We start from the raw sequence: 92078 nt of genomic DNA, 5'->3' as shown, positions 1-92078 counted from the left end.
TAATTAAACTAGAAAATTTCAAAATTTTTTTTGTAAAAATTTTATTTGGCTCAAAATTTCTTGTAAATAAATGCTAAATTGTCAACATTATTAACGGATATACGCTAAGCCTAGAGGAAGGGTTGGCCCATTGCAGACAAAGAGGCAGGCCGTCTGAAAATTCGGTACAATACGCATCAAATTCCCACAACACATACATTAAGGAAACTCATGAAAGCCTATCACGACCTTATGCGCCATGTCCTCGACAATGGTATCGACAAATCCGACCGTACCGGCACCGGCACGCGTTCCGTGTTCGGTTACCAAATGCGTTTTGATTTGAGTGAAGGCTTTCCGCTGTTGACCACCAAAAAACTGCATCTTCGCTCAATTATTCATGAGCTGCTTTGGTTTCTCAAAGGCGATACCAACATCAAATACCTGAAAGACAACAACGTTTCCATTTGGGACGAATGGGCGGATGAAAACGGCGATTTAGGCCCGGTTTACGGCTACCAATGGCGCAGCTGGCCCGCACCCGACGGCCGCCATATCGACCAAATTGCCAATGTGGTGGAACAAATCAAGAAAAATCCCGACTCGCGCCGCCTGATTGTGTCCGCATGGAATCCCGCTTTGGTCGATGAAATGGCCTTGCCGCCTTGCCACGCGCTGTTTCAGTTTTACGTTGCCAACGGCAAACTGTCCTGCCAGCTTTACCAACGCAGCGCCGATATCTTCCTTGGCGTACCGTTCAACATCGCCAGCTACGCATTGTTGACCATGATGATGGCGCAAGTGTGCGGCCTGGAAGCCGGTGAGTTTATCCATACGTTTGGCGATGCCCATTTGTACAGCAACCATATCGAGCAGGCCCGACTGCAATTAAGCCGCGATTTCCGAAGCCTGCCGACCATGAAAATCAACCCTGAAGTCAAAGACTTGTTTGCCTTCAAATTTGAAGACTTCGAGCTGGAAGGCTATGATCCGCATCCGCACATCAAAGCAGCCGTATCGGTGTAATCCAAGTTAAAAAACAAAAGGCCGTCTGAAACTTCAGACGGCCTTTTTATTTGATTTGAGTTGTCAGATTTTCTCTCAACGGATAAGCGTATTTCCGTTAAAATACGCCTTCTTTTCCGATTCGAAACATTGCCATGCGCCTGACCCACATCAAACTCTCCGGCTTCAAATCTTTTACCGACCCGACCACGATTCATGTTCCGGGGCAGCTTGTTGCGGTTATCGGGCCGAACGGCTGCGGCAAGTCGAATGTGATTGACGCGGTGCGCTGGGTGTTGGGCGAGGCTTCGGCGAAGCAGCTTCGCGGCGAGAGTATGCAGGACGTGATTTTTAACGGTGCGGCGACGCGCCGTCCTGCGCCGAGGGCTTCGGTGGAGCTGGTGTTTGACAACAGCGACCACAGTTTGCAGGGTGCGTGGGGGCAGTATGCCGAGGTGAGCATCAAGCGGCAGCTGACGCGTCAGGGCGAATCGACTTATTTCATCAACAATCAGACCGTGCGCCGCCGCGACATTACCGATTTGTTCTTGGGTACGGGAGTAGGTGCGCGCGGTTATGCCGTTATCGAGCAGGGGATGATTTCGCGCATCATCGAAGCGCGGCCGGAGGAGTTGCGCGCCTATATCGAGGAAGCGGCGGGCGTGTCCAAATATAAGGAACGCCGCAAGGAGACGGAAGGCCGTCTGAAAGACACGCGCGAGCATTTGCAGCGTTTGGGCGATTTGCAGAACGAGTTGGCGCGTCAGGTGGAGAAGCTGGAAAAACAAGCCGAAACTGCCGAACGCTACAAATCCCTGACCGCGCAGTTGAACCAACAACAGGATTTGCTCGATTACGCCCAATGGCAGCAATCGCTTGCCGCCGCCGATAAGGCGACCGCGCAACATCAGTCTTTGCAGGCGCAGCAGGACGAAACCGCCGCGCAGGTTCAGGCGTTAAATGACGAAGTACACGCCTTGCAGACTGCAGAGCAGTCGCAGCAGCAGGCAGTACACGAATTGAGCAACAAACGCGGCGTGTTGCGCGAGCAGATTGCCCGTTTGGAAGAACAAATCCGCCATCAACAAAACCTGCACCAACGCATCGAACGCGACAAGCAGGCGGCTCAGGCGCAGTTGCAACGCATCCATCAGGAGCAGCAGCAAATCCGCGTGAAGCTGGAAGAAAACGAGTTGCTGGTAGAAGAAAAGCAAACCGAATTGGCAGAGTGGGCGATGCAGGTTGCCGAACACGAAGAGCGTCTGCCCGAATTGGAAGAAGCCCAAGCCACGCTTAACGCCGCCTTCCAAACCCAGCAGGACGAGGCAAACCGCATCCGTCGCGAACTGGCGTTGAAGCAGCAGCAGCTTGCCCATGCCGAACAAACCGTTGCCAAGCACGAAGAGCGCAAAGGCCGTCTGAAACAGGAAAACCAAGCCCTGAACCTGCCCGACGAAGCCGAAACCGCCGCCGCACAAGAAGCCGCCGCCTTGTTACAAAGCCAGCAAGAGCATTACGAAGAACAAATCATTGCCGCCGAAGAAGCCTTACACGCCGTCCGCGAGGCGTTTCAGACGGCCTCAAACCGTTTCCAAAGCCTGAAGCAGCAACACATCACCTTGCAGGCACAGCAGCAGGCGTTGTCGCAAATCCTGTCGCAACAGCAGGAAGCCGCCGACTTCTGGCAGGCAACCGACCACGCCGCCGCGCCGCAACTGTGGCAACACATCACCGCGCCCGCTGAGTGGCAGCACGCCTTGTCCGTCATCCTTGCCGAACGCCTGCACGCCCGCGCCGTGCCGCACGGTTTCGTGCCTCCCGCGCCTTTGCCGCAAGGGCAGGCGGCATGGCTTTCAGACGACCTCTCCGGCGGCATCAAAAAATCCCTGCCCGTACAGGCATTGCTGAACCAAATCCAAGCGCAGCCGCCGTTTCAGACGGTATTGCACCACTGGCTCGACGGCGTATTGTGCGCGCCCGATTTGAGCTACGCCCTCGCGCATCAAAACGATTTGGGCGCACACCAAATCTGGCTCACGCCCGAAGGCCATCAGGTCGACAAAGTTAGCGTCCTGCTCTATGCCAAACCCGCGCAGGAAAGCCTGATTGCCCAAAAAGCGCGTCTCGACGGCATCGCGTCCGAACTGGAAAACCTCGCCCCCGAACTTTCCGCCGCCGAAGCCGCGTTCAAACAGGCGGAGGCCACCGTGCGCTCATCCGAAGTGCAACATAAAAATCTGATGCAGCAGCAACAGCAGCACACGCGCCAGTACAGCCAGGCGCAGCAACGCGCCGCCGAACTTCTGGCGCGCACCAACCAAGGGCAAATCCGCCGCGAACACATCGAGCGCGAACTGGCGCAGTTGGCGGAAGAGCAGACCGTGTTGCAACACACGTCCGACGGGCTTTCAGACGACATCGCTACTTTGCAGGAAGCCGCCGCCGAACTCGAACACCAACAGCAAACCACCGCGCACAGCCGCCAAGAGCAGCAAGGCCGTCTGAAACAGGCGCAGCTTGCCCTATTGGAAGCCAACCGCCAATACGGGCTGGCTGAAGTTGCCGTCCACAAGCTCAACCAGCAAAAACAAAACTACCAGCAGCAAATCGCCCGGCTCGAACAGCAAACCCTAGACTGGCAGGAACGCCAGCAAGAGCTTGCCCTTGCCTATGAAACTGAGTTCCAAAACGACGAGCAGCACATCAAGCTCGACGAGCTGACCGAAGCCGTACACACGCTGGACGAAGAATACATCGCCGTGCAGGAAAAACTCGCGCAGATTCAGGAGCAGGGCAGGGAACAATACGCCCGCGTACAAGCCCTGCAAACCAAGCTGCCGCAGCTTCAGGCAGCCACCCAAACCGCCCTGTTGCAGCAGCAGGAAGCCCTGATTAACGCCAAACGCTACCATCAAAACCTGACCGAACGCGCCGCCGATTTGGACGCGCTCGAAGCGTTGGCGAAAGAATCGCCGAAAGTATTGAACAGCAGCATCGGCAGCCTCACCCAGCAAATCGAAGCCCTCGGCGCCGTCAACCTTGCCGCCCTGCAAGAACTCGAAGAAGCGCGCGAACGCGACGGCTACTACCGCAGCCAGAGCGAAGACGTGCAGGCCGCCATCACCCTTTTGGAAGAAGCCATCGCCCAAATCGACGACAAAACCAAAGCGCGTTTCAAAGAAACCTTCGATGCCGTCAACGGCAAAGTCCAAACCTTCTTCCCGACCCTGTTCGGCGGCGGCGAAGCCACCCTCAAAATGATAGGCGACGACCTCCTGACCGCCGGCGTGTCCATCATGGCGCGCCCGCCCGGCAAGAAAAACAGCACCATCCACCTTCTCTCCGGCGGCGAAAAAGCCCTCACCGCCATGAGCCTCGTGTTCGCCCTGTTCAGCCTCAACCCCGCCCCCTTCTGCCTCTTGGACGAAGTCGACGCCCCGCTGGACGACGCCAACACCTCGCGTTTCTGCAACCTGGTCAAAGAAATGTCGGCGCAAACCCAGTTCCTCTACATCTCCCACAACCGCCTGACCATGGAAATGGCGGAGCAGCTGGTCGGCGTAACCATGCAGGAAAAAGGCGTATCACGCGTCGTTGCCGTGGACATCAAACAGGCGTTGGAAATGGCCGAACCGAATTGAGGTAAGAATAAAGGCCGTCTGAAAGAATGAGGAAGAAATCTATCATTTCATCTTCCCATTTTTTCAGACGGCCTTTTTGTATTGGATAAAGCGTTATTGTTTCGATGTATTATCTTTTGCGCGTTGAGGTTGCTTTGCGCGTTGGTTGCTGCGGTTGACCGCATCGCGCCATGCTTTGCGTTCGGCTTCGATTTTGGCGGCTACTTCGTGAACCATGGTTTCTTGTTTTTTGACGGCCGGCTCTTTTGGTGTGTTGTCGGAAAAGTGGAGGCCGTACCACAAGGCGGCGAAAATGCTGCAGACGAAGATCACGGCAATCAAGCCGACGATGGCTTGTTTGCCGGCGAGGGGTTTTTCGGGGGGAGGGACGAGGACGTCAAAGCAGTCGGCGCAATCGAGGGCGAAGCAGACGTTTTCGGCTTCTTTGCGGCCGCGTCGGCCTTCTGTGATGTTGAAGGAGATGTGTTGCCCTTCGGCCGGAAGGCGGGTAAGGGTGGTGAAGGCGGCAAGGGCAAGAAAGATTTCTTGGCCTGTGTCTTCTATGGTAGCGGCGCCGAAGCCGCGCTTGCTGTTCCAGCGAGTAATCGTTCCGTAATAGCGCATAATGTATGTGGGGATATTATTATAGGTAACAGTTTTTCTTTTGACTGATTTTAAATCAAAAAGTTTAGTTATTGTCTTAATTTTACACTAGATTTATTTTGTTGGAAGAAGGCGGGCCGTCTGAAGGATTTCAGACGGCCTGCATGGTTTATGCCTATTTGTTAAGCACTTTTTGGAAGGTGTCGATCAGGTGTTGCGCTATGGCTCGGCTGCCGAATTGTTGCAGGCAATCTTGGCGCAAGCGGACGGGATCGTAGTGTGCATGGTTTTCGTAGAGGGTGAGCAATGCTTTGGTCAGTTCCGGTATGTTTTCGATTGGCACCAGCAGGCCGTTGTCGGAAGTAACGATGGATTCGGGGCCGCCGCAGCGTGTGGCGATAACGGGCAAACCTTGCGACAGTGCTTCGATATAGACGACGCCGAAGGTTTCGGTACGGCTGGCGAGGATGAATGCGTTGCTGTGGCGCATGAGGTCTAGGGTTTGGTCGGTGGTCAATGCGCCGGTAAAGGTAACGGCGTGGTTGATGCCCAAGTCGCTTGCCAGTTGTTTCAGACGGCCTTCTTCTGCGCCGCCGCCGCCGATTTTGAGTTTGAGTTGCGGATAGGTTTTGAGTGCTTCGGCAAAGGCAGGCAGGAGCAGGTCGTGGCCTTTGAGGTGGCGCAGGTGGGAGACGCTGCAGAAGGTGAAGTCTTGATGGTTTTTTTCGGGGAACTCGAAATCCTGTTCAAAATTGCCGCCCAGCATATTGGGCAGGTATTGCCAGTCTGTACCGGCGTAGGTTTTTTCGAGAATGCGGCAGAAATCACGACTGACGGCGAACCGTGCCGCGCTGTGGCGCACGGCTTCGTGCATGGACGGCCATTGGTTTTTGCGGACAAGGCCGCGTGAAATGGCGCTGCTGTGTTCGGTAATCACATAGGGAATGCCGTATTTTTTGAAGATGGCGCAGGCCAAAATGGCGGCGTAGTTGACGCAATGGGCGTGAATCACGTCGGGTTTGCCGTTGTCGGCGATATAGGCTTCAAAAGCTTTCATGCCTGCGTTGACCCAGCGGATGCGGTCGATATCGACAACCGGGCAGCGCGGGAAGAAATACATGCTGTCGTAGGCGTAAGTGTTGAGTCCGCCTTGCTGATGGCGGCGCAGGCCGTAGAAGCGCGAGAAGATGGTTTTCGGCTGACTTCTCAAGTAGCGGAACATGGGCACGACCATGCCGATTTTCATGCCTTCGCGTTGCAGGGCTTGGGCTTGGAGGCGGAAAAAGATTCCGTCCACGTCGGTTTCGGAAGAGGGGTACCAAGAGGGGATGACGACAATATGCATGATGTGTTTTTTATGGAAGTAGATAACGGCGAGGCCGTCTGAAAAGAAAAGATATCTTTCAGACGGCCTTTTGTATATTTAGTTCAATCAGTTGCCGGCAACCGTCATTTTGGAAACCAAGACGGAGCCGATTTGGTTGGACGAACGGCGTAATGCGTCGTTTGCCACGCCGGTGATGTCGCGGTACATATCCTGCAAACGTCCGGCAATGGTGATTTCCTGAACCGGATAGGCAATGACGCCGTTTTCCACCCAAAATCCGGCCGCGCCGCGCGAGTAGTCGCCGGTAATGGTGTTGACGCCTTGTCCCATCAATTCGGTAACCAGCAAACCTGTCCCCATTTCTTTCAACAGGTCGGCCTGCGTGGCGTGGGTGTGGTTCAGATACAGATTGTGCGCGCCGCCGGCGTTGCCCGTTGTCTGCATGCCGAGTTTTTTCGCGCTGTAACTGCTGAGGAAATAGCCTTCGACGACGCCGTCTTTCACCACAAAACGCGGCTGCGTGGCCACGCCCTCGGCATCGAAATAAGTGCTGCGGAACGAGCGCAGGATATGCGGTTCTTCACGAAGGCTGAGAAACTCGGGAAGCACCTGTTTGCCGATGCTGTCAATCAGGAAGCTGCTTTGGCGGTAGAGCGCGCCGCCGCTGAGTGCGCCGATAAGGTGGCCGATTAAGCCGACGGCGACAGTGGTGTCGAACAGTACGGGATAGCTGCCGGTCGGAACGCTGCGGCTGTTCAGACGGCGTAAAGTCCGTTCGGCTGCGGTTTGGCCGATGAGTTCGGGCGCGTCCATGTCTTCGTGACGGCAGGAAGAATCGTACCAATAGTCGCGCTGCATGCCGTGTTCGTCGCTGGCGACTACGCTGCAAGAAATGCTGTGGTGCGTGCTTTGCTGATGTGCGGCAAAGCCGTGGGTGTTGCCGTAAACGTATTGGTAATGGCCGGTATGAACCGATGCGCCTTCGGAATTTTCAATGCGTTTGTCCGTTGACAGCGCGGCCTGTTCGCATTGCTTGGCCAAATCAATGGCGGATTCGGTACTCAAATCCCATTCGTGGTAGCGGTCGAGGTCACCGATATGGGTTGCCATCAAGGCAGCATCGGCAAGGCCGGCGCAATCGTCTTCGGCGGTATAGCGCGCAATATCGATGGCGGCCTTGACCGTATCTTGCAGGGCGCGTTCGGAGAAGTCGGCAGTGCTGGCGCGGCCTTTGCGTTGGCCGACATAGACCGTAATGTCTAAAGATTTGTCTTGTTGGAACTCGATTTGTTCGATTTCGCCCAGGCGCACGCTGACACTTTGGCCGAGCGACTCGCTGAAATCGGCTTCGGCCGAGGTGGCGCCGGATTGTTTGGCCAAATCCAGCGTGTGTCCGCACAAGCGCAACAGCTCGTCCGGTGTGTGGTTAAACAGCATAAAAAGGTTTCCTGACAGGGTTTTGCGGCATTTTAACCGTTTCAGACGGCCACTGCAAAAATCGCACGGAAAGGCCGTCTGAAAACTGATAAAATAGGCAGATTCAGAAAATCAGGTAAACACAATGTTTGAACAAGAAGATGAATGGGTCAGCAAAACCCAAATGAAAAAGCAAATGAACGATTTGCAGGCTTTGGGTATGGAACTGACCAAGCTCTCCAGCGATACGCTGAAAAAAATCGGCTTGGACGAAGAGCTGTTCGAGGCCATTGCCACCTATAAAAAAATCACGTCCAACAGCGCGCTCAAACGCCAAGCCCAATTTATCGGCCGCCTGATGCGCGATACCGACCCCGCACCCATCGAAGCCTATTTGGCCAAACTGCGCGGTGACAATGCAGCACACAATGCCTTTTTGCAACGCGTCGAGCAGGCGCGTACCCGACTGTTGGCAGACGATGGTGCGATTACCCAATTTATGGCCGATTTTCCGCAGGCCGACGCCGGTAAATTGCGCACCTTAATCCGCAACACCAAAAAAGAGCAGGAACAAAACAAACCGCCGAAAAACTTCCGCGCGCTGTTCCAAGAAATTAAAGCAGTGATGGAGGCCGGTCAATCCGATGCTTCAGAAGAAGGGCAGGATTGGGAGGAATAAACCTTAAGGCCGTCTGAAAACGGATTGCGGTTTTCAGACGGCCTGTATCGTAATACCGAAGGAGGATGACCATGAAATTTCGCTACTTTGTACCTGCTTTGTTAATCAGTGCACTAACCCTGAATGGTTGTACTGCCTTTCTTTGGGGAGGCAACAACCCGTTCCATAAAACCACAACCGAAAAAACCGTTGCCAAAGACAAGATTCACGCATTTGGCGTGGTTGCCAAAGACAATACGCAATTGGAAACAGGCAGCTTGGTCATGATGGGCAAAAAATATTGGTTTGTCGTTAATCCTAAAGATTCGGCCAAGTTGAAGGCGGTCTTGGATGTTAAATTGGACAAACAGTTTCAAATGGTTCAGCAAAACCCAAGATATGCGTATGAGGCTTTGCCGGTCGAATTGAAATCCCCTGAAGCGCAAACGTTCCGTTCAAAATTCTGCCTGCGTTACGATACTCAAAAAGCTGCCGAGATTGCCAAGTTGAAACAGTTGGCGTTCAAGCCGGTCGAACTCGATGACGAAACTGTCTACACACGGTGTATTTCTACCGAAGGTCATTATTATGCGACGCCGAAAAATGTTGCCGAAGACCGCCGTTTTGACACTGCCGTCCCGGTCAGAATTTATTATACGGAAACCAAAAAAAGCACAGACGTTCAGAAGTTGACGGAGAATATCCTGCAAACACCATTTACATTGGCTTTGGACGCAGTCGGCGCAGTGATAGCAGTCCCCTATGTCGTAGTCAGTGAAATTATCGATGCTTCACGCAAATAATATCCAAGGCCGTCTGAAAACGGATTGCAGGTTTCAGACGGCCTCCTCCTTAAAATAAACGCTTAAAAATATTAATTTTTTCTCTTTAAACCCACACACCATGTCTGTCAAAATCCAAACACGTTCCATTAATCCGACTGTTTTCAACGACTTGCTCACTGCCGGTACCGATCCTTTGATTGCGCGGCTGTGTGCTGCGCGTGATGTGCAAAGTCCGGCCGAGTTGGATGACAAGCTTGCTGCGCTTTTGCCGTATCAAACGCTGACAAACTGCGAAGCCGCCGCCCGCCGTCTGGCGGATGCCATCGAGCGCAAGGAAAAAATCCTGATTGTCGCCGACTACGATGCCGACGGCGCGACCGCGTGTTCCGTCGGTATGAGCGGCTTGGCGGCGATGGGCGCGGCGGTGGATTTCCTCGTACCCAACCGCTTCGAACATGGCTACGGTTTAACGCCCGAGCTTGCCGAAATCGCGGCAGAGCAAGGCGTGGATTTATTGGTAACGGTGGATAACGGTATCGCCAGCATTGCAGGCGTGGCGCGTGCGCAGGAGTTGGGTTTGGATGTGATTGTAACCGACCACCACCTGCCTGCCGAGACCGTACCCGACTGCATCATTGTCAATCCGAACCAAAAAGGCTGCGGTTTCCAAAGCAAAAGCTTGGCGGGCGTGGGCGTGATTTTCTATGTATTAATGGCTTTGCGTGCCGAACTGCGCCGCCGCAATTATTTTTCAGACGGCATGAAAGAGCCGAATCTGGGTGAACTTTTGGATTTGGTCGCACTCGGCACCGTCGCCGACGTTGTCCCCCTCGACCACAACAACCGCATCCTCGTATCGCAAGGTTTGAAACGGATGCGTTCGGGCAAGATGCGCCCCGGTATCCGCGCTTTGTTTGAAGTGGCGCGGCGCGATTGGCGCAAGGCGCAGCCGTTTGATATGGGCTTTGCGTTGGGGCCGCGCATTAACGCCGCCGGACGGCTGGACGATATGTCGGTCGGCATTGCCTGCCTGTTGGCGCGAGATGATGCCGAAGCACAGGAACTGGCGGCCCAGTTAAATAACCTCAATATCGAACGCCGCGAAATCGAGCAGTCTATGCTGCAAGACGCGCTGAATGATTTTCCTGAAACCTTGCCTCCAGGGCAGACGACTTTGGTGGCGTATCGCGACGACTTCCATCAAGGCGTGGTTGGCATTGTTGCCAGCCGTCTCAAAGACCGTTTTTATCGTCCGACCATCGTGTTTGCGCCTGCGGACAACGGCGAAGTGCGCGGTTCGGGGCGTTCCATTCCCAACCTGCACCTGCGCGACGCTTTGGATTTGGTGTCCAAACGCCATCCCGATTTGATTTTGAAATTCGGCGGACACGCGATGGCGGCGGGTTTGAGCATACTTGAACACAATATTCCCGCATTTCAGACGGCCTTTGAAGAAGCCGTGCGCGAGATGGTGTGCGAAGACGATTTGTCGCAAACCTATATTACCGACGGCAGCCTGCCCGCCCGCGATATTACGCTGGAACAGGCGCAGAACCTTGCCCGGCATGTTTGGGGGCAGGGCTTCGCGCCGCCGAGTTTTACCGACGAATTTCACGTCATCCGCCAGCAGCCTTTGGGCGCGGAGGGCAAACACAAAAAAGTCTGGCTGCAAAAAGACGGCTACGAATTTGAAGCCATGTTCTGGCGTTGCAGCGAAGACATTCCTGAATACATCCGCACGGTGTACCGCCCCGTTGCCAACGAATGGCGGAACAATCTCGAATTGCAGCTTTATATCGACTACTGGGAAGCCGCGTAAATAAAGGCCGTCTGAGGATGAAGAAACAAAAACCTTGGCTCGGCTTTTCATTGGCGCTGCTTGCCACCATGACTTGGGGCTCGTTGCCGGTCATCGCTCAACAAGCCTTAAAAGCCGTCGATGCGCCCACGCTGGTGTGGATACGCTTTTTAGTGGCTTCGCTGGTGTTGTTTGCGTTGTTGGGGCTGACCGGCAAGCTGCCGAGGCCGTCTGAATTTTCCAAGCAAACCTTGTTTTTATTGGTGTTGGGCATTATCGGCATTTCCGCCAACTTCGTGCTTGTTGCCATGGGTTTGCACTATATTTCGCCGACAACTACGCAGGTGTTGTGGCAGCTTTCGCCCTTTACCATGATTTTGGTCGGCGTTGGCGTGTTTAAAGAAGCCTTTACTCATTGGCAAAAAATCGGCTTGATGCTTTTGCTGACGGGTTTGGTCATGTTTTTCAACGATAAATTCGGCGAACTTTTTAGCTTGGGCAGCTACGCGGTCGGGGTAATCATGGCGGCTTCGGGCAGCATGATTTGGGTGTGCTACGGCGTGGCGCAAAAACTTCTGTCCAAACATTTCAATTCGCAACAAATCCTGCTCATGATTTATTTTTGCAGCAGCTTTGTTTTCCTGCCGTTTGCCGAACCGTCGCAAATCGCCCATATCGGCAATCCGTTCTTATGGGGCTGCTTTATCTATTGCTGCTTAAACACGCTGATCGGCTACGGTTCATTCGGCGAAGCGCTCAATCATTGGGACGCTTCAAAAGTCAGTATTGTTACCACGCTGATACCCGTATTTACCATGATATTTTCCACCATCGGTCATTACCTTGCCCCTGATTATTTTGCCGCTTCGGATATGAATATCGTCAGCTATGTGGGTGCCATGGTGGTTGTGGCCGGGGCATTGCTGGCTGTGGCCGGAGAGAAAGTGATGGGGCTTTTTTTGAGAAAGATATAAAGCATTTATTGCGAAACAGAATAAACAAGGCCGTCTGAACCAGGTTTCAGACGGCCTCATGTGAAACGATCAGCCGAAAGACCGCCCACCAAATTCCCTTTCCGCAGGATTCTGCTGCACAGAAATTTCCCTCGCTGCCGTTTGTTGCTGTTCCTGTTCCATTCTTTCCTGCACTTTGGCATTGAAAGCATCAACAACTTCGCGGTTTTCCGCCAAAACTTGTTCGGCGAAAGAGCTGTCCTTATCGTTGAGCAAGCCTTGAACCAAGGCATGGAATTTATCTGCTTGGGATAGCGATTTTTCGCGGGTCGGAGCGGTAACATCCTCGATGTGTTTGTCTCTGCGACGGGCATCGGCGGGATGTTTGACACCGTAAGCCGTATTCATACGGAAGTTTTTTAAATCTTCCATATCCAGTTTGCCTTCGACTTTGACCTGTCGTCCTCCCGGCAGCCTTACTCCGTTATCTTCTTTACTCTGGCTGAGGAACTCCACCAAAGCTTCGTTTACTTTTTTGCCATATTGGTTGCCTATATCGGCAATAAAGACTTGTGCCTGCATATTGGATTGCAGGAATTGCTTGTTTTCAAGATTTGTGATTTTAGAAATAACTTTATGGACTTCACCAACTTTTTTATTAAGAACTTTAACATAATCCCGATTGATTAATGAGATACCGGTTTCGGAAGCCAAAGCCTGATTCAATTTCGGTTTCAGATTTTGATACACCTGTTTGTCTTCGGCAGACATTTTATTGAATGGCTTGTATAGATGGATTTGCATCTGCTTTATTTCATTATCGGAAATAAAACGGTTGCCTTTTGAGTCTGTTGCCTCTCGCGCAATCCGTTCCAACAAATTCCTCCCTTCATTATTGCCGCCTATGTCGTACTGGATGGGGCCGAAACTCGGACCGCTGGAAGCCTTCTCCGCATTCGATATTTTGTACGCGCCGCGCCCGCCCGACAATTCGTTTACCATCATGGCTTGATGGATATAGTATTTCAAACCGTCTTCCGGTTTCAGATGGTCTCCGCCTGTAAAACGACTCATATCAGTCTCCTAAAAAAATTAAAAACGTTCCAATGCTTTTAAGTGATATTGTGTTTGTTGAACGTCACACAGATAGAGGATTTTATCTGAAGGAGTTTTCAAATCGGTTGTGATTGTCGGGTCGGAACAAAGTTCCTCCTTATAAGCCTTCCATTTTGAGCGGATGCTTGCAAAATACTGTTTTGTCAAGCCATGAAGTTTTTGGTCTTTGGCAGTGGCACGTCGAAATAAATCTTCGTACTTCTTATCTAATGCAATTTCAAAATCTAATAGGGTAAGCCTCAAACAATCTTCATCCATTTGGTCAACAGGTTCGGGACAAAGATTCTTTTCCTGTTTTGGTTTAACGGCATTTGCAGCTTTTCCAGACGACCCTGTCGCACCGACACAGGCGGCGGATGTCATTATTACCAGCAACGGCAGAATGTAACGGATTTTGTGTTTCGACATATCAGTCTCTTAAAAAAAATCAAAAACGCTCCAATGCCTTCAAATGATGTTGTGTTTGTTCGATATAACACATATAAAAAACTCTATCCGCCGGTGATTTTAAATCAGTCGTTACCGTCGGATCATCACAGAGTTCGTCCCGATAAGCCTCCCATTTTGAGCGGACGCTTGTGAAATACTGTTTGGATAAACCGTGCAGTTTTTTGTCTTTGGTGGCAGCCCGCCTAAATAAATCTTTATATTTTGTGTTCAATTTGCCTTCGAACTCCCTTGATGTAAGCCTCAAACAATCATCGTCCATTTCTTTTACAGGTTCGGGACAAAGATTATTTTCCTTCTGCGGTTTAAGCGCATTTGTAGCTTTTTCAGACGACCCTGTCGCACCGACACAGGCGGCGGATGCCATCACGGCCAGCAGCGGCAGAATGTAACGGATTTTGTGTTTCGACATATCAGTCTCCTAACTATCTATCAGTTTTATAAAGAATTTTCAAAGCGTTCCAACGCTTTCAAATGGTTTAAATTCTGTTCGAACCTGCAAATACGTATGTAGCGTCCTGCAAGAGGACGAACTTTCGTCGCAACGGATGGGTCTGAACACAGCATTTCCGTATAACTTTCCCAATTCTTACGGATAGTCAAAAAATATTCTTTGGATACTCCATTCAATTTGGGGTCTTTTGAATCGATACGGTGCAGCAGATTTTCGTATTTCTTATTCAATTGCTTTTCCAACCTCATACTGAAAATATCCACACATTCATAGCCTTGTCCGTCTATGTCTTTCATCATGCTCTGAGGGCAAATGTCCTTATTGTCCTGTTTTTGCATTGTTATCTTTGGAACAGCCTTTTCAGACGGCCCCGCCGCACCGACACAGGCGGCGGATGTCATTATTGCCAGCAACGGCAGAATGTAACGGATTTTGTGTTTTGACATATCAGTTTCCTAAAAAATTAAAAACGTTCCAATGCCTTCAAATGAAGCTGCGTCTGTTCGATAGCGCAAAGAGTGTGAATCCGATCCGCCGGTGTTTTCAAATCGGTCGTTACCGTCGGGTCGTAACATAGTTCGTCCTGATAAGCCTCCCATTTTGAGCGGATGCTTGTAAAATACTGTTTTGTCATGCCATGAAGTTTTTGGTCTTTGGTAGCGGCACGTCGAAATAAATCTTTGTACTTCATGTCCAGTTTGTTTTCAAGTTTCAGCAGAGTAATTTCTAAACAATCTTCATCCATTTGGTCAACAGGTTCGGGACAAAGATTCTTTTCCTGTTTCGGTTTAACGGCATTTGCAGCTTTATCAGACGACCCTGCCGCACTGACACAGGTAGCGGATGTCATTATTGCCAGCAACGGCAGAATGTAACGGATTTTGTGTTTCGACATATCAGTTTCCTAAAAAATTAAAAACGTTCCAATGCCTTCAAATGAAGCTGCGTCTGTTCGATGGCGCAAAGAGTGTGAATCCGATCCGCCGGTGTTTTCAAATCGGTCGTTACCGTCGGGTCGTAACATAGTTCGTCCTGATAAGCCTCCTATTTTGAGCGGATGCTTGCAAAATACTGTTTTGTCATGCCATGGAGTTTTCGGTCTTTGGCAGTGGCACGTCGAAATAAATCTTCGTACTTCTTATCTAATGCAATTTCAAAATCTAACAGGGTAAGCCTCAAACAATCTTCATCCATTTGGTCAACAGGTTCGGGACAAAGATTCTTTTCCTGTTTCGGTTTAACGGCATTTGCAGCTTTTTCAGACGACCCTGCCGCACCGACACAGGCGGCGGATGTCATCACGGCTAGCAGTGGCAGAATGTAACGGATTTTGTGTTTCGACATATCAGTTTCCTAAAAAATTAAAAACGTTCCAATGCTTTTAAATGGTGTTGTGTTTGTTGAACGTCACACAGATAGAGGATTTTGTCTGAAGGAGTTTTCAAGTCGGTTGTGATTGTCGGGTCGGAACAAAGTTCCTCCTTATAAGCCTTCCATTTTGAACGGACGTTTATAAAATATTGTTTGGACAGCCCATGTAGCTTTGAATCTTTGGTAGCGGCACGTCGAAATAAATCTTTGTACTTCATGTCCAGTTTGTTTTCAAGTTTCAGCAGAGTAATTTCTAAACAATCTTCATCCATTTGGTCAACAGGTTCGGGACAAAGATTCTTTTCCTGTTTCGGTTTAACGGCATTTGCAGCTTTTCCAGACGGCCCTGCCGCACCGACACAGACGGCGGATGTCATTATTGCCAGCAACGGCAGAATATAACGGATTTTGTGTTTCGGCATATCAGTTTCCTAAAAAATTAAAAACGTTCCAATGCTTTTAAATGAAGTTTCGTCTGTTCAATGGCGCAAAGAGAATAAATCCTGTCAGCAGGTGTTTTCAAATCGGTCGTTACCGTCGGGTCGTCACAAAGTTCTTCTTTGTAAGCCTCCCATTTCGAGCGGACGCTTGCAAAATACTGTTTGGACAATCCGTGCAGTTTTTGGTCTTTGGCTGCTGTCCGTCGGAACAGTTCTTCATACTTCTTATTCAACTTATCCTCGAATTTCCCTAAAGTAATACTCAAGCAATCATCGCTCATCAGATTGACAGGCTCTGGACAAATAGCTCTGTTCTGTTGCTTTGCATCTTTTTCGTTAGTTTTTTCAGACGGCCTCAACGCACCGACACAGGCAGCGGATACCATCACGGCTAGCAGTGGCAGAATGTAACGGATTTTGTGTTTCGACATAATTTATCTCCTAAAAAAGTTATTGTGTAATTGATAGGGCCGTCTGAAACAGGTTTCAGACGGCCTTTTATGTTCTAAATCAGATTAATGTGAATTGCCGAATCAATAGAAGCCTTCGCGTTCTTCACGGGTGCTGATGTAGATGTTTTTCACTTGGGTGTAGGCGGCGAGCATCATTTTGTGGGTTTCGCGGCCGATACCTGAAGTTTTGTAGCCGCCAAACGGCGCGCCGGCAGGCAGGCGGTTGTAGCAGTTCACCCAAACGCGACCGGTTTCCAATGCGTTGGAAACGCGCAGGCAGCGGTTGATGTCGGTACTCCACACTGCGCCGCCTAAGCCGTATTCGCTGTCGTTGGCCATTTTGATGACTTCTTCTTCAGTTTTGAATTTAATCACGGTGGCAACCGGGCCGAAGATTTCTTCTTGGGCAACGCGGGCTTCGTTGCTGCTGGCCTCAATCAAAGTAGGCTCGACAAATTCGCCTTTGCCCAAGTCGCCTTCGATTTTTTTACCGCCGGTAATGATGCGGCAGCCTTCTTGTTCGCCGATTTTGACGTATTTCAAAATGGTCTCGAGTTGACCGGCATTGACTTGCGAACCCATTTGGGTGTCGTCTTCCCAAGGCAGGCCGACTTTGATTTTTTTGAATTCTTCAGCCAAAGCATTGACGAATTTGTCGTAAATGCCTTCTTGTACAAAAATGCGCGAACCGGCGCAGCACACTTGGCCTTGGTTGAACAAAATACCTTTTTGCGCGCCTTCGAGGGCTTTGTCGAAAGGCATATCGTCGAAGAAGATGTTGGCGGATTTGCCACCCAATTCCAAAGTGGACGGAATCAGTAATTCGGCGGCGGCGATGCCGACGCGGCGGCCGACTTCGGTTGAGCCGGTAAAGGCCAGTTTGTTGAAGCCTTTGTGGTGCAGCATGTATTCGCCGGATTTGGAACCGCGGCCGGTAATCACGTTCAACACGCCTTTAGGCAGCAAGTGGTTGATTTTTTGAGCGAAGGACAACAAGCTCAATGAGGTGCTGGAAGAAGGGTGGATGACGATGGTACAACCTGCGGCCAATGCCGGCGCGATTTTCCATGCGGCCATCAAGAATGGGAAGTTCCAAGGAATGATTTGGCCGACAACGCCGATCGGTTCGCGCAAAACGATGGACAGGTCTTCGGCATCAAGCTGGGTTGCCGTGCCTTCTTCGCCGCGGATAACGCTGGCGAAATAGCGGAAATGGTCGGAAGCCAAAGGTACGTCGGCGGCGCGGGTTTCGCGGATGGGTTTGCCGTTGTCCAAGGTTTCTTGCAGGGCAAACAATTCGGCGTTTTCGTCAATTACATCGGCGATTTTGTTCAAAATGGCCGCGCGTTCGGCAGTCGTGGTTTTACGCCATGTTTTGAACGCTTCTTGCGCAGCGGCCACGGCAGCATCGACATCGGCGTCGGTTGCGTCTGTGAACTTGGCCAACTCATCGCCATTGGCAGGGTTGTAAGAGGATAAAAGTTTGCCTTCGCTACCTTTCGTCCATTCGCCGTTGATTAAAAGGCCGTATTCTTTATCAAACACATTTAAATCTTTTGCCATAATGCTGTCTCCTTAATGAATGGGAAGGCGTGTTTCTGCGCCATAAAAACAGCTTATGCTTTTTTCTTTTTAGGTTCAAGTACTAAAAATGAGAATGTTCTCAAAATTTACGTTTGCAATGTTGTTTCATGTAGCAGGCCGTCTGAAAAATAAAGGATTTGATTGAAATGAAAGTGCATTTGTTAATATATTTAAAGATTCAGAAGGCCTGAATAGGATTTGTTATGGTATAACATCATAACTCATTGTTTTGAAAAAGATTATGGGTTGACGGCTTCGAACATGGGGAGTATTCTCATTTATAGCTAAACAGTTTTTTCGACACTCTAGGAGACACTCCATGAAAATGCATGCTGTGGTAGTAAACAAAGATGTAGCAGGTGATGTAGAAGTTGTTGAACGCGAACTGCGTCCGCTGGAATACGGCGAGGCGTTGGTGGAAGTTGAGTATTGCGGTGTGTGCCACACCGACTTGCACGTTGCGGCAGGCGATTACGGCGACAAACCGGGTCGCGTGTTGGGACACGAAGGCATCGGTTTAGTTAAAGAAGTTGCCGACGGTGTGAAAAATCTGAAAGTCGGCGACCGTGTCAGCATTGCATGGCTGTTCCAAAGCTGCGGTTCTTGCGAATACTGCAATACCGGCCGCGAAACCTTGTGCCGCTCTGTATTGAACGCAGGCTATACTGCCGACGGCGGCATGGCGACCCACTGTATCGTGAGTGCCGATTACGCGGTCAAAGTTCCTGAAGGTTTGGATCCTGCGCAAGCTTCCAGCATTACTTGTGCCGGTGTGACCACTTATAAAGCCATTAAAGTTTCCGGCGTCCGTCCGGGCCAATGGATTGCGATTTACGGCGCAGGCGGTTTGGGTAACTTGGCGGTTCAATACGCGAAAAAAGTATTTGGCGCGCACGTTGTTGCCGTTGACGTCAACGATGACAAACTGGCTTTTGCCAAAGAAACCGGTGCGGATTTGGTAATCAATGCCGCCAAAGAAGATGCGGCTCAAGTCATCCAAGAGAAAACCGGCGGCGCACACGCAGCTGTTGTCACAGCCGTATCCGCTGCTGCCTTCAATTCAGGCGTTAACTGCGTCCGCGCAGGCGGTCGTGTTGTTGCAGTCGGCTTGCCACCTGAGTCTATGGACTTGTCTATCCCACGTTTGGTATTGGACGGCATCGAAGTGGTCGGCTCCCTGGTCGGTACCCGCAAAGATTTGGAAGAAGCATTCCAATTCGGCGCAGAAGGTTTGGTTGTACCTAAAGTCGAATTGCGTGCTTTGGATGAAGCGCCTGCCATCTTCCAAGAAATGCGCGAAGGTAAAATTACCGGCCGTATGGTGATTGATATGAACAAAGAGTGCAGCTGCATTCATCACTAATCAAATGATTCCGTGACAAAAAGGCCGTCTGAAACTTTTCAGACGGCCTTTTTTTTATTGGATTGGATAACTTAAAGCGCAAAACCGCTTTCAAATACGCGGATTTCTCCGCTGACAGGATCGGTGAACTCAATTCTTTTGGCCAGAAGTTTTAAAGGTTTGTCGTAGTCTTCCTCGCCGGCCGCCAATGGGGTAGGGTAAAGCGCATCGTTCATCAGCGGCATGTTCAAACTCATCATATGCACGCGCAGCTGGTGTTTCTTCCCGGTATGCGGCGTGAGGCGGTAGAGGCTGAATGCGCCGCGGTTTTCGATAAGCTCGATGGTCGTGTGGGCGTTGGGTTCGCCTTCCGTTTCGCGCGTGAGGAAGAATTTTTCACCGCGTTCCATTCGTGACGAAATATCCAGCGGATAGTCCAAATCCGTCCGCGTCGGCGCCACCGCTTCATAAGTTTTTCGGACGGTTTTTTCTTGGAACATGGTCTGATAATCGCGACGCGTGGCAGGGTTGAGCGAAAGCAGCATAACGCCTGCCGTATCTTTGTCCAAACGATGAATCGGCGTAATGTCTTCAACATTCAAATGCTGCAATTCCGACCGCAAACGCAGGCGCGTGAGCAGCGTTTCCCGCAAAAACCTGCCGCTGGGGATGACGGGCAGAAAATGCGGTTTGTCCACTACAAGCAAATGCTCATCAATATGCAAAATCTTTTCTTCAAACGGAATACGCGGCTCACTCTCACGGCTGGTTTCACGGTAATAAAACATCGTCTTACCGGGTTCGAACAAGGTATTCTCATCAAACGGTACGCCATCTGCGCCCACCACAAAACCGCTATTCAGCCGCCGCCGCCAGTTTTCTTCACCGACAAAGGGAAAATGAGCGCATAGAAAATGCAGCAGCGGCAAGCCGTAAAATTGCTTTTCATGCGGTAAAACCAAATAACTGGGTTTGACACCGTCTAAAAGGGGTAGGGGATTGGTACGTTTTTTCATGCGGCGGATTGTACTCGGTTTTTAGGATTTTTTCAGATGGCCTTGTTTTTATGGAAAATAAGTTCCTAATAATAGATATGTATTGATGCAGGTTTTGTGTTTAAATAGATTCTTCAAACGAGCAGAGAAACTGGTTTTGTTTGAGCTTGCTTTTATGGCATGAATTGAAGAAATGATAAAGAAGCAATATCTAAGAAAAGGAGAATATTATGCAGAGAAAAATCTGCATAATCATCATGTTATCCGCGTTTTCCGTGTCCGCTATGGCGGGCGGGGAAGTTCGGCTTGGTAAGAATAAGGCATACGATAATGAGTATGAACTTGTGGTAGAGCATGAAGTAAATGAAGAAGTTTCACAATTAAATCAAGACGAGTATGCCGCACATCCAATACGTAACGATAGCGGCGTTATGCAGTCAGGGAAAGCTGCTTCAGGCAGACAAGCTGTTTCCCAATACGGAAAACCTAATTTACCGCCTGTACGCTTAAATCCGCATCCTTCACGACCTTGATTACAAAATCAAAGGGCTGCTCCATTTGTTTAGACAGCCCTTTTGTTTTGTTGGCTCACTCACATTTTTGTTTGCGTAAAACAAGTTTATAATCAGTTTTGATGCTGGTTTGATCGCCAATCATCTTAAAATCATCTATCAAACAACGGTCTTCTATACATTTTAACGTGAAATCTGCACCGACTCTATGGCCGTCAAATTGTTTAAATGTTGCCCGGACGGTATGGGGAGAAGTGACCTTGACTTGCAAGGTTTTATGGAAGTTGTCAGGATGATCCTGACCAAATCCCAAGTAGTAATGTATCGGCATGTCACATCCCATCTCCATATCGGGTTGCTTACGGATATTAGTGTCAAATTTATTGAATTGTCGGATGATTTTTTGTAGTTCAGGCGTGGTAATACGTTTGTGTTCAGAGCCTAAATCCACTTTAGACAGATAAACCTTTTTGACTAAATCTATTTTGGCTTGATTATTTGTGGCGTTATTTGCAGCCATCGCTTGAGAAGATAGGCTGGTAGTCAACAAGCCGATAACAAAAAGAGAGCGCAGTGTTTTCATGATGTGCATAGGGATGAGATGAAAAGAATCTAAGTATAACGACATTGAATCTATATTGAATATATTTTTAAGAAATTTAAGTTGAAAGGCAGGGGAAGGATGGGAATCATTGAATATGATTCTGTAATCTGCTTACAGGCCGTCTGAATGCGAAAACCGATTTTCAGACGGCCTTTTGATTTGTTCCCAACCTCACAAACCCTTAAAAATCAGCTATAATGCCCAACTATTTGATTTTCGCTTATCCCATATTGAAATGGCACAAAAAATTCAATCTGTAAAAGGTATGAACGACCTTTTACCTGTCGAACAAAAAGATTTCAAACTGACGGCTGCGTTTTGGCAGGCGTTTGAAGATACGGTTAGTTGTTGGACACGCGCTTACGGCTATCAGCAAATCCGTACGCCGATTGTCGAGCAAACCGGTTTGTTTGTCCGCTCCATCGGCGAGGAAACCGATGTGGTCGGCAAGGAAATGTACACCTTCTCTGATTCAAACGATTCTTTGAGTTTGAGCCTGCGTCCTGAAGGTACGGCTTCTTGTCTGCGTGCGGTGGTCGAACACAACCTTCTGTACAACAGCCCGCAAAAGCTGTGGTATATGGGGCCGATGTTCCGCCGCGAGCGTCCGCAAAAAGGCCGTTATCGTCAGTTCCATCAGGTCGGTATCGAGGCTTTGGGTTTTGAAGGGCCGGATATCGATGCGGAAATCATCGCGATGTCAGCCGATTTGTGGGAAAAATTGGGCATTCGCGAATACCTGACTTTGGAAATCAATAGCTTGGGTAACCGTGAGGAACGCGCGGCACACCGTGCGGCATTGGTTGAATATTTGACCCGCTATGAGGCGCAACTGGACGAAGACAGCAAACGCCGTCTGAAAACCAATCCTTTGCGCGTTTTGGATACGAAAAACCCTGATTTGCAGGAAATCTGCAACGCGGCGCCGCGTTTGGTGGATTACTTGGGCGAGGCTTCGCAAAACCACTATGCACGCTTCAAGGCGATGTTGGACGGTTTGGGTATCCAATATGTTGAAAATCCGCGCTTGGTACGCGGTTTGGATTACTACAATCAGACGGTTTTTGAGTGGACGACCGACAAACTCGGCGCGCAGGCGACTGTGTGCGGTGGCGGCCGTTACGATGGTTTGATTGAAGAACTTGGCGGCAAACCTGCGCCGTCTATTGGCTTTGCGATGGGTATTGAGCGCTTGCTGCTTTTGGTGAGTGAATACGGCTCGCTGGAAGTGAACGCTGCGCCTGATGTCTATGCAATGCACCAAGGCGAAGGTGCGGACTTGCAGGTGATGAAATACGCGCAAGCCTTACGCGCACAAGGTTTCAATGTGATGCAGCATTCCGGCTATCAAAGCCTGAAAGCGCAAATGAAAAAAGCAGACAACAGTGGCGCACGCTTTGCCCTGATTGTGGCTCAGGATGAGCTGGCAAACGGTACGGTTACCCTGAAAGATATGCAGGGCAAACACGAACAGAAAACCGTTGCCGCCGCTGATTTGACAGACACTTTACAACAATGGAAGAACGCATAAATGGCAGCCCATTTGGAAGAACAACAAGAGTTAGACAACTTTAAATATTTTTGGAAACGCACCGGCCGTTGGATCTTTGCCTTGCTGATCGTGGCGGCTTTGGGATATTTGGGTTACACCATTTACCAAGGCCAAAAAGCTTTAAAAGATCAGGAAGCCGCCGCTGTATTGGCGCAAATGGTGGAAAAGGCGCAGCAAAAAACCGACCCCAAAGCCATCAACGCCGATTTGGCTGAATTGCAAAAAAACTATCCTGATTCCATTTCGACAGCCCAAGCTACCTTGATGGTAGCGGCGACAGAGTTTGATGCCGGCCGTTATGATGTGGCGGAAGGTCATTTGAATTGGGTACTGAAAAACCAAAACGCACCGCTAGTTCAAGCTTTGGCAGCCCAGCGTTTGGGCGTTGTCCTGTTGCAGCAAAAAAAATACGATGCCGCCATCAATGCCCTGAATACTCAGGTTGAGGCTGATTTCGAGCCTTTGATGCTGGAAACCAAAGGCGATGTTTACGTTGCCCAAAATAAAACCAAAGAAGCCGTACAAAGCTACGAAGCTGCTTTGAGTAAATTGCCGCAAACTGCCGTGGGCCGCGAATTGCTGCAAATGAAAATCGACAGCTTGAAATAAGTTTTTTTAAAATCAAGGCCGTCTGAAGTTGCCATGACTTTTCAGACGGCCTACACTTATCCTTATCAACCGTGTTTTTAAAACACCTGCTTGTGTTCCGCTCCCGTTTTTAGGCGGCACTTGACACAGAAAGACTCCATCATGAAACCAACCATCGCGCTTGTCGGCCGCCCCAATGTCGGCAAATCTACTTTATTCAACCGTTTGACGCGTACCAAAGACGCGCTCGTGCATGACTTGCCCGGCCTGACGCGTGACCGACATTACGGTCATGGCAAAGTCGGCAGCAAACCTTATTTGGTCATCGATACCGGCGGTTTTGAGCCGGTTGTGGACAGCGGCATTTTGCACGAAATGGCGAAACAGACCTTGCAGGCTGTCGATGAAGCTGATGCGGTTGTGTTTTTGGTGGATGGCCGCACCGGTTTGACGCCGCAAGACAAAATTATTGCCGACCGTTTGCGTCAAAGCCCGCGTCCCGTTTATTTGGCGGTGAATAAGGGCGAGGGCGGCAATAGGGCCGTGCTTGCCGCCGAGTTCTACGAACTTGCCCTGGGCGACCCTTATGTTATTTCAGGTGCGCACGGCGATGGCGTGTATTATCTGATTGAAGATATTTTGGAAACCTTCCCTGAGCCTGAAAAGGAAGAGGAAGAAGCGAAACATCCTGTTTTTGCTGTAATCGGCCGTCCAAATGTCGGTAAATCAACCTTGGTAAACGCCATCCTTGGCGAAGAACGTGTGATTGCCTTCGATATGGCAGGCACGACGCGCGACAGTATCCATATCGATTTTGAACGCGAAGGTAAACCGTTTACCATCATCGATACCGCAGGTGTGCGCCGTCGCGGCAAAGTGGATGAAGCGGTGGAAAAGTTCTCCGTTATCAAAGCCATGCAGGCGGTTGAGGCGGCAAACGTTGCTGTTTTGGTGTTGGATGCGCAACAAGATATCGCCGATCAAGATGCGACGATTGCAGGTTTTGCTTTGGAAGCAGGCCGTGCTTTGGTGGTGGCGGTCAATAAATGGGACGGCATCAGCGAAGAGCGGCGCGAGCAAGTGAAACGCGATATCAACCGCAAACTGTATTTCCTTGATTTTGCTAAGTTTCACTTTATTTCCGCGTTGAAAGAGCGCGGTATAGACGGTTTGTTTGAAAGCATTCAGGCTGCCTATAATGCGGCAATGATTAAGATGCCGACGCCGAAAATCACGCGTGTCCTGCAAAGCGCGATTGAACGTCAACAGCCGCCGCGTGCAGGTTTGGTGCGTCCGAAAATGCGCTATGCCCACCAAGGCGGCATGAATCCGCCGGTGATTGTGGTACACGGTAATTCGCTGCACGCCATTTCTGACAGCTACACGCGCTATCTAACCCAAACATTCCGCAAAGCCTTCAATCTGCAAGGTACACCGCTCAGAATTCAATACAATGTTTCGGAAAACCCGTATGAAAATGCGGAAGACAAACCGAAGAAAAAACCGCTGCGCCGTGTCAGCCTGAGCAACCGTATTGAGAAACGCGAGGGCCGCAAGGAAGAGAAAAACCGCTTCAAGAAGAAAACCAAAGTCAGCGTGAAAAAACAATTCAGCAAATAAGCATAAAGGCCGTCTGGACAATTTCAGACGGCCTTTTATGATGGAATGTAAGTTATTCATGTTTCATGATATTTATCGATTGAATTTATCGGAATCAAAATACATAAAATCAAGGTTGGGAAAGGTTGTGAAGATGAAAACGAAACAGTCGGTTTGTTGTGAACTTCCTTTATTGCCGGAATTCAAAACGGTGTGATAGAAAAAAATAGTTGGTAATTTATTCTATTCAGGGCTACAATCCCATCAAACGCCGATTTTGGTGTCTTTACAATCATAATAATGGAGCTCAAGAATATGACAGCTAAAGGACAAATGTTACAAGATCCTTTTTTGAATGCGTTGCGTAAAGAGCACGTTCCGGTTTCAATCTACTTGGTAAACGGCATCAAGCTGCAAGGCCAAGTGGAATCATTTGACCAGTACGTTGTTCTGTTGCGTAATACTTCCGTCACTCAAATGGTTTACAAACACGCTATCTCAACAATCGTTCCTGCACGCGCAGTCAGCCTGCAACACGAAAACAAACAACCTCAAGCCGCTGCCGCAGCTGCTCCGGTTCAAGTTGAGACTGTGCAGCAACCTGCCGAATAAATGATGTAACGCATTCCTGTTTTTCAATACCTTACCGCTTTTGCGGTAGGGTATTTTTATTTTCAGACGATCTTTATCATGCTGCTTGAAAACATTCTTCCCTTTGCCCACTCCCTGTTACGACAAGCCTTAAAAGCAGGCGGCCGCGCTTTGGATGCGACGGCTGGAAACGGACATGATACTTTGCTGTTGGCGCAATTGGTTGGCGAGACGGGTAGGGTGTGGGCGTTTGATGTGCAACCCAAAGCACTGGCGCAGACTCAAGGCCGTCTGAAAGAAAACGGCGTAGATGGTCGGGTAGCCCTGATACATGACGGCCATGAAAACCTTTTATCTTATATCGACGAGCCTTTAGATGCCGCGGTATTTAATTTTGGTTGGCTGCCGGGCGGCGATAAAAGCTGTACGACTGAAGCGGCAAGCAGCATCCGTGCACTGACGGATACTTTGGATTTGCTGAAAGAGGGCGGGCTTGCCGTGGCGGTATTGTATCCGGGGCATGAAGCCGGCCGAATAGAAGCTGAGGCGATTGTACAATGGGCGGAAACTTTGCCACAGGAAGCTTTTGCCGTGTTGCGCTATGGCTTTGTCAACCGCCGCAATGCGCCGCCCTATCTGCTGGCGGTTGAAAAGTTGCGTCAGAAATAGATGTTTGCGGTAAAATAGCTGCTTTCATTCCTTCTACCGACAAGAAACTGTTATGCAATACCTGTTTGTCAAATACAGCCACCAGATTTTTGTAACCATTACCATTTTGCTGTTTAACATCCGCTTTTTCATGCTTTGGCGTCATCCTGAAAAACCGTTGGCAGGCATTTGGAAAGCCATGCCGCATTTGAACGACACCATGTTGCTGTTTACCGGCTTGTGGCTGATGAAGATTACCCATTTTTCGCCGTTCAATGCGCCGTGGCTCGGCATGAAAATCCTGCTGTTGCTGGTTTATATTGTGTTGGGCATGATTATGATGCGTTCGCGTCCGCGTTCGCCGAAATTCTATATCGTCTATATTTTGGCCATGTCGTGTGTTGCCACGATTGTTTTCCTTGCCAAAACCAAAACACTGCCGTTTTAAAAGAGGCCGTCTGAAATGTATCCGCATTTTGCCGTTGTCGCTTTGGGCAGCAATCTTGCCAATCCTGCCGAACAGGTGCGCGCCGCTTTGGCCGAATTGGACGCGCATCCGCATATCCGGCTCGAAAAGGCTTCTTCCCTGTATCTGACTGCGCCGGTCGGCTATGACAATCAGCCCGATTTTGTGAACGCCGTGTGTGCCGTGAAAACTTCATTGGACGGCGTGGCGCTGTTGGCGGAGTTAAACCGCATCGAGGCGGAATTTGGGCGAGAGCGTAGCTTCCGTAATGCGCCGCGCACCTTGGATTTGGACATCATCGATTTTGACGGTATCCGCAGCGATGATCCGCATCTGACCTTGCCGCATCCGCGCGCGCATGAGCGCAGTTTCGTGATGTTGCCGTTGGCCGAAATTCTTCCGGATTTCGAGTTGGGCGAGCATGGCCGTGCGGCTGATTTGGCTCAGGCTTTGGGCGGGCAGGGGATTTGCCTGTTAAAAGAATAAGGGCCGTCTGAAAAACAGGCTGAAACAAGAAAGGGCGTGTTGGACACGCCTTTTTTGCTATAAAATATTGTTGGGAAACACATTACAAAGAGTTACTATGAATCCTCGTTATATTGTTGTCGAAGGCGCCATCGGTAGCGGCAAGACTGCTTTGAGCCGCCGCTTGGCAGAGCATTTCAGCGCGTTGCTGTTGTCGGAGAATCCGGATCACAATCCGTTTCTCATGAAGTTTTACAGCAATGTTTCCAATAATGGCTTGGCCGCCGAGCTTTTCTTCCTGACGCGCCGCGCTGAAAGCGTGAATATTATTGAAGATCATTGCGCACAAGGTGGAATGGTTGTGGCTGATTTTCTGCCGGAAAAAGACCGCATTTTTACGCCCATCGTTTTGAATGATGACGAGCGGCAGCTTTTTGCTGATATAAAGCAACGCATTTTGCCGCAATACGCGGAACCTGATGTGGTGATTTATCTGCAAACCGCTGTCGAAAACAACCGCAAACGCCTGCAAAAACGTCAAGAGGGTATCATCAGCTTGTTTCCCGAAGGCTATTTGGGACGGGTGCATGACGAATACAGCCATTTCTTCCATTTGTATCAAAGCGCGCCTTTGCTGACCGTCAATGCCGATGAGTTGGATTTGGCCGGCAATGACGACCACTTCCAGCTTTTGTTGCGCGCATTGGAAGATTTTCAAGGTACGCGCAGTTATTTGAATTTAAGCGAAAAATAAACGAAGGCTAGGTTTAGGCCGTCTGAAAGGAATAATATGTCAAAATATCAATTCACACTCCCATCTTCTTCCGGTAGCGATTTTAACTCCGCCGAACATTTGCCGTTGGTTGTCTATTTTTATCCTAAAGACAACACGCCCGGCTGTACCACCGAAGGCTTGGATTTCAATGCCCGATTGGAACAATTCAAAGCATTGGGCTATACCGTTGTCGGTATTTCGCGTGACGGCGTTAAATCGCATCAGAATTTCTGCGCTAAACAAGGCTTCCAGTTTGAATTGTTGAGCGATAAAGAAGAAACCGTCTGCAAACTGTTTGACGTGATCAAGCTGAAAAAGCTTTACGGCAAAGAATCCCTCGGCATTGAGCGCAGCACGTTTGTGTTGGACGAAAACGGCGAAATTGCCCATGAGTGGCGCAAAGTCAAAGTGGCCGGACACGCGCAGGAAGTTTTGGATACAATCTCTCAAGCCTCTTAAATAGGGCTTTGAAAACCTAAGGCCGTCTGAACGGATGTAAAGTTATGCCGTTCAGACGGCCTTTCAATACAGTTTGATGAGTATGGACGATTTAATAGACAAGCTGCTTGAATCCCTTTGGCTGCAAGACCGGCTCAGCCACAATACGCTGCAAAGTTACCGCCGTGATTTGGTTAAAATCGCAGAGCGTTTGGCCGAGTGCGGGCAGGATTGGTTGAGTGCTGATGAATTTGCCCTGTCTGATGCCGTGTATGCGGAGGGGGAAAAAAGCACGTCCCAAGCGCGGGCATTGTCGGCTTGCAAGCGTATGTACGGCTGGTTGGAAGAAACAGGCCAAAGAGCAGACAATCCCACCCGTTTTCTCAAGGCGCCGAAATCGGAACGCAAACTGCCCACGCTGATTACCGAAGCCCAAATCGACGCACTGCTGGCTGCGCCGGATGTGGAAACGCCGCATGGACTGCGCGACAAAGCCTTGCTTGAAGTCATGTATGCAACAGGTTTGCGCGTGACCGAAGCCGTCAAATTGACGCTCAGCGATATCGATTTACATCGCGGCAGTATCCGTACCATAGGCAAGGGCGACAAATTGCGTCTGGTTCCGTTGGGACAGGAAGCGGCATATTGGGTGGAACGCTATTGCAACGAATCGCGTCCGTTGTTGCTGAAAAACAAAATTTGCGACGAAGTATTTGTCAGCCAGAAACGCAGCGGCATCAGCCGTCAGCTTGCATGGATGATAGTCAAAGAATATGCCGAAGCGGCCGGTATTGCTTCGCTCAGCCCACACGGTTTGCGCCATGCTTTTGCCACGCATTTGGTCAATCACGGCGTCGATTTGCGTTCGGTCCAGATGATGTTGGGACATTCCGATATCAACACCACGCAGATTTATACCCATGTTGCCAATATCCGTTTGAAAAACATGGTCGATGAACACCATTCCCGTTCATAAATAAAGGCGGCATCTCGAAGATGCCGCTTTTTGTTATTGAGGCCGTCTGAAAGGTTATCAAAATTTAAAATTATAAAATATCAATCATAATATAAAATTTCATAGAAAAATTTCAAAACAAAAGGACAGTGCCAATATTGCAATGCAAACCGTTTTTATTTATATTTACGTTCAAGAATAAATCCTACTCTCAATTACAGAGGGTAACAAAATTATTGGAGCACATCATGTTTGTCTGCATCTGCAACGCCATTACTGACCACGACATCAAAGAGACCATCGCCGCCGGTGCAACCACCATGAGCGATTTGCAGGCTCAATTGGGCGTGGCGACTTGTTGCGGTTGCTGCGGCGAATTGGCTGCATCGTTTTTGACAGCAAGCAGTGCCCAAAATACCGTGACTGCAGGTATTAACGTTCAGTCTTAATTTCAGAATACACACAAAGGCCGTCTGAAGGCGTTATCTCGCGCCTGTTCAGACGGCCTTTGTTATGCCTGTATGGTTTGGCGGCATTTTGCTATACAATGGCCGCTTTTGTCCCTCCGAGAGTAACCGCCATGAAACTGACCTTGATGTTTCGGGAATATTGCAGCCTGTGCCACAAAATGCGCGAACAATTAAAGCCTTATCAGGAGCAGTTTGGATTTGAACTGGATATTGTTGATGTCGATGCCGATCCGGTTTTAGAAGAAAAGTACAATGAGCTGGTGCCTGTTTTGCTGGATGGCGATACCGAAATTTGCCATTGGTTTTTGGACGAGGAAAAACTGAAAGCGCATTTGAGTGCATAACAAACTGTTGACTATATTGTATTTCAGACGGCCTTTGGCTATTTATGCTGTCTGAACATTGATTTTATTATGACTGAAAAACTTTCTCCCGATGCGCTGATTGAAGCGGCGCTGTTGACACAAGTCGAACCCTTAAACGAAAAAGCCATGCGCGAATTGTGCGTGCCGCCGTTGTCGCAAGACAAGCTGATTGATGTGTTGGCGCAACTGAAGGCTCGCTGGCAGGACAGGGCTTTGCAACTGGTGCATACCCATGAGGGCTGGCGCTTCCAAATCGCCCAAGCCGCGTTTGAACGACTGGGCAGCCTGCAAGAGCAGCGCGCGCCGCGTTATTCCCGCGCCGTGATGGAAACGCTGGCGATTATTGCCTATCAGCAACCGGTAACGCGTGGCGATATCGAAGGCATACGCGGCGTGGCGGTGTCGCAAAATGTCATGCAAACCTTGCAGGATAGGGGCTGGATTGAAGTCATCGGCCACCGTGATTCTGTCGGCCGTCCGGCATTGTGGGCAACAACGGCAGCATTCTTAAGCGATTTGCGTTTGGAAAGTTTGGAAGAATTGCCGCCACTGACTGAATTGGGCGAGCTGGTGTTGCCTGATTTGATGGAAACGCCGCCGACAGGCGATGAGGAGGCTGAAGAAGCAGTAGAATCAGGAAGCAGACTGATTAACTGATTTGAATGTAAAGGCCGTCTGAAATAATTGTGTTTCAGACGGCCTTTGTGTTAGTTATTCTAGCGTTTTATAGTATTAAATGAACGCTTTATATCATTGAATAAGCCAGCCAGGGTAACAATATGGCGTGGTGCGTTTAGCAGTTTCTTAAAAAATAATTTGTTTAAAATAAATATCTTAGATAAATCATAAGAAAAATCTGATTTAAACTATAAAAAATCTTAGTTATAATCAGCTTATCTAAAGCTATTCCGCATGGTTGCGGGTAATTTACTAAGGAATACTGCAATGCTGTTGGCACTTTCTTTGCGTGATTTTGTCATTGTTGAAAACCTGAATCTTGATTTTCAAAACGGCTTTACCGTATTGACGGGCGAGACCGGCGCAGGCAAATCGATTACTCTGGATGCAATTGGCCTGTTGTTGGGCGATAAAGCCGATTACAGCCAAGTGCGCAGCGGTGCCAAAGAAGCGCAGTTGTCGGCTTTGTTCGACATCAGCGGTTTGTCTGAACTGAAAGCGCAGCTGCAGGAGCAAGGCCTTTTGGAAGAAGATGCGGAAGAGCTCAGCATCCGCCGTATTATCGATGCCAAGGGTAAAAGCCGCAGTTATATCAATAATCAGGCAGTAACATTGGCGCAGCTGAAGGCCATTGGCGAGCAGTTAATCGATATTCACGGCCAAAATGCCCATCATTCGTTGAATCAAGAGTCTGCGCAACGCGAGTTGTTGGACGCATTTGCCGGCAGCAAAGAGCAGGCAGAAACGGTCAAACAGCTTTATCAAAATTGGGTCAATGCGAAAAAGGCACTGCAAGAAGCACAAGAGCAGGCAGAAACCATGGCCATCGAACGCGAGCGTTTGGAATGGCAGTTTAATGAATTGAACCAATTGGAGCTCAAACCCAACGAATGGGAAACCTTAAGCCAAAGCCATGACAGCCTGGCGCATTCGGCCGAATTGCTGCAAACCGCCGAGCAGGTGGGCGACAGTATAGACGGAGACAACGGCATCCAACGTCAAATCTATCAATGCCAAAAACTGCTGGGCAATCTGCAAAACATTGAGCCGCGCTTTGCCGAGAGCCTGAATATGTTGGCAAGTATTGAAGCAGAATTGGGTGAAATCAGTGCCAATATGCGCGATGTGGCTGGTCGCAGCGACATCGATCCTAATGAATTGGCCGCACAAGAAAGCCGTATGGGCGAATTGATGAGTATGGCGCGCAAATACCGCATTGAGCCGGAAGAGTTGCCGCAAAAGTTGGCGGAAATCGACGAGCGCTTGCAAAACCTGCACGCGGCTGCTGATTTGGAAGCCTTGGAAAATGCAGTCGCACGCAATCTTGCCGAATACCATGAAGCCGCGCATATTCTCTCTGCCATGCGCCATCAGGCAGCCGGCCGTTTGGGTGAAGAGACCACCGAGCATATGCAACATTTGGCCATGAAAGGCGCACGTTTTGACATCGTCTTGTTGCCGTCTTCGCCGACCGCGCATGGTCTGGAACAGGTGCAATTCCAAGTGGCAGCGAATAAAGGCAATCCGTCCCGTCCTTTGAACAAAGTGGCTTCCGGCGGCGAATTGGCGCGTATCAGCTTGGCTTTGCAAGTGGTTGCCAGCCAATACACGCAAGTGCCGACATTGATTTTTGACGAAGTGGATACCGGTATTGGTGGCGGTGTTGCTGAAATGGTCGGTAAAGCTTTGCGTGCCTTAGGTAAAAAACATCAAGTCTTGGCGGTAACCCATCTTCCTCAAGTCGCCTCTTGCGGTGAAAACCATTGGCAGGTGCGCAAGCATAGCGAAGGCGAACAAACCGTTAGCGAAATCAGCGTCTTGAACCATCATCAGCGCATTGAGGAAATTGCGCGTATGCTGGGTGGCGAAATCATTACCGATACCACACGCAGCCATGCCGCCGAACTCTTGCATTTGGCAGCCGCCTAAAAGCTTCAAGGCCGTCTGAAAATAGGATTCAGACGGCCTTTTCTATATTTTGCCACCTTTTCAGGCAGGCAGAATACAAGGTATGATTATATCGTCTGTTTACAAGGAAATTTTGATGAAAGTCCTGTTTATCGCCGATCCGATGGCAAGTTTTAAAACCTATAAAGACACTACTTACGCCATGATGCGTGAAATGGCAAAGCGCGGTTGGCAGCTTTTTCATACCTTGAGCGGAGAATTGTCCGTCCGTGAAGGTTTGGTAGTGGCTCAGGCAGCGGCATTTGAGTTTGTCGGCGCGAAGAACGATGACGATCACGAATGGTTTAAAGCAGAGGCAAAAGTTCAGACGGCCTTGAAAGACTTCGATGCGGTCATTATGCGCACTGATCCGCCGTTTGATATGCAATATCTGTATGCAACCCAGTTTTTAACTTTGGCACAGCAGCAGGGCGCAAAAGTATTTAACAGCGGACAAGCAATGCGTGATTTCAATGAGAAATTGGCGATTTTGAACTTCAGCCAGTTTACCGCGCCGACTTTGGTTACCACACGTTCCGCCGATGTCCGTGCCTTTTTGAAAGAACACGGCGACATCATCATCAAACCGTTGGACGGCATGGGTGGTATGGGCATTTTCCGTCTGACCGAATCCGACCCCAATATCGGCAGTATCCTTGAAACCCTGATGCAGCTTGATTCACGCACCATCATGGCGCAACGTTATATTCCTGAAATCGTACATGGCGACAAGCGCATTCTGATTATTGGCGGGGAAGTTGTTCCGTATGCTTTGGCGCGTATTCCGCAAAACGGCGAAACACGCGGCAACTTGGCTGCCGGCGGTCGCGGCGTGGCACAGGAATTGAGCGAGCGCGACCGTGAAATTGCAGAAACCCTTGCGCCTGAATTGAAGCGCCGCGGTATTTTGCTTGCCGGTTTGGATGTCATCGGCAGCAACCTGACCGAAGTCAATGTAACCAGCCCGACCGGCTTCCAAGAAATCATGAAGCAAAAAGATTTCGACGTTGCCGCCATGTTCGCAGATGCCGTTGCATCTTGGGCAAAACAATAGAACCAAAGGCCGTCTGAAGATTGACCCGACCGTTTCTCTTCAGACGGCCTTTTTATGTTGAGAATATGATGGAACCATCTTCCTACGCATCTGAAAAAAAAGGTAAAAACGGCATTAAGCGCATCATTAATGCGTTCGGTTATTCCAAAGACGGACTGGCTGCCGCGTACCGTTATGAAAGTGCATTTCGCCAAGTTTTTTGGTTGAACCTGATTTTAATTTTTTTGGCTTTCTTCCTTGATTTCGGCCCGCTCACTAAAATGGTGCTTGTTGTCGCATCGTTTATTTCACTGATTACCGAATTGTTTAATACCGCCGTCGAGGCAGCCGTTGACCATACCTCTACTGAAAAACACGAGCTGGCCAAGCGTGCCAAAGATGCCGGCTCGGCCGCGCAACTGATGGCTTTGTTCATGTTATTTATTGTTTGGATTGTTGCATTAACTGCTTAGAAATGTGGTAATATGGTAATTCATTAGGATTAGATAGTATTAGTTAATCTATATCAAAGTTTTCAGACGGCCTTCGGTTGTAAGATGAAGGCCGTATATTCCAGCCATGTGGCAAACATAAGGAGCAAAACATGAAAAAATTAATGGCAACCCTGATTCTGGCAGGCTTGGCAACTTCCGTATCTGCAGCCGGTATCCATATTGAAGACGGTTGGGCACGTTCTACCGTTGAAGGTATGAAAATGGGTGGCGCATTCATGAAAATCCAAAACGATGAAGCCAAACAAGACTTCTTGGTAGGCGGCAGCAGCCCTGTTGCCGAACGTGTTGAAGTACACACTCACGTGAACGACAACGGCGTTATGCGCATGCGCGAAGTTAAAGGCGGCGTGCCTTTGGCTGCGAAAGGCGTAACCGAACTGAAACCAGGCAGCTACCACGTTATGTTCATGGGTCTGAAAAAACAATTGAAAGAAGGCGAAAAAGTACCTGTAACCCTGAAATTCAAAAACGCGAAACCCCAAACTGTCGAGCTGGAAGTGAAAACCGCACCGCAATCCGGCATGGATCACGGTCACGGCCATGGTCACGGTGGCGCGCATCAGCACTAATTGCTTGAATTTGCATATAAAGGCCGTCTGAAAGTCATTGGGCTTTCAGACGGCCTTTTCTGTCGTTAAATCAAAATGTGCTAAAATTACGCTTTAAAAAATGCATTTGAAACCCACATTCCGCTCATGAATACTACCAACACACCAACAAACATCATCGTCGGCCTTTCCGGCGGCGTCGATTCATCCGTTACCGCGGCCCTGCTCAAGCAGCAAGGCCATCAAATCAGCGGCGTGTTCATGCAGAACTGGGAAGATGACGACAACGACGAGTATTGCAGCATCAAACAAGACTCCTTTGATGCCATTGCCGTTGCCGATATCATCGGAATCGATATCGACATCGTCAATTTTGCCGCACAATATAAAGACAACGTATTTGCCTATTTCCTCAAAGAATACAGCGCAGGCCGCACGCCAAACCCGGATGTCTTGTGCAATGCCGAAATCAAATTCAAATGCTTTTTGGACTATGCCATCGAGCAGGGCGCCGATACCATTGCCACCGGACACTATGCCCGCAAAGAAGTTCGCAACGGCGTGCATTACCTGCTCAAAGGCTTGGATCAAAACAAAGACCAAAGCTATTTCCTGTACCGCCTCAAACCTTTCCAACTTGAGCGCGCAATTTTCCCATTGGGTGAGTTGGAGAAGCCTGAAGTCCGCCGTCTTGCCGAAGAATTCAAATTACCGACTGCAACCAAAAAAGACAGTACCGGCATTTGCTTTATCGGCGAACGCCCGTTCCGCGAATTTCTGCAAAAATACCTGCCGACCAATAATGGCAAAATGGTTACCCCTGAAGGCAAAGTGGTTGGCGAACACGTCGGCTTGATGTTTTACACGCTGGGCCAACGCAAAGGCTTGGGTATCGGCGGCGCAGGCGAACCATGGTTTGTCGCGGCCAAGGATTTGACCAAAAACGAACTGATTGTCGTACAAGGCCATGACCATCCTTTGCTTTATACTCGAAGCCTGGTTATGAACGATTTGAGTTTCACATTGCCCGACCGTCCGAAAGAAGGCCGCTATACCTGCAAAACGCGCTACCGTATGGCTGACGCGCCTTGCACGTTGCGTTACTTAGATGATGAAACCATCGAGCTTATCTTTGACGAGCCGCAATGGGCGGTAACCCCCGGACAATCAGCGGTACTGTACGACGGCGATGTGTGCTTGGGCGGCGGCATCATCATGTCCACCGACAAGCCTGTCATCATTACTGCTTAACACAAGGGCCGTCTGAAAACGAAGCGGCAGATTGAATAAAGCCTTCAGACGGCCTCGATTTCAAAAAACGACTCAATAAAAGACTGATTAATATGGAAAAACTCTGGCTCAAAAGCTACGAACAAGGCGTAAACCCTGAAATCGATATTTCTCAATACAGCTCCATCAGCGACGTATTCCGTCAAAGTGTCGAGAAATTCGCAGATAAACCTGCTTTTCAAAATATGGGCAAAACACTGACTTATGCCGAAGTAGGCAAGTTGGCGACCGATTTTGCATCTTACCTGCAAAATGTATTGAAACTGCCGCGCGGTGAGCGTGTGGCGATTATGATGCCGAACGTTTTGCAATATCCGATTGCGCTTTTCGGTATTTTGCAGGCAGGTTTGGTGGCAGTGAATACGAATCCGCTTTATACGCCGCGCGAGTTGGAACATCAGTTGAAAGACAGCGGCGCGACAACGATTGTCGTGTTGGAGAACTTTGCCAATACGCTGGAATTGGTGTTGCCGCGTACACAAATCAAACATGTGATTGTCGCGTCGGTCGGTGAGATGTTCGGCATGATTAAAGGCGTGTTGATGAACTTTGTCATCCGCAAAGTGAAAAAAATGGTGCCGGAATACCGCATTCCCAATACCGTGACTTTTCAGACGGCCTTGAAGCAAGGTGCAGCAAATACGCTCAAACCAGTCGAGTTGACGCGCGACGATACTGCCTTGCTGCAATATACAGGCGGTACAACCGGTTTGGCGAAAGGCGCCGTCCTTAGTCACGGCAATATCTGCGCCAATATGCTTCAGGCGAAAGAATGGATTAAAAATAGCCTGCACGAAGGCAAAGAAACGGTCATTGCCGCGTTGCCGCTTTATCATATCTTTGCCTTGACGGTAAACCTGATGATTTTCGCCAATACCGGTTCTAAAATCATCCTGATTACCAACCCTCGCGATATGAAAGGGTTTATCGGTGAATTGAAAAAAGAGCCGATTAGCGTATTCATCGGTGTGAATACCCTGTTTAATGCGATGGTCAACCGTCCGGATTTTGCCGAAGTTGATTTTTCCCGTTTGAAGCTGACTTTGGGCGGCGGTATGGCAACACAAAAAGCCGTGGCGGAAAAATGGAAAAAAATTACCGGTACGCCGATTGTGGAAGCTTATGGTTTGACCGAAGCCAGCCCGGGCGTATGTTGTAATCCTTTGAATATCGAAGCTTACAGCGGCGGTATTGGTCTGCCTGTTTCTTCAACCGAGGTCGAATTGCGTGATGCGGATGGCAAAGAAGTGCCTATCGGACAGCCGGGCGAATTGTGGGTACGCGGCCCGCAAGTGATGAAAGGCTATTGGAACCGTCCGGAAGAAACCGCCAAAGCAATCGATGCACGCGGCTTTTTAGAGACCGGCGATATTGCTGTGATGGATGAAAAAGGCTGGTTGAAGCTGGTGGACCGCAAAAAAGATTTGATTGTGGTATCCGGTTTCAATGTGTATCCGAACGAAATCGAAGAAGTGGTGGCCGGAAACGACAAAGTCTTGGAAGTCGCCTGTATCGGCGTGAAAAGTGAGAAAACCGGCGAAGCGATTAAGGTCTTCGTCGTACGCAAAGACCCGTCTTTGACTAAGGAAGAGCTGATCGATTTCTGCCGCAAAGAACTGACGGCGTATAAAGTGCCGAAAGACATCGAATTCCGCGACGAGTTGCCAAAATCCAACGTTGGCAAAATCCTGCGCCGCGAGCTGCGCTGATATATAGAATCAGTATGATAAGGCCGTCTGAAAACGCTGTTTTCAGACGGCCTGAAGCTTTTGCCGTTTGCCAGAATATGCTGCTTCAAGTTAAAATCACACATTCCAACATGGGTATCACATCATGACTAAATTTATTTTCGTAACCGGCGGCGTTGTATCTTCTTTGGGTAAAGGTATCGCCGCCGCTTCTATTGCTACTATCCTTGAGTCGCGTGGCTTGAACGTGACCATGCTTAAACTCGACCCGTATATCAACGTTGACCCGGGTACCATGAGCCCTTTTCAACACGGCGAAGTATTCGTGACCGATGACGGCGCGGAAACCGACCTCGACTTGGGTCACTACGAGCGCTTCATCAACGCCACCATGACCCGCCGTAACAGCTTCAGTACCGGCCAAGTCTATGAAAACGTGATTGCCAAAGAGCGCCGCGGCGACTATTTGGGTGGTACCGTACAAGTGATTCCGCACATTACTGATGAAATCAAACGCCGTATCCATGAAGGCGCGGCTGGTTATGATGTGGCGATTGTTGAAATCGGCGGTACAGTCGGTGATATCGAATCGTTGCCTTTCTTGGAAGCCATCCGCCAAATGCGCAGCCAGCTCGGCCGCAACAATACATTGTTTGCCCACCTGAGCTATGTGCCTTACATTGCCGCCGCCGGCGAAATCAAAACCAAACCGACCCAGCATACCGTTAAAGAAATGTTGAGCATCGGTTTGCAACCGGACATCCTGATCTGCCGTATGGACAGAGAAATGCCTGCGGACGAGCGCCGTAAGATTGCTTTGTTCTGTAACGTTGAAGAACGTGCCATCGTGGGCAGCTACGATGTGGACAGCATCTACGAATGCCCTGAAATGCTGCACAACCAAGGCATCGACAGCATTATTACCGAGCAGTTGCAGCTGAATGTCAAACAAGCCGATTTGACCGAATGGAAGAAAATCGTTCACGCGATTCGAAATCCGAAACATACCGTCAAAATCGCGATGGTCGGCAAATACGTTGATTTGACCGAGTCCTACAAATCATTGATCGAAGCCCTGAAACACGCCGGTATTCACACTGAAACCGACGTACAAATTACCTTTGTCGACAGCGAAAGCATCGAGAAGGGCAATGGCGACGTTTCCATGCTCAAAGGCATGGACGCGATTTTGGTGCCGGGCGGCTTCGGTTCACGCGGCGTAGAAGGCAAAATTGCCGCCGTACGCTATGCGCGTGAAAACAACGTACCATATTTGGGCATCTGTTTGGGTATGCAAATTGCCCTGATTGAATACGCCCGCGATGTTGCAGGCTTGAAGGGTGCGAACTCTACCGAGTTTGACTTGAAATGCGCCGCGCCTGTCGTTGCCCTGATTGACGAATGGCAAACTGCCGACGGCAGCGTAGAAACCCGTGACGAATCTGCCGATTTGGGCGGCACCATGCGTCTGGGTGCGCAAGAAGTTGACCTCAAACCGGGCAGCCTTGCTGCAAAAATCTACGGCAGCGAACATATCCGCGAACGTCATCGCCACCGCTACGAAGTTAACAACAACTACGTTCCTCAGTTGGAAAAAGCCGGTTTGGTCATTGGCGGCGTATCCGCAGGCCGCGAGCGTTTGGTTGAAACCATCGAATTGCCAAATCATCCTTGGTTCTTCGCGTGTCAGTTCCATCCGGAATTTACTTCCAATCCGCGCAAAGGCCATCCTTTGTTCAGCGCATTTGTGAAAGCTGCGTTGGGTAACAAAAAAGCCTGATTGATGTGATTGAAAAAGCACCCGTTTCCGGGTGCTTTTTTGTTTTCAGACGGCCTTAGAAGTTATTTGTCTTCATTGACTTCGCGCTCGTTCAAAGGTTGTACGGGACGGTTGTTTTCGCCACCGATAATGTCGCGTATGGCTTTAAACTGCGCCGCATCTGCCTGAACCGGAGTTTTTAAGACAACCCAAGTAATGTTTTCGCTGCAAATAGGAAAGGCCGTCTGAAATTGCTTTCAGACGGCCTGTTTTATTTGAAAATGTTGTAAAAAGTCTAAACTCTAATGAATAAAAGTGTCTATCAAGATGAAAGTAGTTGTTTGTAGCGTTGGAAAACATTAATATTGCCAAACGTGTTTTCACGAGATTTTAACTTTGTTTTGGAGAGAATAATGAAAAAATCGATTATCGCTTTGGTTATTGCCGGTTTGCCACTGGCTGCCTCTGCAGAAGTGATTCTGTATGGTCAAATCAAAAGCAGCGTGACCGTCGGTCAAGTAAAAATCAAAGGTGATGCAGGTTCTGAAACCAGCTCTACCGCAACCAGCATCAATGACAATACTTCCCGTATCGGTTTCAAAGGCAGCGAGAACTTGGGCGGCAATTTGAAAGCCATTTGGCAAGTTGAACAAAAAACAGCAATCACGGGCGGTTCCCAAGGTTTTGCCACTCGTGATTCCTTCATCGGTTTGCAAGGTAAATTCGGTAAGATTCGCGCCGGTAAACTCAGCAATATGCTGAACGAAATGGACACCATCGATCCATGGATGTACAAAACCAATGCCGCAGGCTTGGGCATCTTTACCCGTACCGGCAACCGTAACGCTGCTGTACGCTACGACAGCCCGGATTTCGGCGGATTCAAATTCAACGTGTCTTACGCACCGCGCGATAACCGCAATCCTTCAGACAAATACACGCACACCAAACCGGCCAAAGACCAATACACCGGTGGCGTGAGTTTCTCTAAAAACGGCTTTACCGCCAATGCGGCTTACGGCCACTACAACGGCGCGTACACCGACAAATCAGGCAAAGTCAAAGCGGCGCAAATTGCCAAAGTCGAAACTTATTACGATAAAGACAATCTCTTTGTCGGCGGCGGCGTACACTATGCCAAAGGCCATGAGACAGGCAACGAATATTTAGGCTATTTCACTGATGGTTTTAATGAGTACAAGGGTAGTGACATCACTGCTGATTCAGGCAAATCTGAAGCCGTGAAAGTGGTTGATGCAGCGGTAACTGTCGGCTACAAATTCGGTAATGTGACCCCACGCATTACTTACGCGCACGGCTGGCCTGCCAAGGGCGTGAACAGTGGCGAAAAATTGGTGGATAAATTCGACCAAGTCGTTGTCGGCGGCCAATACACCTTCAGCAAACGCACCGGCGTAGTTGCCCAACTGGCGTATCTGAAAGTCGGCAACAAAACCCGTCTGACTGCGGCCAACAAAGGCGGCGTTGAACAAAAAGCCGCTTCTGTGGGCCTGTATCACAAATTCTAAGCCGTCTTGAAAGACAAGGCCGTCTGAAAAATTTCAGACGGCCTTTTTGTTGATTAAAGCGGTTTATTTGTCGTGCTTGGTCAGCGTTGTGCCGTGACGGCCGCCGCGTTCTTTCAAACGTTGTACCAAGCCTTCAACCGTTGTCGGCATACCGTCGATACAGAATGCCTGATACAGGGCGGTGTGCAGGGCGTCGTTGCGGCTGAACGCATTGCCGATCAGCTTCCAATCGCCTTTGCGCGGCTCAATCCAGCGGTGATTTACTGTGTCGCCGTAAGCGAATACTTTGTAAGACGAACGTTTGTCTTTGCTGTAAGTAAAGGATGTGCGGGCGCAATAGAGGCCTTCGACGGAGAGGTTGTCGTAGCCTTTGTCGGAGCGCACATTCAAGACGTAGCGGATGCTGTTGTCAGGCGCAGGCATAATTTGCAGGCTGCTGAGCAGGATTTTAGGCTGCTTGCCGTAGGTTTCGTTGACATAGAGGTCGAACCAATCGCCCGATTGGGTATCGGGCAGGGGCGGCAACTCGGCTTTGTGTTCTTTAAACTCGCGTGCGGCAACTTCTTCAGGGCTTTCCTGATAACGCGTGTTGGTCAGCGTATCCTTTTGGCTGAAACCCAAAGCAAATGCTTGAGTCGCGGCAAGGCTGAGAGCGAGAAGGGCAAAACGGCGCATAGACAGCTCCAAAGTGAAAAACGGCTTTATTTTATGGGCTTGCAGGGTGGGGTGCAAGTAAGTGCGGTATAATTGACGTTAATTCTGATTAATATGACGAGTTTTCATCATGAATACACAAACTCTGGATGTCATCGGTTTGAAATGCCCTCTGCCGATTTTGCGTGCCAAAAAAGCTTTGGCGCAAATGCAGGAAGGCGAAGTGCTGACCGTATTGGCCACCGATGGCGGCGCGCCCGGCGATTTTGAAGCGTTTTGCCGTCAGACTGGACATGTTTTGTTGGAATCGAGCGAGGCCGACGGCGTGTTCAAGCTGGTGTTGAAGCACAAATAAAGGCCGTCTGAAATGTCTAAAGCCGTCGCGTTGTCTGCCGCTGTATTGGCCGTCTGCCTGAGTGCATGCGGTAATGAAGGCGTTTCGCCGCAGAACGCTGCCGATTATGCCCAAAATGTAACCGACTTGTTCCGCCAAAGCTGCGTGTCCGCAGACGGAGATGTCGCCCTTGTCGGCGAGTTTGCCAATGCCAACAAACTGGTTTTATTGTCGAAAAAAGATATTGCCGATTTGCCTGCCGGAATGATGGATTTGGAGGCATTAAGCATTTGGAAGAAAACGGAAAACGGCGCAGATTATTATTTGAGCCTGACTGAAGACAGTTGCAGCGTGCGCACGGCTAAAGCCGACGACCATCTGATTTTTAAACAATTTTTGGCTTTGGCAGAAAATCCGCCGCAAGGTTTGAACGCTGAGTTGCGTGCCGATAATTTGGCGGAAACCCCGTTGCCTATGCGTCAGATTTCCTACGCATGGCGCGCGTCCGGCAGTCCGAAAGAAACCTTGCTGACCGTTAAAACAACGTCGTCCGAGCATTTTCCGGTACAGGCTGTTTTTTATTTGACCCATCATTCTTACGACAATAAGGCCGCCGTTTTGCCTTAGGCCGGTTGACGATTGAAACATCAAATCGATAGAAACCGTTACCGCCGAATAAAGGCCGTCTGAAACATTATCAAACCAAACCACTCGAAAGTAAGCTATGCAAACCCTGACCATCATCCGCCCCGACGATATGCACTTACACCTGCGCGACGGCGACGCACTCAAAGCCGTTGCCCCGTACACCGCCCGACAAATGGGCCGCGCGGTTATCATGCCCAACCTGAAGCCGCCCGTTGTCAGCGTTGCCGATGCCCAAGCCTACAAAGAGCGCATTATGGCCGCCCTGCCTGAAGGCAGTACCTTCCAGCCGTTGATGACGCTTTATTTGACCGACAATGCCACTCCCGAACTCGTGCGCGAAGCCAAGGCTGCCGGTATCGTGGCTTTCAAACTCTATCCGGCAGGCGCGACCACCAATTCCGATTCCGGCGTGACCGACCTGTTCAAACTGATTCCCGTGTTGGAAGAAATGGCGAAACAGGGTATTTTGTTCTTGGTTCACGGCGAAGTCACCGATCCTGAAATTGATATTTTCGACCGCGAAGCCGCCTTTATCGAGCGCGTGATGAAGCCGGTTTTGGCGCAAGTGCCGAATCTTAAAGTCGTGTTTGAACACATCACCACTGCCGAAGCAGCCCGACTGGTATTGGAAGCAGGCGATAATGTGGCCGCGTCTGTGACGCCGCAACACTTGCTGCTCAACCGCAACGACCTCTTGGTCGGCGGCGTGCGCCCTCATCATTTCTGCCTGCCTGTACTCAAACGCGAAACCCACCGTCAGGCTTTGGTTGCCGCCGTTACCGGCGATAAGGCGCACAAATTCTTCCTCGGTACGGATTCTGCGCCACATGCCAAAACTGCCAAAGAAAATGCTTGTGGTTGCGCCGGTATGTTCAGCGCGATGACTGCCATCGAGCTTTATGCCGAAGTGTTTGAGAAAGCAGGCGCGTTGGACAAACTGGAAGCCTTTGCTTCTAAAAACGGCCCGCGTTTCTACGGTCTGCCTGAAAATTCCGATACCATCACACTGGTCAAACAAACGCAAACCGTACCTGCCAGCGTACCTTACGGCGATGGCGAGCTTGTGCCGATGAGGGCCTGCGGCGAGATTGAATGGACGGTGCAATATTAAATTTGCCGTCAATGAGGCATAAAAAGAAACAACCTGCTTGAAAGGGCAGGTTGTTTTTTTATTGTCGTTCAGACGGCCTGTCATGGGGAGGGAGGCTCACTAGGCCGTCTGAAAACCGGATTAGAGTGTGTGTTTATTCGGTCAACATGGGTTTCAGCGCTTCCCAAGCCTGCGGCAGCTGGGTAAAGCCGTCTGAAGCCATCAAATGGCCGCCTTCGGGAATATGGGTAACAGGGCTTTTGAGCTTGGTTGCCATGTCCAAAGTCAGTTCGGGCGGAACATGGGTGTCGTTGTCGGAAACCAGACAGTGTTTGGGCATGTCGATTTTGCGCAGGATGTCGAAATCGGGGGATGCTGCTTTAATGTAGGCATCAAGTGTGGGCAGGGGCAGCAACGTATCGGCAAAACCGGCGGCAAGCAGCAGACCGCCGATTTTTTGCGGCTGTTGGCGGCTGAGGAAGTGAAGGAGGGTAATGCAGCCGAGGCTGTGGCCGACTAGGAAGGTATGGGCATCGGGCTTGCCGATGTGCTGGTCAAGGGTAAACTGCCACGCGGTCGTGCTTGGTTTGTCGGGATTGGGCATGGCGAGGGAGATTGCTTGTGCGCCGGTGCTTTTGACTTGGGCGCAAAGCCAGTCAAACCAGTTGCCGTGCGGATTGCCTTCAAAGCCATGTACGATATAAACGCGTCGATTCATGTTTTTCCTCCTTCAGACGGCCTGAGACTTTTGTCTAAATCTCTGCCTATAAGCGTTTATTATACCATGTTTGTTTATGTTTTATTGTTTGTCGCTTGGTAAGGATGATTGATTAAGTTTTTGTTGTTAAATGATATTTGCAAGAATAATAAAGCAAACAACACGGCAGGGGCGGATGGAGTTGCCGTGTTGTTCGGGTTTGAAATATATATGGGCCGTCTGAAAAACCGGTTTAGAAATAGCCTTGTTTTTTGCGCTCTTCCATTGCCGCTTCCGATACGCGGTCGTCCATGCGTGTGGCACTGCGTTCGGAAATGGTCGCGGCGGCGGTTTCGGCGATGATGTCTTCGGGTGTGGCGGCGATGCTGGCAACCGGGCAGGTGCAGGAAATATCGCCGACGGTACGGAAACGGACATCACGGATTTGGGCAACTTCGCCTTCGCGTTTGGGGGTCAACGGGGTAACGGGAACGAGCAGGCCGTTTCGTTCGACAACTTCGCGCTTGTGGGTGTAATAAATCGGCGGCAGGGCGAGTTTTTCGCGTGCGATGTATTGCCAGATGTCCAATTCCGTCCAGTTGGAAATCGGGAATACGCGCATGTTTTCGCCTTGGAACAGGCGCGTGTTGTAGAGCGACCATAATTCAGGACGTTGGTTTTTAGGATCCCATTGGCCGAACTCATCTCGGAAAGAGAAGATGCGTTCTTTGGCGCGCGCTTTTTCTTCATCGCGGCGTGCGCCGCCCATTAGTGCATCAAATCCTTGTTCTTCGATGGTTTCAACCAGTGTAATGGCTTGGGCGGCGTTGCGCGAATCGGTTTCGCGGCGCAAGACGACACTGCCTTTGCGGATGGACTCTTCTACGCTGCCGACCACAAGTTGTACGCCGGTGCGTGCGACCGTGTCGTCGCGGAACTGGATGACTTCGGGGTAGTTGTGGCCGGTATCGACGTGCAGGAGTTTGAACGGCAGCTTCAGCGGACGGCCTTCGATTTGGAAGGCTTTGACGGCAAGCGCCAGCAAGACGACGGAGTCTTTACCGCCGGAAAACAGCAGGGCCGGGTTTTGGGCGTTGGCAATCACTTCGCGGATGATGTAGATGGACTCGGCTTCGAGCCAGTCGAGGTGGTGGTTTTGGATGGACATTTTTCTCTCTTTGCAATCTTGGCGATAGCCGATACTTTAGTGAGGCCGTCTGAAAAAGGGAAAGAATGGTTTGTTTGTTGCAAAGATGTTTTTGTTATATTGCCCGAGTGTGTTTTCAGACGGCCTTTGCGCTTTAACTTATTTTTAACCCGATTTCTCTGACGAAGCGCCTGTCTTCGCGTACACTTTGGTTTTTTAGAAATGAGAATGGTTTATGTATCACGGCGAGAGATTTAATGCGTACAGCCATTTGGCCGGTTTCTTATTGGCAGTGGCGGCGTTGGTGCTGATGCTGGTGAAAGCGGTGGAATCGGCGGACGGCTATCGGATTGCCGGTGCACTGACTTACGGAGTCTGCCTGCTGCTTCTGTATTTGGGCTCAACCTTATACCACAGTATTCCGCAGCCTAAGGCCAAGGCAATTTTGCAAAAGGTTGATCATTGCATGATTTATCTTTTGATTGCAGGCAGCTATACGCCGTTTACGCTGATTACCCTTCACGGCGGCTGGGGTTGGTCGCTTTTCGGCGTGTCGTGGGGGCTGGCTTTGCTGGGCATTGTTCAGGAGCTGACGATCGGGCGCAAAAGCGAGAAACGGCTGCTGTCGATGGTGATTTATGTGTTGATGGGCTGGCTGATTGTGGTGGCGGTGTGGCCGCTGATAAAATCGCTTTCGGCGGGCGGATTGTTTTGGTTAGTGTTGGGCGGCGTGTTGTATAGCGCGGGGATTTATTGGTTTATCAATGATACTAAAATCCGCCACGGCCACGGTATCTGGCACTTGTTTGTCTTGGCAGGCAGTTTGACGCAATTTATCAGCATTTATTTTTATGTGTTGTAGTTTCAGACGGCCTGAAATAAAAAACCTCTCAGTTTGACTGAGAGGTTTTTGTTTGTCGTTAACCTGGGTTTTTGTCGTGGAATTCGTGGAATTCATAGTTGTAGGTCAGCTCTTTGCCGGCTTTGGTTTGCGCCAGATAATCGTCGTAAACCGCACGGATTTCCTTACGCAGCAGGAAGAGGGCGATTAAGTTCGGCAAGACCATAAAGCCGTTGAACATATCGGACATACTCCAAACCAAATCCACTTTGCCCAATGTGCCCAATACGATGGCCACCAAAACCAGTGTGCGGTAGATGCCCAAGTGTTTGCCGCGGAACAGGAAGCGGATATTGGATTCGCCAAAGTAATACCAGCCGATGATAGTGGTGAAGGCGAAGAAGGTCAGACAGACGGCGAGCAGTTGCGAACCGAAACCCGGGAAGGCTTTGTTAAAAGCCAGTTGGGTAACCGCCGCGCCGGTTTCGCCGGAGAGGTTGGCGTCGGTCAGCAGGATAATCAGCGCGGTTGCCGTGCAGACCATCAGCGTATCGATAAAGATACCGATAAACGCGGCCATACCTTGTTGCACAGGATGTTTGACGTTGGCGGTCGCATGAGCGTGCGGGGTCGAACCCATACCGGCTTCGTTAGAAAACAGGCCGCGTGCCACGCCAAAACGGACGGCCTCGCGCATACCGATACCGGCCGCACCGCCCAATACCGCCTCAGGATTAAAGGCGGCAACAAAAATATGGCTGAACATCGGAATAATGTGGTCGGAGAATTTGAACAAGATAATCACGGCACACAAGATGTAAATTACCGCCATAAACGGCACGACAAATTGCGCGATACCGGCAATGCGGTTGATGCCGCCGATGATAATCAGGCCGGCAAGTACGGCCACCGCAATACCGACTGCCATCGGCGGAATATTAAAAGCCAAATTCATGGCCGAGGCGATGGAGTTGGATTGGGTCGCGTTGCCGATAAAACCCAGCGCGATAATCAAGGCGATGGAGAAAAAGCCGGACAGGAAACGCGCCGCGCCCCGGCCGATTTTCGGGGTCAGGCCGTGCGTGATGTAAAACGCAGGGCCGCCGATGTATTTGCCGTGGCTGACCACGCGGTATTTTTGCGCCAAAACGGCTTCTGCAAAAATGGTAGACATGCCCAAAATGGCAGACAGCCACATCCAAAAAATGGCACCCGGGCCGCCGGCGGTAATCGCAGTGGCCACGCCGGCAACGTTACCGGTACCGATTTGCGCGGAAATCGCCACGGCAAGCGCTTGGAATTGAGACAGGGATTTGCCTTCGTGGTCTTTGTCTTTTTTGCTGAACAAGCCGCCGAAAACAGATTTGAAACCTGTTCCTAATTTGGTAATTTGCGGTGCGCCCAAGTACAGGGTAAAAAACAGGCCGATGCCGATTAAGGCATAAATCAGCAGGTAGTCCCAAAGAACCAGATTGACTGCACCCACCAGAGCAGACAATATTTCTTCCATAATATAACCTTTAAGAAAAACAAATAAAAAGAAAATGATACGGGCAACTACTCCCGTTCATTTTCGCGGTTGGCAACAAGGGCGAGCAGGCCGTTTTGCCGTTTAATACCGGTTAAGTTGTTAACAATCCTGACCGATTTTGTCATCATACCGTAAACCTTCGTGAATTAAAACGAAAAACTGACTAAGGTTTGCAGCAAATATGCATCTTTAAAAAAGATTCTTTGTTTTTCAGACGGCCTGTTTTTGCAAATATTCGGGCCGTCTGAATATTTTGGCTAAAGGCAACTTATGATAAAATGCACGCCTTACAAATAAAGCACATCCCGCCTCAGCGCGTGAAAAAACGAAAGGAATCAATATGGCAGGCCATAGTAAGTGGGCAAATATCCAACACAAAAAAGCCCGACAAGATGCCAAACGCGGCAAAATCTTCACCCGTCTGATTAAAGAAATTACCGTTGCTGCCCGTATGGGCGGCGGCGACCCCGGTGCAAATCCGCGCCTGCGCCTGGCTTTGGAAAAAGCCGCTGAAAACAATATGCCTAAAGACAACGTGCAACGTGCCATCGATAAAGGTACGGGCAATCTGGAAGGCGTGGAATACATCGAGTTGCGTTACGAAGGCTACGGCATTGGCGGCGCGGCTTTGATGGTGGACTGTCTGACCGACAACAAAACCCGTACCGTTGCCGATGTGCGCCATGCGTTCACTAAAAACGGCGGTAACTTGGGTACCGACGGTTGCGTAGCGTTCAACTTCGTTCATCAAGGCTATTTGGTGTTTGAACCGGGCGTTGACGAAGATGCGCTGATGGAAGCGGCTTTGGAAGCCGGTGCGGAAGACGTCATCACCAACGACGACGGTTCCATCGAAGTGGTTACCGCGCCGAACGACTGGGCCGGTGTGAAATCGGCTTTGGAAGCGGCAGGTTACAAATCTGTTGACGGCGACGTTACCATGCGCGCCCAAAACGAAACCGAGTTGAGCGGCGAAGATGCGGTTAAAATGCAAAAACTGATTGACGCATTGGAAGATTTGGACGACGTACAAGACGTTTACACTTCTGCCGTGTTAAATCTGGACTAATGGTTTAAAGAATAAAAGGCCGTCTGAAATTTCAGACGGCCTTTTTATATTGAAACCAATCAGATTTTTCTGGTTTTCAACCAAGCCCAAAGCAGCAGCAATACCACGAAGCTGAAATACAAAATACTCCACACCGGCAGGGCAACGCCGAATAGATAGTCCGGCTCGGCGCAGTTGCCAAAGCCGCGGACGATGGGTTCAAACCAATCGAACAAAGGCCAGTCGCGCAGGCGGAAGGTCCAAGGTGCGCCGCAAGAAGGAGCGGTGCCGGGCGGCAGGCTTTGCAACCAAATTTGATAGGCGGCGACACCAGCGCCGTAAACGGCCGGAGCGGCAATCAACAATGCCGAGAGCGAACGGGCAAATTTGGAAGATTGAGAACTGAACGCCGTAACAATTGCCAACAGCCCGACACCCAATACGCACAAGCGTTGCAGGATGCACAATACGCACGGGTTCATGCCCAAAACGTATTGGGAAATAAAGGAGCCGCAGGCGGCAAATATGGAGAGGACGACTAAAAATAAAACAGTCTTGCGGAAAAAGTTCATCACATAAAACCTTTCAGACGGCCTGGACGCAAAACAGCCGATAAATAATGTTTACTTTAACACAAAACGCATATGCTTTTTTTGGTTTGACGGTTTTTTGCGTATGTTTGTTGATGTTGCGTAACCATAAATATGGAAACAAAAATGTGTTTCATATCGAAAAGGCCGTCTGAAATGTTCAGACGGCCTTTAGGGGAGAGACGTTTTATTTTTTCCCGTGAGATTTTTTGACATCTGCTTCAGTAATCGTACCGCCGCCATTATTAAAGGCGTTCATGATGTAAGTGGCAACGGCGGCAACATCGGCATCATTGATGGCGGTAGAAGGCATGAAGCCGTTGTAAGGTTTGCCGTTCACTTTAATCGGGCCGTTGATGCCCTTGGTCATGCTTTGCAACAGGACTTGCGGTTTTTTGTTGATATAGTCGGACTGGAACAGTGGCGGGAACATGGCACCCCGACCTTCGCCTTTTTTGCCGTGGCAAGCGGCGCAGTTGGTTTCGTAAATCTTTTGTCCTTTGCTCATCAGCGTGGCATCAGCGGCAAAAGCGGTTGGGAGGCTGAGTGCGGTCAGAAGGAGCAGGATAGGGCGGAGTGCAGTCATGATGTGTTCCTTTTTGAGTCGTGTTTTTGATGGCTACACGCTTGGTTTGCGTTTGAATAACTTGATGATAACGCTAAAGGCCGTCTGAAAGTGGATTTTTCAGACGGCCTTTGGTTTAGGTCAAATCCAGCCTTGCAGATTGGCCCGGCTTAATTGGGCAAGTGCGGCAATCCAGTCGGCGGAATCGTTGAGGCAGGGGATGTAACGGTATTCTTTGCCGCCCGCGGCGTGGAATTGTTCGCGTCCCATAATGGCGATTTCTTCCATGGTTTCGAGGCAGTCGGCCATGAAACCGGGGCAGAAGACGTCGAGTTTGGTCGTGCCTTGTTTCGGAAGTTCATTAAACAAGGCTTGCGTGCTGGGCTTGACCCATTGGGATTTGCCAAACTGGCTTTGGAAAGAAACGATGTATTCTTGTTCGGATAAGCCCAATGCCTGCGCGAGCAGTTTGGCAGTATGGTGGCACTCGTCAGGATAGGGGTCACCGTCGTCGTGATGCTTTTGCGGAATGCCGTGGAAGCTCAACATCAGTTTTTCGCCGCGTTCGTTTTGGGCCCAATAGGCTTCAATATGCTGCTTCATGGCTTGGATATAAGCGGCATCGTCGTAATAACGGGAAACAGTGCGGATGCTCATTTGGTTGCGTTGCAGCAATAACTCTTGAAACACTTTATCCAAAGCCGCGCCGGTAGAAGAGCCGGCATATTGCGGATAGAGCGGAATGACCAGCAATTTGCCCACGCCTTGGGCTTTGAGTTCCGCCAAAACGTCGGCAACGCTCGGGTTGCCGTAAGTCATGGCATGACGGACGATGACATCGGGCAAATGTTTGGCCAGGGCTTCTGCTTGGCGGTGTGTGTAAACCTCAAGCGGCGAACCTTCTTTAAACCAAACTTTTTCATAGGCATGCGCGCTTTTTTTGGGGCGAAAGGTCAATACCAAGCCGCGCAATATCGGTTGCCATAAGAGCTTGGGTAATTCGACAACGCGTTGATCAGACAGAAATTCTTTCAAGTAGGGCTTGACTGCGGCAGCAGTGGGCGCGTCAGGCGTGCCGAGGTTGAGCAGCAGGACGGCAGTACGGTTTTGTGCGGTATAGGCTAGGGCCGGTTCGGTATGGAAACGGGACATGGTTGTGCTTTATTAATGATGAATATTGAGGCCGTCTGAAAAGTAGTTTGACTCAAAGCCTGGTTTCAGACGGCCTTTAAAAGGATTAATCCACACCACGGGCGCGGTTTTCATGGAATTGCGCCTGCCAATCGGCAAATTTGCCTTGTTCGATGGCTTCGCGCATTTCTGCCATGATGACTTGGTAGAAGTGCAGATTGTGGATGGTGTTGAGCTGTGCGCCCAAGATTTCGCCGACTCGGTGTAGATGGTGCAGGTAGGAGCGGCTGAAATTCTGACAGGCGTAGCAGGTGCAGCTTTCATCAATCGGACGCTTGTCGAGTTTGTGTTTGGCGTTTTTGATTTTCAAATCGCCAAAACGGGTAAACAGCCAGCCGTTACGCGCATTGCGGGTGGGCATGACGCAGTCGAACATATCCACGCCGTGTGCCACGCCGTACACCAAGTCTTCAGGCGTGCCGACGCCCATCAAATAATGAGGTTTGTGTTCCGGCAGGATAGGGCCAACAGCGCGTAACATGCGGTACATTTCGGGCTTGGGTTCGCCAACGGACAAGCCACCGATGGCCAAGCCGGGGAAGTCGAGTTCTTCCAAACCTTTCAACGATTCTTCGCGCAAATCTTCATACATCGCGCCTTGTACAATGCCAAACAACGCATTCGGATTTTTCAGGTCTTCAAAAGCCTTTTTGCTTCGCTCCGCCCAGCGCAGGCTCATTTGCAGCGATTTTTGCGCTTGGCTGTGCGTTGCTTCGCCCGGGGTGCACTCGTCCAGCTGCATCACGATATCGGAATTCAACACGGTTTGGATTTTCATCGACACTTCGGGCGAGAGGAATAGTTTGTCGCCGTTGATCGGGCTTTGGAATGTACAGCCTTCTTCGGTCAGCTTACGCATATCGGACAACGAGAATACTTGGAAGCCGCCCGAGTCGGTCAAAATCGGCTTGTTCCAGCCGATAAATCCGTGCAGGCCGCCGAATTGTTCGATGACTTCCAAGCCTGGGCGCAGCCACAGATGGTAAGTGTTGCCTAAGATGATTTGTGCTTTGATGTCATGCAGGTTTTGCGGGTTCATCGCTTTGACCGAACCGTAAGTGCCGACCGGCATAAATACAGGCGTTTCGATTTTGCCGTGGTTCAGTTCCAAAGTACCGCGTCGGGCATGACCGTCTTTTTTGTGTAAGGTAAATTTGAGCATAATAATAAGAGATTGGACGTTCGCGTGTGTGCGAAATGAAAGGGCAGATTATAAAGGATTTTTCGTTGGTTGACGGCTGGATTTTATCTTTGTCAAAACAATGCTTCAGACGGCCTGAATAATAGAAGAAATAAAAAATGAGGCATAAATCAAACAAAAATATCCAGGCCGTCTGAAAAGTATTTACAGATGCTTGCAAAAGGGAACACGCTTCGTTACAATAAGCGACTTAGATGAAGGCACATAGCTCAGTTGGTTAGAGCACCACCTTGACATGGTGGGGGTCGTTGGTTCGAGTCCAATTGTGCCTACCAAATTTCCATAACGGCTTTATGCCGTTATTTTTTAATGTTTTGGAGCTTTCTGATGTTGAACATTACCTTGCCGGACGGTTCAGTCCGCCAATATGAATCACCCGTTACCGTGGCGCAAATAGCAGCGTCTATCGGTGCAGGTTTGGCAAAGGCAACGGTAGCGGGCAAGGTTAACGGTAAATTGGTGGATGCTTGCGATCCGATTACCGAAGATGCCCACGTTCAAATCATTACGCCTAAAGACAAAGAAGGCGTGGAAATTATCCGCCACTCCTGCGCGCACTTGGTCGGTCATGCGGTCAAGCAGCTCTACCCTGATGCTAAAATGGTTATCGGCCCGGTGATTGAAGACGGGTTCTATTACGATATCGCAACTGAAAAACCATTTACGCCTGATGATGTGGCCGCTATCGAAGCGCGCATGAAAGAATTGATTGCACAAGACTATGACGTTGTTAAAGTGATGACGCCCCGTGCAGAAACCATCAAAATTTTCCAAGATCGCGGCGAAGAGTACAAACTGCGTCTGATTGAAGACATGCCTGAAGTGGAAGCAATGGGTATGTATCATCATCAAGAATACGTCGATATGTGCCGCGGTCCTCACGTTCCCAATACCCGTTTCTTGAAAAACTTCAAGTTGACCAAACTGGCAGGCGCATACTGGCGCGGTGACAGCAACAATGAAATGCTGCAACGTATTTACGGTACAGCCTGGGCAAGTAAAGACGAATTAAAAGCCTATATCCAGCGCATCGAGGAAGCGGAAAAACGCGACCACCGTAAGCTGGGTAAACAATTGGATTTGTTCCACCTGCAAGATGAAGCGCCGGGTATGGTGTTCTGGCATCCTAAAGGCTGGGCTTTGTGGCAAGTGATTGAGCAGCATATGCGCAAAGAGCTGAATGCTGCCGGTTATAAAGAGGTGAAAACGCCTCAGATTATGGATAAAACCTTCTGGGAAAAATCCGGCCACTGGGAAAATTATAAAGACAATATGTTCGTGACCAGTTCCGAAAAACGCGAATACGCGGTTAAACCGATGAACTGTCCGGGTCATGTTCAGATTTTTAATAACGGCTTGCGCTCATATCGCGATTTACCGATGCGTTTGGCTGAGTTCGGCTCTTGCCACCGCAATGAACCAAGCGGTGCGTTGCATGGTCTGATGCGTGTTCGCGGTTTTGTGCAAGATGATGCGCATATCTTCTGTACCGAAGATCAAATCGTTGATGAAGCACGCGCATTCAATGAGTTGCTGGTTCGCATTTACAAACAATTCGGTTTCCATGATGTTGCCGTGAAGTTGTCCCTCCGCCCTGAACAACGTGCAGGTTCTGACGAAGTTTGGGATAAAGCCGAACAAGGTCTGCGTGATGCGTTGACCGCTTGCGGCGTAGAGTGGGAAGAATTGCCTGGCGAAGGCGCATTCTACGGTCCTAAGATTGAGTACCATGTCAAAGATGCCTTGGGTCGCTCTTGGCAGTGCGGTACCCTGCAATTGGACTTCGTATTGCCGGAGCGTTTGAATGCCGAATATGTAACCGAAAATAACGACCGTGCGCGTCCTGTAATGTTGCACCGTGCAATTTTGGGTTCATTGGAACGCTTCATCGGTATTCTGATTGAAAACCATGCAGGTTCATTCCCATTGTGGCTTGCGCCGGTTCAAATGGTGATTATGAATATCACTGAAAACCAAGCAGATTATTGTCGCGAAGTGGCTGCCAAATTGCAGGCGGCAGGCTTCCGTGTCGAATTGGATTTGCGTAACGAAAAAATCGGTTACAAAATCCGTGACAACAGCCAATACCGCTTCCCTTACCAAATCGTTGTCGGCGATAAAGAGAAACAAGAAAACAAAGTTGCGGTACGCCGCAAAGCAGAAGACTTGGGTTCTTTGAATGTCGATGATTTCATTGCACAATTGCAGCAAGAAATCACTGACGCCCTCGTCAATCATTAATTTTTATAGGAGTATTCATCATCGCTCAAGAACGCGAAGCACGAATCAATGGTGAAATTACCGCCAAAGAAGTGCGATTAATCAGTGAGTCAGGCGATCAGCTTGGTGTCGTTTCAGTTCGTGAGGCTCTGGCTATGGCCGAAGAGCAGGATGTCGATTTGGTAGAGATTTCCCCGACTGCCAAACCGCCCGTATGCAAACTGATGGATTACGGTAAATACAAATACCAACAAGCCAAGAAGCGCGACGAAGCCAAGAAAAACCAAAAGCAGGTACAAATTAAGGAAATTAAATTCCGTCCGGGTACAGATGAAGGCGACTATCAAATCAAGATGCGCAACATCAACCGTTTCCTTGCTGATGGTGACAAAGTCAAAGTAACATTGCGTTTCCGCGGTCGTGAAATGGCCCACCAACAACTGGGTGCCCAACTGCTTGAGCGCGTAAAAGAAGATTTGGCGGAAGTAGCGCAAATCGAGTCTTTCCCTAAAATGGAAGGCCGCCAAATGGTGATGATGATTGCGCCTAAGAAAAAATAAAGCTATAATCCAAGGCTTATTTCGATTGCCGCTCGAAATAAGGTTTAATTAGCGGCAAAAACCGTGGTATTTTGGGTTTCAAGCGTTTGAAATTTATTTCAAAACCCCCTTATACCTTATCTAATAACGAATGGAGTTTTCCAATGCCTAAAATGAAAACCAAGTCTAGCGCGAAAAAACGCTTTAAAGTACTGGGTAACGGTGGTGTAAAACGCGGTCATGCGTTCAAAAGTCACATCCTGACCAAAAAAACCACTAAAACTAAACGTCAATTGCGCGGCACCGCTATGGTGGATTCACGCGATTTGGCTTCTGTTGCTAAAATGTTGCCCTACGCTTAAGGAGTTTAGAATATGCCACGCGTAAAACGCGGTGTTACCGCTCGTGCTCGTCACCAAAAAGTCTTCGCGTTAGCCAAAGGCTATCGCGGTCGTCGTAAAAACGTTTACCGTGTTGCCAAACAAGCGGTAATGAAAGCCGGTCAATATGCATACCGTGACCGTCGCCAACGCAAACGTCAATTCCGTCAACTGTGGATCGTTCGTATCAACGCAGGTGCCCGTGAAAATGGTCTGTCTTACAGTAAATTCATGAACGGCCTGAAACGCGCTGCTATCGAAATCGACCGCAAAGTATTGGCTGATTTGGCTGTATTCGACAAAGCTGCATTTGCACAATTGGTTGAAAAAGCTAAAGCTGCTTTGGCTGCTTAATTCGATAAGATTATTTAAAAAGGAAGCTTATGCTTCCTTTTTTCTTTTCCAAAAGAAACTCTATGTAGTTGATTTTCTTTCTTTAAACTCTATTTTTTTATACTGATTTGCGATAGAATAAGCCTCTCTTATCAAACGGATTGGCCGCAGTAAGACAAAGGGCCGTCTGAACGGGTTTGAAATCAAATCCAACAGACGGCTTTGTTGTTTCAGACGGCCTGCCATCAACAAACAGACAATAAACCAATATGGAAAATGTAAACCGTATCGTTGCAGAAGGTATTGCCGCTATTGAAGCCGCGCAAGACTTCAATGCCTTAGAACAAATTAAAGCACGCTATCTTGGTAAAACCGGAGAATTGACCGGGCTTTTGAAAACTTTGGGTCAAATGTCTCCTGAAGAGCGTAAAACCATAGGCGCGCACATCAATGAATGCAAAAATCAGTTTCAGACGGCCTTTAATGCCAAACGCGATGCTCTGAATGAAGCCAAGCTGCAAGCTCAATTGGCTGCAGAAGCCTTGGATATTACTTTGCCGGGCCGTGCGCAAGAATATGGCGGTTTGCATCCAGTTACTTTGACTTTGCAGCGAGTGGTCGAGTTGTTTCACGGTATGGGTTTTGAAGTGGCGGACGGCCCTGAAATCGAAGACGATTTCCATAATTTCCAAGCCTTGAATATTCCTGCAAATCACCCAGCGCGTGCGATGCAAGATACTTTCTACGTTGAAAACGGCGACGTTTTGCGCACACACACTTCGCCTATCCAAATCCGCTATATGCTCGACAAAAAAGAGCCGCCTATCCGCATTATTGCCCCCGGCCGCGTTTACCGTGTGGACAGTGATGCCACTCACTCGCCTATGTTCCATCAGGCCGAAGGTTTGTGGGTGGAAGAGGGTGTCACTTTTGCCGATTTGAAAGCAGTGTTTACTGACTTTATCCGTCGTTTCTTTGAACGCGATGACCTGCAAGTACGTTTCCGTCCGTCTTTCTTCCCGTTTACCGAGCCTTCTGCCGAAATCGACATCATGGGCGAAAACGGCAAATGGCTGGAAGTAGGCGGTTGCGGTATGGTACATCCTAACGTATTGAAAAACGTCAATATCGACCCTGAAAAATATACTGGTTTCGCCTTTGGTATTGGTCTCGACCGCTTCGCTATGCTGCGTTACAACGTGAACGACTTGCGCCTGTTCTTCGATAATGATTTGAACTTTTTGAAGCAGTTTGCGAAATGATCGTGCAGACTGCCTGAATATGGAAAAGCAGCCTACTCTTGGTTTTCAGGCTGCTTAGGAAAATTCAAATGTAAGATATAAAACATTTGATATTTTGTTGTGAAATTACATTCCTAATTTTGTTTAAAGAGACATAATTTATTGCTTTGTAGAGATTATATAGTTAATTTGGGTTTGGTTCTATGATGATAGGGGCTTCTTTATTTTCGAGTGCAGGGATTGCAGAAACCTACTTGCATAATGCGGGTATTAAGATTATAGCTGCAAATGAATTGGTGCCAGAACGTGCTAATTTATATAAAGCTCTATATCCCGAAAGTAAAATGATTATAGGTGATATACTTCATGAGGAAGTGTTTCAAAATTTAATACAGAGCGTGCCGAATCAATTAGATTTTTTAATTGCTTCTCCTCCTTGTCAAGGCATGAGTGTTGCAGGGAAAAATCGTAACATTCAAGAGATGGCTAATGATAAACGTAATCATTTAATATTCAGAGTAATCGAATTTATTTTATTAAAACGCCCAACTTTTGTTTTGATTGAAAATGTTCCATTTTTTTTAAAAATTAAGTTACCTTATAAGGGGACATTACAAACAGTAGAAGCAATTTTGCAAGATTTATTTGGTTGCGAATATTATATTCAAACTCATATTTTTGATTCTGCCGATTATGGTGTTGCACAACATCGTAAACGAGCTATTATTCGTATGAATAAACATTCAACTATTTGGGGAATGCCGGAAAAAGTTACAAAAACCATTTCTGTTCGTGATGCTATTAGTTTTTTGCCTAGTATTGAGTCTGGACAAAAGTCTAATGTGAAATGGCATTTTGCACGTACACATGCTCCAGAGCACATTATATGGCTAAAAAATACGCCAACAGGACGATCTGCTTTTGATAATATAGAACATTATCCAAAGAAAAAAAATGGTGAAAAAATTAAAAGTTATAATACAACTTATCGCCGTATGGAGTGGGATGCTCCTGCCCCAACTATTACTATTCGTAATGACGCTATCAGTTCACAATTAAATGTTCATCCTGGACGGCCTATGCCTGATGGAACATATTCAGATGCAAGAGTTTTAACACCATTAGAGTTAATGCTTTTAACATCATTACCTATTGATTGGAATATTCCCGACGATACATCAGAATTATTAATTCGGCAATGTATTGGTGAATCTATTCCTCCATTGTTAATTAAAAAAATTGTAGAGAGAATAGGAAAATAGATATGACAACTGCGCGCTGGGTAATAGATAAACATTTACAGAATTTTCATATTTTATGTAAATTTGCAGGTATTTTGAAAACAAATTCTTTTATATCTGTAGAGGATAAAGCTAAGTTATCTGAAAAATTGGAAAAACTAGATTTATACCATAGACGAAATACAGGTAAATCATTGGATGCTACTACTCATAAAATAAAAGAATTATCATTCTATATGTTTGGTTATCGTGATGTGTGTGGGCAAGTTACACAGAAATTCCTGTTCAGTCCATTGGGTAATTTATTTTTGAAACACTTGGATAATAATGAATATATTCAAAAAATTTTTCTTACTATGTTGTGGGCGATACCATTTCCTCATCCGTACATTAAGACTGATGAAAGTATTCAATTATACCCCATGAGACTAATATTTAAGTTGTTATCTGATGAAAGATTGGATTGTAAACTATTTTCTTATGAATATATCTATTTAATTTCATTTGTGAAATCTGCTGATCAGAATAGCTATGAAAAATTAGTACAAGACATTTTGGCGTTACGAACATGTGCTGAAGTAAAAATTAAACATCAATTAACTGCGGAAAATAGTCGTAGTCATGCTTATGTAAATGCAGCACATGAGTGGGAATCTTATTTTTCAAAAACATTGACTGATGCAGGTGTTTTGCAAAAAACAGATGGTAAAATTATTTGCCGTCTAAAGCATGGTAAGACCGAAACATATCGTAAAGTAACATCAAGTGAGTTTTCGATTCCTAAGCAACTTCAGGAATTTGTGAAAAAATTGCAAAGTGCTTATTCGTTTTCAGAAATGCCATTAAATCTGAACGATAGTGATCGTTTGAAAATTGATGTCATTAAGGAAATTTATAGCTTCTATCCAAAAGAGTTATTGGAGGAAATTGGTGAGCTTAAGGATGAAGCAGCATATGAATTATTGCACTTACCTAGGTTGATTGAACAATATGCAGATAATAATAATGGAACAGAGGCATATCTATTTGAAGATGTTCTAGAAATGGGGTTCAATATGTTTTATAACGTAGAAGCTAAAAAAATTGGTGGACCAGGTAATACGGATTTAGAGTGCTTATATATTACGCAAAAGAGAAAATTTGCAGTGGAGGCAAAATCAACTAAAAATAAGTTATCAGGTATTAATTCAGGAAGATTGGAAGATCATAAAAATAAAATTAAGGCCATTTACACAATTGTTGTCACACCACGTTATGTCCCTGCCGTATTATCCGATATTCGTAATTGCCCAATTGTAATTATTCGTGCCAATACATTTGCTGAATTTTTATATAATTGTTTGATTAATCGCTCCAGTATTCCAGAGATTGATTATCGGTATTTTGATGAAATTATTATTAAAAATCTTGGAAAAGATATTAGTTCAGAAATTTCCAATTTGACTATGCAACGGTTTGCAAGTAACACCACAATGGAAGCGTATAGTACATGATAACTATTTCAAATGAAGATAACATGATCTTAATGTCTCGGTATCCTGACAAGTATTTTGATTTGGCAATTGTAGATCCTCCTTATGGGATTTTGAATAAAACTAAACGTGGTGGTGATTATAAATTCAATATGAATGAATACTCACAATGGGATATTAAGCCAGACCAAACTTACTTTAATGAATTATTTCGCGTGTCAAAAAATCAAATTATTTGGGGTGGGAATTATTTTGGCGAGTTATGGTTGAGAAGTGAATATAATAAAGGATTTATTATTTGGGATAAGAATCAACCAGAGACATTAAATAATTTTTCTATGGCGGAAATGGCTTGGTCGTCATTCGATAGGCCATCTAAAATTTTCCGTTTTAGTGTGCGGAAAAATCGTAATAAAACTCACCCAACACAAAAACCAGTCGAATTATATCAGTGGTTGTTAAAAATGTATGCAAAGCAGGGTGATAAGATTTTAGATACACATTTAGGAAGTGGAACTCTTGCTATTGCATGCTGCATTGCACAGTTTGATTTGACAGCTTGTGAAATCAATTCCGATTATTACCAACAATCGATTGAGAAAATAAAAAATAATTTACCTGAAGCTAGAATCAGTTTTGGGCATCCAGGTTATTGTATTATTGAATAACTTAAAAATATAGAGGAATTAACCATGCAATTCTCCTACTCATGGCTGAAAACTCAAGCCAATCCTGATCTTTCTGCCGATAAACTGGAACATCTTTTGACCATGGCCGGTTTGGAAGTGGAAGAGATCGATACTGCTGCCCCTGCTTTCAGTGGTGTGGTTGTTGCCGAAGTAAAATCTGTTGAAAAACATCCTGATGCAGACCGTTTGAATGTTACTCAAGTTGATGCCGGTACGGGCGAGTTGGTTCAGATTGTTTGTGGTGCGCCGAATGTCAAGCCGGGCATTAAAGTGCCGTGTTCCTTGCCGGGTGCCGTTTTGCCGGGCAATTTCAAAATTAAGCCGACTAAAATGCGCGGCGTACCATCAAACGGTATGCTGTGTTCGACCAATGAACTGGGTTTGCCTGATGATGGTGTAGATGGTTTGCACATTCTGCCTGAAGATGCGCCTGTCGGTACTAACATCCGTGAATACTTGGATTTGGACGATACGTTGTTTACGTTGAAAATTACGCCTAACCGCGCTGATTGCTTGAGCGTTAAGGGTATTGCGCGTGAGGTTTCTGCGTTGACGCAATGTGTGTTTACGCCTGTCGAAATTCAGACGGCCTCTATCGGCAGCGAGAAAAAACAGGCTGTCCGTATTGATTCGCCGGCCGACTGTGGTCGTTTTATCAGCCGCGTTATTGAAAATGTCAACGCGAAAGCGCCTACTCCAGATTGGATGAAACAACGTTTGGAACGCAGCGGTATCCGCAGCATTTCCGCATTAGTGGACATCGGCAACTATGTCATGCTGGAAATCGGTCAGCCTATGCATGTTTTCGATGCTGATAAGCTGTCGGGCAGTTTAATTGTCCGCCGTGCTCAAAATGGCGAGACGTTGGCGTGCCTGAACGAGAAGACCGTTACTTTGGCTGACAATACATTGGTGGTCGCTGATGAAAAAGGTGTGTTGAGTTTGGCTGGCTTGATGGGCGGCGAGGCAAGCGCGGTTTCTGATGAGACGCAAAATATTGTGTTGGAAGCTGCTTGGTTTGCTCCAGAGATTATTGCCGGTAAATCCCGTCAATACGGCTTTGGTTCGGATTCTTCTTTCCGCTTTGAACGCGGTGTGGATTACCGCTTGCAAGCTGATGCCATTGAGCGTGCTACCGAATTGGTGTTGCAGATTTGCGGTGGTGTAGCCGGTGAAATGGTTGAGGCACAAGGCAAATTGCCTGAGGCAAAACAGGTCGAATTGCGTTTAGGCCGTCTGAAAACGGTATTGGGCGTTGAAATTCCTGCCGAGCAAGTCGAAATTATCTTGCAACATTTGGGTTTGCAGCCTGAGAAAACCGCAGAAGGCTTCCGTGTCACTTCTCCTAGCTTCCGTTTCGATATCGAAATCGAAGCCGATTTGATTGAAGAAATCGGCCGTGTTTACGGTTATGAAAATATCCCTGACGACTATACTTCAGGCCGTCTGAAAATGTTGGCTCTGCCTGAAACCAAACGTCCGCGTTTTGCGGTTTATAACGAAATGGCGGCTCGCGGTTACCGTGAAGTGGTCAGCTATGCGTTTGTGGATGAGCAATGGGAGCAAGACTTTGCTGCCAATACCCATCCTATCCGCCTGCAAAATCCGTTGGCGGCGCAGTATGCCGTCATGCGTTCTACGCTTATCGGCGGTTTGGTGGAAGTTTTGCAAAACAATTTGAACCGTAAGCAAAACCGTGTACGCGTGTTTGAGATTGCCCGCGTGTTCAGCAAAGATACGGCTGATCAATTTGTTCAAAACGAACGTATCGGCGGTTTGTGGTATGGCTCTGTGTTGCCTGAGCAATGGGGCGAGAAAACTCGCAACGTAGATTTCTACGATATGAAAGCCGATGTTGAGAGCCTCTTGAAAAACAAAGAGGTATCCTTTGTGAAGACCGAACATCCGGCATTGCATCCTGGACGTGCCGCCAATATCGTTTCAGACGGCAAAGTAGTTGGTTTTGTCGGCGAGTTACATCCGAAATGGCTGCAAAAATATGATTTGCCACAAGCGCCGCTGGTGTTTGAAATCGATATGGATGCGGTATTGGGTCGTGAGAAAACCCGTTATCAGACCGTATCCAAATTCCAGCCTGCACGCCGAGATTTGGCATTTGTAATGCCTGAAGCTGTGACGCATGATGATTTGATAAATGCCCTGAAAGCTGCGGCGAACAAGCTGGTTCAAGAAATCAGCGTGTTTGACGTTTACCGCGGTACAGGCGTGCCTGAAGGCATGAAGAGCGTTGCCGTCAAAATTATTTTGCAGGATATGGAAAGCACGCTGACAGATGAAGTCATCGAGCCTTTGGTTGCGAAAATGATTAAAGCCGCAGCCGAAAAAGACGCGCAACTTCGTGCTTAAAACAAGATAAAAGTTGTCGCCAAAAATCGCCAATCATATTTGATTTTTTGGTGAGGACTTGATTTTTAAAAGAATTTTGGTAATAATTGCACCAGTTTGAATGAAGGTAAACACATGACACTAACTAAAGCAGAATTGGCCGATATTTTGGTCGACAAAGTCAGCAACGTCACCAAAAATGATGCCAAAGAAATCGTCGAGCTCTTTTTTGAAGAAATCCGCAGCACTTTGGCGCGTGGCGAAGAAATTAAGATTTCCGGTTTCGGCAATTTCCAATTGCGCGACAAACCTCAACGCCCGGGTCGTAACCCTAAAACCGGCGAAGAAGTGCCGATTACCGCACGCCGTGTGGTAACTTTCCATGCCAGCCAAAAACTTAAAGGCATGGTGGAGCATTACTATGACAAACAACAATAACCCGGTTATTCCTGCCAAGCGTTATTTTACGTTGGATGAGATGTGCCAATTGGTGCAAATCAGTCCGGCTCAGTTTGCCCAATGGCAACATGAAAATAATGTTGTGATTGGATACGGTGGCGATCGATATACGCGCTCAGATGTCGTTAAGTTGTTGAAACTGAAAGATACGTTTGAACCGTATATCGATACGTTCAGCCGTGGCGCTTTGGATGCAAACGGCAACCCTGCCGCTAATGCGGAAGAAGTCCGTCATGGTCTGGTGCAGATTTTGTCTGATTTGGAGCGTCATCTGGGTTCTGAACAACAAAACCACCATGTCGAGCTGTAATCGATAGGGAAATTTTGATCAAAAGTGCGAAGGCATACAAAGATTTGCATAATTGATTCTAATAAAGGCTGTTTGAATGATTTTCAGACGGCCTTTATTGTTTTATATTGCTTTCAAAATATCAGAATCTTGATTGCAAATGATTCTACGAAATAGCCGTAAATGTTATACTTAGCCTCTTGTTTGCCGATTGGGAAAAGTGGCCATTTGTTTTTGCGGCAGACTAAGTTTTTTACAATAAATGTAACGGCAGAATAGATTAGGCTGTCGGACAACATTCAAATCGATGAAATGGATAGCAGAAAATGAGCAGAATCCAACAAACTTTCTCAGCGCTCAATGGCGCAAAAGCACTGATTCCTTATATCACGGTGGGTGATCCCAACCTTGAGACGACCTTGGCATTGATGCACAGCCTAGTGGCTAACGGTGCCGATATTTTGGAACTGGGTGTGCCGTTTTCTGACCCGATGGCGGATGGTCCGACTATTCAGCGTGCGGCCGAAAGGGCGTTGGCAAATCATGTTTCTTTGCACGACGTATTGGAAACAGTACGCTTGTTCCGCCAAACCAATGATAAAACGCCGGTTGTCTTGATGGGCTATTTGAACCCAGTACATAAAATGGGTTATCAAGCGTTTGCACAAGCGGCTGCCGACGCGGGTGTAGATGGCGTATTGACTGTGGATTCCCCGGTAGAAACCATTACCCCGCTGCATGACTCTTTGAAAGCGCAAGGTATTGATTGTATTTTCCTTATTGCGCCGACAACAACTGAAGAGCGTATTCAAACGATTGCCAAAGTAGCCGGTGGTTTTGTGTATTATGTATCGCTCAAAGGTGTAACCGGTGCGGCAAGTTTGGATACTGAAGAAGTTTCGCGTAAAATAGAGCTTTTGCGCAAATATATTGATATTCCGATCGGTGTCGGCTTCGGCATTAATAATGCGGAGAGTGCGCGTAAGATTGGCGCGGTAGCGGATGCCGTTATTGTCGGCAGCCGTATCGTCAAAGAGATTGAAAGCCACGCAGGTAGCGAGGCCGAAGCGGTAGGCGTGTTGGTTAAAGAGTTGAAAGACGCGATTCGCTAAATTTTTTATTCCATTGTTTCAGACGGCCTTACATTCAACAGGCCGTCTGAATTCTGAATCCCAAGGAGTCATTCATGAGCTGGCTAGATAAAATTCTTCCTCCGAAAATTAAAAACCGAAGCAGTTCGTCCAGCGTCCCTGAAGGCCTGTGGCACAAATGTCCGTCTTGTTCGGCAACGGTTTATTCAACCGAGTTGAAGCAAAACAGCGAAGTCTGCCCGAAATGTAATCATCACAATCCGCTTTCTGCGCGCGAACGTTTGAATCTGCTTTTGGATGAAGAAGGCCGTGAAGAGATTGCAGCCAATATTAAACCGACCGACCCGCTGAAATTCAAAGACAGTAAAAAATATCCCGACCGCCTCGCGGCTGCGCGTAAAGCAACCGGTGAAGACGATGCATTGGTCGTTATGAAAGGCACCATGAACGGCCTGCCTGTCGTTGTGGCTGCGTTTGAATTCCGTTTTATCGGCGGCTCTATGGGCTCGGTTGTGGGCGAGCGTTTCGTTCAGGGTGTACGTCGTGCCGTTGCGGATAATTGTTCGTTTATTTGCGTGGCGGCTTCCGGTGGTGCACGTATGCAGGAAGGGGTCAACTCTTTGATGCAGATGACGAAGACCAGCGCGGCTTTGCATTTGCTGACTGAAAAACGTCTGCCGTTTATTTCCGTATTGACCGACCCGACCATGGGCGGCGTGTCTGCCAGCTTTGCCTTCTTGGGTGATGTGGTTTTGGCAGAGCCGAATGCGCTGATCGGTTTTGCCGGTCCGCGCGTTATCGAGCAGACTGTACGTGAAACCTTGCCGGAAGGTTTTCAACGTGCAGAATTCTTGTTAGAGAAGGGCGCAATCGACCAAATCGTCGATCGCCGTTCCATGAAAAAACGTATCAGCGATTTAATTACCTTGTTGCGTCATGAAGGTAAAGTAACCGCTGCTTGATTAGTACAATAAGAAAGGCCGTCTGAAAATCATATTTCAGACGGCCTAAGACCTTTGCAAAATTTCCCAAAATCCCCTAAATGTCTTGGTGGGAATTTAGGGGAATTTTGCAAAGGTCTCAGAGTGTTAATTTTTTTTGAGTAGAGAAATGATTTCTTTTAAAGCTAAAATCTCGTTTTCTTGTCGTTGAATAATTTCATTATTATGAGATATTGTCAGTTTCAGTTTTTCATTTTCAGCTATTAACGCTTCATTGTTGCCATAGTAATTTGATCCGTAATTATGGCTATTATCTCCGACCAAAAGAAATAATGGTTTTTCTTTTGTAATCAATTCAACTACATCAATTTTAAAAATCTGTGCAATCTGATTCAATTTATCAAAAGTCAGTTTAGTTTGCCCGCGCTCTATCTTTGCATACCCATTGGCAGACATTGCCAATTTTTCTGCCATTTCTTCTTGAGACCATTGGTTCATTTCTCTCATTACTCGAATTTTTTCATGAAGTTCCATGCTTACTCACTTTTAGGCGGAATTTAGATACTAAAAAATAGATATTCAATATGATTAGTGGGTGGTTTAAATCTAACTTTCAGTATAGCATCTTTGTATCTAAGTAGGTATTAAATAAATGCAGAAACAGTCGTTTCAGGGTGCTATGTATGAGTTTTATAGCAATAATTTTTTTGATATGTGCATATATTTTTAATTTTGACTCGAAAGATGAGTTTGTTTGGGTTATGGTGTTTTGTGGATTTATGGAGGTAATTTTTTCAGGTAGATTATTGTTATTATTACCTTTGATGATTGGTAATTATTTTGCTTCAGGTTATATTTATGAGCAATTTTTGCCTAGCGGATTTTGGTCTTTTATATTGTGTGGAGTTGTTTCCGGTATCAGTGGATTATTAATTGGGGGGATAATTTATATGATTTTAATATTAATTTTTAGGGTTGGTAAGGAATGAAAGTATTATTAATATTTCTTTTTGTTTTAGTCCCATTTATTTGGAGCTATATAAAAAATTTCTCTCAAAAGAATACTGCCAAGATGAAAGTTTATTTACACATAGATAGGCTTTACAATTATATTATTTCTGGACAGGATAGAGAGGCATTTGAAGAGTTAATCAGCTTTACGAGAGAAGCGGATCAAAACCCCGATTTATATTATTATTTCAGTGAACTTCCTTTCGATCGAAAAAAGCTGGCTTGTTTGGCTTATGTAAATGAACTATTTAAGATATATAATCAAGAGAAGAATATAACAAATGATAATTCAAATGCTGAATTTTTGATGAAAATGCATACAGGATATAACACAAAATAATGGTTATCTGGAAAAGGTCGTCTGAAACCCAAAATCTTGGTTTCAGACGACCTTTTTTTGAATCCGCCCAAAGCGGTCTGTATTCAATTATGAAGTCAGCGCAGCTTTGAGGATTTTGTTGACTTCACCCATATCGGCTTTGCCGGCCAGACGGGTTTTCAATACACCCATGACTTTGCCCATATCGGCCATGCCTGATGCACCGGTTTCTGCAACAGCTGCTTCCACGGCAGTTTTGATTTCTTCTGCGGACATCATTTGTGGCAGGTAGCGGTTGAGGATTTCGATTTCTGCGTTTTCTTTGTCAGCCAAATCTTGACGACCGGCTTCAGTATAGATTTTGGCGCTGTCTTTGCGCTGTTTCACCATTTTGGTCAGAATGGAGATGACTTTGGCGTCATCGGCTTCGGTGCGCTCGTCTACTTCAAATTGTTTGATGGCGGCATTAATCAGGCGGATGGTGCTTAAAGATACTTGGTCTTTGGCACGCATGGCGGTTTTCATGTCTTCGGTTAATTGTGTTTTTAGGCTCATAATGTTCTCACTTTATATCAATAAAAAGATGCCGTCTGAAAAACAAAACACACCGCAAAGCTGCCCTTGCGGTGTGTCGTTTATCACAGGGCAGGCCTGTAATTAGTACATTTTAGGAGGCAGTTGTTGGCTGCGCAGACGTTTTTGCAGACGTTTTGCTGCAGCAGCTTTTTTGCGTTTGCGTTCGGTAGTTGGTTTTTCGTACGCTTCACGGGCGCGCAGTTCGGTCAACAGACCGGTTTTTTCTACGGCGCGTTTGAAACGACGCATGGCAACTTCAAATGGTTCATTCTCTTTAACACGAATAGCTGGCATTTTATTTCCTTTAAATTTTGTTCAATCAAACCGTTTTAAGAAATAGGGGACGGCTTGTCATAATGGGGGAGTTGTTGTATCGCTGGTTTGCCGAGGGCAGGGCGGGATACGCGCCGTGATGTAAACATCACCTCCTAACAAGTCGGCTTTTGCCGTGCAAGTGACCTTTTTGGTCAGAAACAATCGGGCGATTATCTTATAAACCCGATAGTCTGTCAAGGTTGCAGGCCGTCTGAACGTTTGATTCTGTCTCACTTTTCAGACGGCCTATCGGGTATTAATAACGGCCGGGAACCGTACCCATGCGTTGTTTCAGCGAAGTTTGCGGCTCGTTGAACAATGACGCGTAATAAGTCGCGTTGGTCATGACTTTTTTCACGTAATCGCGGGTTTCGGTAAATGGGATGGTTTCGGCGTAAATCGCGCCTTCCAAAGGCGAAGAAGCCTGCCAGTTGCGGGCGCGGCCTGGGCCGGCATTGTAGCCTGCGGTGGCCATTACTTCGTTATTTTGCAGGCGGCGTTTGGCATCTGCCATGTACCACGTACCCATGCGGATGTTGCCGTCCATGGTGTAGAGTTCGCTGCTGCTCATGCCGATTTTGCCGGCGATTTCGCGGGCGGTCGCAGGCATAACCTGCATCAGGCCTTGTGCGCCGACGCTGGATTGCGCACCCATGACAAAGCGGCTCTCTTGGCGAATCAAACCGTAAACCCATGCCGGGTCAATGCCTGCCTGTGCGGCATAGCGGACGGTCAGGTCTTTAAACGGAGAGATATAGCGCAGTTTGTAGTTGAGTTTGTGGTCGGTACGGTCTGCGCTGTTGATCGCCATGTCGTAGAACTGGTTGTCAAAAGCGACTTGTGCGGCAGTCAGCAGGTTGTCTTCGTTGAAGTCGCGGGTGGCGAAACGCCATTCTGCCTGTGCCTGACGGCGCATTTTGGAGTCGCCGTTGCTTTGGCTGTTTTTAAACAAAACCAATGCGCGTTTAATAGCGCCATCTTCGCTCATGCGGCGGACATCTTTGGCATCGGCATCGGAAACGTTGTTGCGCGTATTGATGCGGCGGCCCAGCTCTTCACCTGCCAATACAGCGTAGAAATTGCGGCCGGAAGCGGCGGCTTTTTCATACATTTCTTTGGCTTGGCTGCTTTTGCCTTGTGCCGCAAAGCTGCGTCCCAGCCAATATTGCCATGTCGGGTCTTTTTGCAGTTTTTCAGGCATATGCTGAATCACGCTTGCCAATTCGTCCCAACGTTGCAGGCGCAAAGCGGCGCGTGCGTACCATTCCAATTGCTCGTCGGTCAGTTGCTTGTGGTCGGAAACGCGGCCGTAGTAGCTCAAAGCAGTCGGCATGTTTTGGCTTTGTGCATGGTAGTGGCCCAATACGCCCCATGCGAAGCTGCGTTGTTCGCGGCTGAGGCCGGATTCCATGTCGGACAGGGTAGCGGCGGCAGAAGCGGATTTGCGTGCATCTTTGCCGATTACGCTCAACAGGCTGTATTCGGTCGCACCTTGCGCGCCACCTTCAAACGGGCTGCCCAATGCGGCGGCGAGGTTGCGTGCATCCGTGGTTTGGCTGTTGCTCAACAAGCCGCGCACGCGACGCCATGCGTCGTTGGTGTTCAGACGGCCTGAAGCTGCCGCGCTTTCAACCAAGCGGGTACAACCTGCAGGCAGTTTGCCGGTCACGCGAACCAGCTCGGCGGCTTTGCTGTCATTGCCGCTGCTCAAATCGGCATAACATTGCACTTCTTGTGCGACGCCGGCGGCGTTCAATTTGCTGAATTCTTGACGGAACAAATCCCACTGGCCGCGCGCGCCCAAGGTTTTCAGCCATTCGTTGCGGACGTTTTCAGCCATTGCGCTGTCGCTGGCTTGGGATAAAAATTGTTGTACCCAAGCATCGTCACCGCGTTTGGCGGCATCGATGGCGCTTTGGTATTGGCTGTAATCGGACAGGACTTTGGACTCGCTGTCGGCGCGGCGTGAAGGAATAGAAGTAGATTTAGGCTGAACGACGCTTTCGGTTTTCGAAGCAGTCGGTGTGTTTTGGGTGGCGCACGCCGATAAAACAGCGGCGGTAATCAAGCTGAGGGAGAGAGGGAAAAGACGTTGAACGTTCATTGGATACCGTGTCGTTTTTAGAATCAAAATAGCTGCTTATTTTAAATGATTTATGCGGAATAACCGAATTACAAACCGATATTTACATTTTCAAAGCCCGGAAATGACTCAGGCCGTCTGAAATATGAAACACTTTTGAGGTATTCATAATTCAGACGGCCTGTTATGAAAGAAGTCGTCAATCGGGTTTGTGCTCGATATAGTCTTGCGGTTTGTCGGCTTTGCTGGTGCGCGTAACCGTATATTCGCCTTCGATAATGTCTTCGTCATCTTTGGCGGAGCTGTAAGTCTGACGGCTTTGGAAAGACTGCGTAGAAGAAACGGCCGCGTTGCCTTTAAACGGAATCAGCAAGAGCAGGGCGACGGCGGTTGAAATAAAACCGGGGCTGAGCAGGAAAACCGCGGCGGCGGTATAGCGAATCGGCCACAGCATTTGATAGAGGGAAATGTTTTGGCCGCTGCGGACGGCTGCACCTGCGAGCAAAAGGCCGGAAATGCCGGTATGGCGCAGCATAAAGATACCGCTGATAAAGCTGACGGCCATCACAAACAGCGTCCAGCCACCGCCTATCCAGTCGGCAACCCAGACGATGGACATGATTTCCAAAAAGATTAAAACCAAAAAACCGATTCCAAAATACTGCATAAGTGTTTGTTCCTTCATTCAACGGATAGTGTCGATTATGTTTTATCTAGATAAAGATAAACCTTATTTTTTCAAGCAAATGCTGTGTGAAAAAGGGTAAACGGGCGATGAGGCCGTCTGAATGGAGATAAAAAGAAGACTGATGTTTCAGACGGCCTTTAGATATTCTATCGCATCACATTGTTCCAATCGCTTTCAAAATAACTGACGAGAATTTGGTTGTTCAAATAATTTGCTTCAACCTTGCGCCTTGCCATATCGGGCGGAAAACGGAACATTTCGGCGGCGGTTTGGGCATTGAGATAACGCGTGGGGACGTCGAATTTTTGCGGAATAGGGAAGTTTTGGTCAAACCCTGCCAACACAAATCCCCATTCGCCAAAGGAGGGGACGTAGACATGATAGGGCGCGGTATTCAACTTGGCCGCTTCGAGGGTGGCAACGACCGACCAGTAGGCATTAGGGGCGAAATAAGGCGAAGTGGATTGCACAACAATTTTGCCCTGCGGCTCAAGATGGCGGGCAACGAGGCGGTACATGGGGACGGAGTAGAGTTTGCCCAGCGAGAAATTGGACGGGTCGGGCAGGTCGATGATGATAACGTCGAATTTTTCAGACGACCCCTCCAGCCATTTGGCGGCATCGTCGTTGACGACGTGCATTTTGGGATGGGACAGCGAGCCTTGATTGAGCGCGCTTAAGGTGGCGGAGGTTTTAAAAGTAGCAGTCATGTCGGGGTCGAGATCGACCAAAGTAACGTTTTTGACCTGCGGATATTTCAAGACTTCGCGTGCCGCCAATCCATCGCCGCCGCCGAGAATCAGGACGCGTTCGGCGTTCGGCACCATCTGCATGGCAGGCAGAACGAGTGCTTCATGGTAACGGGCTTCGTCGCGTGAGGAGAATTGCAGGTTGCCGTTGATGTAGAGGCGGGTGTCGTCTTTCCAGCGGGTAACGACGAGCCGCTGGTAGGGCGAGTGGCTTTGATAAACGACGGGGTCGCCGAAATAGCTTTGCTCGGCTTTGAAGGAAATGCGGTCGGCGTAGGCGAAGGTGATGGCGAGGATGGACAAGACAATCAGCGCGCGCAGGCGGATGGCGCGGTAGCGGGGCAGTTCGGCTTTGAAGACGCGCGCGGTAAGGTAGGCGACGGCGGCGTTGAGGATGCCGAACAATAAGGCGGAACGCGCCATGCCGAGTTTTGGGGCGAGCAGGAGCGGAAATAATAAGGAGACGGCAAGTGCACCCAAGTAGTCGAAAGTCAGGACTTTGGAAACGAGTTCTTTAAACTCCGCGCCTTTTTGGTTTAACACGCGCATGACCAAAGGAATTTCCATACCGACAACCATGCCGACAATCAGCACAAAGGCGTAGAGCAGGGTGCGGAACGGGGCGGCGGATAAACCAAAGGCCACAAATAATGCCAGCGCGGAAATACCGCCGATGATGCCGACCAGAAGTTCGATTTCGATGAAGCGGTGCAACACGTCTTTATCTTTGATGTATTGGGTCAGGTGCGCGCCTATGCCCATCGAGAAAAGATAAAGCCCGATGACGGAGGAAAACTGCAAAATACTGTCGCCCAAAAGATAGCTTGCGAGTGCGGCGATGATGAGCTCGTAAGCGAGGCCGCAGCTGGCGACGATGAAGACGGAGATAATGAGGGTGCGGTGGGCATTCATGATGACGTTTTTGTGGCTTGAGTGTGGGCAATGTAATGATTTTTAAGGTGGGCTGCAAGTTTATTTATAGGATGTAGAAAAGGCCGTCTGAACGAATTGTTTCAGACGGCCTTTAATCTGTCAGGCATTAATAGCGGTGTTTGAATACCATGCCCACTGCGTAAGAAGATTTTTTCGGCAAATCTTCTTCGTATTTCGGATTGACGTTTTCTTTCAACCAGCCGGCGCCGAGTGTGGCGGTCGTCCGTTTGGAGAAGCTGTAATCAGTGCTGACGGCGACGTGTTTGTAGTCCTCGCCGATAGAGCTTTTACCGTAGGCGAAGCCGATTTGAGGTTTGAAATTGCCGATTTTATATGAACCCGACACCATAAATTCTTTGGTGTTGTTGATTTCTTTGTCGTAAGAACCGGCTACGTTGCCTGCCGCATCTTTCCATACGCCCCAGCAGCTGAAGCCGTCGCAAGTGTTTTTGGCGTATTGGAACGCGGCATCGACGGAGATTTTGTCTTTGCTGTATCCGGCCATGAAAGCGTGGGCTTGGAAGTCTTTGGTTTCGGTTGGAGAGTCGTTGGGTGCGTATTCGGCAGCGTAGTGGGCGTTAAAGCCGTTGTTGGGGTGGTAGTAGTCCACGCCCCAGCCGAAGACCCAGTCGCCGTCACGTTTTTTGTCCGGATTCCAGTCGTTATTGTTGCGCGCGGCATTGGAACCTGGGGAGACGTTGAATTTGAATTGGAAACCGTTTTTCCAAGGCGATTCATAAGCCATGGAAACGCGGCGTTGGCCGAAACGGGAAATTTTGCCGAATTCCAAAATCGGGCTGTTGGTGTCGAACGGGTTCAGATAGATGCTGTTCATAGGGGTACTGATGTAACCCATTTTGACGGTGCCGAGGTTTTTGTAGCTGTTGAGCGCAACGTATGAGTCGGCGGTACCCCAGCCGCCCCAGCGGTCGGAATCGAAGTAAATAAAGGAGCCAAGTTGCCATTTCAACCATAAGTCGTTGTTGAGCGGTACTTCATCGGAGAGATAAAGACTGGAACTTTTATCGGAAATGGTTGTAGAGGTTACACCGGTTTTATTGTTGTGTTCGACCTCGGTCATGATGTAGATGGTACCGCTCATTTTAGGTTCGGCGTGGGCGAAGCTTATGGAAGAGCCGATGAGGGTAGTGGCAACAAAACAAGATAACTTGTTCATTTTGTTCTCCTTTTATGTCTTTTTCTTAATTGGGGACGGGAAATTCGGATAATCTTATTTGACAAATTATAAAAAATCAATACATTTGTAACTTATCGTAGGATAAATTGAAAAATAGTTTTCAGTTACGTATTTTTGTGTTAATTTGCCAACAATCTTAGACGGCTGCTTTTATTTCGATGGTATATGTAGTTTTAAACACTATTTTTATATCTAAAAATAGAGGATTTAACTGGATTTTAAAACCTCAAATATTTGTAGTTAAGTGTAGTTTGAATAATCAGGCCGTCTGAAAAAGAAGAATACCCAAAAGAAGGAATGAAATATGGCCGGAAAAACCTATCCGCTGTTGGCTGCATCATTGGCCGCCGTATTTGCGTTGTCGGCGTGCAGCCGCGATGTCAAACCCGCCCCTGAGTTTAAGCGTACTGATTATGAGCGCGTGGTGGTCAGCAACGGCGTCGAGCCGGGCACGCTGGATCCGCAGATGAGCGGCGATATGGCGGCGGGTGCGATTATCCGTCAGCTGATGGATGGTTTGGTCGGTACGGATGCCGAAGGCAAAACCATTCCTGCTTTGGCGGAAAGATGGGAAAGCAAGGGCGAGCGTGTCTGGACTTTCCATCTGCGTGATGCCAAATGGAGCAATGGCGATCCGATTACCGCCGAGGATTTTGTGTACAGCTTCCGCCGTCTTGCCGATCCGGCCACGGGCGCACCTTTCGGCAGCTATTTGGTCGATGCTCAAGTGGAAAATGCGGAAGATATATTAAACGGCAAAGCCAAGCCTGAGACATTGGGCGTTAAGGCGTTGGACGCAAAAACCCTGCAATTTACGCTGATTGCGCCCGTACCTTATTTCCCCGATATGCTGATTCAGCAATTCACGTTTCCGGTGCACCGCGCCACTGTCGAAAAATACGGCAATAAGTGGACGCAACCCGGTCATTATGTTTCCAGTGGCGCTTATCTGTTAAAGGATTGGAAAGTCAACAGCCACATCAATATGGAACGCAACCCCAATTATTACGATAAAGACAAAGTGGCCATTCCGAAGGCGGTTTTCTTGTCAGGCAGCGGCGAGTACAACCGTTATCGCGCCAATGAAATTGATGTGACTTACGGCATTCCTAGTGATCAGGTCAAAGTGGCGGATATTGAGTTTCCGGGACAAGTGAAACGTACAACTTCTTTGTGCAGCTGGTATTTGGAGCCGAACCACGAAGCGGCACCGTTTAATGATCCGCGCGTCCGCAAGGCGCTCAATATGCTGACGCGCCGCGACATCGTCGTCAAAGTGGGCGGCCGCGGCGATACGCCTGCGTTCCAATTGACGCCGCCGCAAATGCAGGGCGTGATTCCTGTTTATCCGGAGTGGAAAGAGTGGACGCCTGAAAAACGCATCGAAACCGCACGCAAACTGTTGAACGAAGCAGGCTACAACGATGACCATCCTCTTGAGTTCGATATTTTGTACAGCACCAGCGAAGCGTCCAAAAAACAAATCACTGCCGTGCAGTCGGTGTGGAAGGCCGCCATTCCGTTTATCCGTCCGACTTTGTCCAACGAGGAATGGAAAACTTATTTGGATACGCGCGCACAAGGCAATTTCAAGGTTTCGTTCAGCGGCTGGTGTTCCGATTTCAACGATCCGGCAGGCATGCTCAATATCTTGAAATCCAACAATTCAAACAATGCATTCCGCTACAAAAGCGCGGCGTTTGATACATTTATGAACAATACGCTGAAAGATGGTGTCAGCAAGGAAGCGCGCAGCCAGCTTTATGCCGATGCAGAGAAGCAGCTTCAAGAAGACGCTGCACTGATTCCGCTGTATCATCAGGTTGAAGTGCGTATGGTTAAACCCGATATTATCGGCTATTCCGACAAAGACCCTTTGCGGAACTATACGGTCAAGAGCTGGTCGTTCGCACCGAAAAAATAGATTGATTATAGACAGCACAAGCTTTCAGACGGCCTTGATGACAGGGGCCGTCTGAAACAATAGGAGACATAACACATGAAATCTGTACAACAACGTTTGTCCGCTTTACGCGAAGCCATGAAAAAACATGGCGTGGACGCGTTTGTCATTCCTTCCGCCGATCCGCACCTTTCCGAATACCTGCCCGAGCATTGGCAGGCACGCCGCGATTTTTCCGGCTTTACCGGTTCGGCAGGCACTTTGGTGGTAACCGCCGATAAAGCTGGCGTGTGGACGGACAGCCGCTATTGGGAACAGGCCGGCCAACAGCTTGCGCCAAACGGCATCGAGCTGCAAAAAATGGGCGTTGATGCGCCTTATACCGAGTGGCTGGCACAAAATCTGCCCGAGGGTGCAGTGGTCGGCGCGCCTGCCGATATGTTCGCACTCAGCGGCGAGCGCGGTTTGAAACAGGCACTTGCCGCCAAAAACATCCGCCTCGAATACCCAGAAACTTTGTTGGACGAAGTGTGGGACGACCGTCCTGCATTGCCGACTCCGGAAATCTACGTTCACCATCCCGACTACGTTTCCGAAACCGCGGCCGAAAAACTGGCCCGTATCCGTGTGGCCATGAAAGAGCAGGGTGCGGATGCGCATTTGGTTTCTTCTTTGGACGACATCGCTTGGATTACCAATCTGCGCGGCGACGATGTGCCGTTCAACCCTGTGTTCTTATCTCATCTGTTTATCAGCCAAGACAAAGCCGTATTGTTTACCGATGCAGGCCGTCTGAAAGCCGAATCTGCTGAAGCCTTGAAAGCAGCAGGTTTTGAAGTGTTGCCTTATGCGCAAGCGGCGGACTATTTGGCAGGCGTTAAGGGTGCATTGTTGATTGATCCGAATAAAACCGCCGTCGGCACTTTGCGCCGCCTGCCTGAAGACGTTCGTTTGATTGAAGCCATCCACCCCAGCACATTCTTTAAATCGGTTAAATCCGATGCCGACATCGCCCATATCCGCAATACCATGGCGGAAGACGGCGCGGCATTGTGCGGCTTCTTTGCCGAGTTTGAACAAATTTTGGCAGACGGCGGCGAATTGAGCGAGTTGGACATCGACGGAATGCTCTACAAACACCGCAGCCAACGTCCAGGCTTTATTTCGCCAAGTTTCGACACCATCGCCGGCTACAATGCCAATGCCGCCTTGCCGCATTACAGCGCGACACCGGAAAACAACAGCAAAATCAAAGGCGACGGTATGCTGCTGATTGACTCCGGCGGCCAATACTGGGGCGGTACGACCGACATCACACGCGTGGTGCCCGTCGGCAATCCGAGTGCGGCCATGAAACGCGACTACACTTTGGTGTTGAAAGCGCATATTTCTTTGGCGGAAACCATTTTCCCTGAAAACATCAAAGGCCCGATGATTGATGCCATCTGCCGCAAATCGCTCTGGCAGGCACAATGCGACTACGGTCACGGTACAGGTCATGGCGTGGGCTATTTCCTCAATGTGCACGAAGGCCCGCAAAGCATTGCCGTTGCCGCCGTACCGCAACCGCATCACGCGATGAAGTCAGGTATGCTGACTTCCAACGAGCCGGGTCTTTACCGTCCGGGCAAATGGGGTATCCGTATCGAAAGCTTGGTGATCAACCGTCCGGTTGAAAACCCAGAGGAAACCGAGTTCGGCAAATTCCTGTATTTCGAGACCGTTACCCTCTGCCCGATCGATACGCGCCTCATCGATACCAAACTGATGACCGGTAGCGAAATCGAATGGCTGAACCAATATCACGCCGAAGTACGCCGTCGTCTCGAGCCTTTGACAGAGGGCGCGGCCAAAGCATGGCTGATTGAGCGCACCGAACCTTTGGTGCGTTAACGTGAAAGGCCGTCTGAAACGGCGGATACCAAGTTTCAGACGGCCTGATAACAACAATTATCTACAAACTACAAAACCTTACCCGACTCCGAATAAAAACAATAACCCGGTCGGAATAGAGAGAGAAACCGGCGCGGCGACGTTACAGATGCCTGCTGCCATTCATCCGATTTCCGCTTCAGGTCAGCTTTGTTTTCACGAGTCCGGTATGTTCAGACAGGACAGCCTGATTATGTTGAAATTCATCATCAAACGGATATGTGCTTCCATCCCGACCATGCTGGTGTTGATTACCGTATCGTTTTTCCTGATGCGGCTCGCACCGGGTAGCCCGTTCACAGGCGAACGCAACCTGCCGCCTGCGGTCATGGCCAACATCGAAGCCAAATACCACCTCAATGATCCGATGTACCTCCAATATTTCCACTACCTCAAACAATTGGCGCAGGGGGATTTGGGGCCGTCGTTCAAATATAAAGATTTCAGCGTTAATGAGTTGCTTGCCCAATCCCTGCCGGTATCGGCGGAACTCGGCTTCTATGCCTTTTTGATTGCCGCCATCTTCGGCATGTTTATCGGCATCATCGCTGCCTTAAAACAAAACAGTTGGCTGGATTATGCGCTGATGAGCGGTGCGATGACCGGTATCGTCGTTCCCAGCTTTGTGATGGCGCCGGTATTGGTACTGGTGTTTGCCGTCAGACTGCAATGGCTGCCTGCCGGCGGCTGGAACGATGGCGCACTGATGAACTTGATTTTACCCGTCGTTACTTTGTCCATCGGTTATGTATCCAGTATCGCGCGGATTACGCGCGGCGCGATGATTGAAGTATTGAACAGCCCCTTTATCCGCACGGCACGCGCCAAAGGCCTGCCCATGAGCCGTATCATTCTGCGCCATGCGCTGCGTCCGGCCATGCTGCCGATTGTTTCTTTCTTAGGCCCAGCATTCGTCGGCATCATCACCGGCTCCATTGTGATTGAAAACGTGTTCGGTATTCCCGGCGTCGGACAATTGTTTGTCAACGGTGCGCTCAACCGCGACTACGGCATGATTTTGGGTTTGACGATTTTGGTGGGCATCATGACCATTTTGTTTAACGCCATCCTTGATATTCTGTATGCCATTATTGACCCGAAAATCCGTTATTAATCCCATTTGCGCAAAGGCCGTCTGAAACGTTCAGACGGCCTGAAGAAAGAATAAAAAGCGAGAGAGAACATTATGTTATTCAAAAAGAAGCAGACTCAGGCCCTTGCAGAGGCAGCAGAATACGCCCAAGTACACGGCAAAAGCCTGTGGAGCGACGCATGGCGGCGTTTTAAACAGAACAAAGCGGCGGTGTACAGTATTATCATCCTGTTGCTGATCAGCATTTTTGTGATTGTGGCGCCATGGATCGTCCGCTACACCTACGACTTCACCGACTGGGACAATATGCAGATTCCGCCGTCCTTTTCTACCCATCACTATCTGGGTACGGATTTGCTCGGCCGCGATTTGCTGTCGCGCGCGGCAACCGGCGGACGTATTTCCTTGCTGGTCGGTGTGGCCGGCGCATTGGTGGCCGTTGTCATCGGTACGCTTTACGGCGCGATTGCCGGCTTTATCGGCGGTAAGCTCGATTCACTGATGATGCGCTTTTTGGAAATTTTGAACGCGTTTCCGTTTATGTTTTTCGTGATTCTGCTGACCACATTCTTCGGCCGCAACCTGCTTTTGATTTTTGCCGCCGTGGGTTTGGTGTCTTGGTTGGACGTGGCACGTATCGTGCGCGGCCAAACCTTGAGCTTGAAGCATAAAGAGTTTGTCGAAGCGGCGCGTGTGAGCGGCGTGGCAAAACGTAAAATCGTAACGCGCCACATTATTCCGAATGTTTTGGGCGTGGTGATGGTGTATGCCTCATTGTTGGTACCGGGCATGATTATGTTTGAATCCTTCTTGAGCTTCTTGGGCTTGGGTGTGCAAGAGCCGATGACCAGTTGGGGTTCGATGCTGCAAGAGGGCGCGATTTCGATGGAAGCCGCACCATGGCAGCTGCTCGTGCCGAGTTTCTTCTTGGTAACCACTTTGTTCTGTTTCAACTTTATCGGCGACGGCCTGCGCGATGCGCTTGACCCGAAAGACCGCTAAACCACAACCAAAAGGATAATCAAAATGACAAAACAGTTACTGGTTGTAGAAAATCTGGACATCAATTTCGAACTGCATGAGAAAACCGTGCACGCCGTGCGTAATGTCAGCTTTAAAGTGGCAGAGGGCGAAACATTGGCTTTGGTCGGCGAATCCGGTTCGGGCAAGTCGGTAACGTCCATGTCCATCATGCGTCTGTTGCCTGAAAAATTTGCCCGATACAGCAAAGATTCGCGCATTACGTTTGACGGCATTTCCATTTTGGACGCCGATGAGAAAACCCTGCGCGATTTGCGCGGCAACCGCATCAGCGTGATTTTCCAAGAGCCGATGACCTCGCTCAATCCGTTTATGCGTATCGGTACGCAGCTGATTGAAGCGGCGCGGGTACACAATAAAAAGCTCGGCAAAAAAGAAGCAGGGCAGAAGGCATTGGCATTGCTGCAACGGGTTGGCATCAAAGAAGCCGAACGCCGCATGAAGCAATATCCGCACGAGTTTTCCGGCGGTCAGCTGCAACGCATCATGATTGCCATGGCGCTCATTAACGAACCCGACCTGCTGATTGCCGACGAGCCGACCACTGCTTTGGATGTGACCATTCAAGCTGAGATTCTCGATTTGCTCCACGATTTGCAACAGCAAATGGGCATGGCGATTATTTTCATTACTCACGATTTGGGTTTGGCTGAACACTATTCCAAAACCGTCTGCGTCATGCGTAACGGCGAAATTGTCGAGCGCGGCAAAATCAAAGAAGTATTTGCCCATCCGAAACACGAATATACTGCCGAACTCATCAATGCCATTCCCAAAGGCATGAAAGAGCCTGAAGAAAACAACGCCGGTGTGTTAATCGATGCCGATAATGTCCATGTTTCTTTCGTATTGAAGCAAAACTTTTTCGGCAAACCGCTCAAAACTTTTGAAGCCGTTAAAGGCATCAGCCTCAAAATTAAAGAAGGCGAAACATTGGGCGTCGTCGGCGAGTCCGGTTCCGGCAAATCCACGCTGGGCAAAGCCGTCATGCAGATGCTGCCTTATACCGGCAATATTTCCTTTGAAGGCAAAGACCTGAAAAACTATACCGCCGAAGAAGCACGCCGTCTGAAATCGCAACGGCAAATTGTGTTCCAAGATCCGTTCGGTTCGCTTTCCCCACGTCTGACCGTTGGTGAAATTATCGGCGAAGGTTTGACGGTTCATCATCCTGAAATGACCAAAAAAGAACGTATCCAGCGCGTTTTGGAAGTCATGAAGGAAGTGTCCCTGCCGCTTGATGCGCTCAACCGTTATCCGCATGAGTTCTCCGGCGGCCAGCGTCAGCGTATCGCCATTGCACGCGCCGTTATCCTGCGCCCGAAATTCATCCTTTTGGACGAGCCGACCTCTGCACTTGACCGTTCCGTACAATCCAAAGTGGTCGAACTTTTGCGCGATTTGCAGAAGAAATACGGCCTGACTTATATGTTCATCAGTCATGACTTATCTGTCGTGCGCGCCGTCAGCGACAACGTGATTGTGATGAAGCAGGGCGAAATGGTTGAGTATGGCAGCGCGGATCAGATTTTCCACCATCCGCAAAACGACTACACCAAACGTTTGATTAACGCCGCATTTGATTTGTAGAAAAGGAAAAGGCCGTCTGAAAAGAAGTTTTCAGACGGCCTTTTAAAGCGGAGGCTTTTTTCATCTAATTAGCGCTATTGCCTATACCTTGGCGGCATCCAATGCCTGTGCCAAGTCGGCAAGCAAATCGTCGATATGCTCGATACCCACGCTCAGGCGTACCATGTCGGGGCTGACGCCTGCTGCGGCGAGTTCTGCATCGTCAAGCTGACGGTGAGTCGTTGTAGCAGGATGGGTAGCCAGCGATTTGGCATCGCCGATATTCACCAAACGCAGGAAGAGTTGCAGTGCGTCAATGAACTTCGCGCCGGCTTTACGACCGCCTTTAATGCCGAAACTCAGCAAACCGGAGGCTTTTCCGCCATAGTCGCGGTCGATTAAGTTTTTGTACGGGCTGTCAGGCAAGGCAGGATAGTTTACCCATTCGACCTGCGGGTGTTTCTTCAAGAATTCGGCTACTTTCAGGGCGTTTTCACAATGACGCTCCATGCGCAGGGCGAGGGTTTCCAAACCCTGCAGCAGTAAAAACGCGCTGTGCGGCGATAAGGCGGCACCGGTATTGCGAAGCGGGACGACCCGGGCACGGGCGATATAGGCCGCCGCGCCAAAATGTTCGCAGTAGTTTACGCCGTGGTAAGACGGATCAGGCTGATTGAAGGTTTTTTCAAAACGCGGATTGCCTGCCCATTGGAATTTGCCGCCGTCGATAATGGCACCGCCAATCGTTGTGCCGTGACCGCCGATGTATTTGGTCAGGGATTGGATAACGATGTCGGCGCCATGCTCGATGGGGCGGAACAATGTGGGCGTAGCGACTGTGTTGTCCACCATCAGTGGCAGCCCTTGAGCGTGCGCGGCTTGGGCGAATGCTGGAATATCAACGACATTGATGGCGGGATTGCCGATAGATTCGCAATACACCAGTTTGGTACGGCTGTCGGTATTGGCGGCGATTTCTTCGGGTTTGGCCGGATCGATAAAGCGTACTTCAATGCCTTGGCGCGGCAGGCTGTGGGCAAAGAAATTGTAAGTGCCGCCGTAGAGCGTTTTGGTTGCGATGATGTTGTCGCCTGCTTCAACCAAGGTTTGAACGGCATAGGTAATTGCAGCCATACCGCTGGCGACAGCCAATGCGGCGATACCGCCTTCCAAACGGGCAACGCGTTCTTCCAAAACGGCAGTGGTCGGATTCATGATACGGGTGTAGATATTGCCCGCTACATCAAGGTTGAACAAGTCTGCGCCGTGTTGCGTGTTGTCGAAAGTGTATGAAGTGGTTTGGTAAATGGGGACGGCAGCGGATTTGGTAGTCGGTTCGGATTGATAGCCTGCATGCAGGGCAATGGTTTCCCGTTTCATTTAAATATCCTTGTAGCGATTAAATAATGATAAATAGAGGCCAGCAGATTCGGATTTGAAGGGCAAACTTTCCATAACGGAAAAGTTCGGTATGCAGCAGCATACAGCCTTTCCTACAAGAAAGATTACCCTGAGCGACACGCAACTGACCCAAGAAGAACGATACCACATTCAAGACCTGTCCTGCCACCACACCATCATCGAATGACACCCCATCACAATACCGTTTACCGCGACCTTCTCCAAGATAAAAGCAACGGCGGTACTCTGTGGCAATATCTCGAAATATGCAGCAAACCCTATCGCAAACGATACGGCGGCACACAGACCTGAAGCAAAATGCACAATTGCGTCGGCATAGGAAAAGCCCAGCATGGTTGAGAGAAAATTCCGCATTGGTGATGGGTAGGCTGATGCCATTGACGGCAAAGATTAGAAAAGCGGAGACCTTCGCAAAAGTCCCCCAAGTCTCTAAATGTCTGGGTAGGACTTTAGGGATTTGGGGGAATTTTAAAGGTATTAGGCCGTCTGAAACTGAGTTATAGAAAGTTTCAGACGGCCTTTACGGGATTCTTTGGATTTGAAAATAAAAAAAGACTTGAATCATCAAGTCTCACATTTCATTTTTCATTAGATAAAAAAATATCAAGAATGGCGGAAGCGGTGAGATTCGAACTCACGGAGGGCTATCAACCCTCGACGGTTTTCAAGACCGTTGCATTAAACCGCTCTGCCACGCTTCCGTTCTTGAAGCCGTAATATTAATGGAACTTACGGCCTTTGCCAAGTGGTATTTTAGGGAAAATATCTAGTATTTTGTTTTTATTTGGATTGTTCTTCACGCATGAATATCCATTCGGCTTCGTTTGAAGCTGCTTCATTGAATGAATAGCCCTCGTAGTCGAAATTTTTGAGCATTTCAGGCTCGGTAATGCCGTGTTCTGCCGCGTAGCGTACCATCAAACCGCGCGCACGTTTGGCGTAGAAACTGATGATTTTGTATTTGCCGTTTTTCTCGTCTTTAAAAATCGGCGTAATCAGGCGTGCGTTGAGTTTTTTGGTGTTGACGGATTTGAAATATTCTTGTGAGGCGAGGTTGATTAAAACATCGCTGCCGGCCTGCTTCAGTGTTTGGTTGAGCAGGTCGGTAATTTTATCGCCCCAAAATTCGTAGAGGTTTTTGCCGCACGAGTTGGCAAAGGCTGTGCCCATTTCCAAGCGGTAGGGCTGCATCAAGTCGAGCGGGCGCAGTACGCCGTATAGGCCGGAGAGCAGGCGGACGTGTTGTTGCAGGTAGTCGATTTGCTCCGGTTTGAGCGTATCGGCGGCAATGCCTTCATAGACGTCGCCGTTGAACATAAATACGGCCTGCTTGGCGTTTTCAGGTGTAAACGGCGTGTGCCATGCGGCATTTCGTTCGGCGTTGAGCAGGGCGATTTTGTCGGAAACGTGCATCAGCTCGGCGATTTGATGAGGGGCAAGTTTGCGCAACTCCTGCATCAGGATTTCTGCTTCGGGCAGAAGGTCGGGCTGGGTAAAGCTGCTGACGGGGGAGGGGTCTTTTTCGTTGAGGTTTTTGGCTGGGGATAAGACAAAAAACATAATAATTTCGGCTTTGAAATGAATAATGTGTGGGATTGTAGGTTTAAAATCGAGGAAGAACAAGACGGGCTAAACGCATTAATTGAATGCTTTTATTGAAACGTATTTCTGTTGAAAGTAAAATTCGAAGCTTCCACCTGTTTCTGACATTTCTACTTGAGGAGAATATCATGTCTAAAACCATTATCCATACCGACAAAGCCCCTGCCGCAATTGGCGCATACAGCCAAGCAGTCCGCGCAGGCGATACGGTTTATATGAGCGGTCAGATTCCTTTGGATCCGGCCACAATGACTGTGGTCGGTAATGGCGACTTCCGTGCCGAAGCAGTGCAAGTATTTAAAAACCTGCAAGCCATAGCCGAAGCGGCCGGCGGTTCTTTAAACGATATCGTCAAACTCAATGCTTATTTGACCGATTTGGCCAACTTTGCCGTGTTCAATGAAGTGATGGCTGAATTTATCGAACAACCTTTCCCTGCGCGTGCGGCGGTTGGCGTGGCCAGCCTGCCTAAAGGCGTTCAGGTTGAAGCGGAAGCAGTATTGGTTTTAAACGCATAATTGATGTTTCAGACGGCCTGGGCTGGGCTTGAGGCCGTCTGAAAATAATAACAACGGAAAACAATAATAATGGCACATTACGCAATCGGAGACATTCAAGGCTGCTTTGACGAGCTGACTTTGCTGCTTGCCAAAATCGGCTTTAATCATGGTACGGACACCCTTTGGCTGGTCGGCGATATTGTCAATCGCGGTCCGAAGTCATTGGAAACCTTGAAATTTGCCAAAGAGTACGACAGCAGTGTGCAAATGGTTTTGGGCAATCATGATTTGCATCTTTTGGCCGTCGGTTGCGGTGAAGGAACGCTCAAGCGCAGCGATACGGTTGAGCCGATTTTGACCCATCCCGAGAGTCAATCCCTATTGGACTGGCTGCGTCATCAGCCGCTTTTGGTGCGCGGCAACAGGCATGTGATGGTGCATGCCGGTATTTTGCCGCAATGGTCGGTTGATAAGGCCGAAAGCCTTGCCCGTGAAGCCGAGGCTGAATTGCAAGGTAAAAAATACAGGAAATTTTTTGGCAAAATGTACGGCAACAAGCCGACTGCGTGGACGGATGATTTGACCGGCTACGAGCGCCTGCGGATGATTGTCAATGTCTTTACCCGTATGCGTGCGCTGACATACAAAGGCGAATTGGATTACGAATATAAATCCACTTTGAAAAAAATGCCGCTTTACCTGCGCCCTTGGTTTAAAGCGCCTGATAGGCAGAATTTGGATTATATTACCGTGTTCGGGCATTGGTCGTCGTTGGGCTACGTTAACACAGACCAAGTGATTGCTTTGGATACCGGCGCGTTGTGGGGCGGAGAGCTGACAGCGGTCAATTTGGATACCAACGAAGTGATACAGGTACCGTCGTTGGGCGGATTGGACTGGAAAACGGCATTAAAATAGTTTGGATAAGATAAAAGGCCGTCTGAAATGTTTCAGACGGCCTTTTTGTATTGGTTAATCCAAAGAAGGAAGGAGTTTTCCCGGATTCATAATGCCGTAAGGGTCAAGCTGATTTTTGATGGCATGCATCAGAGCAAGTTCGGCTTGTGTGCGCACTCGGGGCAGCCAATGTTTTTTGATGATGCCTACACCGTGTTCGGCTGCAATCGTACCGTGGCAGGCAAGGATGTTTTCATAAACAATGGTATTGACGGCATCTTCGTATTGGTAGGCTTCGTTGCTCAATACGTTGGGCAGGAATGTATTGTAATGCAGGCTACCGTCGCCTAAATGTCCGAAGCAGACAATTTGTATGCCGGGGAAACGGGTTTCCAAGGCAGGCGCGCATTGGCGGACAAAAGCGGCTACTTGGGCGATAGGGACGGCGATATCGTGTTTGATGCTGGTGCCGAGTTTGCGTTGGGAGGCGGAAATATTTTCACGCAAGGTCCATAAATCGGAGCGCTCTTGCTCGGATTGAGCCAAGATACTGTTTTCCCATCCGTTTTGATAGAGAAATTCGGCAAGTTTTTCATCCAAACCTGCGTCGGGAACGGAGTCGGCAAGTTCAATCAAAATATGCCATTCCGCATCGGCAGGCTTTTTGAGTTGGCTGAATTCCGAAGATAAATCAAGGGCAAAGCGGCTGATCAGCTCGAAACTGGTCAAGCGTTCGGCAAAATGGCCTTGCACAGCGGTCAAAAGCGAGACGGCGGATTCAATATCATCTAGGCCTACCCATGCGGTCGCTTTGGTTTTGGGCTGGGCAAAGAGTTTGAGTGTGGTGGCGGTAATGATGCCTAATGTTCCTTCACTGCCGATAAAAAGATGGCGCAAGTCATAGCCGGTCGTGTTTTTGTGTAGGGGCTGAAGGTGGGAAACCAGTTCGCCGTTGGGTAAAACAACTTCCAAACCCAATACCAAATCACGCATGCTGCCGTAACGCAAGACATTCAAACCGCCGGCATTACAGGCGATATTGCCACCGATTTGGCAAGAGCCCTCGCTGGCAAGGCTGAGCGGAAACAGTCGTCCGGCTTCGGCTGCCGCCTTTTGAGCATTTTGCAAAATCACACCGGCCTCAACCGTCATGCTGTTGTCGGCAAGGTTGATATCGCGGATGCGGTTTAGCTTGGAGAGGTTGAGCAGTACGCCTTCGGTGGTTACCGTCGCGCCGCATAATCCGGTATTGCCGCCTTGCGGGGTGACACGGATGCGGTTTTCAAAACAGAAACGCATGATTTTCTGCACGCTTTCGACAGAGTTCGGCTGTAAGACAATATCCGGAGAAGAAGTAAAACGGCGGCGTTGGTCGTTTAACAAGGCCGGAGTGGCTTCGATGATTTCAGAGGCAGAAAGAAACGTTGCAAAACGGTTGTGAAGGTGCATGGCAGTCAGGCGGAAAAGTCGGGAAGGGGAGTGAGAGGAATGTAAAAAAGCAGGATACGCAATGGTATCCTGCTTTTTTATATTCAAAAGAATATTATTTAGCAGCTTCAGAAGCGGCAGAAGCAGCGGCATCAGTAGCAGACGCAGCAGCTTCAGTAGCAGAAGCAGCAGCTTCGGTAGCGGCAGAAGCAGCGGCATCAGCAGTAGAAGCAGCGGCATCAGCAGTAGAAGCAGCAGCTTCAGTAGCAGAAGCAGCGGCTTCAGAAGCAGCAGAAGCGGCAGTTTCAGCAGCTTTATCAGCACCGCCACAAGCGGCCAAAGCTAAAGACAACAAAGCAGCAGCGAACAGAGATTTTTTCATTTTTAAGAACCTTTTTTAAATCGATTTAAACTAAAAATAGCCGTCAAACGGCCTATACAGTAGAAATTCATTGCTGAATTTTTCAATATTATGCCCCACGGGATAGGTCAATGCAACGTTGCGTAACCGTTTGCCGGCTAAAATCAATACGAAAATAGTGAAAATAATGTAAATCATATTGGCGCGCGAAAAATCATCTGAAAATATTCATTATTGATGAAGATTTTAAAAACATATTATATTCAATTGGTTGTGTAGTTTTATTTGTTATTGGTTTTAAGGGTTTGGAATGTTTTTGCTTTGGGGAAGTTTTTTGTAATTTAATCACTTTGTGTTGTGAAAAAGCAACTTATGCGTATTGAAATCATTTGATTTTGCTTTTTTATATAGGCTTTTATCTTTTTGTCGCATTTGAACGGGGTATTTATTAAAGCAAGCCGATTGTTTGGTTGAGGCTGTGATAGAATAACCGTAGCGTAACTTTTAAATATTGATTAAGGACGGCATGATGTCTATTGTTAAAAATTCCGTAGTTTCCCTGCATTATGAAATGTACGATGCCAACAACCAACTGTTGGACAAAACCGAAGAGCCGATTGCTTACCTGCATGGCGGTTATGACGGTATTTTCCCTTTGGTGGAAGAAGCGTTGCACGGCAAAAATGTAGGCGATACCGTCGAAGTGGCTTTGTCGCCCGATGATGCTTTCGGCGAACAAGATCCTGAGTTGGTGCGCATTGAAGATGTCAGCGTGTTCCCTGTTGAAGTCGAAGTCGGCATGATGTTTGAAGCTGATGATCCGGAAACCGGCGATGTATTGATTTATCGTGTAACCGATGTTGCCGACGGCAAAGCCGTGGTGGACGGCAACCATCCTTTGGCCGGTATGAAAGTATTGTTCAAAGCGACTGTTGAGGGCGTGCGCGATGCGACCGAGGAAGAAATTGCCCACGGTCACGTACACGGTCCGCACGGTCATCATCACCACTAATCAGGCTTAAAGCATGATAAAGGCCGTCTGAAAAGGAATGAAATCCTCCTTTTCAGACGGCCTTTAAGTTTTTACAAGACAGATAAATAGGAAATTTTGGCTCAGGTCAAATCAAGCGGGGAAATATGGGGTTTGTTTGAGACTACAATGAATTACATATCACGGTGCGGCAGAATCTGTATTAAGATTCAGATATTGGTAAAACAGGCAGAATGCAATGAGTGAAACATTGGAGCAGCAGGCGGTACAGGCCGGTATTGATTTAGGCTATCACGACATCAACGGGACATATCATGCGACAAAACCTGAAGTTTTGGAATCGATCGTTGCTGTTTTGAACAAAAGCAAACCGGATTCAGACGGCCTTTATCTGAATACGATGGTTGCGCATGAAAACGGCGAAGAATCTTTACAGATGCCGTCTGAATTTCATGGTGCGGAAGCGGTCGTATTGAGTGATGAGGCGGATGAGTGCCAGAACTTGACTTTATATCCGGGCGACAACGATACGCTTTGGATTAAGCTGCCCCAACTGGCTTGCGGTTATTACACTTTGTCGGCTGAGACTAGCAGCAAATGTTGCCTTATACGCCTGATTGTTGCGCCTGAATCGGTTTACCAACCCAAATTACTTGCCAATGGCGGTCGGATGAATGGTTTGACCATGCATTTGTACAGTCTGCGTTCCGAGCGTAACTGGGGCATAGGCGACTTTACCGATTTGCTGAATCTGATGAAATATGCGGCTGAGAAAAAGCTGGATTTTGTCGGTATCAATCCTTTGCACGCTTTGTTTACTAGCAAGCCTGCCTTTGCCAGCCCGTATAGCCCTTCTTCGCGCGAATGGCTCAATCCGATTTATTTGGATATTGAGAAAGTGGGCGCGTTTACTTATAACGAGCAACTGAAAAACTGGCTGGCACAACCGAAAATCCGTCAGCGCATTGCCGCTTTGCGTGTTACGGAAACGGTGACTTATACGGCAGTTTGGGCATGCAAGCGTGATGCGCTGCAGATGGCGTTTAACGCGTTTGAACAAGATACTTGCGAAGCTGCGGCAAATGAACGCGCTGCATTTGAAGCGTTTGTATTAGAAAAAGGCAAGGCTTTGCAGGGCTTCGGTTTGTTTGAGGCTTTAGACCAGTATTACAGCCGTCCCGGACAAGTGGGTTGGCAGTCATGGCCGTCTGAATTTCATCAACCTGATGGCGAAGCAGTAGAAAAATTCGCGCGCAGTCATGAGCGTGAAATCCGTTTTTATATGTGGCTGCAATGGCTTTGCGCGGAGCAATTGCGCGAAGTCAACCAAGCCGCTGCCGAATACGGTGTCAAACTTGGCATTTACGGCGATTTGGCAGTCGGCGTGGCGCGCGGCAGTGCGGACACTTGGTTAAACCGTCAAGATTATTGTATGGACGTATCGGTCGGTGCGCCGCCCGATCCTTTGGGGCCGACCGGGCAGAATTGGAATTTGCCGCCGCTTAATCCGTCGATGTTGAAGCATACGGGCTATGAAAAGTTTGCTCATCTGTTGCGCGAAAACATGCGTCTGTATGGCGTGTTGCGGATTGACCATGTGATGGCATTGTGTCGTTTGTGGTGGGTTTTAAATGATAAAACAGCAGATTTCGGCGCATATGTACATTACGATGCCGAAGTGACTTTTGCCATTTTGGCATTGGAAAGTCAGCGCAACCGTTGCGTCATTATCGGCGAGGACTTGGGGACGGTACCCGATCAAGCACGTTATCTGCTCAACCGCTATCAAGTGTTCTCCTACAAGGTCATGTATTTCAGCAAGGGCTGGAACGGTTTTCAGTTACCTGAAGAATACCCCGAACAGGCGATTACGGTCATCAGTACCCACGATGTTGCGCCACTGGCAGGGTATTGGATAGGCAAAGATTTGGATACGATGTTCAAACTCGGAACTTTGCCTGAAGCAGCCGCTTTTCAGACGGCCTTGGATGAGCGCGAACACGATAAAGCCGATTTGCTGGATAAATTGAAAGAAACTGGCTGTCTGGGTGCAGACGTACAAATGCCGGCAAAAGCCGATGAAACCTTGCTGGCGGCTTTGCACAAATACGGCGCATTGAGCCGCAGCAAGCTTTACGCCGTACAACTGGAAAACCTGCTGGGTGTCATTGACAATCTGAATGTCCCGGGTGTAACCGAAGGCTATCCGAACTGGGCGCAAAAAATGCCGGTTTCTTTGGAAGATTTCCTACAACACCGCCTCATGGGCGGCCAACTTGCCATTATTGACGAGGTACGCATGAAAACAAACAGCCAAATCAAGACTTATCATGAACTTGACCAAATCGAGCGCGATACGGTCGAAAGCCTGTTTCTTGCCACCCACAGCGATGTGTTCGCTTATCTGGGACGACACCGCCTTGCAGAGGGCGATGAAGTAGTACGCGTTTTGATTCCCGGCGCAGTAAGCGTGGATATCGTGAACCGCCGCAGCGGCGAACTCATCGTGCCGTCTGAAAAAATTGATGAACGCGGTTTCTTTGTGGCCGTCTTGCCCGATGATGCGCCCGATTACGCTTTGCGTATCCGTTACACCGAAGACACCGAGCCAGTGATTGAAGAAGACCCTTATCATTTCAGCTCTGCTTTGCAAGACATGGATTCCTGGCTGTTGGCCGAAGGCAAACACCTGCGTCCTTATGAGACTTTAGGCGCGCATTTTGCCGAGTTGGACGGCGTGAAGGGCGTACGCTTTGCCGTCTGGGCGCCCAATGCGCAACGCGTTTCCGTTATCGGCGAGTTCAATAACTGGGACGGCCGCCGCCATGTGATGCGCTTCCACCGCGACAACGGCATTTGGGACATCTTTATTCCGGCTGTCAAACTCAACGCCCTCTACAAATTTGAAATCCGCGATGCCAACGGCAATGTGCGCGAAAAAGCCGACCCGTATGCTTTCGGTGCGGAACTGCGCCCGACCACGGCATCTATCGTGCGCGGTTTGCCTGACGAAGTGGAAGAACCGGCTTTCCGTGCCCGCGCCAATGCCATTGATGCGCCGATCAGCATTTATGAAGTGCATTTGGGTTCATGGAAGCGCAATCCGGAAAACAATTTCTGGCTGACTTACGAACAGCTCGCCAAAGAATTGGTGGCATACGTCAAAGACATGGGTTTTACCCATATCGAGTTCCTGCCTGTTTCCGAATATCCGTTTGACGGATCGTGGGGCTATCAGGCAACCGGTTTGTATGCGCCAACCAGTCGTTTCGGTTCGCCGGAAGAATTACGCGCATTGATTAAAGCCGCGCACGACGAAGGCATCAGCG

The 92078-nt window shown here is 48.7% G+C and carries 92 protein-coding genes, 2 tRNA genes and 1 pseudogene (1 of these 95 running past the window's edge); 60 read left to right on the top strand and 35 right to left on the bottom strand.

The features are described 5' to 3' along the window. Positions 1-210: 210 nt before the first annotated feature. Both ACTHUG_RS06650 and smc read left to right on the top strand, forming a co-directional pair. Positions 211-1005 carry a thymidylate synthase gene (locus tag ACTHUG_RS06650; RefSeq protein WP_036491762.1) on the top strand — a complete coding sequence of 265 codons (795 nt, stop codon included), beginning with the start codon at positions 211-213 and terminating at the stop codon, positions 1003-1005. Positions 1006-1139: 134 nt separating this feature from the next. After that, the gene (gene smc / locus ACTHUG_RS06645) at positions 1140-4625 is read left to right on the top strand and encodes a chromosome segregation protein SMC (protein WP_440385628.1); all 3486 of its coding nucleotides are present in this window, start codon (positions 1140-1142) and stop codon (positions 4623-4625) included. Between the two features lie 93 nt (positions 4626-4718). On the opposite strand, the gene ACTHUG_RS06640 is transcribed toward smc, so the two are convergent. From ACTHUG_RS06640 to pmbA, 3 genes are all read right to left on the bottom strand, one after another. Next, a complete protein-coding gene (locus ACTHUG_RS06640; protein WP_440385629.1) occupies positions 4719-5228 on the bottom strand; it encodes a cold-shock protein in 510 nt (169 codons plus the stop codon). Positions 5229-5382: 154 nt separating this feature from the next. After that, entirely contained in the window at positions 5383-6552 is a 1170-nt protein-coding gene (locus ACTHUG_RS06635) for a glycosyltransferase (protein WP_440385630.1), read from the bottom strand. A gap of 87 nt (positions 6553-6639) precedes the next feature. Further along, positions 6640-7971, bottom strand: coding sequence for a metalloprotease PmbA (pmbA, locus tag ACTHUG_RS06630; protein ID WP_440385631.1), 1332 nt, complete (start codon positions 7969-7971; stop codon positions 6640-6642). Between the two features lie 124 nt (positions 7972-8095). On the opposite strand from pmbA, the gene yjgA reads away from it, so the two are divergent. From yjgA to ACTHUG_RS06610, 4 genes are all read left to right on the top strand, one after another. Next, positions 8096-8629 (top strand): ribosome biogenesis factor YjgA, encoded by a 534-nt coding sequence (gene yjgA, locus ACTHUG_RS06625; protein WP_004519422.1) that lies wholly within the window; start codon positions 8096-8098, stop codon positions 8627-8629. A gap of 71 nt (positions 8630-8700) precedes the next feature. Beyond that, positions 8701-9411 carry a hypothetical protein gene (locus tag ACTHUG_RS06620; protein WP_440385632.1) on the top strand — a complete coding sequence of 237 codons (711 nt, stop codon included), beginning with the start codon at positions 8701-8703 and terminating at the stop codon, positions 9409-9411. Positions 9412-9511: 100 nt separating this feature from the next. Next, entirely contained in the window at positions 9512-11212 is a 1701-nt protein-coding gene (recJ, locus tag ACTHUG_RS06615) for a single-stranded-DNA-specific exonuclease RecJ (RefSeq protein WP_440385633.1), read from the top strand. A gap of 17 nt (positions 11213-11229) precedes the next feature. Continuing rightward, positions 11230-12165, top strand: a complete 936-nt coding sequence (locus tag ACTHUG_RS06610; protein WP_440385634.1) for a DMT family transporter — start codon at positions 11230-11232, stop codon at positions 12163-12165. Between the two features lie 69 nt (positions 12166-12234). Here the strand turns inward: ACTHUG_RS06610 and ACTHUG_RS06605 are convergent, their stop codons facing one another. From ACTHUG_RS06605 to ACTHUG_RS06565, 9 genes are all read right to left on the bottom strand, one after another. Further along, on the bottom strand, positions 12235-13218 hold the full coding sequence (locus ACTHUG_RS06605; protein WP_440385635.1) for a hypothetical protein: 984 nt from the start codon (positions 13216-13218) through the stop codon (positions 12235-12237). An 18-nt stretch (positions 13219-13236) separates the two neighbouring features. After that, positions 13237-13668 carry a hypothetical protein gene (locus ACTHUG_RS06600; RefSeq protein WP_440385636.1) on the bottom strand — a complete coding sequence of 144 codons (432 nt, stop codon included), beginning with the start codon at positions 13666-13668 and terminating at the stop codon, positions 13237-13239. 19 nt (positions 13669-13687) lie between these two features. Beyond that, positions 13688-14119, bottom strand: a complete 432-nt coding sequence (locus ACTHUG_RS06595) for a lysozyme inhibitor LprI family protein (protein WP_440385637.1) — start codon at positions 14117-14119, stop codon at positions 13688-13690. A gap of 26 nt (positions 14120-14145) precedes the next feature. Continuing rightward, complete coding sequence (locus ACTHUG_RS06590; RefSeq protein ID WP_440385638.1) at positions 14146-14607, bottom strand: hypothetical protein; 462 nt, start codon at positions 14605-14607, stop codon at positions 14146-14148. Positions 14608-14624: 17 nt separating this feature from the next. Then, the gene (locus ACTHUG_RS06585; protein WP_440385639.1) at positions 14625-15056 is read right to left on the bottom strand and encodes a hypothetical protein; all 432 of its coding nucleotides are present in this window, start codon (positions 15054-15056) and stop codon (positions 14625-14627) included. Positions 15057-15205: 149 nt separating this feature from the next. After that, complete coding sequence (locus ACTHUG_RS06580; RefSeq protein ID WP_440385640.1) at positions 15206-15505, bottom strand: hypothetical protein; 300 nt, start codon at positions 15503-15505, stop codon at positions 15206-15208. Between the two features lie 17 nt (positions 15506-15522). After that, a complete protein-coding gene (locus tag ACTHUG_RS06575; RefSeq protein ID WP_440385641.1) occupies positions 15523-15954 on the bottom strand; it encodes a hypothetical protein in 432 nt (143 codons plus the stop codon). A gap of 17 nt (positions 15955-15971) precedes the next feature. Further along, the gene (locus tag ACTHUG_RS06570) at positions 15972-16403 is read right to left on the bottom strand and encodes a hypothetical protein (protein ID WP_440385642.1); all 432 of its coding nucleotides are present in this window, start codon (positions 16401-16403) and stop codon (positions 15972-15974) included. 102 nt (positions 16404-16505) lie between these two features. Further along, positions 16506-17987: an aldehyde dehydrogenase family protein gene (locus tag ACTHUG_RS06565; RefSeq protein ID WP_070823367.1), complete on the bottom strand. Its 1482-nt coding sequence runs from the start codon at positions 17985-17987 to the stop codon at positions 16506-16508. Between the two features lie 340 nt (positions 17988-18327). Here ACTHUG_RS06565 and adhP point away from each other — a divergent pair, with 340 nt between their 5' ends. Beyond that, entirely contained in the window at positions 18328-19371 is a 1044-nt protein-coding gene (gene adhP, locus ACTHUG_RS06560; protein ID WP_250614989.1) for an alcohol dehydrogenase AdhP, read from the top strand. Positions 19372-19442: 71 nt separating this feature from the next. Here adhP and ACTHUG_RS06555 read toward each other — a convergent pair whose 3' ends face one another. Then, entirely contained in the window at positions 19443-20366 is a 924-nt protein-coding gene (locus ACTHUG_RS06555; RefSeq protein ID WP_440385643.1) for an RluA family pseudouridine synthase, read from the bottom strand. 209 nt (positions 20367-20575) lie between these two features. Here ACTHUG_RS06555 and ACTHUG_RS06550 point away from each other — a divergent pair, with 209 nt between their 5' ends. Further along, on the top strand, positions 20576-20878 hold the full coding sequence (locus tag ACTHUG_RS06550; protein WP_440385644.1) for a hypothetical protein: 303 nt from the start codon (positions 20576-20578) through the stop codon (positions 20876-20878). Positions 20879-20933: 55 nt separating this feature from the next. On the opposite strand, the gene ACTHUG_RS06545 is transcribed toward ACTHUG_RS06550, so the two are convergent. Continuing rightward, positions 20934-21440, bottom strand: coding sequence for a hypothetical protein (locus ACTHUG_RS06545; protein ID WP_440385645.1), 507 nt, complete (start codon positions 21438-21440; stop codon positions 20934-20936). Between the two features lie 256 nt (positions 21441-21696). On the opposite strand from ACTHUG_RS06545, the gene hisS reads away from it, so the two are divergent. The 20 genes from hisS to ACTHUG_RS06445 all read left to right on the top strand — a co-directional run bounded on the left by hisS (position 21697) and on the right by ACTHUG_RS06445 (position 39852). Beyond that, entirely contained in the window at positions 21697-22992 is a 1296-nt protein-coding gene (gene hisS, locus ACTHUG_RS06540; RefSeq protein WP_128582809.1) for a histidine--tRNA ligase, read from the top strand. Further along, positions 22993-23622: a YfgM family protein gene (locus ACTHUG_RS06535; RefSeq protein WP_440385646.1), complete on the top strand. Its 630-nt coding sequence runs from the start codon at positions 22993-22995 to the stop codon at positions 23620-23622. A 141-nt stretch (positions 23623-23763) separates the two neighbouring features. Then, positions 23764-25221: a ribosome biogenesis GTPase Der gene (gene der / locus ACTHUG_RS06530; protein WP_049331367.1), complete on the top strand. Its 1458-nt coding sequence runs from the start codon at positions 23764-23766 to the stop codon at positions 25219-25221. Between the two features lie 294 nt (positions 25222-25515). Next, positions 25516-25812: an RNA chaperone Hfq gene (gene hfq / locus ACTHUG_RS06525; protein ID WP_036493792.1), complete on the top strand. Its 297-nt coding sequence runs from the start codon at positions 25516-25518 to the stop codon at positions 25810-25812. Positions 25813-25890: 78 nt separating this feature from the next. Then, positions 25891-26460 (top strand): class I SAM-dependent methyltransferase, encoded by a 570-nt coding sequence (locus ACTHUG_RS06520; protein ID WP_440385647.1) that lies wholly within the window; start codon positions 25891-25893, stop codon positions 26458-26460. A gap of 52 nt (positions 26461-26512) precedes the next feature. Beyond that, a complete protein-coding gene (locus ACTHUG_RS06515; RefSeq protein ID WP_036491806.1) occupies positions 26513-26887 on the top strand; it encodes a SirB2 family protein in 375 nt (124 codons plus the stop codon). Between the two features lie 15 nt (positions 26888-26902). Then, positions 26903-27391: a 2-amino-4-hydroxy-6-hydroxymethyldihydropteridine diphosphokinase gene (gene folK / locus ACTHUG_RS06510; protein WP_440385648.1), complete on the top strand. Its 489-nt coding sequence runs from the start codon at positions 26903-26905 to the stop codon at positions 27389-27391. Positions 27392-27488: 97 nt separating this feature from the next. Continuing rightward, a complete protein-coding gene (locus tag ACTHUG_RS06505; RefSeq protein WP_070838434.1) occupies positions 27489-28124 on the top strand; it encodes a deoxynucleoside kinase in 636 nt (211 codons plus the stop codon). Between the two features lie 36 nt (positions 28125-28160). After that, the gene (locus tag ACTHUG_RS06500) at positions 28161-28604 is read left to right on the top strand and encodes a peroxiredoxin (RefSeq protein WP_070713021.1); all 444 of its coding nucleotides are present in this window, start codon (positions 28161-28163) and stop codon (positions 28602-28604) included. Positions 28605-28680: 76 nt separating this feature from the next. After that, a complete protein-coding gene (gene xerD, locus ACTHUG_RS06495) occupies positions 28681-29559 on the top strand; it encodes a site-specific tyrosine recombinase XerD (protein WP_070713019.1) in 879 nt (292 codons plus the stop codon). A gap of 227 nt (positions 29560-29786) precedes the next feature. Continuing rightward, the gene (locus ACTHUG_RS06490; protein ID WP_003681978.1) at positions 29787-29987 is read left to right on the top strand and encodes a (2Fe-2S)-binding protein; all 201 of its coding nucleotides are present in this window, start codon (positions 29787-29789) and stop codon (positions 29985-29987) included. 131 nt (positions 29988-30118) lie between these two features. Next, positions 30119-30352 carry a glutaredoxin family protein gene (locus tag ACTHUG_RS06485; protein WP_070461515.1) on the top strand — a complete coding sequence of 78 codons (234 nt, stop codon included), beginning with the start codon at positions 30119-30121 and terminating at the stop codon, positions 30350-30352. 69 nt (positions 30353-30421) lie between these two features. Then, positions 30422-31030 carry an SMC-Scp complex subunit ScpB gene (scpB, locus tag ACTHUG_RS06480; RefSeq protein ID WP_070713016.1) on the top strand — a complete coding sequence of 203 codons (609 nt, stop codon included), beginning with the start codon at positions 30422-30424 and terminating at the stop codon, positions 31028-31030. Positions 31031-31318: 288 nt separating this feature from the next. Further along, positions 31319-32980: a DNA repair protein RecN gene (gene recN, locus ACTHUG_RS06475; protein WP_070584322.1), complete on the top strand. Its 1662-nt coding sequence runs from the start codon at positions 31319-31321 to the stop codon at positions 32978-32980. Between the two features lie 115 nt (positions 32981-33095). Beyond that, positions 33096-34052 (top strand): glutathione synthase, encoded by a 957-nt coding sequence (gene gshB / locus ACTHUG_RS06470; RefSeq protein WP_070584324.1) that lies wholly within the window; start codon positions 33096-33098, stop codon positions 34050-34052. Positions 34053-34120: 68 nt separating this feature from the next. Continuing rightward, on the top strand, positions 34121-34504 hold the full coding sequence (locus ACTHUG_RS06465; RefSeq protein WP_070584350.1) for a diacylglycerol kinase: 384 nt from the start codon (positions 34121-34123) through the stop codon (positions 34502-34504). Positions 34505-34635: 131 nt separating this feature from the next. Beyond that, entirely contained in the window at positions 34636-35115 is a 480-nt protein-coding gene (locus tag ACTHUG_RS06460) for a copper chaperone PCu(A)C (RefSeq protein WP_070584325.1), read from the top strand. Positions 35116-35241: 126 nt separating this feature from the next. Next, positions 35242-36345 carry a tRNA 2-thiouridine(34) synthase MnmA gene (mnmA, locus tag ACTHUG_RS06455; protein WP_070584326.1) on the top strand — a complete coding sequence of 368 codons (1104 nt, stop codon included), beginning with the start codon at positions 35242-35244 and terminating at the stop codon, positions 36343-36345. Positions 36346-36437: 92 nt separating this feature from the next. After that, entirely contained in the window at positions 36438-38093 is a 1656-nt protein-coding gene (locus ACTHUG_RS06450; RefSeq protein ID WP_070584327.1) for an AMP-binding protein, read from the top strand. Positions 38094-38217: 124 nt separating this feature from the next. Further along, positions 38218-39852, top strand: coding sequence for a CTP synthase (locus ACTHUG_RS06445; protein ID WP_063076388.1), 1635 nt, complete (start codon positions 38218-38220; stop codon positions 39850-39852). 62 nt (positions 39853-39914) lie between these two features. On the opposite strand, the gene ACTHUG_RS06440 is transcribed toward ACTHUG_RS06445, so the two are convergent. After that, the gene (locus tag ACTHUG_RS06440; RefSeq protein WP_283122348.1) at positions 39915-40049 is read right to left on the bottom strand and encodes a carbonic anhydrase family protein; all 135 of its coding nucleotides are present in this window, start codon (positions 40047-40049) and stop codon (positions 39915-39917) included. A gap of 195 nt (positions 40050-40244) precedes the next feature. On the opposite strand from ACTHUG_RS06440, the gene ACTHUG_RS06435 reads away from it, so the two are divergent. Beyond that, entirely contained in the window at positions 40245-41360 is a 1116-nt protein-coding gene (locus ACTHUG_RS06435; protein ID WP_070713013.1) for a porin, read from the top strand. Between the two features lie 63 nt (positions 41361-41423). Here ACTHUG_RS06435 and ACTHUG_RS06430 read toward each other — a convergent pair whose 3' ends face one another. Continuing rightward, positions 41424-42035 carry a CNP1-like family protein gene (locus tag ACTHUG_RS06430; protein ID WP_070713010.1) on the bottom strand — a complete coding sequence of 204 codons (612 nt, stop codon included), beginning with the start codon at positions 42033-42035 and terminating at the stop codon, positions 41424-41426. Between the two features lie 109 nt (positions 42036-42144). Here ACTHUG_RS06430 and ACTHUG_RS06425 point away from each other — a divergent pair, with 109 nt between their 5' ends. From ACTHUG_RS06425 to pyrC, 3 genes are all read left to right on the top strand, one after another. Further along, complete coding sequence (locus ACTHUG_RS06425) at positions 42145-42369, top strand: sulfurtransferase TusA family protein (RefSeq protein WP_003681929.1); 225 nt, start codon at positions 42145-42147, stop codon at positions 42367-42369. Between the two features lie 12 nt (positions 42370-42381). After that, complete coding sequence (locus ACTHUG_RS06420; protein WP_070713007.1) at positions 42382-42975, top strand: NMCC_0638 family (lipo)protein; 594 nt, start codon at positions 42382-42384, stop codon at positions 42973-42975. Between the two features lie 97 nt (positions 42976-43072). Beyond that, positions 43073-44107 carry a dihydroorotase gene (pyrC, locus tag ACTHUG_RS06415; protein ID WP_070713005.1) on the top strand — a complete coding sequence of 345 codons (1035 nt, stop codon included), beginning with the start codon at positions 43073-43075 and terminating at the stop codon, positions 44105-44107. 133 nt (positions 44108-44240) lie between these two features. Here pyrC and ACTHUG_RS06410 read toward each other — a convergent pair whose 3' ends face one another. Next, complete coding sequence (locus ACTHUG_RS06410; RefSeq protein ID WP_070713003.1) at positions 44241-44804, bottom strand: RBBP9/YdeN family alpha/beta hydrolase; 564 nt, start codon at positions 44802-44804, stop codon at positions 44241-44243. Between the two features lie 232 nt (positions 44805-45036). Further along, the gene (gene cysD / locus ACTHUG_RS06405; protein WP_440385649.1) at positions 45037-45951 is read right to left on the bottom strand and encodes a sulfate adenylyltransferase subunit CysD; all 915 of its coding nucleotides are present in this window, start codon (positions 45949-45951) and stop codon (positions 45037-45039) included. 214 nt (positions 45952-46165) lie between these two features. Here cysD and trhA point away from each other — a divergent pair, with 214 nt between their 5' ends. Next, positions 46166-46792 carry a PAQR family membrane homeostasis protein TrhA gene (gene trhA, locus ACTHUG_RS06400; RefSeq protein WP_440366201.1) on the top strand — a complete coding sequence of 209 codons (627 nt, stop codon included), beginning with the start codon at positions 46166-46168 and terminating at the stop codon, positions 46790-46792. Positions 46793-46850: 58 nt separating this feature from the next. Here the strand turns inward: trhA and ACTHUG_RS06395 are convergent, their stop codons facing one another. Continuing rightward, the gene (locus tag ACTHUG_RS06395) at positions 46851-48281 is read right to left on the bottom strand and encodes an alanine/glycine:cation symporter family protein (protein ID WP_070849480.1); all 1431 of its coding nucleotides are present in this window, start codon (positions 48279-48281) and stop codon (positions 46851-46853) included. Between the two features lie 361 nt (positions 48282-48642). Here ACTHUG_RS06395 and ACTHUG_RS06390 point away from each other — a divergent pair, with 361 nt between their 5' ends. Next, a complete protein-coding gene (locus ACTHUG_RS06390) occupies positions 48643-49371 on the top strand; it encodes a YebC/PmpR family DNA-binding transcriptional regulator (RefSeq protein ID WP_300481257.1) in 729 nt (242 codons plus the stop codon). Between the two features lie 59 nt (positions 49372-49430). Here the strand turns inward: ACTHUG_RS06390 and ACTHUG_RS06385 are convergent, their stop codons facing one another. The 4 genes from ACTHUG_RS06385 to tgt form a co-directional block, all read right to left on the bottom strand. Continuing rightward, positions 49431-49922: a disulfide bond formation protein B gene (locus tag ACTHUG_RS06385; protein WP_003745954.1), complete on the bottom strand. Its 492-nt coding sequence runs from the start codon at positions 49920-49922 to the stop codon at positions 49431-49433. A gap of 205 nt (positions 49923-50127) precedes the next feature. After that, positions 50128-50526: a c-type cytochrome gene (locus tag ACTHUG_RS06380; protein ID WP_003745956.1), complete on the bottom strand. Its 399-nt coding sequence runs from the start codon at positions 50524-50526 to the stop codon at positions 50128-50130. A 120-nt stretch (positions 50527-50646) separates the two neighbouring features. Beyond that, a complete protein-coding gene (gene hemH, locus ACTHUG_RS06375; RefSeq protein ID WP_440385650.1) occupies positions 50647-51657 on the bottom strand; it encodes a ferrochelatase in 1011 nt (336 codons plus the stop codon). An 85-nt stretch (positions 51658-51742) separates the two neighbouring features. Beyond that, a complete protein-coding gene (gene tgt / locus ACTHUG_RS06370; RefSeq protein ID WP_440385651.1) occupies positions 51743-52858 on the bottom strand; it encodes a tRNA guanosine(34) transglycosylase Tgt in 1116 nt (371 codons plus the stop codon). Between the two features lie 237 nt (positions 52859-53095). On the opposite strand from tgt, the gene ACTHUG_RS06365 reads away from it, so the two are divergent. The 14 genes from ACTHUG_RS06365 to accD all read left to right on the top strand — a co-directional run bounded on the left by ACTHUG_RS06365 (position 53096) and on the right by accD (position 66159). Further along, positions 53096-53172 (top strand) — tRNA-Val (locus tag ACTHUG_RS06365). A gap of 52 nt (positions 53173-53224) precedes the next feature. Then, positions 53225-55138 (top strand): threonine--tRNA ligase, encoded by a 1914-nt coding sequence (gene thrS, locus ACTHUG_RS06360; RefSeq protein ID WP_003745962.1) that lies wholly within the window; start codon positions 53225-53227, stop codon positions 55136-55138. 17 nt (positions 55139-55155) lie between these two features. Further along, entirely contained in the window at positions 55156-55677 is a 522-nt protein-coding gene (infC, locus tag ACTHUG_RS06355) for a translation initiation factor IF-3 (protein WP_079453755.1), read from the top strand. 143 nt (positions 55678-55820) lie between these two features. After that, positions 55821-56018 (top strand): 50S ribosomal protein L35, encoded by a 198-nt coding sequence (rpmI, locus tag ACTHUG_RS06350; protein WP_003675505.1) that lies wholly within the window; start codon positions 55821-55823, stop codon positions 56016-56018. A gap of 12 nt (positions 56019-56030) precedes the next feature. After that, positions 56031-56390 (top strand): 50S ribosomal protein L20, encoded by a 360-nt coding sequence (rplT, locus tag ACTHUG_RS06345; RefSeq protein WP_003675502.1) that lies wholly within the window; start codon positions 56031-56033, stop codon positions 56388-56390. Positions 56391-56638: 248 nt separating this feature from the next. Next, complete coding sequence (pheS, locus tag ACTHUG_RS06340; protein ID WP_314060031.1) at positions 56639-57631, top strand: phenylalanine--tRNA ligase subunit alpha; 993 nt, start codon at positions 56639-56641, stop codon at positions 57629-57631. A 182-nt stretch (positions 57632-57813) separates the two neighbouring features. Next, positions 57814-58872 (top strand): DNA cytosine methyltransferase, encoded by a 1059-nt coding sequence (locus tag ACTHUG_RS06335; RefSeq protein WP_049344094.1) that lies wholly within the window; start codon positions 57814-57816, stop codon positions 58870-58872. 2 nt (positions 58873-58874) lie between these two features. Beyond that, on the top strand, positions 58875-60344 hold the full coding sequence (locus ACTHUG_RS06330; protein WP_049344096.1) for a restriction endonuclease: 1470 nt from the start codon (positions 58875-58877) through the stop codon (positions 60342-60344). Further along, positions 60341-60991 carry a DNA-methyltransferase gene (locus ACTHUG_RS06325; RefSeq protein ID WP_002217650.1) on the top strand — a complete coding sequence of 217 codons (651 nt, stop codon included), beginning with the start codon at positions 60341-60343 and terminating at the stop codon, positions 60989-60991. The genes ACTHUG_RS06330 and ACTHUG_RS06325 overlap by 4 nt, the downstream gene beginning before the upstream one ends. Positions 60992-61015: 24 nt before the next feature. Continuing rightward, the gene (pheT, locus tag ACTHUG_RS06320) at positions 61016-63379 is read left to right on the top strand and encodes a phenylalanine--tRNA ligase subunit beta (protein WP_440385652.1); all 2364 of its coding nucleotides are present in this window, start codon (positions 61016-61018) and stop codon (positions 63377-63379) included. A 114-nt stretch (positions 63380-63493) separates the two neighbouring features. Next, entirely contained in the window at positions 63494-63796 is a 303-nt protein-coding gene (locus tag ACTHUG_RS06315; RefSeq protein WP_003680933.1) for an integration host factor subunit alpha, read from the top strand. Next, complete coding sequence (locus ACTHUG_RS06310; protein ID WP_440385653.1) at positions 63780-64127, top strand: hypothetical protein; 348 nt, start codon at positions 63780-63782, stop codon at positions 64125-64127. The genes ACTHUG_RS06315 and ACTHUG_RS06310 overlap by 17 nt, the downstream gene beginning before the upstream one ends. A 305-nt stretch (positions 64128-64432) precedes the next feature. Next, complete coding sequence (trpA, locus tag ACTHUG_RS06305; protein ID WP_295697561.1) at positions 64433-65218, top strand: tryptophan synthase subunit alpha; 786 nt, start codon at positions 64433-64435, stop codon at positions 65216-65218. Positions 65219-65292: 74 nt separating this feature from the next. Further along, positions 65293-66159, top strand: coding sequence for an acetyl-CoA carboxylase, carboxyltransferase subunit beta (accD, locus tag ACTHUG_RS06300; protein ID WP_222570393.1), 867 nt, complete (start codon positions 65293-65295; stop codon positions 66157-66159). A 126-nt stretch (positions 66160-66285) separates the two neighbouring features. On the opposite strand, the gene ACTHUG_RS06295 is transcribed toward accD, so the two are convergent. Continuing rightward, the gene (locus ACTHUG_RS06295; RefSeq protein WP_003760765.1) at positions 66286-66672 is read right to left on the bottom strand and encodes a helix-turn-helix domain-containing protein; all 387 of its coding nucleotides are present in this window, start codon (positions 66670-66672) and stop codon (positions 66286-66288) included. Between the two features lie 149 nt (positions 66673-66821). Between ACTHUG_RS06295 and ACTHUG_RS06290 the strand changes: the two genes are divergently transcribed. Beyond that, positions 66822-67127, top strand: a complete 306-nt coding sequence (locus ACTHUG_RS06290; protein ID WP_222570394.1) for a hypothetical protein — start codon at positions 66822-66824, stop codon at positions 67125-67127. Continuing rightward, positions 67124-67489, top strand: a complete 366-nt coding sequence (locus ACTHUG_RS06285; RefSeq protein WP_070814428.1) for a hypothetical protein — start codon at positions 67124-67126, stop codon at positions 67487-67489. The genes ACTHUG_RS06290 and ACTHUG_RS06285 overlap by 4 nt, the downstream gene beginning before the upstream one ends. Positions 67490-67576: 87 nt before the next feature. On the opposite strand, the gene ACTHUG_RS06280 is transcribed toward ACTHUG_RS06285, so the two are convergent. The 6 genes from ACTHUG_RS06280 to ACTHUG_RS06255 all read right to left on the bottom strand — a co-directional run bounded on the left by ACTHUG_RS06280 (position 67577) and on the right by ACTHUG_RS06255 (position 73989). After that, positions 67577-68023, bottom strand: coding sequence for a GatB/YqeY domain-containing protein (locus ACTHUG_RS06280; RefSeq protein WP_222570395.1), 447 nt, complete (start codon positions 68021-68023; stop codon positions 67577-67579). Between the two features lie 102 nt (positions 68024-68125). Further along, entirely contained in the window at positions 68126-68338 is a 213-nt protein-coding gene (gene rpsU, locus ACTHUG_RS06275) for a 30S ribosomal protein S21 (RefSeq protein ID WP_003680926.1), read from the bottom strand. A gap of 277 nt (positions 68339-68615) precedes the next feature. Further along, the gene (locus tag ACTHUG_RS06270; RefSeq protein ID WP_440385654.1) at positions 68616-70463 is read right to left on the bottom strand and encodes a transglycosylase SLT domain-containing protein; all 1848 of its coding nucleotides are present in this window, start codon (positions 70461-70463) and stop codon (positions 68616-68618) included. 178 nt (positions 70464-70641) lie between these two features. Further along, complete coding sequence (locus ACTHUG_RS06265; RefSeq protein ID WP_191620517.1) at positions 70642-71109, bottom strand: FxsA family protein; 468 nt, start codon at positions 71107-71109, stop codon at positions 70642-70644. Positions 71110-71276: 167 nt separating this feature from the next. Further along, positions 71277-72794: a polyamine aminopropyltransferase gene (locus ACTHUG_RS06260; RefSeq protein WP_315039725.1), complete on the bottom strand. Its 1518-nt coding sequence runs from the start codon at positions 72792-72794 to the stop codon at positions 71277-71279. Between the two features lie 124 nt (positions 72795-72918). Further along, on the bottom strand, positions 72919-73989 hold the full coding sequence (locus tag ACTHUG_RS06255) for a porin (RefSeq protein WP_440385655.1): 1071 nt from the start codon (positions 73987-73989) through the stop codon (positions 72919-72921). A gap of 325 nt (positions 73990-74314) precedes the next feature. On the opposite strand from ACTHUG_RS06255, the gene ACTHUG_RS06250 reads away from it, so the two are divergent. The 5 genes from ACTHUG_RS06250 (at position 74315) to ACTHUG_RS06230 (ending at position 81569) form a co-directional block, all read left to right on the top strand. Further along, positions 74315-75934 (top strand): ABC transporter substrate-binding protein, encoded by a 1620-nt coding sequence (locus ACTHUG_RS06250; RefSeq protein WP_222570400.1) that lies wholly within the window; start codon positions 74315-74317, stop codon positions 75932-75934. Between the two features lie 75 nt (positions 75935-76009). Then, positions 76010-77806: an aminopeptidase P family protein gene (locus tag ACTHUG_RS06245; RefSeq protein WP_440385656.1), complete on the top strand. Its 1797-nt coding sequence runs from the start codon at positions 76010-76012 to the stop codon at positions 77804-77806. A 232-nt stretch (positions 77807-78038) separates the two neighbouring features. Beyond that, entirely contained in the window at positions 78039-78959 is a 921-nt protein-coding gene (oppB, locus tag ACTHUG_RS06240) for an oligopeptide ABC transporter permease OppB (protein ID WP_036490316.1), read from the top strand. A gap of 72 nt (positions 78960-79031) precedes the next feature. Beyond that, positions 79032-79940: an oligopeptide ABC transporter permease OppC gene (oppC, locus tag ACTHUG_RS06235; RefSeq protein ID WP_003683112.1), complete on the top strand. Its 909-nt coding sequence runs from the start codon at positions 79032-79034 to the stop codon at positions 79938-79940. A 24-nt stretch (positions 79941-79964) separates the two neighbouring features. Then, positions 79965-81569 (top strand): ABC transporter ATP-binding protein, encoded by a 1605-nt coding sequence (locus tag ACTHUG_RS06230; RefSeq protein WP_440385657.1) that lies wholly within the window; start codon positions 79965-79967, stop codon positions 81567-81569. Between the two features lie 81 nt (positions 81570-81650). Here ACTHUG_RS06230 and ACTHUG_RS06225 read toward each other — a convergent pair whose 3' ends face one another. Further along, the gene (locus tag ACTHUG_RS06225; protein ID WP_440385658.1) at positions 81651-82928 is read right to left on the bottom strand and encodes an O-acetylhomoserine aminocarboxypropyltransferase/cysteine synthase family protein; all 1278 of its coding nucleotides are present in this window, start codon (positions 82926-82928) and stop codon (positions 81651-81653) included. Positions 82929-83123: 195 nt separating this feature from the next. Between ACTHUG_RS06225 and ACTHUG_RS06220 the strand changes: the two are divergent. After that, a pseudogene (locus ACTHUG_RS06220) lies at positions 83124-83331 on the top strand (IS30 family transposase); the annotation flags it as partial. A gap of 249 nt (positions 83332-83580) precedes the next feature. Here ACTHUG_RS06220 and ACTHUG_RS06215 read toward each other — a convergent pair. Together ACTHUG_RS06215 and yaaA are read right to left on the bottom strand one after the other, a co-directional pair. After that, positions 83581-83671: transfer RNA gene (locus ACTHUG_RS06215), tRNA-Ser, on the bottom strand. A gap of 79 nt (positions 83672-83750) precedes the next feature. Then, positions 83751-84530 (bottom strand): peroxide stress protein YaaA, encoded by a 780-nt coding sequence (yaaA, locus tag ACTHUG_RS06210; protein ID WP_440385659.1) that lies wholly within the window; start codon positions 84528-84530, stop codon positions 83751-83753. A 170-nt stretch (positions 84531-84700) separates the two neighbouring features. On the opposite strand from yaaA, the gene ACTHUG_RS06205 reads away from it, so the two are divergent. Together ACTHUG_RS06205 and ACTHUG_RS06200 are read left to right on the top strand one after the other, a co-directional pair. Beyond that, positions 84701-85090 (top strand): RidA family protein, encoded by a 390-nt coding sequence (locus ACTHUG_RS06205; RefSeq protein WP_440385660.1) that lies wholly within the window; start codon positions 84701-84703, stop codon positions 85088-85090. A gap of 69 nt (positions 85091-85159) precedes the next feature. Next, entirely contained in the window at positions 85160-85990 is an 831-nt protein-coding gene (locus ACTHUG_RS06200) for a symmetrical bis(5'-nucleosyl)-tetraphosphatase (RefSeq protein ID WP_070616152.1), read from the top strand. Between the two features lie 54 nt (positions 85991-86044). Here the strand turns inward: ACTHUG_RS06200 and ACTHUG_RS06195 are convergent, their stop codons facing one another. Beyond that, positions 86045-87418, bottom strand: a complete 1374-nt coding sequence (locus ACTHUG_RS06195) for an FAD-binding oxidoreductase (RefSeq protein ID WP_440385661.1) — start codon at positions 87416-87418, stop codon at positions 86045-86047. 94 nt (positions 87419-87512) lie between these two features. Further along, on the bottom strand, positions 87513-87779 hold the full coding sequence (locus ACTHUG_RS06190; RefSeq protein ID WP_440385662.1) for a hypothetical protein: 267 nt from the start codon (positions 87777-87779) through the stop codon (positions 87513-87515). Positions 87780-88287: 508 nt separating this feature from the next. Here ACTHUG_RS06190 and ACTHUG_RS06185 point away from each other — a divergent pair. Both ACTHUG_RS06185 and glgB read left to right on the top strand, forming a co-directional pair. Continuing rightward, on the top strand, positions 88288-88770 hold the full coding sequence (locus ACTHUG_RS06185; protein ID WP_003683125.1) for an FKBP-type peptidyl-prolyl cis-trans isomerase: 483 nt from the start codon (positions 88288-88290) through the stop codon (positions 88768-88770). A gap of 217 nt (positions 88771-88987) precedes the next feature. Then, positions 88988-92078 carry the 5' portion of a 1,4-alpha-glucan branching protein GlgB gene (gene glgB, locus ACTHUG_RS06180; protein ID WP_440385663.1) on the top strand. The gene runs 1196 nt beyond the window's last position, so 3091 of the gene's 4287 nt are visible here — the first part of the coding sequence; its start codon is at positions 88988-88990; the stop codon falls past the right edge of the window.

Origin of the sequence: Neisseria sp. P0022.S009, assembly GCF_051956675.1 — a bacterium.
Taxonomy (GTDB): domain Bacteria; phylum Pseudomonadota; class Gammaproteobacteria; order Burkholderiales; family Neisseriaceae; genus Neisseria.
Note: the sequence above shows the minus strand (reverse complement) of the source record. Positions and strands in the feature narration are given on the sequence as shown.

Bases quoted from the DNA above. Each gene is read 5' to 3' on its own strand.
- ACTHUG_RS06650 (WP_036491762.1), top strand. From the start codon at position 211: ATGAAAGCCTATCACGACCTTATGCGCCATGTCCTCGACAATGGTATC.
- smc (WP_440385628.1), top strand. From the start codon at position 1,140: ATGCGCCTGACCCACATCAAACTCTCCGGCTTCAAATCTTTTACCGAC.
- ACTHUG_RS06640 (WP_440385629.1), bottom strand. From the start codon at position 5,228: ATGCGCTATTACGGAACGATTACTCGCTGGAACAGCAAGCGCGGCTTC.
- ACTHUG_RS06635 (WP_440385630.1), bottom strand. From the start codon at position 6,552: ATGCATATTGTCGTCATCCCCTCTTGGTACCCCTCTTCCGAAACCGAC.
- pmbA (WP_440385631.1), bottom strand. From the start codon at position 7,971: ATGCTGTTTAACCACACACCGGACGAGCTGTTGCGCTTGTGCGGACAC.
- yjgA (WP_004519422.1), top strand. From the start codon at position 8,096: ATGTTTGAACAAGAAGATGAATGGGTCAGCAAAACCCAAATGAAAAAG.
- ACTHUG_RS06620 (WP_440385632.1), top strand. From the start codon at position 8,701: ATGAAATTTCGCTACTTTGTACCTGCTTTGTTAATCAGTGCACTAACC.
- recJ (WP_440385633.1), top strand. From the start codon at position 9,512: ATGTCTGTCAAAATCCAAACACGTTCCATTAATCCGACTGTTTTCAAC.
- ACTHUG_RS06610 (WP_440385634.1), top strand. From the start codon at position 11,230: ATGAAGAAACAAAAACCTTGGCTCGGCTTTTCATTGGCGCTGCTTGCC.
- ACTHUG_RS06605 (WP_440385635.1), bottom strand. From the start codon at position 13,218: ATGAGTCGTTTTACAGGCGGAGACCATCTGAAACCGGAAGACGGTTTG.
- ACTHUG_RS06600 (WP_440385636.1), bottom strand. From the start codon at position 13,668: ATGTCGAAACACAAAATCCGTTACATTCTGCCGTTGCTGGTAATAATG.
- ACTHUG_RS06595 (WP_440385637.1), bottom strand. From the start codon at position 14,119: ATGTCGAAACACAAAATCCGTTACATTCTGCCGCTGCTGGCCGTGATG.
- ACTHUG_RS06590 (WP_440385638.1), bottom strand. From the start codon at position 14,607: ATGTCAAAACACAAAATCCGTTACATTCTGCCGTTGCTGGCAATAATG.
- ACTHUG_RS06585 (WP_440385639.1), bottom strand. From the start codon at position 15,056: ATGTCGAAACACAAAATCCGTTACATTCTGCCGTTGCTGGCAATAATG.
- ACTHUG_RS06580 (WP_440385640.1), bottom strand. From the start codon at position 15,505: ATGTCGAAACACAAAATCCGTTACATTCTGCCACTGCTAGCCGTGATG.
- ACTHUG_RS06575 (WP_440385641.1), bottom strand. From the start codon at position 15,954: ATGCCGAAACACAAAATCCGTTATATTCTGCCGTTGCTGGCAATAATG.
- ACTHUG_RS06570 (WP_440385642.1), bottom strand. From the start codon at position 16,403: ATGTCGAAACACAAAATCCGTTACATTCTGCCACTGCTAGCCGTGATG.
- ACTHUG_RS06565 (WP_070823367.1), bottom strand. From the start codon at position 17,987: ATGGCAAAAGATTTAAATGTGTTTGATAAAGAATACGGCCTTTTAATC.
- adhP (WP_250614989.1), top strand. From the start codon at position 18,328: ATGAAAATGCATGCTGTGGTAGTAAACAAAGATGTAGCAGGTGATGTA.
- ACTHUG_RS06555 (WP_440385643.1), bottom strand. From the start codon at position 20,366: ATGAAAAAACGTACCAATCCCCTACCCCTTTTAGACGGTGTCAAACCC.
- ACTHUG_RS06550 (WP_440385644.1), top strand. From the start codon at position 20,576: ATGCAGAGAAAAATCTGCATAATCATCATGTTATCCGCGTTTTCCGTG.
- ACTHUG_RS06545 (WP_440385645.1), bottom strand. From the start codon at position 21,440: ATGAAAACACTGCGCTCTCTTTTTGTTATCGGCTTGTTGACTACCAGC.
- hisS (WP_128582809.1), top strand. From the start codon at position 21,697: ATGGCACAAAAAATTCAATCTGTAAAAGGTATGAACGACCTTTTACCT.
- ACTHUG_RS06535 (WP_440385646.1), top strand. From the start codon at position 22,993: ATGGCAGCCCATTTGGAAGAACAACAAGAGTTAGACAACTTTAAATAT.
- der (WP_049331367.1), top strand. From the start codon at position 23,764: ATGAAACCAACCATCGCGCTTGTCGGCCGCCCCAATGTCGGCAAATCT.
- hfq (WP_036493792.1), top strand. From the start codon at position 25,516: ATGACAGCTAAAGGACAAATGTTACAAGATCCTTTTTTGAATGCGTTG.
- ACTHUG_RS06520 (WP_440385647.1), top strand. From the start codon at position 25,891: ATGCTGCTTGAAAACATTCTTCCCTTTGCCCACTCCCTGTTACGACAA.
- ACTHUG_RS06515 (WP_036491806.1), top strand. From the start codon at position 26,513: ATGCAATACCTGTTTGTCAAATACAGCCACCAGATTTTTGTAACCATT.
- folK (WP_440385648.1), top strand. From the start codon at position 26,903: ATGTATCCGCATTTTGCCGTTGTCGCTTTGGGCAGCAATCTTGCCAAT.
- ACTHUG_RS06505 (WP_070838434.1), top strand. From the start codon at position 27,489: ATGAATCCTCGTTATATTGTTGTCGAAGGCGCCATCGGTAGCGGCAAG.
- ACTHUG_RS06500 (WP_070713021.1), top strand. From the start codon at position 28,161: ATGTCAAAATATCAATTCACACTCCCATCTTCTTCCGGTAGCGATTTT.
- xerD (WP_070713019.1), top strand. From the start codon at position 28,681: ATGAGTATGGACGATTTAATAGACAAGCTGCTTGAATCCCTTTGGCTG.
- ACTHUG_RS06490 (WP_003681978.1), top strand. From the start codon at position 29,787: ATGTTTGTCTGCATCTGCAACGCCATTACTGACCACGACATCAAAGAG.
- ACTHUG_RS06485 (WP_070461515.1), top strand. From the start codon at position 30,119: ATGAAACTGACCTTGATGTTTCGGGAATATTGCAGCCTGTGCCACAAA.
- scpB (WP_070713016.1), top strand. From the start codon at position 30,422: ATGACTGAAAAACTTTCTCCCGATGCGCTGATTGAAGCGGCGCTGTTG.
- recN (WP_070584322.1), top strand. From the start codon at position 31,319: ATGCTGTTGGCACTTTCTTTGCGTGATTTTGTCATTGTTGAAAACCTG.
- gshB (WP_070584324.1), top strand. From the start codon at position 33,096: ATGAAAGTCCTGTTTATCGCCGATCCGATGGCAAGTTTTAAAACCTAT.
- ACTHUG_RS06465 (WP_070584350.1), top strand. From the start codon at position 34,121: ATGGAACCATCTTCCTACGCATCTGAAAAAAAAGGTAAAAACGGCATT.
- ACTHUG_RS06460 (WP_070584325.1), top strand. From the start codon at position 34,636: ATGAAAAAATTAATGGCAACCCTGATTCTGGCAGGCTTGGCAACTTCC.
- mnmA (WP_070584326.1), top strand. From the start codon at position 35,242: ATGAATACTACCAACACACCAACAAACATCATCGTCGGCCTTTCCGGC.
- ACTHUG_RS06450 (WP_070584327.1), top strand. From the start codon at position 36,438: ATGGAAAAACTCTGGCTCAAAAGCTACGAACAAGGCGTAAACCCTGAA.
- ACTHUG_RS06445 (WP_063076388.1), top strand. From the start codon at position 38,218: ATGACTAAATTTATTTTCGTAACCGGCGGCGTTGTATCTTCTTTGGGT.
- ACTHUG_RS06435 (WP_070713013.1), top strand. From the start codon at position 40,245: ATGAAAAAATCGATTATCGCTTTGGTTATTGCCGGTTTGCCACTGGCT.
- ACTHUG_RS06430 (WP_070713010.1), bottom strand. From the start codon at position 42,035: ATGCGCCGTTTTGCCCTTCTCGCTCTCAGCCTTGCCGCGACTCAAGCA.
- ACTHUG_RS06425 (WP_003681929.1), top strand. From the start codon at position 42,145: ATGAATACACAAACTCTGGATGTCATCGGTTTGAAATGCCCTCTGCCG.
- ACTHUG_RS06420 (WP_070713007.1), top strand. From the start codon at position 42,382: ATGTCTAAAGCCGTCGCGTTGTCTGCCGCTGTATTGGCCGTCTGCCTG.
- pyrC (WP_070713005.1), top strand. From the start codon at position 43,073: ATGCAAACCCTGACCATCATCCGCCCCGACGATATGCACTTACACCTG.
- ACTHUG_RS06410 (WP_070713003.1), bottom strand. From the start codon at position 44,804: ATGAATCGACGCGTTTATATCGTACATGGCTTTGAAGGCAATCCGCAC.
- cysD (WP_440385649.1), bottom strand. From the start codon at position 45,951: ATGTCCATCCAAAACCACCACCTCGACTGGCTCGAAGCCGAGTCCATC.
- trhA (WP_440366201.1), top strand. From the start codon at position 46,166: ATGTATCACGGCGAGAGATTTAATGCGTACAGCCATTTGGCCGGTTTC.
- ACTHUG_RS06395 (WP_070849480.1), bottom strand. From the start codon at position 48,281: ATGGAAGAAATATTGTCTGCTCTGGTGGGTGCAGTCAATCTGGTTCTT.
- ACTHUG_RS06390 (WP_300481257.1), top strand. From the start codon at position 48,643: ATGGCAGGCCATAGTAAGTGGGCAAATATCCAACACAAAAAAGCCCGA.
- ACTHUG_RS06385 (WP_003745954.1), bottom strand. From the start codon at position 49,922: ATGAACTTTTTCCGCAAGACTGTTTTATTTTTAGTCGTCCTCTCCATA.
- ACTHUG_RS06380 (WP_003745956.1), bottom strand. From the start codon at position 50,526: ATGACTGCACTCCGCCCTATCCTGCTCCTTCTGACCGCACTCAGCCTC.
- hemH (WP_440385650.1), bottom strand. From the start codon at position 51,657: ATGTCCCGTTTCCATACCGAACCGGCCCTAGCCTATACCGCACAAAAC.
- tgt (WP_440385651.1), bottom strand. From the start codon at position 52,858: ATGCTCAAATTTACCTTACACAAAAAAGACGGTCATGCCCGACGCGGT.
- thrS (WP_003745962.1), top strand. From the start codon at position 53,225: ATGTTGAACATTACCTTGCCGGACGGTTCAGTCCGCCAATATGAATCA.
- rpmI (WP_003675505.1), top strand. From the start codon at position 55,821: ATGCCTAAAATGAAAACCAAGTCTAGCGCGAAAAAACGCTTTAAAGTA.
- rplT (WP_003675502.1), top strand. From the start codon at position 56,031: ATGCCACGCGTAAAACGCGGTGTTACCGCTCGTGCTCGTCACCAAAAA.
- pheS (WP_314060031.1), top strand. From the start codon at position 56,639: ATGGAAAATGTAAACCGTATCGTTGCAGAAGGTATTGCCGCTATTGAA.
- ACTHUG_RS06335 (WP_049344094.1), top strand. From the start codon at position 57,814: ATGATGATAGGGGCTTCTTTATTTTCGAGTGCAGGGATTGCAGAAACC.
- ACTHUG_RS06330 (WP_049344096.1), top strand. From the start codon at position 58,875: ATGACAACTGCGCGCTGGGTAATAGATAAACATTTACAGAATTTTCAT.
- ACTHUG_RS06325 (WP_002217650.1), top strand. From the start codon at position 60,341: ATGATAACTATTTCAAATGAAGATAACATGATCTTAATGTCTCGGTAT.
- pheT (WP_440385652.1), top strand. From the start codon at position 61,016: ATGCAATTCTCCTACTCATGGCTGAAAACTCAAGCCAATCCTGATCTT.
- ACTHUG_RS06315 (WP_003680933.1), top strand. From the start codon at position 63,494: ATGACACTAACTAAAGCAGAATTGGCCGATATTTTGGTCGACAAAGTC.
- ACTHUG_RS06310 (WP_440385653.1), top strand. From the start codon at position 63,780: ATGACAAACAACAATAACCCGGTTATTCCTGCCAAGCGTTATTTTACG.
- trpA (WP_295697561.1), top strand. From the start codon at position 64,433: ATGAGCAGAATCCAACAAACTTTCTCAGCGCTCAATGGCGCAAAAGCA.
- accD (WP_222570393.1), top strand. From the start codon at position 65,293: ATGAGCTGGCTAGATAAAATTCTTCCTCCGAAAATTAAAAACCGAAGC.
- ACTHUG_RS06295 (WP_003760765.1), bottom strand. From the start codon at position 66,672: ATGGAACTTCATGAAAAAATTCGAGTAATGAGAGAAATGAACCAATGG.
- ACTHUG_RS06290 (WP_222570394.1), top strand. From the start codon at position 66,822: ATGAGTTTTATAGCAATAATTTTTTTGATATGTGCATATATTTTTAAT.
- ACTHUG_RS06285 (WP_070814428.1), top strand. From the start codon at position 67,124: ATGAAAGTATTATTAATATTTCTTTTTGTTTTAGTCCCATTTATTTGG.
- ACTHUG_RS06280 (WP_222570395.1), bottom strand. From the start codon at position 68,023: ATGAGCCTAAAAACACAATTAACCGAAGACATGAAAACCGCCATGCGT.
- rpsU (WP_003680926.1), bottom strand. From the start codon at position 68,338: ATGCCAGCTATTCGTGTTAAAGAGAATGAACCATTTGAAGTTGCCATG.
- ACTHUG_RS06270 (WP_440385654.1), bottom strand. From the start codon at position 70,463: ATGAACGTTCAACGTCTTTTCCCTCTCTCCCTCAGCTTGATTACCGCC.
- ACTHUG_RS06265 (WP_191620517.1), bottom strand. From the start codon at position 71,109: ATGCAGTATTTTGGAATCGGTTTTTTGGTTTTAATCTTTTTGGAAATC.
- ACTHUG_RS06255 (WP_440385655.1), bottom strand. From the start codon at position 73,989: ATGAACAAGTTATCTTGTTTTGTTGCCACTACCCTCATCGGCTCTTCC.
- ACTHUG_RS06250 (WP_222570400.1), top strand. From the start codon at position 74,315: ATGGCCGGAAAAACCTATCCGCTGTTGGCTGCATCATTGGCCGCCGTA.
- ACTHUG_RS06245 (WP_440385656.1), top strand. From the start codon at position 76,010: ATGAAATCTGTACAACAACGTTTGTCCGCTTTACGCGAAGCCATGAAA.
- oppB (WP_036490316.1), top strand. From the start codon at position 78,039: ATGTTGAAATTCATCATCAAACGGATATGTGCTTCCATCCCGACCATG.
- oppC (WP_003683112.1), top strand. From the start codon at position 79,032: ATGTTATTCAAAAAGAAGCAGACTCAGGCCCTTGCAGAGGCAGCAGAA.
- ACTHUG_RS06230 (WP_440385657.1), top strand. From the start codon at position 79,965: ATGACAAAACAGTTACTGGTTGTAGAAAATCTGGACATCAATTTCGAA.
- ACTHUG_RS06225 (WP_440385658.1), bottom strand. From the start codon at position 82,928: ATGAAACGGGAAACCATTGCCCTGCATGCAGGCTATCAATCCGAACCG.
- yaaA (WP_440385659.1), bottom strand. From the start codon at position 84,530: ATGTTTTTTGTCTTATCCCCAGCCAAAAACCTCAACGAAAAAGACCCC.
- ACTHUG_RS06205 (WP_440385660.1), top strand. From the start codon at position 84,701: ATGTCTAAAACCATTATCCATACCGACAAAGCCCCTGCCGCAATTGGC.
- ACTHUG_RS06200 (WP_070616152.1), top strand. From the start codon at position 85,160: ATGGCACATTACGCAATCGGAGACATTCAAGGCTGCTTTGACGAGCTG.
- ACTHUG_RS06195 (WP_440385661.1), bottom strand. From the start codon at position 87,418: ATGCACCTTCACAACCGTTTTGCAACGTTTCTTTCTGCCTCTGAAATC.
- ACTHUG_RS06190 (WP_440385662.1), bottom strand. From the start codon at position 87,779: ATGAAAAAATCTCTGTTCGCTGCTGCTTTGTTGTCTTTAGCTTTGGCC.
- ACTHUG_RS06185 (WP_003683125.1), top strand. From the start codon at position 88,288: ATGTCTATTGTTAAAAATTCCGTAGTTTCCCTGCATTATGAAATGTAC.